This is a genomic window from Noviherbaspirillum massiliense JC206, assembly GCF_000312045.1.
GTDB lineage: Bacteria > Pseudomonadota > Gammaproteobacteria > Burkholderiales > Burkholderiaceae_D > Noviherbaspirillum > Noviherbaspirillum massiliense.
On the sequence record NZ_HE978635.1, the window covers coordinates 724,945 to 830,106 of the forward strand.

Annotated in this window: 81 protein-coding genes and 1 tRNA gene; 29 read left to right on the forward strand and 53 right to left on the reverse strand. The window is 59.3% G+C overall.

Features of this window, described 5'->3' with window-relative positions; genetic code table 11:
* Window positions 1-208: 208 nt before the first annotated feature.
* The 3 genes from HGHM_RS18875 to HGHM_RS18885 form a co-directional block, all read right to left on the reverse strand.
* Entirely contained in the window at window positions 209-1,210 is a 1,002-nt protein-coding gene (locus HGHM_RS18875) for a zinc-dependent alcohol dehydrogenase family protein (RefSeq protein ID WP_026076201.1), read from the reverse strand.
* Window positions 1,211-1,227: 17 nt separating this feature from the next.
* Window positions 1,228-1,479: a hypothetical protein gene (locus HGHM_RS18880; RefSeq protein WP_019143134.1), complete on the reverse strand. Its 252-nt coding sequence runs from the start codon at window positions 1,477-1,479 to the stop codon at window positions 1,228-1,230.
* A 120-nt stretch (window positions 1,480-1,599) separates the two neighbouring features.
* The gene (locus HGHM_RS18885) at window positions 1,600-2,958 is read right to left on the reverse strand and encodes a M20/M25/M40 family metallo-hydrolase (protein ID WP_245549301.1); all 1,359 of its coding nucleotides are present in this window, start codon (window positions 2,956-2,958) and stop codon (window positions 1,600-1,602) included.
* 198 nt (window positions 2,959-3,156) lie between these two features.
* On the opposite strand from HGHM_RS18885, the gene HGHM_RS18890 reads away from it, so the two are divergent.
* The 4 genes from HGHM_RS18890 to HGHM_RS18905 all read left to right on the forward strand — a co-directional run bounded on the left by HGHM_RS18890 (window position 3,157) and on the right by HGHM_RS18905 (window position 8,513).
* Window positions 3,157-4,221 (forward strand): phospholipase A, encoded by a 1,065-nt coding sequence (locus tag HGHM_RS18890; RefSeq protein WP_026076202.1) that lies wholly within the window; start codon window positions 3,157-3,159, stop codon window positions 4,219-4,221.
* A 121-nt stretch (window positions 4,222-4,342) separates the two neighbouring features.
* Window positions 4,343-6,025, forward strand: a complete 1,683-nt coding sequence (locus HGHM_RS18895) for an MFS transporter (protein ID WP_019143138.1) — start codon at window positions 4,343-4,345, stop codon at window positions 6,023-6,025.
* Window positions 6,022-7,137, forward strand: coding sequence for an HlyD family secretion protein (locus tag HGHM_RS18900; protein WP_019143139.1), 1,116 nt, complete (start codon window positions 6,022-6,024; stop codon window positions 7,135-7,137). Before HGHM_RS18895 ends, HGHM_RS18900 begins: the two co-directional genes overlap by 4 nt.
* A complete protein-coding gene (locus HGHM_RS18905; protein ID WP_026076203.1) occupies window positions 7,134-8,513 on the forward strand; it encodes an efflux transporter outer membrane subunit in 1,380 nt (459 codons plus the stop codon). Before HGHM_RS18900 ends, HGHM_RS18905 begins: the two co-directional genes overlap by 4 nt.
* Before the next feature lie 320 nt (window positions 8,514-8,833).
* Here the strand turns inward: HGHM_RS18905 and HGHM_RS18915 are convergent, their stop codons facing one another.
* Together HGHM_RS18915 and HGHM_RS18920 are read right to left on the reverse strand one after the other, a co-directional pair.
* Complete coding sequence (locus tag HGHM_RS18915) at window positions 8,834-9,220, reverse strand: RidA family protein (protein ID WP_019143142.1); 387 nt, start codon at window positions 9,218-9,220, stop codon at window positions 8,834-8,836.
* The gene (locus HGHM_RS18920; protein WP_019143143.1) at window positions 9,210-10,346 is read right to left on the reverse strand and encodes a DSD1 family PLP-dependent enzyme; all 1,137 of its coding nucleotides are present in this window, start codon (window positions 10,344-10,346) and stop codon (window positions 9,210-9,212) included. The genes HGHM_RS18915 and HGHM_RS18920 overlap by 11 nt, the downstream gene beginning before the upstream one ends.
* A 349-nt stretch (window positions 10,347-10,695) precedes the next feature.
* On the opposite strand from HGHM_RS18920, the gene HGHM_RS18925 reads away from it, so the two are divergent.
* Both HGHM_RS18925 and HGHM_RS18930 read left to right on the forward strand, forming a co-directional pair.
* Window positions 10,696-12,012 carry a M20 family metallopeptidase gene (locus HGHM_RS18925; protein WP_019143144.1) on the forward strand — a complete coding sequence of 439 codons (1,317 nt, stop codon included), beginning with the start codon at window positions 10,696-10,698 and terminating at the stop codon, window positions 12,010-12,012.
* On the forward strand, window positions 12,013-12,708 hold the full coding sequence (locus HGHM_RS18930; RefSeq protein WP_019143145.1) for a trimeric intracellular cation channel family protein: 696 nt from the start codon (window positions 12,013-12,015) through the stop codon (window positions 12,706-12,708). It begins immediately after the preceding gene.
* A gap of 67 nt (window positions 12,709-12,775) precedes the next feature.
* Here HGHM_RS18930 and HGHM_RS23525 read toward each other — a convergent pair whose 3' ends face one another.
* Complete coding sequence (locus HGHM_RS23525) at window positions 12,776-13,015, reverse strand: small membrane protein YohP (protein ID WP_154652084.1); 240 nt, start codon at window positions 13,013-13,015, stop codon at window positions 12,776-12,778.
* Between the two features lie 201 nt (window positions 13,016-13,216).
* Between HGHM_RS23525 and HGHM_RS18940 the strand changes: the two genes are divergently transcribed.
* Together HGHM_RS18940 and HGHM_RS18945 are read left to right on the forward strand one after the other, a co-directional pair.
* Window positions 13,217-14,269, forward strand: coding sequence for a GMP reductase (locus HGHM_RS18940; RefSeq protein WP_026076204.1), 1,053 nt, complete (start codon window positions 13,217-13,219; stop codon window positions 14,267-14,269).
* A 446-nt stretch (window positions 14,270-14,715) separates the two neighbouring features.
* A complete protein-coding gene (locus HGHM_RS18945) occupies window positions 14,716-15,390 on the forward strand; it encodes a peroxiredoxin (protein ID WP_019143148.1) in 675 nt (224 codons plus the stop codon).
* Between the two features lie 39 nt (window positions 15,391-15,429).
* Here HGHM_RS18945 and HGHM_RS18950 read toward each other — a convergent pair whose 3' ends face one another.
* Window positions 15,430-15,900, reverse strand: coding sequence for a CreA family protein (locus HGHM_RS18950; RefSeq protein ID WP_148415869.1), 471 nt, complete (start codon window positions 15,898-15,900; stop codon window positions 15,430-15,432).
* 307 nt (window positions 15,901-16,207) lie between these two features.
* Between HGHM_RS18950 and HGHM_RS18955 the strand changes: the two genes are divergently transcribed.
* From HGHM_RS18955 to HGHM_RS18965, 3 genes are all read left to right on the forward strand, one after another.
* Complete coding sequence (locus HGHM_RS18955) at window positions 16,208-17,335, forward strand: ABC transporter substrate-binding protein (RefSeq protein ID WP_081583617.1); 1,128 nt, start codon at window positions 16,208-16,210, stop codon at window positions 17,333-17,335.
* A 229-nt stretch (window positions 17,336-17,564) separates the two neighbouring features.
* Window positions 17,565-18,236 carry a response regulator gene (locus tag HGHM_RS18960; protein ID WP_019143151.1) on the forward strand — a complete coding sequence of 224 codons (672 nt, stop codon included), beginning with the start codon at window positions 17,565-17,567 and terminating at the stop codon, window positions 18,234-18,236.
* Entirely contained in the window at window positions 18,205-20,082 is a 1,878-nt protein-coding gene (locus tag HGHM_RS18965) for a sensor histidine kinase (protein WP_019143152.1), read from the forward strand. The genes HGHM_RS18960 and HGHM_RS18965 overlap by 32 nt, the downstream gene beginning before the upstream one ends.
* Window positions 20,083-20,244: 162 nt before the next feature.
* On the opposite strand, the gene HGHM_RS22480 is transcribed toward HGHM_RS18965, so the two are convergent.
* From HGHM_RS22480 to HGHM_RS19010, 8 genes are all read right to left on the reverse strand, one after another.
* Window positions 20,245-21,192: a GGDEF domain-containing protein gene (locus HGHM_RS22480; RefSeq protein ID WP_019143153.1), complete on the reverse strand. Its 948-nt coding sequence runs from the start codon at window positions 21,190-21,192 to the stop codon at window positions 20,245-20,247.
* A 166-nt stretch (window positions 21,193-21,358) separates the two neighbouring features.
* A complete protein-coding gene (locus tag HGHM_RS23295) occupies window positions 21,359-21,901 on the reverse strand; it encodes a hypothetical protein (RefSeq protein ID WP_148415794.1) in 543 nt (180 codons plus the stop codon).
* Between the two features lie 532 nt (window positions 21,902-22,433).
* Window positions 22,434-22,781: an RcnB family protein gene (locus HGHM_RS18985; protein ID WP_019143156.1), complete on the reverse strand. Its 348-nt coding sequence runs from the start codon at window positions 22,779-22,781 to the stop codon at window positions 22,434-22,436.
* A gap of 42 nt (window positions 22,782-22,823) precedes the next feature.
* Window positions 22,824-23,132, reverse strand: coding sequence for a hypothetical protein (locus tag HGHM_RS18990; protein ID WP_245549303.1), 309 nt, complete (start codon window positions 23,130-23,132; stop codon window positions 22,824-22,826).
* A 354-nt stretch (window positions 23,133-23,486) separates the two neighbouring features.
* Window positions 23,487-25,892 carry a hybrid sensor histidine kinase/response regulator gene (locus HGHM_RS21950; RefSeq protein WP_019143158.1) on the reverse strand — a complete coding sequence of 802 codons (2,406 nt, stop codon included), beginning with the start codon at window positions 25,890-25,892 and terminating at the stop codon, window positions 23,487-23,489.
* Window positions 25,893-26,711, reverse strand: coding sequence for an alpha/beta fold hydrolase (locus HGHM_RS19000; protein WP_019143159.1), 819 nt, complete (start codon window positions 26,709-26,711; stop codon window positions 25,893-25,895). It abuts the gene before it with no gap.
* 560 nt (window positions 26,712-27,271) lie between these two features.
* Window positions 27,272-28,447: an MFS transporter gene (locus HGHM_RS19005; RefSeq protein ID WP_019143160.1), complete on the reverse strand. Its 1,176-nt coding sequence runs from the start codon at window positions 28,445-28,447 to the stop codon at window positions 27,272-27,274.
* A gap of 246 nt (window positions 28,448-28,693) precedes the next feature.
* Entirely contained in the window at window positions 28,694-29,587 is an 894-nt protein-coding gene (locus tag HGHM_RS19010) for a LysR family transcriptional regulator (protein WP_019143161.1), read from the reverse strand.
* A 97-nt stretch (window positions 29,588-29,684) separates the two neighbouring features.
* Between HGHM_RS19010 and HGHM_RS19015 the strand changes: the two genes are divergently transcribed.
* Both HGHM_RS19015 and HGHM_RS22485 read left to right on the forward strand, forming a co-directional pair.
* Window positions 29,685-30,647 carry a DMT family transporter gene (locus HGHM_RS19015; protein ID WP_034349235.1) on the forward strand — a complete coding sequence of 321 codons (963 nt, stop codon included), beginning with the start codon at window positions 29,685-29,687 and terminating at the stop codon, window positions 30,645-30,647.
* Between the two features lie 269 nt (window positions 30,648-30,916).
* Complete coding sequence (locus HGHM_RS22485; RefSeq protein ID WP_148415796.1) at window positions 30,917-33,424, forward strand: bifunctional diguanylate cyclase/phosphodiesterase; 2,508 nt, start codon at window positions 30,917-30,919, stop codon at window positions 33,422-33,424.
* A gap of 125 nt (window positions 33,425-33,549) precedes the next feature.
* Here the strand turns inward: HGHM_RS22485 and HGHM_RS19025 are convergent, their stop codons facing one another.
* The 20 genes from HGHM_RS19025 to HGHM_RS21970 form a co-directional block, all read right to left on the reverse strand.
* A complete protein-coding gene (locus HGHM_RS19025) occupies window positions 33,550-34,776 on the reverse strand; it encodes an ATP-grasp domain-containing protein (RefSeq protein WP_019143164.1) in 1,227 nt (408 codons plus the stop codon).
* Between the two features lie 283 nt (window positions 34,777-35,059).
* Complete coding sequence (locus tag HGHM_RS19030; RefSeq protein WP_019143165.1) at window positions 35,060-36,313, reverse strand: NAD(P)-binding domain-containing protein; 1,254 nt, start codon at window positions 36,311-36,313, stop codon at window positions 35,060-35,062.
* A gap of 227 nt (window positions 36,314-36,540) precedes the next feature.
* Window positions 36,541-37,200, reverse strand: coding sequence for a class I SAM-dependent methyltransferase (locus HGHM_RS22490; protein ID WP_161603800.1), 660 nt, complete (start codon window positions 37,198-37,200; stop codon window positions 36,541-36,543).
* Window positions 37,201-37,354: 154 nt separating this feature from the next.
* The gene (locus HGHM_RS19045; RefSeq protein ID WP_019143168.1) at window positions 37,355-37,969 is read right to left on the reverse strand and encodes a sugar transferase; all 615 of its coding nucleotides are present in this window, start codon (window positions 37,967-37,969) and stop codon (window positions 37,355-37,357) included.
* The gene (locus HGHM_RS19050) at window positions 37,963-39,117 is read right to left on the reverse strand and encodes a DegT/DnrJ/EryC1/StrS family aminotransferase (protein WP_019143169.1); all 1,155 of its coding nucleotides are present in this window, start codon (window positions 39,115-39,117) and stop codon (window positions 37,963-37,965) included. Before HGHM_RS19050 ends, HGHM_RS19045 begins: the two co-directional genes overlap by 7 nt.
* Before the next feature lie 13 nt (window positions 39,118-39,130).
* Complete coding sequence (locus HGHM_RS19055; protein ID WP_019143170.1) at window positions 39,131-39,862, reverse strand: class I SAM-dependent methyltransferase; 732 nt, start codon at window positions 39,860-39,862, stop codon at window positions 39,131-39,133.
* Entirely contained in the window at window positions 39,855-41,123 is a 1,269-nt protein-coding gene (locus tag HGHM_RS19060; RefSeq protein WP_051155369.1) for a glycosyltransferase family 4 protein, read from the reverse strand. Before HGHM_RS19060 ends, HGHM_RS19055 begins: the two co-directional genes overlap by 8 nt.
* A 263-nt stretch (window positions 41,124-41,386) precedes the next feature.
* Entirely contained in the window at window positions 41,387-42,490 is a 1,104-nt protein-coding gene (locus HGHM_RS19065) for a glycosyltransferase (protein ID WP_161603801.1), read from the reverse strand.
* A gap of 14 nt (window positions 42,491-42,504) precedes the next feature.
* Window positions 42,505-44,388, reverse strand: coding sequence for an asparagine synthase (glutamine-hydrolyzing) (asnB, locus tag HGHM_RS21965; RefSeq protein ID WP_019143173.1), 1,884 nt, complete (start codon window positions 44,386-44,388; stop codon window positions 42,505-42,507).
* Window positions 44,389-44,507: 119 nt separating this feature from the next.
* A complete protein-coding gene (locus tag HGHM_RS19080) occupies window positions 44,508-45,635 on the reverse strand; it encodes a DegT/DnrJ/EryC1/StrS family aminotransferase (RefSeq protein ID WP_019143175.1) in 1,128 nt (375 codons plus the stop codon).
* Window positions 45,636-45,669: 34 nt separating this feature from the next.
* Window positions 45,670-46,281: an acyltransferase gene (locus HGHM_RS19085; protein ID WP_026076208.1), complete on the reverse strand. Its 612-nt coding sequence runs from the start codon at window positions 46,279-46,281 to the stop codon at window positions 45,670-45,672.
* Between the two features lies 1 nt (window position 46,282).
* A complete protein-coding gene (locus HGHM_RS19090; protein ID WP_019143177.1) occupies window positions 46,283-47,344 on the reverse strand; it encodes a Gfo/Idh/MocA family protein in 1,062 nt (353 codons plus the stop codon).
* Between the two features lie 43 nt (window positions 47,345-47,387).
* Entirely contained in the window at window positions 47,388-48,758 is a 1,371-nt protein-coding gene (locus HGHM_RS19095) for a nucleotide sugar dehydrogenase (protein WP_019143178.1), read from the reverse strand.
* Between the two features lie 83 nt (window positions 48,759-48,841).
* Window positions 48,842-50,788: a polysaccharide biosynthesis protein gene (locus tag HGHM_RS19100; RefSeq protein ID WP_019143179.1), complete on the reverse strand. Its 1,947-nt coding sequence runs from the start codon at window positions 50,786-50,788 to the stop codon at window positions 48,842-48,844.
* 340 nt (window positions 50,789-51,128) lie between these two features.
* Window positions 51,129-52,670, reverse strand: a complete 1,542-nt coding sequence (locus HGHM_RS19105; protein WP_019143180.1) for a hypothetical protein — start codon at window positions 52,668-52,670, stop codon at window positions 51,129-51,131.
* A 105-nt stretch (window positions 52,671-52,775) separates the two neighbouring features.
* A complete protein-coding gene (locus HGHM_RS19110; RefSeq protein ID WP_019143181.1) occupies window positions 52,776-54,110 on the reverse strand; it encodes a hypothetical protein in 1,335 nt (444 codons plus the stop codon).
* Entirely contained in the window at window positions 54,110-55,489 is a 1,380-nt protein-coding gene (locus HGHM_RS19115; protein ID WP_019143182.1) for a polysaccharide deacetylase family protein, read from the reverse strand. The genes HGHM_RS19110 and HGHM_RS19115 overlap by 1 nt, the downstream gene beginning before the upstream one ends.
* Entirely contained in the window at window positions 55,486-56,457 is a 972-nt protein-coding gene (locus HGHM_RS19120; RefSeq protein ID WP_148415798.1) for a GNAT family N-acetyltransferase, read from the reverse strand. The genes HGHM_RS19115 and HGHM_RS19120 overlap by 4 nt, the downstream gene beginning before the upstream one ends.
* 45 nt (window positions 56,458-56,502) lie before the next feature.
* The gene (locus HGHM_RS19125; RefSeq protein WP_019143184.1) at window positions 56,503-57,951 is read right to left on the reverse strand and encodes an oligosaccharide flippase family protein; all 1,449 of its coding nucleotides are present in this window, start codon (window positions 57,949-57,951) and stop codon (window positions 56,503-56,505) included.
* A 205-nt stretch (window positions 57,952-58,156) separates the two neighbouring features.
* Window positions 58,157-60,400, reverse strand: coding sequence for a polysaccharide biosynthesis tyrosine autokinase (locus HGHM_RS21970; protein ID WP_034349408.1), 2,244 nt, complete (start codon window positions 60,398-60,400; stop codon window positions 58,157-58,159).
* A gap of 588 nt (window positions 60,401-60,988) precedes the next feature.
* Here HGHM_RS21970 and HGHM_RS22755 point away from each other — a divergent pair.
* Both HGHM_RS22755 and HGHM_RS21990 read left to right on the forward strand, forming a co-directional pair.
* Window positions 60,989-63,511: a choice-of-anchor Q domain-containing protein gene (locus HGHM_RS22755; RefSeq protein ID WP_148415800.1), complete on the forward strand. Its 2,523-nt coding sequence runs from the start codon at window positions 60,989-60,991 to the stop codon at window positions 63,509-63,511.
* A gap of 492 nt (window positions 63,512-64,003) precedes the next feature.
* On the forward strand, window positions 64,004-65,263 hold the full coding sequence (locus HGHM_RS21990) for a choice-of-anchor Q domain-containing protein (RefSeq protein ID WP_148415802.1): 1,260 nt from the start codon (window positions 64,004-64,006) through the stop codon (window positions 65,261-65,263).
* 49 nt (window positions 65,264-65,312) lie between these two features.
* On the opposite strand, the gene HGHM_RS23895 is transcribed toward HGHM_RS21990, so the two are convergent.
* Together HGHM_RS23895 and HGHM_RS23300 are read right to left on the reverse strand one after the other, a co-directional pair.
* Entirely contained in the window at window positions 65,313-66,179 is an 867-nt protein-coding gene (locus HGHM_RS23895) for an AAC(3) family N-acetyltransferase (protein ID WP_019143190.1), read from the reverse strand.
* Entirely contained in the window at window positions 66,121-67,386 is a 1,266-nt protein-coding gene (locus HGHM_RS23300) for a hypothetical protein (protein WP_148415804.1), read from the reverse strand. Before HGHM_RS23300 ends, HGHM_RS23895 begins: the two co-directional genes overlap by 59 nt.
* 788 nt (window positions 67,387-68,174) lie before the next feature.
* Between HGHM_RS23300 and HGHM_RS23305 the strand changes: the two genes are divergently transcribed.
* Both HGHM_RS23305 and HGHM_RS21995 read left to right on the forward strand, forming a co-directional pair.
* Window positions 68,175-68,333, forward strand: coding sequence for a hypothetical protein (locus tag HGHM_RS23305; RefSeq protein ID WP_154652085.1), 159 nt, complete (start codon window positions 68,175-68,177; stop codon window positions 68,331-68,333).
* A gap of 265 nt (window positions 68,334-68,598) precedes the next feature.
* Window positions 68,599-68,922 carry a choice-of-anchor Q domain-containing protein gene (locus tag HGHM_RS21995; protein ID WP_019143193.1) on the forward strand — a complete coding sequence of 108 codons (324 nt, stop codon included), beginning with the start codon at window positions 68,599-68,601 and terminating at the stop codon, window positions 68,920-68,922.
* Between the two features lie 595 nt (window positions 68,923-69,517).
* On the opposite strand, the gene HGHM_RS19170 is transcribed toward HGHM_RS21995, so the two are convergent.
* The 6 genes from HGHM_RS19170 to HGHM_RS19205 form a co-directional block, all read right to left on the reverse strand.
* A tRNA-Thr gene (locus HGHM_RS19170) sits at window positions 69,518-69,593 on the reverse strand.
* Window positions 69,594-69,704: 111 nt separating this feature from the next.
* Window positions 69,705-72,113 carry a penicillin-binding protein 1A gene (locus HGHM_RS19175; protein ID WP_019143194.1) on the reverse strand — a complete coding sequence of 803 codons (2,409 nt, stop codon included), beginning with the start codon at window positions 72,111-72,113 and terminating at the stop codon, window positions 69,705-69,707.
* A 750-nt stretch (window positions 72,114-72,863) separates the two neighbouring features.
* Window positions 72,864-73,253 carry a YkvA family protein gene (locus HGHM_RS19185; protein WP_019143196.1) on the reverse strand — a complete coding sequence of 130 codons (390 nt, stop codon included), beginning with the start codon at window positions 73,251-73,253 and terminating at the stop codon, window positions 72,864-72,866.
* A gap of 120 nt (window positions 73,254-73,373) precedes the next feature.
* Window positions 73,374-74,150, reverse strand: a complete 777-nt coding sequence (locus HGHM_RS19190; RefSeq protein WP_019143197.1) for an enoyl-CoA hydratase/isomerase family protein — start codon at window positions 74,148-74,150, stop codon at window positions 73,374-73,376.
* A gap of 135 nt (window positions 74,151-74,285) precedes the next feature.
* Window positions 74,286-77,540 carry a DUF748 domain-containing protein gene (locus HGHM_RS19195; RefSeq protein WP_019143198.1) on the reverse strand — a complete coding sequence of 1,085 codons (3,255 nt, stop codon included), beginning with the start codon at window positions 77,538-77,540 and terminating at the stop codon, window positions 74,286-74,288.
* A 341-nt stretch (window positions 77,541-77,881) separates the two neighbouring features.
* Window positions 77,882-79,897, reverse strand: a complete 2,016-nt coding sequence (locus HGHM_RS19205) for an AsmA family protein (protein ID WP_322785782.1) — start codon at window positions 79,895-79,897, stop codon at window positions 77,882-77,884.
* Window positions 79,898-80,481: 584 nt separating this feature from the next.
* Here HGHM_RS19205 and HGHM_RS19215 point away from each other — a divergent pair.
* From HGHM_RS19215 to glf, 3 genes are all read left to right on the forward strand, one after another.
* Window positions 80,482-81,621, forward strand: a complete 1,140-nt coding sequence (locus HGHM_RS19215; RefSeq protein ID WP_019143202.1) for a glutathione-independent formaldehyde dehydrogenase — start codon at window positions 80,482-80,484, stop codon at window positions 81,619-81,621.
* A gap of 413 nt (window positions 81,622-82,034) precedes the next feature.
* Window positions 82,035-83,081: an AI-2E family transporter gene (locus tag HGHM_RS19220; protein ID WP_019143203.1), complete on the forward strand. Its 1,047-nt coding sequence runs from the start codon at window positions 82,035-82,037 to the stop codon at window positions 83,079-83,081.
* Between the two features lie 188 nt (window positions 83,082-83,269).
* Window positions 83,270-84,421 carry a UDP-galactopyranose mutase gene (glf, locus tag HGHM_RS19225; RefSeq protein ID WP_019143204.1) on the forward strand — a complete coding sequence of 384 codons (1,152 nt, stop codon included), beginning with the start codon at window positions 83,270-83,272 and terminating at the stop codon, window positions 84,419-84,421.
* A gap of 50 nt (window positions 84,422-84,471) precedes the next feature.
* On the opposite strand, the gene HGHM_RS19230 is transcribed toward glf, so the two are convergent.
* Window positions 84,472-85,338 (reverse strand): SDR family NAD(P)-dependent oxidoreductase, encoded by an 867-nt coding sequence (locus tag HGHM_RS19230; RefSeq protein ID WP_019143205.1) that lies wholly within the window; start codon window positions 85,336-85,338, stop codon window positions 84,472-84,474.
* Between the two features lie 386 nt (window positions 85,339-85,724).
* Between HGHM_RS19230 and HGHM_RS19240 the strand changes: the two genes are divergently transcribed.
* Window positions 85,725-86,831, forward strand: a complete 1,107-nt coding sequence (locus HGHM_RS19240; RefSeq protein ID WP_019143207.1) for a TIGR03118 family protein — start codon at window positions 85,725-85,727, stop codon at window positions 86,829-86,831.
* Between the two features lie 85 nt (window positions 86,832-86,916).
* Here HGHM_RS19240 and HGHM_RS19245 read toward each other — a convergent pair whose 3' ends face one another.
* Together HGHM_RS19245 and HGHM_RS23430 are read right to left on the reverse strand one after the other, a co-directional pair.
* The gene (locus HGHM_RS19245) at window positions 86,917-87,462 is read right to left on the reverse strand and encodes a Dps family protein (protein WP_019143208.1); all 546 of its coding nucleotides are present in this window, start codon (window positions 87,460-87,462) and stop codon (window positions 86,917-86,919) included.
* Window positions 87,463-87,962: 500 nt separating this feature from the next.
* Window positions 87,963-88,112 (reverse strand): hypothetical protein, encoded by a 150-nt coding sequence (locus HGHM_RS23430; RefSeq protein ID WP_161603802.1) that lies wholly within the window; start codon window positions 88,110-88,112, stop codon window positions 87,963-87,965.
* Between HGHM_RS23430 and HGHM_RS22000 the strand changes: the two genes are divergently transcribed.
* The 6 genes from HGHM_RS22000 to HGHM_RS19275 all read left to right on the forward strand — a co-directional run bounded on the left by HGHM_RS22000 (window position 88,111) and on the right by HGHM_RS19275 (window position 96,195).
* Complete coding sequence (locus tag HGHM_RS22000; RefSeq protein ID WP_161603803.1) at window positions 88,111-89,187, forward strand: efflux RND transporter periplasmic adaptor subunit; 1,077 nt, start codon at window positions 88,111-88,113, stop codon at window positions 89,185-89,187. The genes HGHM_RS23430 and HGHM_RS22000 overlap by 2 nt on opposite strands.
* Window positions 89,188-89,197: 10 nt before the next feature.
* Window positions 89,198-92,341, forward strand: coding sequence for an efflux RND transporter permease subunit (locus HGHM_RS19255; protein WP_019143210.1), 3,144 nt, complete (start codon window positions 89,198-89,200; stop codon window positions 92,339-92,341).
* Window positions 92,338-93,714 (forward strand): efflux transporter outer membrane subunit, encoded by a 1,377-nt coding sequence (locus HGHM_RS19260; protein WP_019143211.1) that lies wholly within the window; start codon window positions 92,338-92,340, stop codon window positions 93,712-93,714. Before HGHM_RS19255 ends, HGHM_RS19260 begins: the two co-directional genes overlap by 4 nt.
* A gap of 102 nt (window positions 93,715-93,816) precedes the next feature.
* The gene (locus tag HGHM_RS22005) at window positions 93,817-94,227 is read left to right on the forward strand and encodes a hypothetical protein (protein ID WP_019143212.1); all 411 of its coding nucleotides are present in this window, start codon (window positions 93,817-93,819) and stop codon (window positions 94,225-94,227) included.
* Between the two features lie 28 nt (window positions 94,228-94,255).
* Window positions 94,256-94,429 carry a hypothetical protein gene (locus HGHM_RS23310; protein WP_019143213.1) on the forward strand — a complete coding sequence of 58 codons (174 nt, stop codon included), beginning with the start codon at window positions 94,256-94,258 and terminating at the stop codon, window positions 94,427-94,429.
* Between the two features lie 167 nt (window positions 94,430-94,596).
* Window positions 94,597-96,195, forward strand: a complete 1,599-nt coding sequence (locus HGHM_RS19275; RefSeq protein WP_019143214.1) for a catalase — start codon at window positions 94,597-94,599, stop codon at window positions 96,193-96,195.
* Window positions 96,196-96,219: 24 nt separating this feature from the next.
* On the opposite strand, the gene HGHM_RS19280 is transcribed toward HGHM_RS19275, so the two are convergent.
* From HGHM_RS19280 to HGHM_RS19300, 5 genes are all read right to left on the reverse strand, one after another.
* Window positions 96,220-96,945, reverse strand: a complete 726-nt coding sequence (locus HGHM_RS19280) for an amino acid ABC transporter ATP-binding protein (RefSeq protein WP_019143215.1) — start codon at window positions 96,943-96,945, stop codon at window positions 96,220-96,222.
* Window positions 96,938-97,618 (reverse strand): ABC transporter permease subunit, encoded by a 681-nt coding sequence (locus HGHM_RS19285; protein WP_019143216.1) that lies wholly within the window; start codon window positions 97,616-97,618, stop codon window positions 96,938-96,940. Before HGHM_RS19285 ends, HGHM_RS19280 begins: the two co-directional genes overlap by 8 nt.
* A gap of 1 nt (window position 97,619) precedes the next feature.
* Complete coding sequence (locus HGHM_RS19290; protein WP_019143217.1) at window positions 97,620-98,357, reverse strand: amino acid ABC transporter permease; 738 nt, start codon at window positions 98,355-98,357, stop codon at window positions 97,620-97,622.
* 81 nt (window positions 98,358-98,438) lie between these two features.
* Window positions 98,439-99,362: a glutamate/aspartate ABC transporter substrate-binding protein gene (locus tag HGHM_RS19295; RefSeq protein WP_019143218.1), complete on the reverse strand. Its 924-nt coding sequence runs from the start codon at window positions 99,360-99,362 to the stop codon at window positions 98,439-98,441.
* Between the two features lie 35 nt (window positions 99,363-99,397).
* Complete coding sequence (locus HGHM_RS19300; protein ID WP_019143219.1) at window positions 99,398-100,687, reverse strand: hypothetical protein; 1,290 nt, start codon at window positions 100,685-100,687, stop codon at window positions 99,398-99,400.
* Window positions 100,688-100,888: 201 nt separating this feature from the next.
* On the opposite strand from HGHM_RS19300, the gene HGHM_RS19310 reads away from it, so the two are divergent.
* On the forward strand, window positions 100,889-101,782 hold the full coding sequence (locus HGHM_RS19310) for a LysR family transcriptional regulator (protein ID WP_019143221.1): 894 nt from the start codon (window positions 100,889-100,891) through the stop codon (window positions 101,780-101,782).
* Window positions 101,779-103,410: a phospholipase D family protein gene (locus HGHM_RS19315; RefSeq protein WP_019143222.1), complete on the forward strand. Its 1,632-nt coding sequence runs from the start codon at window positions 101,779-101,781 to the stop codon at window positions 103,408-103,410. The genes HGHM_RS19310 and HGHM_RS19315 overlap by 4 nt, the downstream gene beginning before the upstream one ends.
* Window positions 103,411-103,536: 126 nt before the next feature.
* Here the strand turns inward: HGHM_RS19315 and HGHM_RS19320 are convergent, their stop codons facing one another.
* Window positions 103,537-103,926, reverse strand: coding sequence for a hypothetical protein (locus tag HGHM_RS19320; RefSeq protein ID WP_148415808.1), 390 nt, complete (start codon window positions 103,924-103,926; stop codon window positions 103,537-103,539).
* A 167-nt stretch (window positions 103,927-104,093) separates the two neighbouring features.
* Window positions 104,094-105,065 (reverse strand): MBL fold metallo-hydrolase, encoded by a 972-nt coding sequence (locus tag HGHM_RS19325; RefSeq protein ID WP_019143224.1) that lies wholly within the window; start codon window positions 105,063-105,065, stop codon window positions 104,094-104,096.
* Between the last annotated feature and the right edge of the window lie 97 nt (window positions 105,066-105,162).

Here is a 105,162-nt window from a genome sequence, read left to right on the forward strand (position 1 = left end):
TCGGGACGATGATGATGGCACCCTCATTCCTGAGTGCGGAAGAATCCCCGCCTCCGCTCACGCAGCGCCTCTCCTTCAGGGTTTACGCGGATCGATTGCTTTCCTGATCTTTCATTCCAGAAAATTATGCTGCCGCGCCAGCCCGAGGATGGGCACATGGCTGGTGCTGGTGCCGACGTTCAAGCTCGGCGATTAATAAGTCGTTTTCTCAGAACGACAGGCAGATCTTGCCGAAATGCGCGTTGGATTCCTGCATCCGGAAGGCATCCGCGATCTGCGGCAAATCGAAGCTGCGATCCACGACAGGAACGAGCTTGATCGCCTCGATCGCGCGCACGAACTCCATCTGCTCGCGCCGGCTGCCAACGATCAGGCCTTGCAGGCGGGCCTGCTTGGCCATGAGAAAGGCGGTGGGCACGTCGCCTGCCTTGCCGGTCAGCACGCCGATGAGCGCGATATGTCCATTCACCCTGACTGCGGCGATCGACTGCGGCAAGGTGCCGGGACCGCCGACTTCGATGACATGATCCGCTCCGCCGCACATCTCGTACACGCGCTTTCCCCAGTCGGGAGTCTGCCGGTAATTGATCGTGATATCGGCTCCCAAGGACCGGGCCCGCTCAAGCTTCTGATCGGAGGACGAGGTCACGATGACGGTTGCACCCATTGCCCTGGCAATCTGCAGCGCAAAGATCGACACCCCGCCGGTGCCGAGCACCAGCACCACATCCCCGGCCTTCAGCTTCCCGTTCACCACCAGAGCCCGCCAGGCGGTCAGGCCGGCGGTCGTCAGCGTGGCCGCCTGCTCGTGCGTGTAGTCGCGTGGCGCCAGCGTGAAAGCATGTTCGCTGCATACCGCCACTTCGCGGGCGTAGCCGTCGACACCGTCGCCCGGCACGCTTGAGAAATCGCTGACCGTGGGCGGCCCGTCCAGCCATGTCGGGAAGAAACAGGACACGACCCGGTCGCCCGGCTTGAACTGGGTGACGCCGTCGCCGACCGCCTCGATGATCCCGGCACCATCCGACATCGGAATGCGGCGATCCGCGCTCGGCGCGGATCCTGTCACGACGCCATAGTCATGGTAATTGAGGGAGCTTGCATGCAGCCGCACCCGGATTTGTCCGGCGCCAGGGGCACCCGGGTCCGGCCGGTCAACCAGCCGCAAGTGGTCCAGCCCGCCCGGGGCATGCAGTTCAATCGCTTTCATGGTCTTCCCTTCCGGCATTAACTCGCCTGCGCATCAAGTGCGATACCTGACCGGCCCCGGGAAACAAAGTTTCGTCCTTTTTCCGTCAGCGAGACGATGCCCGCCATGCCCGGAGCGGCATTGACCATGCCATCGGCGCAGGCATCTTCCCAGATGCTCAGGCGCGGGCAGGAGCTTTTCCAGACATCGATTACTTCCGCGTAGGAATGCGTTCCCTGGGCTATCCACTCCAGCATCTGCAGGGTCAGTGCGTCATGCGAATTGTTCATTTCGATTCTCCTTGTGCTCCAGCACTACGGCGGCCCGTCCAGCCATGGGCGCCCGCGCATTCGACACGTTCGCGGCCCCCGAATTCGCATGAACGCGCCGGCGAAAACATGGGCGCAGCATCATTGCCGCGGCGAACGCTTCTGCAGCAAGGGCGCGCTCACGCCGTCGACACCCGCGAGCCCGAGGATGGCCAGCAAGGCCTTGCTCGGTCCGAGATAGGCATTCGCGGGATCGAACCATTCCTCCTTCGAATGGATGCCTTGCGAATATCCGCCGGCTCCCACGACCGCAGCCGGAATGCCCAGGCTGATCGGAAGATTGGCTTCGGTGCTGCGGGCTCCGGCCAGCTTCGGCGTGCCGCCGATGGCTTTCACCGACAGCCACAGGGCATGGACCACCGTGGAATCCGGCGAGGGAGAACCGCCCGGGCGGGCACCGACCTGGGTGATTTCGACGCGCAGCTTGTCGCTGTTCCAGCGCTTGTTCTCCGCCACCGCGGCATCTTTCGCGATCTGCAAGGCCTGGGTCTCAAGCTTCTGCAATTCCGCGTTGTCGTTCGAACGCATGTCGAGGTCCATCGTCGCTTCCGCCGCGATCGAATTGACCGAAGTGCCGCCCGATATGGTACCGACGGTGAAGGTGGTCTTTGGCGTCTTTGGCACCTGCAGGTCGCTGATGCCGGCAATCGCCCTTCCCAGCGCATGGATCGCGCTCGGCAGGCCGAAAGCCTGGTAGCTGTGCCCGCCGGGGCCCTTGTATGTGATGCGGTAACGGTTGCTGCCGGCGGCCTGGTAGGAAATCTCTTCATTCGGCACGGTGGGGGATTCGAGGGCGATGTAGCCGTCGATGTCCTTGTGGTCCCTGAATACCTGCTTGATGCCTTTCAGGTCACCCAGTCCTTCCTCGCCGACGGTGCCGCAAAACCAGACATCGCCCACGGTCTTAATGCGGCTGGCCTTGAGCGCCCGCACCACCGACAGCATGGCCGCCAGACCGCGCGCGTCATCGGCGATGCCCGGCGCGTACAGCTTGCCATCCTTCTCCTTGATGGTGAGGTCCGTGCCTTCCGGGAACACGGTGTCAAGGTGCGCGGACAGCAGCAGCTTGGGTCCCTTGCCGGTGCCGTGCAACACGCCGCAGACATTCGAGACGCTGTCCATGCGCACTTCATCCAGGCCCGCCTTCTTCAGCCGCCCGAGGAAATCCTCGGCGCGCTTCTGTTCCTTGAAGGTCGGCGACGGGATCATGACCAATGCCTTCTGCTCCGCCAGCGTATTGGCATCATCCTTCTTGAGGAAGTCCAGAGCCTGCTTCACCGAGGGATCTGCCGCCAGCTTCGAAAACAGGGCTTCCGTATTTGGAGGAATGTTCACTTCCTGCGCGAATGCCGCAGCCTGAATGCCGGACAGAAGAACCAGACAGAAGGAGTGCTTGAACAGGGTCGTCATGACGGGAGCTCCGGAAAGGTGATGACTCATGGTAGCACCGGCGTCGCACGGATTCCTTGCGCTGTCTGGAATGCCGTCATGAAGACAAATTCCCGGCGGGAATGCGTGCACATCGTAGGACTGGCCGGCCAGTGGGAACCCTCTGCCCGGAACATGCTCATAGATAACGAGCATCCGGCTGCAGCTTGAGCGTTGAAATCCACCATTCCAAGGCATGACGCAAGCTCCATGAAAACTTCCACCCCGGCCATATCCCTTTCCATGCTGGGCGGATTGCTGCTTGCCAGTGCCGGCTCCGCCACCCACGCACAAGGGCCGGCAAGCCTTTCGGATTGCGCCGGCATCGCCGACGACAGGCAACGGCTGGCATGCTTTGACCGGCTCGCCGCCGGCACCGGGCAGGAAGGCAGGACCAGACCGGTACAGCGCGCAGATGAAGCACCAGCCGTGCCCGAGCCCGCCACAGCTTCTTTCGAGAAAGCCAGGCAAGCGGACGCCTTCAGCCTGTCGCGGCATTGGGAGTTGTCTCGCGAGGACAAGCAAGGCACGTTCGTCTTTCGTCCGCATCACGACAACTACGTGCTGTTTGCCAACTACAGCACCTCCCCCAACAATGCACCGTTCACACCCTTGGTCGGATCCCTGGTACCACAGGGCACCAAGCTGTCGCACGTCGAAGTGAAGTTCCAGCTCGGCTTCAAGATGAAGCTGCTGGAAGACCTTCCGCTGCGACATTCCGACCTGTGGTTCGGCTATACCCAGCAAAGCTACTGGCAGGCGTACAACAACAGGGCGTCCAATCCGTTCCGGGAATCCGATTACCTGCCGGAACTGATGCTGGTCGTGCCGACCGACTACAACTTGTTCGGCTTGAACGGGCGCTTTGTGAATTTCGGCCTGATTCACCAATCGAATGGCCGCGGCGGATCGCTTTCGCGCAGCTGGAACCGCTTCTACCTGCAAACCGGGCTGGAAAAAGGCGACTTCAGCCTGCTGGCGCGCGCATGGAAGCGCATCCCGGAAAGCGCATCCACGGATGACAATCCGGATATCCTCAACTACATGGGCTATGGCGATCTGCAAGGCGTCTACCGCTGGAGGGGACACGAATTTTCCCTGCTGGGCCGGCGCAACTTCCATACCAACCACGGTGCGGTGCAGCTCGGCTGGGCATTTCCGCTGGCGCCACGGGTCAAGGGTTTTGTCCAGGCCTTTTCGGGATACGGTCAGAGCCTGCTCGACTACAACCATGCACAACAGACGATCGGCCTCGGGATTCAGGTCGGGTATTGACGGGCCATGAGAATCGGGAGCGGCATGGCAAGGCTTGTACCGGGAGTCGATTGAAGAATATGAGGAACGCCTGTCTCGCTCCATCGCCGCCGCGAGCGCTTCTCTTTCCCGGAACCGCCCCATGAGCCGCTACCATCCGCGCGAGTGGCTGCCGCACGAAAAGCCGGCCCTGCCGGGCTCGCCTTCCACTCCGCATCACCCGACGGCGCGCCGCCTTGCCTATGCTGCCGTGGGATTCATCGTGGCCATCACCGGCGGCCTCGGCAATGCACTGGTCAGCGCCAACCTCCAGAACATCCAGGGCGCGCTCGGCGTCTACCAGGCCGAAGCGGCATGGCTGACGGCCGCCTATGTCATGACCAATGCGACGGCCAACCTGCTGATCGTGAAATTCCGGCAGCAGTACGGATTGCGGCTGTTTACCGAACTGTTCCTCGGGCTCTATGCACTGGTGACGTTCGCCCACCTGTTCGTCAACGACCTCAGTTCCGCGGTCGCGGTGCGGGCGGCCCACGGCATGGCCGCGGCCGCCCTCGCCCCGCTCGGCCTGTACTACATGCAGCAGGCGTTTCCGAAGGAGCAGCGGCTGAGAGGCATTGCTCTCGGCCTGGGCGCGTCGCAACTGGCGCTGCCGCTGTCGCGCATCATATCGCCGGATGTGCTACGCGTGGGCGAATGGCGCGGGCTGTACCTGTTCGAGCTCGGCATGGCGCTGCTGGCGCTGGGCTGCGTGCTGCTGCTGAAACTGCCGCCGAGCGACCGCATCAAGGCTTTCGAGAAGCTCGACTTCCTCACCTTCGCCCTGTTTGCGCCGGGCGCGGCCCTGCTGTGCGCAGTGCTGTCACTCGGCCGTATCGACTGGTGGCTGGAAGCGCCCTGGATCGGCATCGCGCTGGCCTGTGCCATCGTCCTCCTCGTTGCCGCGATTGCACTCGAGCATAACCGGCGCAATCCCTTGCTGAATACGCGCTGGCTGAGCAGCGGCAAGATCGTGCGCCTGGGATTGTCCATCACGCTGATCCGCATTGCGCTGTCGGAGCAGGCGGTGGGCGCCGTCGGTTTCCTTCAGGCACTCGGCCTGACCAACGACCAGTTGCACGGCTTGTTCACCGTCGTCCTGCTGGGCCTTCTTGTCGGCATGGTCACAAGTGCCCTGACGCTCAATCCGAAGCACTTGCCCGAACCGGTCCTGATTTCGCTGATAGCGATCATTGTGGGCGCGCTGATCGATGCCCAGGCCACCAATCTGACACGGCCAGGCAACATGTATATCAGCCAGTTCCTGATCGGCTTCGGCAGTACGTTTTTCCTCGGACCGGCGATGGTGTTCGGCATCAGCGGCGTGATCACCCAGCCGCGCAACCTTGTCAGCTTCGCGGTGCTGTTCAACATGAGCCAGAACATCGGCGGCCTGATCGGCTCGGCCCTGCTCGGCACCTTCCAGACCGTGCGCGAAAAATTCCATTCCAGCCAGCTGGTCGAAAACCTGACCCTGCTCGACCCGCAGGTGGCGGCACGCGTGCAGTCGGGCGCGTCCGCCTTCGCCCGCGCCATCCCGGACCCGGCCCTGCGCAGCCAGCAGGGCTTGTCCGCGCTCAGTGCGGCGGCTACGCGGGAGGCCAATGTGCTGGCGTACAACGATGTGTTTCTGCTGATTGCCGGCCTTGCCCTCCTGACTTTCCTGTGGCTGTTCATCCGCATCACCTGGCTGCGGCTGAGCAATCCACAAGTGGTCCCGGGCGAGCAGCCCGCCGCCGCCGCAGTTTCCGCCACCAGCACCTCCGAAGAAAAAGAAGACGCATGACTTCAAGCGCAGCCACGCCCCCGCCGGAATCGCGCACTTCCAGGCGCAAGCAAATCCTGTCCTTCCTCGGCTTTGGCGCCATTGCCGTCATCGGCGTGCTGATCGTGCTCTATGCATGGAAGCTGCCGCCCTTCTCGAGCCCGATCGAGAGCACGGACAATGCCCAGGTGCGCGGGCTGGTCACCATCATCAGCCCGCAGCTGAGCGGTTATGTCGCCGAAGTGCATGTCCAGGATTTCCAGAGGGTGCATGCGGGCGAGCTGCTGGTGAAGATCGATGATCGCATCTACCAGCAGCGGGCGGACCAGGCGCGCGCCCAGCTGGAAACCCAGAAGGCCGCCCTGTCCAATTCCATTCAGCAGCGCAATAAGGCGGAGGCCGCGATCAGGCAGGCGCAGGCAACGCTCGCCAATGCCCGTGCCCAGGCGCTCAAGGCCGATGCCGACCTGCGCCGTGTCGAGGACCTGGTGGCGGACGGCTCGCTGTCGCTGCGTGAGCGCGACCAGACCCGCGCCGCCCATGCGGCGGCGCAAGCCGCCGTGGCCCAGGGGAATGCGGCGCTGGAGACCGCGCGCCAGGACTTGCGTTCGGTCGTGGTCAACCGCGATTCGCTGGAAGCGGCAGTGTCGAGCGCACAAGCGGCGCTGCGGCTCGCGGAAATCGATCTGTCCAACACCCGCATCCTGGCCCCGCGCGACGGCAAGCTCGGACAGGTGACGGTACGGCAGGGCGCCTATGTCAATGCCGGCACCCAGCTGACGGCGCTGGTGCCGGACCGGCTCTGGGTGGTCGCCAACATGAAGGAAACCCAGATGGCCCATGTGCGCCTCGGGCAACCTGCCACCTTCCGGGTGGACGCGCTCAATGGCGCGGAGCTGAAGGGACATGTCGAGAGAATCTCGCCTGCCACCGGCTCGGAATTCGCCGTGCTGCCGCCGGACAATGCCACCGGCAATTTCGTCAAGATCGCGCAGCGCATCCCGGTGCGCATCAGCATCGATCCCGACCAGCCCTTGATGGAACGCCTGAGTCCCGGCATGTCGGTCGAAGTCTCGATCGACACATCCGCACCCGGCCAGGCTGCGCCAGCCGCGCAGGAGCAGAAGCCGTGAGACGCGGCAGCCTGGGTGTAACAGTCCTTGCCTTGTCCATGCTGGCCGGCTGCGCGCTCGCGCCGCAGCCGGCGCCGGCGCCGACGCTGCAGATACCCGCCGCCTGGCGCACCACGGTCGGGCCGTCGGCAGCGGCCGAAGCGGACTGGTGGAAAGGCTTTGGCGATCTGGCGCTCAATGCGCTGGTGGATGCTGCCCTGACCGGCAATAATGACATGCGCGTCGCCGCGACCAGGGTGCGGGAATTCCAGGCCCGGCTGCGGATTGCGGAAGCCGGCCGGCTTCCCACGCTCGATGCCAACGTCACACTCTCCAGGGCAAGTGCGCTGAATTCTGCCGGCAGCACCACGCTCGCCAATTCCTTCCAGGGCGGCCTGCAGGCAGCGTATGAGATCGACCTGTGGGGACGGCTCGAAAGCCTGGTGGAAGCGGCGCGCGCCGATTACGAGGCGCAGCAGGCGGCGCAGCTGGGCGCCATGCTGTCGGTGGCGGCTTCGGCCGCATCGGCCTATATCACCCTGAGAGGATTGGATGCTCAGCTGGAGCTGGCGCGCGCCACCCTGGTCTCACGCACCCAGTCTTTGCAGCTCGCACGCGACCAGTTCCGGGTCGGCTACAGTTCCAGGCTGGAGTTGAACCAGGCGGAAGCCGAATACCGGGCCACGACCGCCATGATTCCGCAGCTGCTGCAATCGATCGCCCGCCAGGAGAATGCCCTGAGCGTCCTGACCGGCGCCAATCCCGGGCCCATCACGCGCGGCCCGTCGCTGACCGAGATGCCGCTGCCGCCGGTGCCGGAAGGCTTGCCTTCGGATTTGCTGCGCCGCCGGCCGGACATCCGCCAGGCGGAACAGGCCATTGTCGCAGCCGATGCCTCGCTCGCCGCCGCGCGCGACCAGTTGCTGCCGGCCGTCCGGCTGAGCGCGTCGGTCGGGCGGCAAGGCTTCAGCCTGAGCCAGCTGCTCGATGCGCCCAATCGTCTTTGGAGCGTGGGTGGCAGCATTCTTGCCCCGCTCTTCGAAGGCGGCCGTTTGCGCGCCCAGGCCGACGTGGCGGCAGCCCAGCGCGACCGGGCCATTTATCTGTACGAGAACACGGTGCGCACCGCCTTTTCCGAAGTCGAGAATGCGCTGTCGGCCCTGCTTCGCCTGAAAGAGCAGGCGACCGAACTGGAAGCGCGCCAGGTAGCCGCGGCCGAAGCGTTGCGCGTGGTGCACAACCGCTATCGCAACGGTTATGCCTCCTACCTCGAAGAACTGGATGCGCAGCGCACCCTGTACAGTGTGCAGGTCAATCTGATCCAGGCGAGGACCAATCTCCTGACAGCGCAGGTCGATCTGTATCGCGCGTTGGGCGGCGGCTGGCAGCTTCCATAAGCTTGCAAGGGAAAGGAAGTAGGGTGCGCTGCGCGCACCGGAATTGCATGACGCGCATGGTGCGCATGGCGCACCCTACTCCCTGGATGCGCAGCGCACCCTGTACAGTGTGCAGGTCAACCTGGTCCAGGCGAGGACCAATCTCCTGACAGCGCAGGTCGACCTATTTCGCGCTTAGCAGCGGCTGGTGCAAAAGAGCGTCAATAAGCGTGTAAGGGAAAGGACGTAGGGTGGGCCATGCGCACCATGCAATTCCGGTGCGCACGGCGCACCCTACTTCGGCTGTATCGCGTGCCGGCGGCGGCTTGTAACGGTCGTGATCAGAGCGCAGCGATTGCTTCCACCTCGATCTTGAAGCCGTAATGCAATTCCGGCACCGGCACCACAGCCCGGGCAGGCCGTGATGCGCCGGCCCAGGCTGCATAGATCGCATTGAAAGACGGCCACGACGCGATATCCGTGACGTACACGCGAACCTGCACCAGGCGCTCGACGGATGTTCCGGCGCTGCGCAATGCCGCGGCGACGTTGGCCAATACCTGCTTGGCCTGCTCCTCGAAGGAAGCATCCGCCAGCTTCACCCCGTCCGGCCTGATCGGCAACTGGCCGGAGACGAAGACCAGGTTGCCCGCGACAACTGCATGGCTGTAGTGGCCGCCCGGCGGCGCCATGTCTTCGGGATTGATTGCTCGGATTTCACCAGCCATAAAAGCGCTCCCAGATTTGCACCTCACCCTTCCCGCCGATTACATGATATTCAGGGAACTGTGCGCCGGTTGCGCAGGCGTGGTTGGGCAGAATGCGCAACTGCGTGCCGATCGGGAAAAGCCCGGCAATGTCTTTCGTGATCCCGCCATCGGCACGCGACAAGATGCCGTGTTCCTGATTGGCGCCGGTCAGCACGAAGCCCTCTATCAAGCGTCCGTTCAGGTCGCATGCGGCGGCGCCATAGCCATAATCGGTTGCCTGCTTTTGCGTCCCCCGGTCGCGGCTCATCGCCATCCAGCCCGCATCGACGATCGCCCAGCCCTTTTCCGGCTGGTGGCCGATGACCGTCGTCAGTACCGACAGGGCGACATCTCCCGGTGTGCAGACGCCGACATTGGACATCACGAGGTCAAAGAACACATACACCCCGGCGCGCACTTCGGTGACGCCATCCAGGTTCAGCGCCGACAAGGCGGTCGGCGTCGATCCGACGCTGACTTCCGCGCACGGCAGGTCCGCACTGCGCAGGCGTTCGGCAGCCTGCACGCACAAGCGGCGTTCCTGTTCCGCGATCCTTTGCAAGGCTTCCGGCGTATTGAAATCATAGGAACTGCCGGCATGCGTCATCACGCCCTTGAGCCTGGCGCCGCTATCATGCAGGATGCGCCCGATCCGGATCAGGTCGTCGGAACCGGGCTGCACGCCGGAGCGGTGTCCATCCGTGTCGATTTCGATCATCACATTGAAGCGGTGACCGGCTGCCCTTCCCTTGTCCACGATTGCGCTGGCGGAAGCCTCCGAGTCAACCACGATGGTCAGGTCGCAACCCATGTTTGCCAGGGCCAGCGCCTGCTCGAGCTTGTTGGGCGCCATGCATACCGCATAAAGGATGTCGTTGAACCCGGCTTTGAAAAATTGCTCGGCTTCCTTCAGGGTGGAAACCGTGATGCCGGTGGCCCCTGCCTGTGCCTGGCGCCGCGCGACTTCAATGCACTTGGAGGTTTTCACATGCGGACGAAAGCGCACGCCGAGTTCATTCATCCGGCGCTGCATGCGTTCGATATTGCGCATCATGCGCGCTTCATCGACTAATGCGGACGGCGTAGAAATGGTGGAGAGATTCATGGATTTTCCTGCAAGAGATAGAGGTTCCCGGGACATCAGCCATGCATTGTATAAGAGCCGGCCATGAAACCCGGTGCACCGAAAAACCGGACGCAATTTCCGTTGAAAATGTCAGCCCGCATTTTTCCATGCATACATTCATTCATACCTGACCTGAGTTCTATGCCAAGGGGTAATCATTCTGGTTCGCCGATCCTGGTGATGGAACGAAACTTGAATATGCCTGTCTTTGCTTAACGCCGGTTGCCCGGTGAACCAACACACCCGTGGCGGCACGGCGGTATAAGCATGGTCCCGTCCATGGATGAGGCTGCAGCATCAGGGTGACCGCAGCCAGAAAGGACAAGGTATGAACATGAGGTCGCCATCGACGCGTTCCGCCGATCAGGTGCTTGTCAACCTGACGAATCTGCTGCCGGATCTGGAAGCGCTTTACACCGATGTCCATGCACACCCCGAATTGTCGATGCAGGAAATGCGCACTGCAGGCCTGGCAGCGGAGCGCTTGCGCTCGGCAGGGTTTGAGGTAACGACCGGGGTCGGAAATACCGGTGTCGTCGGCCTGCTCCGGAACGGCACCGGGCCGACAGTCATGCTGCGCGCCGACATGGACGCGCTGCCAGTCGAGGAAATGACCGGCCTCCCATATGCCAGCAAGGTCAAGTCGAAGGATCGCGACGGCAACACGGTTCCCGTCATGCACGCCTGCGGCCATGACATGCATGTCACCTGGCTGGCAGGCGCGAGCAAGCTGCTGGCACAGGCGCGCGATGCATGGAGCGGAACGCTGATGGCGGTCTTCCAGCCCGCGGAAGAAACGGCAGAAGGCGCAAGGGCGATGATCGATGACGGACTCTTCCAGCGCTTTCCCAAACCCGATGTGGTGCTCGGCCAGCACGTCATGGTTGCATCGGCGGGCGATATCGGCGGGCGCACCGGAACGATCACCTCCGCTGCAGACAGCCTGCAGATCCGCCTGTTCGGACGCGGCGCGCATGGCTCCATGCCCCAGGCGAGCATCGATCCCGTGGTGATGGCGGCCGCGACGGTGATGCGGTTGCAAACCATCGTCTCGCGCGAACTCTCGCCCAACGAAGCAGCCGTCGTCACCATCGGCTCGCTGCAGGCCGGCACCAAGGAAAACGTGATCCCCGATGAAGCCGTCATCAAGCTGAATGTGCGCAGCTATGACGAGGGCGTGCGCAAGCGGGTGCTGGCCGCGATCGATCGGATCGTGAACGCCGAGTGCGCCGCTTCCGGCGCACCCAAGCCGCCGGAGATCACGACACTGGACAGCTATCCCCTGGGTGTCAACAGCGAAGTTGCGAGCCAGCGCGTGGCCGATGCGTTCCGCGCGCATTTCGCTGCCGAACGCGTTCGGCACACCGGACCGACATCGGCCAGCGAGGATTTCGGATCGTTCGGCGCCGAGTGGCATGTACCCGCGGTGTTCTGGTTTGTCGGCGGCACCGATCCCGGGACCTATGCGCAAGCCAAGGCGGCAGGCGAAGTCAACAAGCTCCCGAGCAACCACAGCCCGTTCTTCGCACCGGTGCTGCATCCGACCCTGGAAACAGGCGTGGAAACCATGGTGGTCGGCGCGCTGGCCTGGCTTGGCAAGGATGGCGCCGCCGCGGCAACCGGGCAAGCGGAGGCGCGATCCTAAGTGTTCCATGCGCCTGACCTTGACATCAGCACTGCGATCAAGACGCTGGTGCTGGCGCTCGATCTGGTGGGCACGTTTGTCTTTGCGCTCAGCGGTGCCCTGGCCGGGGTCAAGCGCCGTCTGGATCTGTTCGGGATCATGGTGCTGTCGTTTGCTGCCGGCAATTCCGGTGGAATCACCCGCGATCTGCTGATCGGCGCGGTACCCCCGGCGGCGATCAGCGACTGGCGCTACCTGGCAGCCTCGATCATTGCCGGCGTCCTCACCTTTTTCTGGCATCCCGCGGTTGAGCGGCTGCGCGGCACCGTGCTCGTGTTCGACGGCGCAGGACTCGCGCTGTTTGCCGTCGCTGGCACGCAGAAGGCGCTTGCCTTCGGGCTCAATCCCGTCATGGCGGCCTTGCTCGGCATGCTCACGGGGATCGGCGGCGGCATGGTGCGCGATGTGCTCCTGACCGAGATTCCCACCGTGCTGCGTTCGGAGGTGTATGCAGTCGCCGCCCTCGCGGGCGCGGCAGTGGTGGTGGCCGGACACATGCTGCTGCTGCCATCCGCCATCGTGGCACTCGCCGGCGCATTGCTCTGCTTCGGTATACGGATGCTTGCCCTCGTGCGCAGCTGGAATCTCCCGACTCCAGCCTCGTCCGCATCAGCGTCTGCAAAAACCGATTCTTCCGACGTCCGGCGCGACAAGTAGCACGTCCGGATCGGACAGAGGTACAGCCGATCCCCGCCGGGACGCAGTCCCGGACGGGACTGCGTTCTCAAAAGACCAGCTTCAGAACGCCTGTGACAACCAGCAAGCCGATCAGGAAGATGATGGCGATGATCCACATGAATATTTTCATTCGTACTCCAGAAGTCAGACTGCGATGAAGGAAGATCGCGGCATCGCGTGCCGGATGCCATGCCTGCGAGCTAATGTTTTGCTGCAACTGCTGCAAAAATGACAAGCACGGCTTGCTAAAGTTCCTTCCTGCATTCAACGCGGGGGCATGGATCAAGGGCGCGGATAGTCCCTGGACGCGTTCCCGGCTGGTCGCGCGCCATGCTTGCGCCTTCCCTTCTCTCCATCCAGGCTTCGCCGGAACCAAGGCAAGAGTGCGTTATCTGACTCTTGCTGGGAGAAGTACTGCGTCATGTGGCATCATGCGGGAGCGGCAGAAAAACCCGCAGCATTCTTTTCACGTACTCATTTCACTGCCATGCATATCGAAGAATCCGTCAAGCTGGACTTCAAGGACGTGCTGATCCGGCCGAAGCGTTCCACGCTCAATTCGCGTTCCGAAGTCGACATCCACCGCAAGTTCACTTTCCGCCACTCCCAGAGGGAATACCACGGCATTCCCATCATTGCCGCGAACATGGACACGACCGGCACGTTCGAGATGGCACGCGCGCTCGGCAAGCATGGATTGTCGGTGGCCTTGCACAAGCATTATCCGAAGGATGAACTGGTCCGCTTCTTCCACTCGCTCCAGACCGAGAATCTGCGGCCGTCGACTGCGTTTTATTCACTCGGCATCCTGCCGGCCGATTTCGAAAAATTCAGCGAGATCATGGCGAAGGCACCCGACGCGATCGGCTATGTCTGCATCGATGTGGCCAACGGCTATACCGAGCGCTTCATCCATTTCGTCAAAAAGGTGCGCACCACCTTCCCGCAGCTGACCATCATGGCGGGCAACGTGGTGACCGGCGACATCACGGAAGAGCTGATCCTGGCCGGCGCGGATATCGTCAAGGTTGGCATTGGTCCCGGTTCGGTCTGCACCACGCGCAAGATGACCGGCGTCGGCTATCCGCAATTGTCGGCCATCATCGAATGCGCCGACGCCGCCCATGGACTGGGCGGGCAGATCTGTGCCGATGGCGGCTGCGTGGTGCCGGGCGATCTGGCGAAAGCCTTTGGTGCAGGAGCGGATTTCGTGATGCTGGGCGGCATGCTGGCCGGGCATGATGAAACCGAGGGTGACCTGGTCGAGCGCGAGGGCAAGAAGTTCAAGCGCTTTTATGGCATGAGCAGCCGCGCCGCGATGGAAAAATACGCTGGCGGCGTCGCGCAATACCGCGCCAGCGAGGGCAAGGAAGTCCTGGTGGAATACCGCGGTCCGGTGGAAGGTACGCTGCAGGATATCCTGGGTGGCGTGCGTTCCGCCTGCACTTACGTCGGCGCCCGTCAGCTCAAGGAACTGACCAAGCGCACCACCTTCGTACGCGTGAGCCAGCAACTGAACGAAGTCTTCGGCAAGTCCTGAAGGCTGCCGCACTGCTAGTCCAGGAGGGCGATGGTCCTCCCGGACTGCAAGCCCGCCTGACTCTCACCGAACCCCACCACCCGACGCCGCCAGCCAGACCAGTCCGATCTGCATTTCCCGCCACTTCATTCCCTTCAGCCAAGGCCACATCCACGCCACCCATGCGCAGGCTGATAATGCCCCAGCAGCAAGTTGCTTGATGCAACCGGAACAAATTGAGATACCTCAAGCTGCGGCGAGAAACCCCTACCTATGCTGATCAGGAAGGCATTCCACACGTTGCCCAAAGCCCGGGTGAAAACCTGCAGCGCCCATGCATGCATGCTCACAGGGCATCGCGTATCGGGTGCGGTCGTTGAACAGGTTTCGGGCACGAGCCTGGGCGCTGATCGCGCAGCGGGGTTTGCCTCTCCACATTGCTTTCAAAAACCAGCGAAGGAGCGAACATGTCATTACGCATCAATGATATTGCCCCGGATTTCACCGCCGAGACGACGCAAGGGACGATCCATTTCCACCAGTGGATCGGAGATGGCTGGGCCATCCTGTTTTCCCATCCCAAGGATTTCACGCCGGTATGCACCACCGAGCTGGGTTACATGGCAAAGATCGAGCCGGAATTCACCAGGCGTCACTGCAAGCTGATCGGCCTGAGCGTGGACCCCGTCGAAAACCATCGCGCATGGGCCAAGGATATCGAGGAAACCCAAGGCTACATGCCGCAGTACCCAATCATTGCCGACCGCGATCTCTCGATTTCCAAGCTTTACAACATGCTGCCAGCGGAAGAGCCCGGCACTTCCGAGGGACGCACCGCCGCCGCCAATGCGACAGTGCGGTCGGTATTTGTAATCGGCCCGGACAAGCGCATCAAGATGATGCTCACTTATCCGATGAGCACCGGCCGCAATTTCGATGAGATCCTGCGCGCCCTCGATTCCATGCAGCTGACGCAGGAACACAAGGTCGCCACGCCGGCCAACTGGAAGCAGGGCGAGGATGTCATCATCCTGCCTTCGGTCAGCGACGACGACGCAAAGAAATTGTTCCCGCAGGGCTGGAAGGCGGAAAAGCCTTACCTGCGCAAGGTGAAGCAGCCCCAGCCATCCACGCGAAGCTAGCGCGGACGAGGCTGACAAGCCTGCCGTCCAATTGCCTGTTCATTTCTTGATTGGAATCGGCTGGGCGGCAGGCACCGGCACTGCAGTCACGCTGTTTTGCGGGCTGCCCTCGATCAGGCGGTCCGAATACACCAGGTACACCAGCGCATTGCGCTTGGGGTCGGTCATGCGCACGACGCGGATATGCTTGAACAGGATGGAGGCGCGCTCAGTGAACACTTCCTCCTGCCTCGGGAGCACGCCATTGAAGCGGATGTCGCCCACCTGCCGGCATGCCACGGCGGCTTCCGCCTTGTCTTCCGCCAGACCGAATGCGCCCTTGAGGCCGCCGGTCCGCGCGCGCGACAGATAGCAGCTCACGCCGACCACCTTGGGATCGTCGAATACTTCGACCACGATCTTGTGGTCCGGGCCGATCAGCTTGAATGCGGTATCGACTTCTCCAATGCTTTCAGCGCCAGCACCGCCGACGGCCACCAGCAGCAAGGCTGCCATCATCGCTTTTTTCATCTCGGATCCTTTCATCATCCATGTGGGCCGGGTCACGCCGGTCGCGCCCGCGTTGAAAAATTCCGCCCATTGTGCCATTTGACAGAATGCCGGCATTGCCCGGCATGAAGAAATTTTTGCCGGGCACACCAGTCCATCGCCCTCTCTGGAAGGATGGCCGGACTTCCCCCGGAGATTCAAAGTCGGTACATTACATTGAATGCCGGAAATTAAAATAAATCCAACATTCTGGAAACGTCGGCAGATCCGGGTGAAGCAATCCGGAATCCCTCCAACAAAAACAAATCCGCCTACTTAGGAGACAGTCATGTGGTTTAGAAGAGCTTTGGCAGCGCTATTGACGTGCTGCGCACTCGTTCATGCACACGCGGAAGAAATCAGGATCGGAAACGTGCTCGGCCTGACCGGGCCGAATGCCTCTTCCGCAACCGAAGGGGAAATCCTGACGCACGGATACATCGACATGATTAATGCCAAAGGCGGAATCCATGGCAACAAGCTGTCCCTGGTGATCAAGGATGATCAATACGATCCCAGGAAAACTCCCGCTCTCTTCGAAGAAGCGATCACGCAAGACAATGTGATCGCATTCCTGAATGCCGTCGGCACCGCCAACGTGGCCGCCGTGATGAAAACGGGCATTCTGAACAAGTACAAGGTGCCGCTGGTCGGCGTGTTCAGCGGGTCCGAAATCGTCCGGGGGCCGGGGTCCGAACAGATTTTCCATACCCGCGCCAGCTACACCGATGAAGTCATGAAGATTTCACGCCTGGTCCCGACCATCGGGCTGAAGAAGGTTGCGGTTCTGTCTCAGGAAGACAGCTTCGGTTCCGGCATCAATGAGATCATCGCCAAGGCGGCCCAGGAATACAATTTCGAGGTCATCGCCAAAGTGCCTTACGAGCCGGGCGAAACCGAATTTTCCAAACATGCCCGGCAGATCATAGCGGCCAAGCCGCAGGCCATCTTCCTGATGGGCGTGCCCGAAGCCGTTTACCATTTCATGAAGGCCTATGATGCGCCGGCAGGCGCGGCGCAGATCTACACCCTTTCATTCGTCTCTTCCACCGGCCTTGCGGAATTTGCGGGCGAGAGGCGGGTCCGCGGCATCGGCATCAGCCAGGTCGTTCCCAATCCGAGTTCGGTGAGCCTGCCGCTGGCGAAGGATTTCCAGGCCTTCCTGAAGACGCCGTATGGACAGGGAGTGCATTCGACGCCCCTGAACTTCGAGATTTACATGAATGCACGGCTCCTGGTGGACGCGATCAAGATGGCCGGTCCGAAACCGACGCCGGAAAAGGTGACGCAAAGCCTGGTCTCGATGCAGAACTACCGGCTTGGCGGCTATCCCATCAACTTCAGTGAAACCAATCGTCGCGGCTCGTCCTACTCCGACATCGGCGTGATCGGCTACAACGGCCGACTGTCCTACTGAGGCAGATGGCCCGGTCCGAAGGCAGGCGCGTTCCGTCGAAGGCGGGCGCCCTCTTCGGGCACTGTTGCAATATCCCACAAACGGGGTATTGACAGCTTCTCCGAACTCATACCCGGCTGTTACAATCGTCCGCATCATTTCTTTTTGGCATGCGAAGAAGAAGGTCGTCGGCAATGGCCCGGCATGCCAAGCGTACGTATCCAAGCGCTTGGAGTAGCTGGTTAAAAACATGACGACGACCGTCGGAATCATCGAAGACAACCCGGATTTCCTTGCCCGGTTCAGGGGCATCATCGCATCGCACCCGGAATTCACGCTGGTCGGAAGCGCAAGCAGCGGCGCCGACGGGATTGCCCTCATCAACAGCCAGCGTGCGGATGTCTACCTGGTCGACCTCGGACTGCCCGACATGCATGGCACGGAAGTGATCAGGCATGCGGTCAGCACGTGGCCCGGCAGCGAAGTCATGGTCATTACGGTATTCGGCGACAATGCCAGCATCATGGGAAGCATCGAAGCCGGCGCAACCGGATATCTGCTGAAAGGCAGCTCGCCTGCAGAGATCATCGACAGCATTCGTACCTTGCTTGCCGGCGGCTCACCCGTGAGCGCGGCGATTGCAAGGAAAATCCTGCAAAAGCTCCAGCTTGAAAAATCCGGGCCGGCGGAACATGCACCCGCGCCGCACATGCCGCCTGCGGCGGCGGGGAAGCTGACCGAACGGGAAATCCAGATCCTGCGCTCGCTCGCCAAGGGCCTGAGCAACAAGGAAATCGGCGACTCCCATCAGATTTCGGCTTATACCGTGGCCGGCCACGTCAAGAAAATCTACCGCAAGCTGGCGGTCCATTCACGGGGGGAAGCCGTTTATGAAGCAACGCAGATGGGCCTCCTCAAATAGAACCGGCTGCATCGCCTGCCTGTTAAAGCTCCTTCTCCTCTTCTTCGCATACCCGGCAGTACTTGCCTCGGCTGCGAACGTCCAGCAAGTCATCCGCATTGAACAGGCGGAGTTCGTCATTTCGAACGCACAATCCATTCCCGGCAATGACGCCGGATGGCAAAAGGTAGTGCTGCCGCATCGCTCGCCCAAGCCGAAAGAACGCGATCTGGTTCCGTACTGGTATCGCGCGAGCTTCCACCTCGGCATGACCGACCAGCCATTGTGGGCCTATTTTCCCAAGCTGCGCAGCGGCGGCGTCATCTATCTGAACGGCATCAGGATCGGCGAGATCCGGGGCGCGGACGAGGTCGACCAGGTGCGCTGGTTCCGGCCTTACCTGCGCTACCTGCCGCCCATTGCATTGCGCGAGGGACGCAACGAGATCGCCGTCCATTTTGCGATCCGGGAGCCCTTGACCAGTTTCGGCGAATTCGTGGTCGGGCCCGAAACGACGCTGCGCGGCGATTACGAACAAATGCTGTTCTGGGAAGAGACCAGCACGAAAATCGCCAGCGCCGTGTGCCTGTTCGTGGGCACCCTGATTCTCATTTTCTGGCTGCGCCGCAGGCAGGAGCGCCTGTACGGGATCTTCGGCATATGCGTCCTGTTCTGGGGAATCCGCACCTTCGTGTTCAGGATGCCGGTCGTGCCGATGGAGCACTGGGTATTCTGGCGCGTTTGCTACTACTTCACGACTGCCGGGTTCATCGTCTGCATCACGATCTTCCTGCTGCATTTCAGCGGCTTCATCCGTCCTCTCCTGAACCGCTTCCTGCTGGCTTACTGGCTGATCGGCTGCCTCCTGTTCGCCCTGATCGGCATACCGGCGCGCGCCGTCATGGATACCTGGTGGACGCTCGGCTTCCTCCCCTTCACCCTGTTCGCCTTCCTTCGGCTGGCTCACTACGCGGTATGCCAGCGCACCGCATCCAGCATTGCCATGGTGCTGGCCATCCTGTTCGCGCTGAGCCTGGCGCTGCATGACTATGCCGTGCAGGTCGGAATGTTCGGCCTCCAGGAGTTCTACCTGCTTCACCTCGGAATACCTGCTTATCTTCTGGTCATGGGCTGCGTGCTGCTCAACCGCTTTTACGACTCGCTCGTGCTGGTCGAATCGGCGAATGAACGCCTGATGCTGCGCCTGGCCGAGCGGGAGAAGGAGCTCGCGGCGAGCTACGAGCAGTTGAGAAAGCTGGAACTCGACCGTGCCACGACCGAAGAGCGCCAGCGCATCATGCAGGACATGCACGACGGCGTGGGATCACAGCTCCTGTCGACCCTGGCCCTGGCCGAAAGCGGCACGGTGACGCACAAGGACATGGTGAGCCTGCTGCGCGAATGCCTGGACGACATGCGCCTCGCCATCGACTCGCTCACGCCGGCAGACCCGGACCTGCTGCCCGTGCTCGGCGATCTGCGGCGGCGCATGGAAACGCGCTTCAGTGCCCTTGGGGTAACACTGCACTGGCGCAATCAAGATTTGCCGGACAGTCTGGAAGTCGGTCCGCGCGCCGGGCTCCAGTTGCTGCGCATCCTGCAGGAGGCGCTTACGAATGTGCTCAAGCATGCGCAGGCGAAAAACGTCGATGTGGACATCCTCTTCGAGGCCGACCAGCTCGTCATCCGCATTGCGGATGACGGTGTCGGCTTTTCCAGGGCCGGCAAGCACAACGGGCATGGCGTGGCAAACATGAAAATGCGCGCGGAAAGAATCGGCGCGGCGTTCATCATTGAAGACTCGGGCAAGGGAACGGTTATCCGCCTGGACCTGCCCTTGCCAGCAATTTCTGCTGCAACGCATTGACATGTAGCGCCGGCCCGCGGGTCGGAAACCGGACCACAGGCAGCTCTGCAAACAAAGCTCCACGCAGTTTCCGCGAGCCTGGAAGGACAAGAATGCAGGGTGTGCGGTGTGCACCGGGGTTGCGTGGTGCACCCTACTCTCGAAGCCGTATTGAAATGGGCGCTAAGCCCACACGCGGAAGGTATTGCGCCCGTTCTTCTTGGCCTCGTACAAGGCCGCATCCGCACGCTGCATAAGGGTGGCGACATCCTGTGCCTGACTGGGGTAGAACGCGACACCGATGCTCGCATATACCGCCACCTGCACGCCCTGGATATCGAAAGGCTCGCGTAAGGCCGCCAGCAGATCCGCTGCGACGCGCTCTGCCTGTTCATGCCCGCCGGCGCAGGCAAGCAGAGCGGCAAACTCGTCTCCGCCCAGCCTGGACACCATGCCCTTGCCATCCAGGCAGTGCCGCATGCGCCCCGCAACCTGCTTCATGATCTGGTCGCCTGCCGGATGACCGAAGGTGTCATTGATTGGCTTGAAGCGGTCGAGGTCGATGTACAGCAGCGCGCAGGTCGAGTTCGTATCGCGTACCAGCCGCAGCGTTTCTGCAAGACGCTCGAGGAAGTACCGGCGGTTCGGAAGCAGCGTCAGGGCATCGTGATTGGCGACGAATTCCAGTCGTGCCTCGGATTCATTGTGGGCCTTGATTCCATCGCCCAGACCGATCGCCAGCCAGCGCCACAGCTGCGGCATTTCTTCGGCGAGTTGCGTGAAGTCCGGTTCGCTGATCCGGGCCGTGACGGTTTCCTCGAGGGCGATCACCGAAGCTGACCTGCCACCTTCCGGATTGGCCAGCGAAATTTCTCCGACATGCTGGCCGGCGACACGCCTTGCAATGACGCGGCCGTGAGCAACGACGGACACGCTTCCCTTGAGGATGAAATAGAGATCGGTATCGCGAGCGCCCTGGCTGATGATCTCCGCTCCCGAAAGATGGATCTCGACAGCGCATTTTCCTGCAATCCTTGATGCCAGCGCACGGTCCGCTCTGACGATTGCCTGACCGAGGAGCGCTTCGGTCAGACCCGCCTGATCTTCGAGAATATCGCAGCTTCTGTTCATACTGGAACTGAGAATATCGAAACATTGCCTGGAGGTATATGCCTTATTTAGGGGGTTGATAACGGCAGCCAGGCGTCCGGCCCGTGAAACACGCCACTGAACTGGCAAGCCCATGCGGCTATCCCTGCATCGGATTCAGATGCCTCTCCTTCCCATGGGGCCTTCATCAAAATTGGCTCACCGCACTATCGATCGTTGGGTCTTCAGCTTGATGCGAATCAAACCTCTCCAGGCGGACACTACGATCATGTAAAAAAAGATGCATCAGGGAGTTTTGCTTGCCGGAGGAGCCATCAATGTGGACCCTGACGCATAAAACGCTTGGCACCATTCTCTGCGTGTCGGTAGCAGCATGTGGTGGCGGGGGCGGCGACCGCGGTTCGCAGGCAACCATCACGACCGGCATTCCGTCCTCTGCAGCCACTTCAGGTTCCGCCAATGCCTCGCCCTTCAACAATTCCGGAACTTCCACGGTCGGCGGTGCGGCTGGCATAACCGGCATTTCGGGCATTTCAGGGGCATCGGCAACAACGGGGGCAACCAATACGTCCGGCACAATCGGCACAACCGGCAGCCTGGGCACCTCGGGAACATCCGGCACCTTGGGTACGACAGGTACAACGGGAGCGCCGGATACGATCGGATCAAGCGGAACCAGCGGTGCGACAGTGACGACTGGCCCACTGGGCACGACGAGTACGACGGGCATACCTACCACCACGAATACAACCGGCCTAACGGGCACGACCGGCATGACCGGTTCATCGGGTACGACAGGTACGACAAGTACGCCAGGGTTCTTGACTGGAACAGGGGTACCGGTGACAACGGGCACACTGACCACAACCTCGCCTTGATTCGCGAACGCGACTCCGGCACCGGGCAACGATCACGTCTACTACAGGAGAGCATGCTGTAGTTGCTGGCGTCTGTCAGCTATCGCCGAGGGCAAGCGCAACAACGACATCCGCGGCCAGGCGCGCAATATCGCGCGGCAGTTGACGCGCGAGGAAATCGATGAGGTTGCCCGCTATTATTCACAGACGTGAACGTCGACGCGCGCAGGCTTAGCGGCAGGGTCGCGGCTCCGGCCCTGCATAATCCGATTTCAACCGAAGCCGCTCAACCGGCGGGGATTGGCAAGCATCGCGTTGAGAGATGGGCGCACTTCCATCCAATCGAATATAGTCATCACAGATGAAGTAAGCGGACATGCCTGTAGTGCAGGCGGCCGGGTCACCTCACTGGGTATAGACAATCTGCACGACGACACCGTTGCGGATTGAGACCAGCACATAATCGCCGCCGATCTGCACCCATTGGTAACCCTTTCGCGGAGGCGGCAGGCGGTGGGCGCGCCAATTTTCGACGACATAATGGCGGCCGCGATACTCCGGCGGCAGGCGGTCGCCCTGGTGGATGTCATGTCGCGGACCCACGCCGCGTCCCTCCCGCCTGCCCCGCTCAAAGCCGCGATCCTGCTCCCTGCGCTGGTCATGCTCAAAGCGGTCCCGGTCATTGCCGTGATCGGCACGCTGCGCGATTGCCGGATTGCCGGTGATCAGGAAAACCGCGACAAGGGTCAACATCAAATGTCTGCTGCTCATAAGGGCTCCCTGCGGCGACGAGCGTTATCTCGGGAAATTTCCGCGCTCGCCATCGCGGTCACGATCGCCCCAGCGGTCACGTTCGCTTCTATCGCGGTCACCATGCCTGTCGCGCCCATCTCTGTCGTGATATGGCCCGGGACCGCCGCGGCCGCCGTCAGCATGGTGATAGCCGCTGTCGTGACCATAAGGGCGATCATAAACAACGCATCCCGCAAGTGCGGCGGACGCCGCAATCAACAGCGACAGAATCTTCTTCATGGCCTTCTTCACGGTACGGTTGGAATTTACATCCGTGCAAATTCTGACCCTGCTTTCTTGGCCGTCGTTCATTCAATTTTTGTATCAGAGTGTATTCGCGGGGCGGGCCACTCGAATTCGACTGCCCCGGAACCTTAGAAGGCGGCTTCCGGCGCAGCGCTGGAAGGCCAATGCGTTGCCAGGTTGCATGACCGGCCGGTCACCCGGCGATGGACCGAAGAAGATGAAGCGCGAGCCCTGATCATTGCACTGAGCCAATGCGAAGTTTCCGGTTCCAACTGGACTTGCAGACATTTGCCGTGATGGCGCCATGGGCATTGCACGAGCTGAAGTCCTGCAGGCAGGCTGCCCGGTCGGATGAAGGCGTATGCCGGCTGAATTCTTCAGGGAAGTTCGGATATGCGCTGCACGACTATGTCGAAGCACCTAGGGTTGTTTCGCCGACCTCGCCAACACATCCATGACCCTCTCCAGGTTGTAGGGTTTGGGAAGGCATAGCGCTGCGAGCCCGTCTTCCTTGATGCCGCCGCAGCCGGAGGAGAAGATGATGCGCAGCGAAGGATGGCCCTCGACTGCCTCCCTTGCCAGCTCTACTCCGGATTTTCCCGGCAACCCAACGTCAGTAAGGAGAACATCGAAGGCCTCGCTGCGCAGGGCATCGAGTGCCGATTCTGCGCTTGACACGCCTCGTGCCGAATGGCCCAGGACGCCCAGCAATTCGCACAGCATGTGCTGGGAATCAGGGTTGTCTTCCACCACCAGAATGCGCAGGCGGGAGGACTCCGGCGTCGACACATCGTCGCCAGGCTTCTTCGGCGCGGCAGTTTTCGCCTTGTCCAGCACGTGCCGGACCTTGCGCGCCAGATCCTCCCGCCGGTAGGGCTTGCTGATCAGTTCGACCCCGGCATCCAGCCTGCCGCCGTGGACGATGGCGCTCTGGGTGTAACCCGAGGTGAAGAGCACCGCAATGTCCGGCAAGATGGCCTGTGCCTTCCTTGCGAGATCCGTACTTCGCAAGGGGCCGGGCATGACGACGTCGGTGAATAACAAGTCGATCTGTATGCCGCTTTGCAGAATGCTCAGTGCGCTCTGGCCGTCGACCGCCTTCAGCACCTTGTAGCCGAGGCTGGACAGCATCTCTACCGTGGTTGCCTGGACCGCCTGATCGTCTTCGACGATCAGGATAGTCTCGGCACCGCCATCTGCCGGCTTGCCGCGCACGTCCGGTTCCCGTGCTTCCGACTCAAGCACGCGCGGCAGGTATATCCTGAATGTCGTGCCCAGACCGACTTCGCTGTAGACCTTGATGTGTCCGCCGCTTTGCTTGACGAAGCCGTGCACCATGCTGAGACCAAGGCCCGTCCCTTTTCCTTCCGGCTTGGTCGTGAAAAAAGGCTCGAAGATCTGTTCCGCGACCTCCGGAGGGATGCCCGAACCGGTGTCGGAAACGGCAAGCATGACATACTGGCCCGGGTCGACGTCGGGATGTTGCTGCGCATAGTTTTCATCGAGCACGGCATTGCCGAGTTCGATGGTCAGCTTTCCTTCACCGTTCATGGCGTCGCGTGCGTTGACTGCCAGATTGAGAAGCGCATTTTCAAGCTGGTTGCGGTCCAGCGAGACCGTCCAGAGACCGCCGGCGACGATGGTCTCGATTTCGACGGATGCACCGAGCGCACGGCGCAGAAGGTCGTCCAGTTCTCGCACCACCCGCCCCAAGTTGGTCGGCACCGGCTGCAGAGGCTGGCGCCGCGCGAATGACAGGAGCTGCGAGGCAAGCTTGGCGCCGCGGTCGACAGCGAATCGCGCCTGCTGGAGACGATGTCCTGCCCGCGCATCGCCGGCAAATTCGAGTCTCATCAACTCGAGGTTACCGGCAATGACCTGGAGGATGTTATTGAAATCATGGGCGACGCCGCCAGTCAGCTTGCCGATTGCATCCATCTTCTGAGCCTGGCGCAGCGCGTCCTCCATCTTGCGCACCACCTCGGCCTGCTTGCGCTCCTCGGTGATGTCGCGGCCAACAATGTACAGCGCATCGCCTTCAGGCCTGATCGCCATGGACAACCAGCGGTAACCGGAAGCCTTGTGGCGCAGCGGCAGGTCCACGCGTTCAACCGGATCGCCGGCCGAAAGCCTTTCCAGCACTTGGCGCAGCTGGGGCAGATGGTCCGGCTCAACCAGACCGAGCGCCGACAAGGCAGGCAGGTCCTCTTCACTCCAGCCTAGTATCCGGGTGAAGGCAGGATTGAAACTGTGAAAAGTCCCGTCCAGCGCTGCCACGGCGAGAATGTCCTGCGATATGCGCCAGATCCGGTCACGCTCCTGAGTGCGCTGCTGGACGCGGCACTCCAGTTCTTCCGCAAGCTGCCGCACCGCGGCTTCCGCTTCTTCTGCCTTTCGTTTCGCCCGGCGCAATTCTTCTTCGTATGCACGCCGGCTGCGCGCGTCCAGTATCGTCGTACGGATGAGCAGCGGGTTGCCCGCTGCATCACGCTTCAATACCGAATTCAGCAGCACCGGCATGCGCTGCCCGTTCTCGCATACCAGCTCAAAAGCGAGTTCACGGACAAAACCCTGCATGATCAGGAGTGGCCCTACATGGGTGTCATAGAACACCTTGCCGGCGACCGGCAGCAGTGCCTGGAAGCGCTTCTGCCCAACGAGGGCGGTGCGCGCATAGCCTGTCCATTCAAGAAAGGTTGCATTGACCTTGATGATCGTGCCATCCGGCAAAGTTGACAGATAGGCGCACGGAGCGTTCTCGTACAGTTCCTCGGTGTCTTCCTCAAGCAGTTGGGAAAAAGCGGATGAATCGGGAGGCTGGTTCATTTAGGGATTCGATCCGAGGAAGGCGCGCATCTCGCGGATCGTCTCCTCGGGCGCGCTGAGGTTCGGGCAATGGCCGGTTGCCTGCATCTGGACGAAGGAACTGTCGGCCAATTGTGCATGCATGTAGCGGCCGACGGCGTCGGGCGCAATGACATCATCGGAGCATTGGAGGATCAACGAAGGCTTGCGCAGTTTCGGCAGGTCCGCCCGGTGATCCGAGAGAAAGGTCGTCCTGGCGAAATGGCTGGCGATCCTGGGATCTGTGCGGCAGAAGCTGTTCTCGAGTTCGCCGGCGAGACCGGGGCGGTCGGGGTTCCCCATGATCGCCGGAGCCATGGTGCTCGACCATCCCAGGTAATTCGTGTCGAGGAAATCGAGCATCTGCTCGATGTCTTCCCGGTTGAATCCGCCGACATAATCGCCCTCGTTGACATAGCTGGGCGACGGGCCGACAAGCACCAGCTTGTCGAACAGCCCGGGTTCCTCTATGCAGGCCAGGATCCCCACCATTGCGCTGACCGAATGCCCCACGAAGATGGTATTTTCAGCTTGCACTGCGTGCAGGATTTCATTGAGGTCTCTGGCATATCCGTGCAGCGTCCCATACTTTTTCTCGTCAAACGCCGCCAGGTCAGAGCCTCCGGCACCGACATTATCGAACAGGACCACCCGGTACTCATCCTCGAAAGCAGGTGTGACATGACGCCACATATTGTGGTCGCAGCCAAAGCCATGCGCGAAAATCATCGTCTGCCGCCCCTTGCCCTTGATCTGGACGTTGTTGCGTTTGATGACGTCTGTGCCGTGTAGATTTGCCATGTTTGATGAATGAAGATAAGGGAGGGTAGAACCGAACGCGCAGGCCACCTTGTACGACTGCACGAAAGTGTCCGGATGCAGGCTGTTCCCAAAACGGGAAAACCGATGATTATATGGCAAGCATCAAAAGTGCGAGGGCGAGCGGCGGTTTTCGCTTGAGGTATTTCCTGGCAACGCCGCACGGCTTGTTGGCCGCAACGTGATCTGTGACTGGCTGTTTTGTGTCGATCCCGGAAACAAAGGAAAGTTCGAGGCGCACAGCCGAAATCGGGCCGTACCCCGGTGCCCGATTCAATTGTTCGCGTTGCAAATGAAAAACCGGGTGGCCCACCGCAAGCCATCCAGCATCCCGGCAGGTGCGGCAATGGCGGCCTGCGACAGGCCCTTCAGGCGTCGGATGCGGGCCAGCTGGCCTATTGAGAATCACGCATTCGGGCCAGGAGAGAGCGTCTGCAATGTTATCCGGAGAGGGACGTACGGAAGCAGGTATGCAGGCCAGCGTTCGTCTGGCATCGATGACCGCCTGTCCGCTTCTGTATCAGCGAGCGGGCGAGCAATGTTCAGGTCACTGCCTGCGCGCCTGCACCCGCGCGGCGCTGGCGCGCAAGGAGAATCAGGGTGAGGACCACACCGGACAGCGCCAGTGCCGCTGCCACCTGCAGCGGCGCAGTGTATCCATAGCCCAAGGTCAGCGGCAGGCCGCCGAGGAAGGCGCCGGTGGCGTTGCCGATGTTGAAGCCGGATTGACCAAGCGAGGAGCCCAGCATTTCCGCCTCGCGCGACTGGCGGATGAGCAGTACCTGGATCGGCGGCCCGAGCGCGAGCGCATTGGCGCCGACGGCGAATGCGAAGAACAGCATGGCCGGCTGCGATTGCGCCAGCAGGACATTCAGGTACAGCAGCACGACCATCGTCGCCAGCAGGATGAGCACGGCCTTTTCTGCCGGCACACGGTCGGCCAGCCTGCCGCCCGAAACGACGCCCACCGTCATGCCGACTCCGGCCACCGTCATGATCAGCGGGATCGAGCCGGGGGCGAAACCGGATACCTCGGTCAGCAGCGGCGCAATATAGCTGAACCAGGCGAAGAAGCCGCCGGTGCCGATGGACGTGATGGCGAGTCCCAGCCAGAGGGATGGATTGCGGAAGATGCGCAGGTCGCGCAACAGATTCGCCTGCCGGTTGCCTTCGATATGCGGCAGGAAGCGCTTCAGGCTCCACAGCGTCAGCGCACCGATCATGGCCACCATCACGAAGGCAAGCCGCCAGCTGGCATGGTGCCCGACGAAGGTTGCGATGGGAACGCCGGCAACGTTGGCCAGCGTGAGGCCGGCGAACATGGTAGCCATCGCCGCCGCCGCCTTCCCTTCATCCGCAACGCGCGCGGCGACCACGGCACCGACCCCGAAGAAGGCACCGTGCGGCAGTCCGGCCAGGAAGCGGCTCGCCAGCAGCAGCCCGAAGTTCGGAGACAGTGCCGACATTCCATTAAAGACTGTAAACAGCAGCATGAACAGCATCAGCACCTTGTTGGGCGCGTAACGGGCCAGGCCGCCAACCAGGATCGGGGCACCGACAACGACACCGAGCGCATAGGCGGATATCAGGTAACCCGCCTGCGGAATGGTAATCGACAGGTTGCGCGCGACATCCGGAAGGATGCCCATCATGACGAATTCGGTCATGCCAATGCCGAAGCCGCCCAGGGCCAGGGGAACCAGGCTTTTCTTGATCACGTGTATGGGGAATGCGGGAAAAAAAGAGCCCGCCGTTCTTGCATCGGCGGGCCGAATCCAATCTCAGGGACTGGAGGAGACGTGTTTACTTTAGTACGTCAGCGCCCCCACTCCCAATTTATTGTCATGATTACAGATATATCCCTGCGAAATACCAGGTCCCGCGGCGCATCACTATATGGAGATGGAGCCCGGGACATCGCCCATTCCGCATGCGAACGGTCGTTGTCATTGAGGCAGCACGCCTCATTCCGGCATTTCCTGCGATAGATAGTTAACCAGCCGGCGGGCATGCGTGGACAAGGTGTCCCAGGCCTGGACGCACAGGCGCAGTTCCCGCGTTGCCCATGCGTCATCGAGAGCGACCATTCGTACCGGCAGCTCGCGCACATGGCGCAGGGCCGCTGCTTCCGGGAGCATGCCGATGCCCGCGTTCTGGGCGATGAGCTGGGCAATGGCGTCGAAACTCGGCGCCCGGACCCGGATCTTGAGCGACCGCGCGTTTTGCGCCGCCATCTGCTCTATGAAGCGCTGCATGGCGCGCTCAGGCGGCAGGCAGACGAATGCGAACCCGAGAGCATCCTTCAAGTGCGCGGACCGGCTTTGGGCAAGAGCATGCTCGAGCGGCACGAGCAATACCAGCCTGTCATGCCGGAATGGCAAGGAAATCACGTCGCTGGTCGCCAGATTGCCGTCGAAGACGCCGATATCCACTTCGCCCGCCTGCACCGCATGCAGCACGTCGACGCTGTTTCGCTCCACCAGTTGCAGGTCGATTTCCGGGTAATCCGCCAGGAAGGGACCGAGCGCTGCGGGCAGGAAGGTGCTGTTCGCGACCGTCGTTCCGGCAAGCCGCAAGGTGATCCTGCGCTGGCCGGAAAGGTCCCGCAGGGTCTCTTTCAGCTTTTCCGCTTCGGCCAGGACATGACGGGCACGGTCGAGCACAAGGCGGCCGGCCGGCGTGATGCCCATGCCGTCGGCAGTGCGGGTGAACAGCGTGACGCCGCACCGGTGCTCGAAATGGCGCAGACGATTGCTCGCGGCTGACAGCGCGATGGGAAACGAAGATGCGGCCTTGCTCAGGCTGCCGGCTTCGGCAATCGCGACGAGAAGACGAAGGTCAACAAGGTCGAAGTGCATGGTTTCTCTTGCGGCGAAGCCTCGCTACACAAAACAAGCATTCTAGCTTGCCTCTCTTCGCGCCAGAATAAGAGGTGACCAAATGGATGCACTTCCGATGAAAACTTCACGCTCCTTATTTCAGCAATGGGCAAAGGATGGCCGCCTGTATGCCATCCTTTCCGCCGCCGGTTTCAGCCTCAAGGCAGTCTTCGTCAAGCTCGGTTACGCAGCTGGGCCAGTCGATGCCCTGACGCTGCTCACACTTCGGATGGGAATCGCCTTGCCGCTGTTCGCATGGCTCCTCTGGCTCAGCCGGAGCGACGGACAAGCCCCGCTCGGCAAAATGGACGCGGTTCGCATCCTGCTGCTCGGCATGTTTGGCTATTACTTGTCGAGCCTGTTCGATTTCTACGGGCTGGAGTACATCAGCACCGGACTCGAGCGCCTGATCCTGTACGTATACCCGACCCTGGTGCTGGTGTTTCAGATGATTGCGTCGCGCAAGCGCCCTGCTGTCCGTACCGTGCAGGCGATGGCGATCTGCTACCTCGGGCTGGGCATCGCCTTCGTCCACGATTTGGGAGTGGCAGGACACGGCACCCAGGTTTGGACCGGCGCAGCCTGGGTCTTTGCCAGCGCAGTGACTTATGCCCTGTACTACCTCGGTACCGGCGCAATGGTGAAACGTCTCGGCTCCATGCGCCTGGCCGGATTGGCCGGCGGCGCTTCCTCCATCCTGGTGCTCGCACATTACCTCCTGGCCGGGACACCCGCAAAGCTGGCAACCCTGCCCCCTGCGATCTGGCTGCACTCCACTCTGATGGCGGTGTTGTCCACGGTGCTGCCGGTCTACTGGATGGCCCTGGCGATCCAGCGCATGGGTGCGACGCAAGCGGCTGCCGTCGGCAATCTCGGTCCGGTGCTGACGATGTTCGCCTCATGGGCCCTGCTCGGGGAACCGCTCTCCGCCTTTCAACTGGGCGGGCTCGCACTGGTCATGTTCGGCGTGTCTCGCCTCAAGCCCGCTCCTGCGGCGGCACCAGCCGACGCTGTCGTGACCGAGAAGGCCATGGCTTGACAGCAGCGGCGACACTGAGCGCTCATGGCCAATCTGATTGGCCAACCGAAAATCTTCAAATTCCCCGCCAATCGGAGCCGAGTCGTCGTGGCAAGCGCGCGGGCAAGCGGCCTGACGGAAAAACTGCACTCCGCCCATTCTGGTCAGGCGCATGCAGAATGGAGACTGTCGCCGTTGCATCGCCACGTCCAGCTTCTGCCAAACGATTTCCCAGCCATTGCTGAAAGCCGGTGGACGGGTCGTAATGTTGTGTGGCATAACATGTTCAAGTGTGCACGGGCACCACAACACATGTCGACACGTCCACCCAGAGCAAGCAAAAAGGTGTAAAAAATCCAAGCTCTGTGATACCTTGCCGAAAACTAAGAAGAAGTTGGATGAATCTGGTTAGGCGAGTGATGAAAAGGATTGGACTCAGGGGCCGGTTGGTGCTGCTCGTTCTGCTCGTGGCCATTCCCTTTACTGTCGTCCTGGCCCTGCAAAATGCTTCGCTCCATCGGGAGAAGGTCGACAACGTCTACGAACAGGCCATGACCCTGGCCTTGAATATTGCGGCGCATCCCAAGCAGATTCTTCCCGATCCCCGGTCCCATCTCTCCGCTGTCAGCCGGATACCCGAGATGGCGCATCCGGAGCAGTGCGACGCCCTGCGTTCGATCTTCGATCCCATTCTCAAAGTCAGCCCGTATTTCCTGTCGATTGCGGTCTTCCGCGCAGATGGCGAACGGATATGCCCGAGGCAGGCCTCCGGCGCCCATGTGAACGTGTCGGATCGGGACTATTTTCAGCGCGTCGTCGAAAACAAAACTTACAGCATCAGCAATTTCCTGACCGGCCGCCTCACCAGGCACCCCTCCATCATCTTTGCGCATCCGGTCTTCGGCAAACAGGGTGAGGTGAAATACGTCGTCAATTTGGCCCTGGATACCGAATGGCTTGCCACTGCCCTGAAAGAGGCCACAGCCAAGGTTGGCCTTCCGCCGGAAGCAGCGGTGCTCGTCCTTGACGATGCCGGTCAGCCCTTGGCCGCAGTACCGCCGTCCGCAGGCAATGCCATCGGTTCGGACCGCACGCAGCCCTTAGCCTGGCACATCACGAACTCAGTGCACGAAGAGCTCTGGTCGGATGGCATCAGGCGCGCAACGGCCTATGTGCCACTCTTCGATTCGGAAAGCGGGAGCGTCTGGATCCGCGCCGGCGTGCCGCTCGAGCCCGCATTGAAGGAAATCGCCGAAGATAACCAGCGCCGCATTGCGCTCGTGACAACCGTCGTGGCGGTCGCTTTGCTGCTCGCATGGTTCAGCAGCGAGCGATTGGTGCTGAAGCCAATCCGCAGGATCTGGACGGCCGCAATGGCCTTAAAGCGTGGAGACTTTTCCGCACGCGTCATGGGCACGACGGACGTCGGGGAACTGGGTGAGCTGGCGGTCACGTTCAACAACATGGCCGAGCGTGTCGACACGGATCGCCGGCACCTGCATCGCCTTGCAACGCAAGATCCGTTGACCGGACTGCCAAATCGCTATGCGATCCGCGCACGCCTGCATGAGGCGATTCAGTCCTCGCTCGCGTCGAATACGCTTGCAGGAGTCATCCTGCTCGACCTGAATCAATTCAAGGAGATCAACGATGGTCTCGGCCATCCCGTCGGAGATCAGGTACTCATCCACATTGCCGATGCCATCACCACCTTAGCCGGCGAACGGGCGACGATAGGCAGACCGGGTGGAGATGAGTTTGTCCTCATACTGGAAGGCGCGGCAGAATATCAGGCGTTCGAGGAACTTGCCCGCTCGGTCGCTGCACGGTTGCGCCAGTCAGTCGTTGTCGACGAGCAGCAGTTCTATGTTTCTGCAAGCATGGGCATTGCGGTCGCGCCCGAGCATGGGGTCGACGTCGATACGCTGCTGCAAAATGCGGACGTCGCCATGTACCATGCCAAGGCAAATCGTGCCCTTGGCTACCGCTTCTACACGATGTCGATGAACGAGCGTGCAACGGAACGACTCCATTTGCAAAATCTGCTAAGCCAAGCCGTCGCCAGAAATGAACTCGTCCTGCACTTTCAACCGAAGTATGCCGCCCAGACCGCGCGCATGACCGGAGCGGAAGCGCTCGTTCGTTGGAACAGTGCCGAACTGGGCCTCGTTCCACCGGGAGAATTCATCGAACTCGCCGAACAGACCGGATTGATTCTGGAGATCGGCGAGTGGGTGCTGAAGGCGGCCTGCGCTCAATTGCATGCCTGGCGGGAAGTGGCACCCGAGGACTTCAGCGTCGCGGTCAACTTGTCGCCACGCCAGCTGTCCGATCCGGAGCTGGTCCCCAAGATATCCGCCTTGCTCAAGGAGACGGGCGTCCCGGCCAGCCGGCTGGAGTTCGAAATCACGGAAGGCGCCTTGATGCACAACCCCGCCGAGTCCATTGAAACACTGAAGCGCCTGCGCGAGATGGGCGCCAAGGTATCGGTAGACGATTTCGGCACGGGCTATTCCAGCCTGGGTTATCTGACACGACTACCGATCGATGCGCTCAAAATCGACAGGTCGTTTGTCGCCGGACTCACGGATAGCAAGAGCACCCTGACCATCATCAATGCCGTCATTGCGATTGCCAAGGAGCTGGAGCTGCGGGTTACCGCAGAAGGCGTCGAAACGGAATCCCAGCTCGCCGTATTGCGTTCCCTCGACTGTGACGAAATCCAGGGCTATCTCTTAAGTCGCCCGGTGCCTCCGGCTGCACTCACCCCGCTGCTGCAGACTGAAGCAGATTTGTAGTCAGTGATGCAGCAAGACTTGCATCCCTTGACTGGACACGATGATTGCTTTGTACCGGGGTCGGCATAGTTTCACTGCCCAAAGACCGCTTCCGCCTGTTATGGCGAACACGCTTGCCGACCGCTTCAATCGATCTTGCCTCTACGCATCCCCGCACTGATGAGCCCCTTTACATGAGCGCGATACGCTTTCAGCAGCCGGCTCTCGCGTTCAACTTGATTAGCCACGAACAAGCTCGGAGGCACACGCTTTCTCATGCCATTCTTCAGCCCCGCGCGCGCCTGGCTGGCCAGTGAGCAGAAATCTTTCATCATCAGACGCGACATATGCCCTCGGTGCCCTGCGCCGAAAGCAATATAAGGCCATAGCAAGGGGCGGAACACAGGATGGTAGAAAGTATCGGCACAGCCAGACGTCAGCACCCGCGGTTCAGCCGTTTGCTGCAAGCGCTCCACGCTTTCAGCGGCAAAATTCAATCCGCACCAGACTGAAGCCGCATGGCTGCGCCAGTAGCGCGGATTGGCTTCGAACAGGTACACATCGCCGGTACGTTCCTCGATGCGCCCGTCCACATTCATGACGCCGTGATATCCGCTTTCCCGGCTGATGGTATGCGCGGCCTGCTCCAGATAATCGTTCGCAAAGAAGACAATTTTCGCCTCGTCATTTTGCGGATAGACGCGCTGCTGGATCCCGATTGCCTGCACCTGCCCGTGGATGGCCAACATATTCAAGCCGACATCCACACCCTTGATACAGCGCTGAGCCACGAGAGGGGCATATTGATAGGCATCGTTGGCAAGGATGCGCTCACGATAATCTTCTGCACTGACTATCAGGTGTACTCCCGTACAAGCCTGCTGATCGAGCGGCTTGACGATGAATGGCAAACCAAGTTTGTGCGCGACAGCGGAAAAAGCGAGCTTTTCTTTCGACTCGACCAGCTCCGATTCCGGTACCCGCAGGCCATGCTCACGGCAAAATTCGTAGAAATGCCACTTGTTGTCGAACCGATCCAGCATGGGACCGTCGGGGGTGGGAGCAACAATGACATTCAAGCGATGCCGCACGCGACTGATCATGCGCGCGCCTTCGCAGTCGGAGCAGAGCATGACCAAATCCGGCATCGATTCGCCAATCTGATTGACTGCTTCCACAAACAAATCATCTTCCGCACCCTCGAAGTCCACCTCCACCTGTCCCGCGCATAAATGTGTCAGGCGCAGGTAGCGCGTCCCTCTGGCGCATACTGCAACGCAATTGGCATCCGTGTATGCATGAAGACCCAGCAGCACCTGAATCAGCAGGCCTCTTCTCGCCCCGACCACAATGAAATTTTTTACTGCAGCCATGATCTTCAGATATCAAAATTCGGCAAGCGGGCGGCCACCAGCCGCGCGTTCCGGCAAGCATGGCCGCAAGATACACCGGCGTAGCCAGTTCAGCGCCAAGCAGCAGCTCCACGGCTCGCCAATTATCAGGTGAGCGTACTACGGGGTCACGTCACCGCTTCGGCCGGAGCGAACAGGACTCGCCGTTTGCGTTGCAATGCCATTGCATTACCGCCGGCATCCGGCGACTCTGGAATTGCCGGACACGACTGCATATGCGCCTCTCCATGCTCATTCACCTTTTTCAGGTGCGGTGCGATACGACGGCTTCACCAGGCTTGCGCTTATCCCAGCTTGGCCTCCTCCCCTTTGACCGGGCCAGATGCCGGGCGATATTGCGTGAGGCGAAATTGGCACCCGCAGCAAAACGCATGACCGGGCCAAATGAGGTTGCTGCAATCGGACCGGTGAAATACAGTCCAGGCATGGAGGACTCGAAATGCAATGACAGGCTCGGCGTACTGCCAAGCAGATCGAGCTTCTCGACGATCGCGTCGTTCAAAAATGAAATACGTTTGATATCCGCCTTGTACCCGGTTGCAGCAATGACGTGATCTGCCACTATGTTCCGCGTGCTGCCATCCATGGCCACCAGGTCCAATCGCACCTGTCCATTATGCGCACTTGCCCCCTTCAGCTCGTAACCTAACAGCGCAGGAACGTTTCGCGCACGCTCTTTCATGAACCAACCTCCGGATGGCCCCAGATACCTGGTTGCGTGCACTCTGCGCTTGTCATCCGGCAGATATCGATAGATCCATGGCATTTCGCACCAGATCTTGCTCTCCCATCCCGGCCCGATTCCGGAAATAGGCAGGCGCAGCCGCTTCAGGAACGTGTCGGCTCCATTCTTCCAGGGATTACCGAAGTTGATTTCCGGCTTGCGGGCAATCAGCTTCACCTTTGTCTGGTTCTCATGCAGAAGAATTGCGATATCCGTTGCCGACGAGCCGCTTCCGAGAACCGCCACGTCTCTTCCCTGAAATTTCAGCAGCTCTGAATGCTCGGCGCTATGAGATACCATCTCGTGAGGCAAGGATTGCAGTACCTGAGGAATATGGCGGAAGTAATCCAGACCCACAGCGACAACCACTCTCGACGTAGCAAATACCTCGCCGCCTTGCAGCCGCACTTCGTATCCGTATCCGGTGGGATTGATAACGGCTACCTTATCCTCTTCCAGGTTGGGAACAAAGCGCTTCTGGAAAGCGAGACCGTAGTCGCAAAATGTCTCGAGCGGAATGGGAAAATCAACATCCTCATAAGGCACCCCATGCTCTTTGCAGTATTGACTTAACGGATAGCTGGCATCCGGGTCATACAGGTTGGACGAAAAACCGGCCGATTTCAGCAACATACCCTTCGGCATATTGGCAAGCCAGCCATGCATCGGTATGCCGATGATACGGAAGTCGACGCCATATTTTCGAAGATGCGCCGCGATCGAGAGGCCATATGGACCAGCGCCCACAATGGTGACATCAGTTGCCCGATTCATGTTCTGCCTTTCCCTGCCGTAGTACGGCAATGACTTGTGCAAAGGAGTGCCTTTCGAACGGCTTCACAAAACCTCTAGTGCCGCCTATTGGAACATCGCTGACCTTATAAAGAGCGTAGAAAATAATTCGTGACCCATCTTGCGAGCGATCAAACGCTCCGTCCGCACGAGCTGCTGGAGGACGCTATCGGAAGAAAAGACATGATTCGTACTCGGATCACTTCTCATCATGCGACTGGTGCCACATTTCTGACGCCCTTCCTTTGCGACATGGAATAGATGCCAATCCCATCCAGCGGATTCCGGTAATCCTGCTGGAACCCGAATTCCAGTAGCACATCCCTGCACACGTCGTTGATATAAGCGATTCGTGACTGATGTTTTACAAAATGGTTGATATTTGCACGCAGGAAGTCCCTCAAAATATGATGATCAAACGGGTTATACAGGTACACGATGGATGCCATTTCCGGTAAGCGGTAGATCCGCGCATCACGTAACTCGAAGGAGATGCTGGAGCCGTTGCTGTTTACAAAGGATTTGTTGTTTTGGCGCGCCTGCTCAATAAGTTTTTCCGAAAAATCGATACCTACCACCCGCTTGAATCTTTGCGCCGCATAGAAGCAGGCGAGTCCCTTTCCGCAGCCGATATCTACAAAGCAGGTGTCCGGTGGCTCATCCAGATTGGAAAATAATGTTTCTAAATAGCTTAGTGGCACTGGCTGATAATACGTGGAGTGCAACAAGCTATGGATATTGATTGGATCAAGCAGTGATCTGGTCACATTCGACCTGGTATTGATATGGTTTTTCTTATCAAACCAATAGGCCCGGAGATAGCGCCATGCCTTCTGCACCGTCAAAGCATGAACGGCCCGACCCGCCATCCGTGGGTTCCTGATGGCCTTCATTATCCTGTTCGCGAAAGGCGCCATAACGATTGTCTGTGCCGAAGTGTCCATTGAACGGATCGATCAACTTGTTCACATCTTACTTCGCTCATTAAAAAACCCGAAACCAATCTGGCTCCGGCTTTTCCATTTATGACATTCGCTTCTTCTGGTGGCCCGCAATCGCAAGGAGCGTCAAAAAGATGATTTTCAAGTCCATCATGAAGCTGCGCTCCCGCACATACCGCACGTAGTAATCGAGCTTGATCGGCAAGATGGTTTCAACATAGCTGCGTTCGGGGTCAGTCGCCTTGCCTAGGATGGCATTTTCTTCCTTGAACTCGATCGAGGCCCAATCCGTGATGCCTGGACGGACCGACAGCACGGTTTCACGCAATCCTTGCGGATACCTCGCGACGTAGCGCGGCACTTCAGGACGCGGGCCAACCAGGCTCATGTCGCCGAGTACGACGTTGATCAGCTGCGGCAATTCATCTACCTTGAAGTGACGAAGCACCCTGCCAACACGCGTGACGCGCATGTCCCTGCCGACGGTGATCTGACCCTTTTCTTCGGCATTCAGCGTCATGGTTCGGAATTTGAAGATCCGGAAGATCTTGCCGTGAATGCCCACGCGCTCTTGCCGAAACAGCGCCGGACCTGGCGAGTCAAGCTCCACCAGCACCGCGATGATGGCAAGGAAGGGGGACAACACTATCAAGCCGACGAGCGCTGCGATAAAGTCAAAAGTTCGTTTCATCAGCATAATAATTCGCGCAAGGTCTCGATCACCCGCGTCTGGTCCTCGTCAGTCATCTTGGTGTACAGCGGCAGGCTCAGCATCCTGTGATAGGCAGCGTCTGCCTCCGGGAATTTCTCGGGCCGCAGGGCGTAGCGATCACGCCAGTACGGGTGCCGGTGCAAGGGGATGTAATGCACGCTGGTTCCGATGCCACGTCTGGAAAGCTGCTCTATCAGTTCATCGCGGCTTATCGGCGCGTCATCCGTCAGCCGGACGACGTACAAGTGCCACGCATGCTGGCTTCCTCCTGCTGCACCCGCAGGGAGAATCAGCGGCATGCCCGCCAGTTCTTCGGTGTAGCGATCAGCCATTCTTTGCCGGCGCATGAGAAAGCGATCAATCTTCCGTAATTGCTCGATTCCCATTGCGGCCGCAATATCGGTCAGATTGTCCTTGAACCCGGGTGCCACAACCTCGTAGAACCAGCTGGGCGTCGTTGATACAAACCTGTCGAATACGTCCCGGCTGATGCCGTGGATGCGCATGATTTTGACGCGCTCCGCAACCTTGGGATCCCGCGTGACCACCATGCCGCCTTCCCCGGTAGTCATTGTCTTGTTGGCATAAAAGCTGAAAACCGTAGCGTCAGTGTCCAGCGTGCCGATTAAGCGGCCCTTGTAGCGGGTCGGAAATGCATGTGCGGCATCTTCCACCACGTAAATGCCACGAGCCCTCGCGATATCGATGATTTCGTCCATATCGCATGCCAAACCACCGTAGTGCACAGGCATGACGGCCTTGGTGCGCGGCGTGATGGCAGTCTTAACCTGCCACGGATCGATATTCAATGTGGCGGGATCGATATCGACGAGCACCGGATCAGCTCCCAGGTAACGTACGACTTCAGCTGTGGCAGTAAATGTCAGAGTCGGCAAAATCACTTCATCTCCCGGCCCGATGCCAAGAGCTTCCAGCGCCAGATGCAAGCCGGCCGTGGCCGAGTTCACCGACACGACCTCTACATCGGCATCGAGATAGCGGGCAAAGCTATGTTCGAACTCTCTGGTTTTTGGTCCCGTCGTGATCCAGCCGGAGCGCAGGCACTCTGTCACCGCATTGATCTCATGTTCGTCGATGTCCGGCAGTGCAAAAGGGAGAAACTTGTCGTTCATGGAATCACTCCTTCTATTGGCCGGGGTACACCCCGGTGGATGCCGGCTTCGGTATCCAGCACAGTGCGTGGGTACGCAGAAATGGCAAGGCGTTCAATACGGAATACAGGTGCGGCGACAGACGCGTCACGGTGCGGCTGATGGGAGGCGCCAGGGTGACGCGCCGGATTACTGGAGACGACCTCGGAAACAATTCCCGGATACGCCGCCGCGACACGCCGCGCACATCGGGATTTTTCGGATTGTCATAACAGAAGTCGTACCAGAGTATCGCCCCGCCCGCACGAGTCATGTCCCACATGCGTTGTGCCAGCTTATGCTGGAAACCATTGTCGAGAATGGACGAAAACACGGTGGATTGGTAGACGATGTCGAACGGTCCGCAGTCAAGCTGCGATGCATCCCCGCCAATCAGTTCCAGCTCAGAAGGCAGGTACCGGCGCGCCCTTTCCAGGCTGGCGGGCAATAGTTCATTGCCTACCAGATTGGCGGGATCGAAACCCCAGCGCAGGAAGCGCAGCAGGTTGCTTCCACTGCCACATCCCACCTCAAGCAGAGACACACGCGACAGGTCACTCAATCCTGCCGCAGCGAAGAATTGCAGCATGATGCGGTCGGATTCCATGCCGGCCAGGTGCACATCCGGTTTCAGCCAGGAATAACGCAGAGCATCCTTTCCAGCGTCACGAACGGCGTACCGCGACACGATGGCATTCACTTCCGCATGGCGTTCACTATTACCCATTAGCCGCTCCCGATATACCCTTACGTCCTCCCGCTGCTTGCATGACATGCAAGAACTTTTGCGCAAGCACGGCGTAGTCATGATGGGCATGGACATATATCTTTCCGCGCTGTCCCATGCGCTGCCGTTCTGGCGCGCCCAGATGCATCAATCGCAGAATCGCGTCGGCCAGCTCTCGGGCATCCTCCGGCTTTACGCTGTAGCCGCAACCGGCTTCGGCAACACAATCATTAGGCGCTTCGGACGCATTGATGATCGGTTTGCCGGCAGCCAGGTAATCCATCAGCTTGTTGGGGCTGATGCCGAAGCGATACAGAGGTTGCCGCTTCCAGCCGATGAAAAGGGCGTCGGTAGCACGCAGCAATTCAGGGACGCATTGCTTGGGGACCGGATCGAGAAAATGCACGTTATTCAGTTCCATCTCCCGCGCTCTCTGCTGCAGCCGGTGCTTGTCCGGCCCCTGCCCGACCAGCAAGAAATCTACCGGCTGGTCGACCAGCAGTTTGGCTGCATCGAGCAATCCGTCCAGGGCATTCGCCAGACCATGGGTGCCGGCATAACAAACGACGAACCTGCCCTTCTCGCGGAATGCCTTCAGCAAGCTGCGGTGGGCAAGCGGAAGCTCGTTCACTTCAGCTTTCCACTCATCCAACTCGATCCCGTTGGGAATGTAATGGAATTTGTCGCGCGCCATGCCATGCTGGCAAAGGTGCACGTCGGCAAAAGGCAGCATGCTTACCACCGAGTCGGCACGGCGGCAGGCATAGTCCTCGCCCCATTGCAGGCTGAGGATAAAGGGGTGCCACGCCGGCATTCTTCCGAGTTCCATCGGCGATAATGGCCACAGGTCGTGCACCTCATACACGAGCTTGGCACTGCTCAGTCGTGCTATTGCACTGGCCGGGAAGATATCCCAGGTATAAGTGGAGGATGCGATCACCACATCCGGAGCAAAGCGGCGAGCCAGAATATTGCGCATCCGGTAAAGACGGGTCACGAAGGAAGCCATGTTGGCTGCCCGGCGCAAGCCGTTGCCGGAATATGCAGGTGTTTTCAGCCACAGGTAAAGGACGCCGTCAATCGTTTCCTCTTTCGCGCTGGACACCACCTCCGGCGCCTTGCTGCGAACGTGCGACACGCTCGCCGCCACCACAACCACCTCATGACCGCCGCGTACCCAGTGTCGGGCCAGATAGTGCGGCCGGTACTCCATCCCGTGAAGTGGCGAGCCGGCGTAATGATTGATATAGAGGATGCGCATTTGCCCCATGCCTTTCAAATGGCGTCCGACACAATTCGTCGAATCGTTGGCAGGTACCGGAATGTTGGGCTTCCTGGGCCACAGATCTGGCATGTCGACGTGGAGACGGAGGCCGGCGTGCAGCAGTGGTTCGCGCCGTCCCGCAAGGTGTTCTCATGGGTACAGTCACGGCTGATAACCGCCGCCTTGGTTAATCGAGGACGTGCCTCGTATACCGTCATGATATGCATCGTCTCCGAATCCTCCAGTGCTGACTATATGCGTCAACTCCCGAGCAGATCGCGGTACAACGCGATCAGCTTCTTTTCCTCGCAATCCCAGCGGTATTTGCTTTGAATGGCGCGGCGCCCGTTTTCTCCCATTCGGACGACCTCTTCCGGCCGCTCATGCAAATGACGGATGGCTGCAGCGATGGATTCCGGGTCATTCTGATCGACGCAGATGCCGCATTCGTTGCCATCGATGACTTCACGCCATAGGGGAAAGTCGGATGCAATGACAGGCACTCCTGCCGACATGTACTCGAACATCTTGATCGGCTGCGAATTAACAAAATTGGGCACCTGGTGCAGGGTTACCAATCCTGAGAAGCTACGCGCCATGATTTCCGATATTTTTTTCCTGTCGACGAAACCGTACTCCTTCACTTGGCTCCATCCGACGTAACGCATTACTTCACTGCGTAGCGCATCTTTTGCAAATTTCCCCGCGAGCAGCAGGCGAGACGGCGTTCTTCCGATTGCCTGTATAACTTCACGAATACCCCGAATGTCATCGATTCCGCCTACGTAGCAGACGCTGTCGCGTGGCCCGGCAATTTCATGTTCCTGCGGAACCAGCTCTCCAATCAATGGATAGTTGTTGATGACTTCGACCCGCTTTGCAGGCCCTTCAAACAGTGAACCGATATAGGGCGTGGCCGCGACGACTGCCGCAATGTGTGCGGCACCATGGTTTTCCAGCCAGCGGGCAGCGCCAGCCAGCATCCGTCTCGCCGGCAGCGGTACCCAGTCCTTGGAATAAATCTCGCCCGGCAGATCCTCATGCGCGTCGAAAATCACCTGCTTTCCGCGGCGGGCCAGCAACAGGCCATATGGAATCAGCTCCGGGTCATGAAAGTGGTAGAGATCCGCATCGAGCTCACGCGCTGTCGCGTAGCAACGCCATGCATGAACCGACATCCTGGAAAATCGTTTGCTTACTGGTACATAGTTCAAGGGATGCAAGGTGACGCCGTAGGCGGCAGCTTCCTTCGCATCGGCGACTGTGGCGTTAATGACCAGGTGGGTGTCATAGCCGGCTGCTGCCAGGGAGACGCATTCCTTGAGGAAGATGCGGATATCAAGGCCGTAATGTGCCGATGACATATGGCATATCTTCTTCATGGTATCCTCGCCACGCCCTTTTCCGCTACATTTACCCGAACCGGCTTCGTGAGCCATGCCAGCATTAGGGCTTCATCCAGCAGATTGCCGTCGTTTGACAGTGCCGCATCGGACAATAAGTGATCGAGATCGGCACTCTGCCGCAGATGATCGGCCAAGACACGTCGGTGGTCGAAAATCATGCTTCTCAGGCGGGCACCGATACCATCCTTGACCCAGGCCTGTGTGACGTCGAATCCTCTTTTCTTCCGGTTCAACCTGATCGCATCGGGCACGGTACCGGCCGTGATCTTGCGCAATGCCCATTTGCCGTAGCCCTTGCTGATCTTCAGCCTGGCGGGAAGCGCCAGCGCAAGCTCGAGCAACCGATAATCCATGAAAGGCAAGCGACTCTCCACACCGTATCCCATGGAATTGCGATCTTCGTAGCGCAACAGAGACGGCAGGCTCCATTGACGCACGTCGTCGATCTGCCGGGCCGACAAGGTAAGATCACGGCCGCCCCACAGGTTTTCAGCATGCGGCTGCCAGTCCAGCAAGCGAAATCCCGCATCAGCATTGCTGCGGTAGCGGTTCAGGTTTTGCCAGTACATCCGTGCCTGGCCGGCTTCGTGCAGCATCATCAGTCCGAACGAGCAGACGTAGCTGAGCAGGTTGCGCAACTCGTGCTTGTGCAGCGCCTCGCGCAACACAACGACAAAGAATTTGCGGTAACCGGCAAATAGCTCATCGCCCCCCTGTCCTCCAAGCAGTACCTTGAAACCGGCCTGGCGGGCGCTTCGATAAACCTCGTTTTGCGCCAGCAGGCTCAAGCCGGAAAATGGCGCCTCCTGGAATGCCATGGTGCGCTCCAGGACATCGCCGAGCGGCTTGCGGCCAAAACGCGGCCAGACATAGGCCACCTCAACTCCGGCTTCACGCGAGAAACGCTCAACGTCCGGCCCTTCTGAAGCCTGGGCATCCGGTGATCCGTAGGTAAATCCGCACAACTGTGGAACATGCTTCGATGCGAGCGCCGCGACTGCCGAGGAATCTAGGCCGCCGCTCAGCGACACCGCAACAGGCACATCACTGCGCAGCCGCACCTGCACCGCATCCTCCAGCAAGATACTGCAGCGCTCAAATAACTCTTCGTCTGCCATGGAGAAGATCGACTCGGAACACAAGCTCACCCTTTTGTGCAAGTCATACCACTTCCCCTCGCTCACGTGCGGACCGGCTTCGGAAATCCTGATCCTGGTCCAACTGCCGGCAGGCACAGTATGGACGTTGGTGAATGGCGTGCCGGAATCCGCCGTTTCGTACACCTTGTAGCGCACGCCGCGTGCGCAGTAATCGGTGTCAATTTCGCCGCGTACCTGACTTGCAATCGCCGCTACCGAGGACGAAAAGGCAATTCCCCCTTCAGGCAAATATCCCCAAGCCAAAGGCTTGACCCCAAATCGGTCACGGACCAGCCATAGCTCCCCAGATTCCGGATGGAACGCAGCGAACGCAAACATGCCGTTAAAGCGGGATAGCGCATCAAGGCCCCATTGCGCCCAGGCCTTCAGCAGTATCTCGGTATCGCCACGGGACTGGAAGGACCACCCGAAACTCTGCAGTTCTTCCCTGACCTCCGGATAGTTGTAGATTTCGCCGTTGTAGCTCACCCACCAGCCCGACACCGGGTCGCGCATCGGCTGATGAGAAGCCGGCGACAAATCGATAATCGACAGGCGGGCATGCGTCAGTGACACATTGAAGCCACGGCAGTAAAACGTTTCGGTTCCATGGCTATCAGGCCCGCGCGCGCTGATCGGTCCCAGCTCGTCCGCAAGCGCAATTTGCCAATCAAGGCCAGTGTCGTACCTGATAATTTTCCCGGCTATTCCGCACATGGCATAAGGCTTGCGATAAAAATGAAAGAATCGAGCAAGATGTTGTCAAGGGTCTGCGCATGACACCGCCAGTACTCGGCACCTCGCTGCTCGGGATGGTGCCAGGCGAGCTGCATACGCTATGCATTCAGTGTCGCCATGGCGGCATGGACGGCACGCCTGCGGCGGGTGGCAAGCAATGCGTCGCTGATATAGGCAACATCCTCCTTATTCATATAGGGCCCTATCGGCAAGCTCATCACCTTGCGCGACATTGTGACGGCAATCGGATATTGCTCCAGGCAGCAAAACTGCGCATAGGCAGATTGAAGCGGAATCGGCAGCGGATAGTGCACTGCAGTTGGGATGCCTTTTTCCTTCAGCATCGCCTGCACCGATTGCCGGTTCTCCACAGCAACGGTGTATTGGGCAAACACACTGGAGCGATCTGGCCGTACCTGCATGACTTCCATTCGGTCGTTCAGCCTTTCGTTATAATGCGCTCCGATTTCCTGCCGCCTCTGGATTTCCCAGTCGAAGCGCTCAAGTTTGGCCAATACGATTGCGCACTGCATCGTATCCATGCGACCACCGACGCCGACGCGGCTATGCACATAGCGTTTCGACTGCCCATGGACACGCAATTCACGCATGATTTGCGCCAGCCTGGCATCGCTGGTGAAAATCGCCCCTCCATCGCCGTAGCAGCCGAGCGGCTTGCTTGGGAAAAAGCTGGTGCAACCGATTGTCGACAGGTTGCAGCTTTTGCGCCCCTTGTAGACAGCGCCGAAGCTCTGCGCCCCGTCTTCGATCACAGGGATGCCATGCTTGTCGGCGATGGCATTGATCTCGTCCATGTCGGCAGGCTGGCCATACAGGGAGACGGGGATGATTGCCCGGGTTTTTTCGGTAATGCTGTGCTCTATCAGGGACGCGTTGATATTGCAGGTATCCGGTTCGATATCGACAAAGACCGGTGTCGCGCCCAGCAACACAATCACTTCTGCCGTCGCTATGAAGGAAAACGCCGTGGTAATCACTTCATCACCCGGCTTGATGCCAATGGCCATCAACGCCATGAGCAAAGCTTCGGTCCCGGACGCCGCCGTGATGCAATGGCTCGCACCGGTATAGTCCGCCAGCCGGGCTTCCAGCTCCTGCACTTCGGGCCCCATGATGTAGTTTCCATGGTCGAGAACTGTCTGAATCCGCTTGTTGATTTCCGGACGCAATGCTTCGTATTGGGATTTGAGGTCAATGAATTCCATCGTCTTCCTCGCCTTCTGTTCTTTTCCGCTTAGCCTATTTGTCAATGTCCTCAGGCGCCTGGTCCAGTGTGCAGACACCATCATTCAATACATAGCGCTCGCCGGTATGCGGGCAAAACGCTTCTCCGTTTCCCTGAAGCGGCAAGGTAAGCCGTTCGCCATAGCGGCTCATCCAGCCAATTTGGCGTGCCGGCACGCCGGCCATCAAGGCATAGTCGGGAACGTCGCGATTGACTACCGCTCCCGCGGCAACGAAGGCATACTGGCCGACCGTCACACCGCAGATGATGGTGGAATTGGCCCCCAGGGTAGCGCCGCGGCGGATCAAGGTCTTCCGGTATTCCGATTTGCGCACGACGGCGGCACGCGGGTTGTAGACATTGGTGAACACCATGCTGGGGCCACAAAACACGTCATTCTCAAGGATGACGGCATCATAGACAGACACATTGTTCTGAATCTTGACGTTGTTGCCGATCACCACGTCGTTACCGACAAACACGTTCTGCCCGAGCGAACACAGATTACCGATACGCGCGCCGCCGCACACATGGGCAAAGTGCCATACATGTGTGCCATACCCCATGGTGGCCCCGCGATCGACAATTGCACTAGGATGAATGGCACTCGGGTTTGGCATATCCATGTCAGTACTCCATCGGCAGCGCCACCCGTTTACCATCGCGTGCGGACAAATAGGTGGCAATCAAGACTTCCAGTGTTTTCAGGCCCTCCCGACCATCCGTCTCAGGTTCCGCCTCTCCACGCAGCACCTGAATCACATTTTCGTAATATTGCGCGTGGCCGAAGCCGTACACCGACGTGGTCTGGTAACTGGCTTCACGCACCTTTTCATCCTGCTCATTCTGCTCCTCGAATTCCCAGTGCTGCACTTCGTTGAGAGCCACGCCGCCAATGCGCACCGTCCCCTTCTCTCCGAGTATCGTGATGCTGCCTTCCAGATTCTTCGGATAGGTGAGCATGGTGACGTTCACCGAACCAAGCGCTCCGTTACGCCAACGCAGGCTCATGACGCCTGTGTCTTCGACTTCGATATTGCGTTCGAGCGTGGCGGTATATGCGTGCAGGCTTTCCACCGGACCAACCAGCCATTCCAGAAGATCGACATAATGGCTCGCCTGGTTCATGAAAGCCCCGCCATCGTATTCCCAGGTGCCGCGCCATTTGGCACTGTCGTAATATTCCTGGGGACGGGTCCAGAACACATTGACATTGACCATGTGCAGCCGGCCAAAACGGTGTTCCTCCAGCGCCTTTTTCAGGAGTCTCAATGTGGCATTGCGCCGGTTCTGCTTGACTACGAAGAGGCGGACGCGCGCCTCGTCACAGGCGGCCACCATGCGCTTTCCATCTTCCCATCGTGTCGCCATCGGCTTTTCCGTCACCACATGCTTGCCCGCGGCGGCAACGGCGATGGCTTGCCCGGAATGCAATCCGGACGGCGTCGTGAGGATATATGCATCGGCATCGCATTTGGACAACATGGTTCCAAGACTCTTGTAAGGCTGGGCACCGGTGATGCCGACCGCTGCTTCCAGTGCCTGCGAATCGATGTCGCATACGCCGACGAGATCGCAATATTGCTGATGCTGGTTCAAAGCAGCAAAATGATTTCTGGAGATGCGGCCGCATCCAACCAGCGCGAAGCGAATCTTTCTGTCGATTCGGCGGTTGATGGCACCATCCATGGGGGATGCAGAGTGGAATTGCATGACCATGCCTTTCAGATTTTCATGACTTGACGACGTTGTGCAAATGGCCGGGATAGACGCCGCGCGTATCCACGATCACCTTGGCATGCTTCTGTATCAGGCCATAGTCAAAGGAGCTGTGGTTCGTTGCCAGCAGGAGCAAGTCATAGGAAGCGACCGATTCCCGCGTCAGCCGGACGCTCTCCAGATCGAAGTGATGCTCCCGCATCCTTGGAAAGACCGGGACATGCGGGTCGGAATACGCAATCTCCGCTCCCTTGCTGCGCAGGATTTCCATCAGCTTGACCGACGGAGACTCACGCATGTCATCGACGTCCTTTTTATATGCGATGCCCAGCACCAGGATCTTGCTGCCCTTGATTGAACGGCCGCGGTCATTCAATGCGCTTGCCACCTTGTTCACCACCCACTGCGGCATGTCATTGTTGATTTCGCCCGCAAGTTCAATGAAGCGGGTATGCAAGCCGAACTGACGGGCCTTCCATGTCAGATAAAACGGGTCGATCGGAATGCAGTGACCTCCGAGGCCGGGGCCGGGATAGTACGGTGTAAAGCCGAACGGCTTGGTCGCCGCCGCATTGATGACCTCGTAAATGTCGATGTTCATGCGATCGGCGATGATCTTCATTTCATTGATCAAGCCGATATTGACGGCGCGATGAATATTCTCCAGCAGCTTCGTCAATTCGGCGGCACGGGTGGAACTGACTGGCACCACTTCATCAATCGCCGATGCATAAAGCGCAATGCCGGCTTTGCGGCACGCCGGAGTCGCTCCGCCGCACACTTTGGGTATGGAACGCGTTTTGAAGTTCGGGTTGCCCGGATCTTCCCGTTCGGGGGAAAACACGAGAAAAATGTCTTCCCCTACCTTGAAACCGCGCGACTCGATGCGAGGGCGCAACTCTTCGTCGGTCGTGCCGGGATAGGTCGTGCTTTCGAGCGACAGTACCTGGCCGATCCGCAGATGAGGAACCAGGGAGTCCGCGGTACTGAGGATGAAGCTCAGATCCGGTTCCCGATAAGCGTTCAATGGGGTCGGAACGCAAATGATGATCGCATCCGGTTCGGATGCCCTCGAGAAATCGGAGGTCGCTTCGAATCCCTTGCGGCGTGCCTCGGCAACTGACTTTGCTGAAATGTGTTCGATGTAACTCTCCCCATGATTCAGCTTGTCCACCTTGCCCTGTTCAATATCGAAACCGATTACCCGGAAGCCGGCATAGGAATACCGCAACATCAATGGCAAGCCGACATAGCCCAGGCCGACGATGCCGATGACTGCCGTACGGTCTTCAATCTTTGATACAAGCTCATTCAACATGCCCGATTCCCTTTCGGCCACGATCGGCCCCTGTAGCATGCTGCCCTGCTCTTCAAGGTAAGGCATGATCCACTCCTCTTATCAATCCACCGATTTTCAGGCGGTCTCTCCGGCTATTGTTTCCATCGTCAGGTTGCGCGCTGTTCACGCTACTGTCTCAGATGAGCGCGCCCCATCAATCGCATCGGCATGAACTGCATGGCCGGCACGGCGGCCTCCTCGGAGCTGTTGTCTTGCACCACTGCAGTCTCTTTCGGTGTGTCCAGCGCGTAGCCGTGAACAAGCTTTTTCACCAGAAGCTTGAGCATGGCGGTATCGTTGGTGGCGCAGGCCACCATCAGATAGGCAACCTGCTGTGCCAGCACATCTGGTTCCACTACATATTCGGTCGTAGTCATGATGCGAGGATGCTTGCTTGGTATAGCGTCGTTCCCCGCGAACAGCTCCTCATAGAGCTTTTCACCGGGGCGCAGGCCAATGAACTGGATTTCGATGTCGCCGTCCGGATTGTCCGGGCATTTTTCGGTCAGTCCGCACATCGCGATCATGGTCTTCGCCAGGTCGACAATTTTCACTGGCGAACCCATATCCATGACAAATACATCGCCACCGGTAGCCATGGCGCCTGCCTGAACGACGAGTTGTGCCGCCTCCGGAATCGACATGAAATACCGCACGACCTCCCGATGCGTGATCGTAATAGGACCGCCACGCTCAATTTGCTGCTTGAAGAGAGGAACGACCGAACCCGAGGATCCAAGGACATTGCCGAAGCGTACGGCACAGAATTTCGTGCCGGTCGCTCTGACGGCAGCAGCCTGGAAGATCAGCTCGGCTATGCGTTTGCTGGCACCCATCATGCTGGTCGGGCGTACCGCCTTGTCTGTGGATACCAGTACACAGGTTTTCACCTTGAATCGTTGTGCCGCATTGGCGACAGTCTCCGCACCGAGAACATTGTTGCGCAATCCTTCCGCCATGTTGCCTTCGACCAGTGGCACATGCTTGTAGGCGGCGGCATGATAGATGGTGTCTATCTTGTTGTCGCAGACGACACGGTCCACAAGGCGGGCGTCACATGCCGAGCCCAGGTGTGCATGTATGGCGGCGAGTGGGAAGCGTGCCTTGAGTTCCTGCTCAATGTTATATAAGGCAAATTCACAGTGGTCGAGCAGATGGATTTCGTGCGGGTCCAGCGTCATTACCTGGCGGCACAATTCGCTGCCGATCGACCCCCCCGCGCCGGTGATCAGAATGTTTTGTCTGTACACGCATTTCCTGAACAGATGCATGTCGGGCTGGATGGGCTCGCGACCCAGCAGATCGTCCACCTTTATCTCGCGGATCGAATGCGTCGTGATGTGCTCGTCAGCCAGCTCCATCAGATTGCACAGGGTCTTCACCGGCGCGCCGGATTGATGGGCCTTGACCATGATCGCCTTGCGCTGCTCCGGCGTTGCGGAAGGTATGGCGATGATGATGAGATCGATATGATGGTGGGCCACTACATCCACTACGCGGTCGGAAGGGAAAACGCGCAGCCCGGCGACGTTGCGGTTACTCAGCGTCGGTTTGTCGTCAAAGAAGCATGCGAGGCGGTACTTGTCGCTAACGCGAATGGCGCGCGCCAGCTTGACACCGGCTTCGCCCGCTCCATAAATGGCAACCAGGGGCCCGGCGCGGCGGCGTTTTTCAAACTGGCTGTCCCGCAGGAGCGCGCGCGCCGTCAGGCGCGACATCACCACATGGGAAAATGCGATGAACCAGTAGATCATCAACGCATTGTGCGGAATCGTCAGATAGTTGAAATAGGAAGACAGCAGATAGGTGGATACAATCGCAAGTGCAAGGCCGATTCCGGTTGCGATGAGCAAGCGTTGATCGATGAACCGGATCACCGCTCCATACAAGCCCGTCACCGCGAACACGCTGATTGTGATCGCAGTGATCACTACATAGGGCAGCATGCCGTAACGAGTTACTGCCTCCGGCTCCCCAACCCTGAGCAGCAGGGCGAGCATGAAGCACACAGGCAAGGCCACCATATCGACCATCAACATCAGGCTGATCTTGGCACGCCTGCTCAATGAAACCATCTTGGTGCCAAAGAGATTACTCGCTGAACTTGCCGATACCATAATTTTTGCCGCCGATTCCCGTCATGGAAATGCCATGAATGAACCGCCATCAATTCTGCGTGCCGGTTCATTACCAATCTAGCCTCCGCTTGCATGAAAAATAAGTATGAATTTTCGATAAGTGCTCAGCCGGAAATGAATCTTTCATTCAGTTTTTCGATGATTCGGCTCGGCACATGGCTCGAAACTTCGCCAAGCCGTGTTTACCGGCGGGGCAAAGATGTGCACGTGCAGAAGGAAGGGTGCAATAAGACGGCCGGCGGGTTATGCCGACGATGGGACGTTGCCGGCCAAACTCTTACCGAATGCCGACACCTATCAGGCTGGAGTAGAAAGCGAAGCGCGTGAGCGTCCTGATACGCTCGTCTTCGGCGTCCGATAGGCTCGGGTAATACTTTGAGACGAACCCATTAGCTTCGCCGTTTTCATTTCGCACAAGCCAGTACAATGTCTTTCCCAAGTAGCCGATCTCGGGGCGATAGCGTGCCCAGGCAACATAGCCGCCGGTTGCGAAAGAATCCGTCATCCCATAGGGAGGATAGCCTTCCCTGCACTCGCCTGTGCCGTTGTCATAGGCAACCCGGAACCATCCGTTCGCACCGTTCCAGTAATTGGAGAACAAGGGCCTGGCCAGGTCGCCATTCCAGATAACGGCCAACAGGTTATTGGCGAATTTCAAAGTCAAGTCCTTGCGTGGCAGATCGCTCTCGGCAAGGGAAAAAACCCTACGCAGGGCACGACGATTACGTTCCAATGCATCCATTGCCGCCACCAGGCGACGTGCATGGCTGAAATCCCATCCGATGTCCTGTCGCCTGGTCGCTGCGCTCGCTGGCACACGCAACTCTGGTTTTGGCGTTCCACCTCCGTCCTTGTCGGTCACGCAGACCGCCGGCTTTTCTTCGCCCTCGTAACCCGCGTATTTATTATCCCCATGCAACCTCCAGTAACCGCGGTCGATGTCAGCCACATCTACAGGTCCCATCCGGCTGGCTTCCAAATGACGAATCGAAACTCGGGATTCAAACAATCGAAGCAATGCCCGTATGTGAGGCTGCCGGCTCTCAGTGAATCGATCTGGCAATGCTGCCCCATGCCGATCCTGCGATTGGATAATTCCGGATAGCTCAGAATAAATCGCAATCATCCATAAAGACTTATCCATAAAAAATAGTGTGGAAGAGCCGTTGGTGACGTCCTGCGGCCTGGCATCAGCGAGTCTTTTGAGGCCGTTCACTGTTCTCCATCCACCCCAGCGAAGCAAATGCTCCGAAGCGACGTCAACTGTTTCCTTGATGAAGTACTTGTCTTCTTGGGTAAGCAGCTGGTCCGACGTGGCGAGTGCATTTGCAACTGAAGTCGCAAGGCCCAGAAATTGAACGCTGTCGAGCATGACCTCGGTATTGATCAGACGGTTCGTGTAATTGCAGGTTCTGCCTCCTCGGCAGATCCAGCGCCGGCCTGGAGAAATGATATTTCCCGGAGTGAGCGCCGCATAGGCTCTGCTGATCAATCGGGCGACTTCCCTGAGTTGATCGATACGGTGGCAGCGCCGCGCCATCGATACCATATTGTGAGCGAAGATTTCGAAGTCATAAAGCGCATACACGTCTCCCTGGTCCAGCAAGCGCTGCTGCAAGAGGTCCTGCTGTAAATAATGCCGGACACTTTGCCCCCAATCTAACCAGACCTGTTGCTCCACCCTACCGCCACAGGTGAAGGAGACAGATACGGACGGTTGACTATCATATTTGCTCACCTCCGCCGCGGCACTGGAACTGGCTTCATTCCATGTTGCCAGGACGAGAAAAAGAGCAATAGCGCGTAACAGGTCTATCATTTAATCCGCGTCCTCAATGCCGGTACACATAAAGGGCCGCCATCGTCGTGGCGCCTCGAATTCTTCTCACGTTAGCATTACGCCTTGTTATAGTTTTCATGTCGTTTACGGCCGGGAGCCTACAGCCTGGGCGGACAACCCTATCCGGAATGGTGCGGCGTAACCATTCGGGTAGCGCTTCTGGAAACAGGCAATCAAAATCATGTTGGCCCACAAGCCATGAGTAAGGATTGTGGTCGGCAAATCTGAGGCGGTAACAAGTGAGAAGATCGGGATGACGATCGAGGCGGTTACTAAGCCGAGCTCGCCTGATCTTCGGGCGCAAGCATCTACGTATTTGAATATCACTGCAGTCAATGCGGCATACGCAAGCATGCCCGCAAATCCCGCATGCATATATCCGCTGCCGATCCATCCGGTATTGGCGCTGGTAATGTCGCTATTGAAATAATATCGCCCGATCAGATGTGGTGCATCGAGAGGATACGGATAATTCAATAGTCCCAGTGTGATCTTACTGTCCGAAAAAAATACCCATTCATGATTCGAAAAAAAGTCGTAATACATGTAGTTGATTTCAGGGGGGAGAAAAAACATCCGCGCGAGCATTAAAGACCCCACCCATCCGAACGAACCGTTACTGTTATCCTGATTCACCGCCATCCAAAAATCGCCTATGGAGAGCAGTATCACAATCAGAATCCCAACATTGAATTTGACTGTAAGGTTCTTGCTCGAGGAAATGAGGTAGATGAACAGCACGAGAAAGGGATTGAACAAAGGAGCTTTGTTTGCAGTCAGCCCAAAGATCAAAACCGCGGAGATCAGGTAGAGGAATGCAGATGCATACCTCTTGTATATGAGAGACAGTACCAGTCCAATTGGAACAACAACCTTTCCCATCGGAGGTGAAATATAACCGAATACACCGGGCAGATTATTCGCGGCATCGGTGCGGAAATCATAGACCTTTGTCAAGTCAAAGTTGAGGTATGCGCCACCGCCCATCGCAAAGATCGAACCTAGATATACCAGCACCATAAGGAGCAGCATGCGCTGCAACGTATATTTAGGCGGGTATGAGAAGCTCGGCGGGTTAACCTTTATAAAGCGCAGCAACAGGACGGAAAAGATATAAGCTGCAACGACTTGTGCCGGATATTCCCAATCTTTCCCTTCTGCATAAAACAGAACAAGCATCGGAATTACGACGAAAACCAAGGTCAGGTGGAAAAAGAGTGTCGAGGGTTTCTTGAAAGTGGCCGGGGTAATGAATGACAGCATTGCGATTGCAACTACCGCCGCATACCCGTTTGCTATATTCGGCTGAAACACATAGCCTTCATAACCATACAAGGGCACGATGAAGGATTCATATCCAAAGACCAACGCCATGAACATGCACAGGTGCAGGAAGAGAAGCGTGAGTCGGTAGCGCATTATTTGATTACCTCACAATAAAGCGCCTTGGCACTGGCGCTTTCCAGGTTCGAGTTATGCCATAGCAGTGAAAAGCTGCCTTTCATTTCACGCGCCGCATTCTTCAACTTATTCATTTTTTCCAGTGCCGCGTCGGTAAAGCCATATCCCATGTAGGCGGAGACCGTGCATTCCATGCATATCAGTGGCTTTTGCTTGATCTGCAAGGGTCGCCGGCCGTCCAGGTCATACATCGTAAATTCCGTGCAGGTGCCACACCGGAACCCCACATGGTCGGCATAACTGAGTGTGCTGTCATAACGCAAACCGGTGGCATCCCAGACGGACGGTGTTTTCGTCGACCAACGCAGGTAGTGGTTCCGTCCACCGCATATTTGTTGCCGGATTCCGGCTCCTCGCAGTACTTCGCATAGCCTTCCCAGTCCTGAAAGCGTTGTTTCGATACTCTGATAGGAACGGTAGCCCGGATGCAGACCAATCTCGTGTCCTCGGACGTCGATCTTCTTCATCATCTCCGCAACGGCGGCGCTGGTAATGGGCGAAGTGTCATCAAAAATTGGGTCGGTTATTTGTGGGATGAAATTGAAAGCCACCTTGTTGCCCGCTTTCTCGTTGACATCCATGATCCAGTCGACAGCCAAATAATAGGAGTCGCTGCGCCAGTCCCCAAAACGGTTGGCCATATAGTTCCTGATGGGGCTCAGCATTCGCAACGGATTGTGCTCATGCAATGCTTTACTGGCGGTAGAACGGAGCATCCGATGAAACGAATACGCCGCAGGATGGCACGGATAGTCGACGTCGCAACTGACTAAAACCTTGAATTGCCTTGCTCGGCGTTTCAGCTGCGGCCAGAGTCGCAACATTGCAGACCAGAGTATTTCGGTATATTCATCGACCACCGGCCTGTCCAGGAAACCTTCCTGAAACGCGAGAGAAGCGGCCGCCGGAAAGCGGTCATGCAGGTCACGCTCCTTTCTGACCGCTTCTTCATAACGCGAGAGCATGAAAAAGCCGGATCCAAAGATATCCAAACCCAGCCATGCCGAGGTATCGTCAATGGCGCGGAAGCCCGGCTGGCCGAAGATTACGGGAACAAAGGGTGCGGTCAGCTTGGGATTGAACTCGTTGCTTGCCGGTACAAACCACCACTGCAAGGGCTGGACCGGCAGGGTTTCAGGCGTTAACCAGCCACTGCTGGCGTACTTGAAAAAAATGTCCGGCAGCTCAAGCACCTTTCCATCGGCACATAGCCTTACCGAGCTCTGCCGATTGAACCGCACTTCGTGTTCAATTCCAAGAAACTCATGAAGCAGCACGGAACTAATCCAGTTGCGCTCCTGACGGCAGCCTTCCGGGAATATCACAGTAAACATCATCTGTCCCTGACTGTCGCAAGCAAGGCATGCCTGGCGCGAAGCAGCCGGGAGTGTGTCTTGCTGATATTGAAATAAGGCGTCTGGATTGCGCCAAACCGACGGACGAAGTGCTCGACCGGCTTGAGCATCGAGCCCTCGAAATCAAATTTCCTTGTGACCCGGGCGACGTCCTGGATTGCATGCCAGAAGCATAGGCTGAGCGCTCCGCTGCCACGTAGTGCCGGGTCGGATCCGTTCATCAGACCATAGGCGCTATTGCTATCCCATACAACATAGCACCCGGCATGCTGACGTCCTTGCGGATCGACTGCGATGTAAGTTTTGCGGCAATTCTGTTTTTCGCAGGCTGCATCAAGCCGACGGACGTAGTCATCCGGATACGGCACCTCCATGCCTTGCCGCTGGAATGTCATGCGGTTGAGAGCGAGATAATCGTTCAACGGCAAGTCCTCGCGGATCGTGATACGGTATCGTTCCGTTGCAGTCTTGCAGTTCCGGCGGACATTGTTATGAAAGCCTGCCCATACCTTTCCCATGTCCCGCAGGTCGTTGATGACATAGGTATAGCATGTGGTTTGCTGGAAGCCACGCCATGAAAATGGCAGCCAGTTCGTCAGGCTGTAATGCCAGTTTTGGTTGAAGTAATCGAAGCGTGGCAGTTGCGCAATCAGCTCGTCCATCAATTCCTGATCCTGCGAAAGCTTTTTAGCAGGGCCGGCGCTCTCTTTCAGCGGGCGCAACCAGGGGCCGAGCGTTTGCGTCAGCGCCGGCTGGCTGAGCACTCTCAGCCCAAACCTCCGGCGCATCATATAAGGCATCGAGGCCTTGATCTGTCCGCCACTGACGACCAGCGCAACATCCCAGTTCTCGGGGCCGGCGGTTGCGTCAAGCCACCAGGCCCTGGAGAAAATGGGGATGGACTCTTCCTGAACAGAGAAATCCCGGTACAGTTCCTTTGCGCTTTTCACTGCCACATCCCCTTCTCTATGCTGCCTGTCTTCCCGCTCGGCGCCTCATGTCCATGCTTCTTTCATCAGGCAGGCGTACCGGGCAACGATAAAGGCTGCTGCGGTTCCGACGCCGAACAACCAGACCGTATGATTGAGGCCCCACAGTTTCGTCACGATGATTGGCGAGGACAATGGCACTGCCCAGGCCAAGGCACTCAATGTCGGCTTCCCTATTTCATGCCACCGGCTGCCAGACACACGCATCAGATAAACCAGCGTAACGGCACGGCAAGCGACGCTGCCGACCGCCATGAGTGCAACAGCCGTAATCACGCCTCCGATGAAGGCGCCTGCAACAATTCCGACTGTGCGCACCACTAATGAAACGATTTCGAACACCAGCAGCGTGCCCAGCTTGTCAAGCACAACAAACAGTGAAGAGAGCGTTGAAGTGATGAAAGCGAAATAGAGCCACGGTGCAAGCCACTGCGCAAATACGCCCGCCTCCTCCCATTCCGGGCCAAATACTTGTGCGAATATGTCCGGACCGCCTAAAAGCAAGACCAGGATTGGTGGCATGGCGAAGTGTGCCAGTCGAGAATGAATAGCAGCTATCAGTGATTCCAGTCTGCCTTGTCGGCTCGCTTCCGCGGCGCCGGAGAAAAATACATCGGCAATTGCCTGGCCAAGCAATTGCATGGGAACCGCCAGGACACGATTTGCAAGCGCATAGATACCGGCCACGGCCGGGCCGAAGAGCACGGCGAACAATATGGAAGGCAACTCTGCGCCGATGGTATTGAAAAGCGAGCTCCACGTCGAAAACAATGGAAATTGCTTGTACCGTACTGCAACCGCCAGGATAGACGACAGCTTCACCCGCTTTAAATAAGGCCAGCGGGCATGGATCACACGAAATACATAGGAGGCCGATCCAACGGCATATCCGGTGATTTGCCCCACCAGCAAAGCAGCCGGTCCGAAGGTTGATCCCGCCAGCTGGATGACTGCCGTGGTTGCAGATTGGCTGAACCTCGTTTTTGCCACCGGCGTGAATGCCTTGGTGCGAATCGCCCAGATATGAAAGACGTTGTATATGCCAATGAAAAATATTCCAAGTGGCAGCAGAAGAAGAAAATCCGCCAGGTGTGGCGTATTGAGCAGGTGCGCGATCTGACCGGGAAACGCAAGCACCGGAATGGCAGAAATCCCGGAGATCAGGACTACAGCCAGCAGACTTAGGGCCAGCAAGGCATCGGCTTCTTCGTCATTATCCGGCAATGGAATTGCGGCCTGATAGCGCAGGCTTGCGACATTGCTGACAATCCCGACCAGGGCGGTGAACACCGCCAACAGGCCCAAGTCGTCCGGCTGGTAGAGGCGCGTGAGTACCGGGGCGGCCAATATGGTCAACAGATGTCCGCTGGTGGTACCGGCCACAAGCACGGACACACCGCGCACAAAGCGGTTCTTCGGTAGGGCGCGACGGACAAGAAGCGTAATCTGGCTCAAGGCTGCTTACTCCCGCTGATTACGTGCCACGGTCAGGCCTTCGGCGGTCAGAGACATATGCCACAGCGATGAGGAGGAAACCATGCAATGAACTCCTCGCATGGCGTCCATGCGGATCGCCCTGATATGGTTGCGGAGAGAGCACCTGCGATCGTATCGCGTCATAGCCTTCACAGGCAGGAATTCGCCGTCTTGGCGCATGCCGCTATCTTCCGTACTTCGCCCCATATCCGTACCCATACCGGTAGGCGGCTTTTCCTTTCAAGTCGTTGAACACTGTCCCAGTCACCGTGCCGCCCGCCCGCGTCAAGCGGTGAACCGTTTCCTCGATCTCGTCCACCGTACTGATGCCATCACGCACCACGTTGTAGATGGCACCCGCATGAGTAGCGACAATCATGGCGTCGGCGAAAGCAAGTACCGGTGCAGTGTCGATCAGGATGAAGTCGTAGCGCGGCGATAAATAATGAAGCAGTTCGCCAAAGTTCTTATGGGCGAGCAATTCAGCGGGGCGAGTTGGAAGCAGACCGGTTGATATGAAATCGACGTTTTCCACGACGTCCATATGGATGGCCTGTTCCGGTTTGGTCGTACCGGCGATGATTTCAGATAGTCCCTGCTCGCGCTCCAGCCCGAAATATCGGTGCAGGTACCCGGTGCGCATGTCACCGTCGATCAGAAGCACCTTCTTGTCAATGGAAGCGAGCACGGCGGCGAAGTTCGCCGAGACAAAAGACTTGCCCACTTCAGGTGTGGGGCCGGTAATCAGAATAATATTATTTCGGGAATCATTCATGGCCGACTGCAGCAAGGTGCGGAAACTGCGTAGGCTTTCGACAGCACTATCCGCCGGTGCGGCATAAGGCAGCAACGAAACATCCTTCGATTTTTTCCGAATCTGTGCGTACATCCGTTCCTGGTCCTGGCTGTGCGGGATGGTGGCGCTGACCGATAATCCAAGCCGGTTTTCTACCATATGCGGATCTGGCATTTCCCCGTTCATCTTTTTTCTGATGAAGGCAGCTGCGACACCCAGCGCAACACCCAATAAGGCAGCCACTGATACGACGGTGGGTCGGTTCGGTTTGATTGGCTTGGTGGGAACGGCCGCCGTATCAAGCAAGCGAGCGCCTCCAAGCCGGCTTGCACTGACTTGCCGCAACTGCTGCGCCGTGCTCAACAGATTGGTGTAAAGCTCGGTGTTGACCTTGACATCCCGGGTAGCGCGCAAGACCTCTTGCTCGATGGAGGGCATGCGCTTGATTTTTCCATTGATGAGGTTGAGTTCATTGCTAATGTCGCGGATCTGCTGATTGACCGTTACCACAGCCGGATGTTCGTCAGCGAAGCGACTCAGCAATTCCTGTCGTCTCTGCCGCAGTTCAACCAGCTTCGTCTGGTTGGAAGCCGCCTGCTGCACGATCACCTTGGCCTCCTCGCCCAGGTCGACAGTGCCATAGCTGTTTCGGATCTGGTTGTACTTGGCTTCGGCATTTTCCAGTTCGCGCTTCAGTTGAGGCAGTTGCTGGTTCAGGAAAACGAGCGACTTCTCGGCTTCATCGGCCTTGTGATCTACGGTTTGCCGGATATATTCCCGCCCGACTTCATTCACGATCCTGGTGATAAGCCTTGGGTCATTCCCTGCAAGCGCGACATTGATGATGCCTGACTGCTTTCCTTTCTCGGAAATCTGGAGCGAGTTCTGCAGGCGCTCAATGGCATCGATTTGAGGAATTCGAGTCAGTGCAAATTCGGCGCCAGGATAGGCTCGAATGCGATCGACCTGCAGTTCGATTGCACCCTGTTGAAAAGGCACTTTGAGCATTTCGCCAACTGTTCCTTCGATGTCAATTCCTTGCCGTTGCTGGCGGAGGCGGTATTTTCCGTCTCCCAGGAAAGTGAGGGAAAATTTCTTCCCCTCCAATTCTTCTGGAACATTGAATTGCGACACCGAGGCTTGCTCATCGCCCCATGCGTAACCACTGGAACTCCGAAGTCCGAGCAGATCAGGGACGGAGAAATAGGGATGAAGACGTGCAATCAAGGAACCGACCATAGGGAAGTATTTAGGCTCGACGGCAATATATGAATGCGTGCTGCTGATGACGCCATCCAGTACATTGCGTGAGCGCAGCACTTCCATCTCAGTGCTGACTCCCATCTTTTTTTCGAATACGCCATTGATGTCAGTGAGAATATTCCTGCTCTGTATGGCGTTTTCATCGACCTGCACCAGCATATTGGCCTGATACACCGGCTTTGCAATGAATGTATAGGCCAACCCAAGCAAGGTGACGAGCACGGCAATGAATACGATCAGCCATCTGTGCTCGACCAAGGGCTTTAGATATTCCGAAACATCCAGCGTATCGTCGCTCTCCTCCAACCTTATCGGTATTTGCTGGGGCGCCAGTTGGGACGGTAGCAATGGGTGACGCAGTTGGTTCATTCGATAAATCCGTAAAGTTACGGGAAGAGGAAGGAACTCAGATGACCAATGATGTATTGACCAGCTAGCAGGTCTTCTTCTCTGAATAATGAAAGTAGACCATTCCTTCCAGACACCGGATGTCCTGGGCTTCCTTCAATGTAGGCAGCGAGCGAGCAAAAAATAAGTATGAAATTTCGATGGTTGCCGGGCACTAACCGCGTCTTCTATTTAGTTTTTAGATTAATTGAGCCGATCACGGCGTCATGCCCCAATGTGAAATCTTCCGCCACGTCGCAGCGTGGATGCAGCATCACTCCCCTATCCGCAATGCCTTTTAGCTTCTTCGAACATCCCTGCACTTCCTGACAATCAAACGTCTTTTTAGACAGATAGTTGGTCTATCTGCGGCTAACTTGCTTACAAAACGTTGCAAATTCACGGAATTTATTTGATTCCCATAGGAACTATTTCTTTTGATCAATGCTCTGATGAAGCGTTTTCGTACAGGCGTCCATAGTCGCCGCTTCATCAGGGAGATCAGTTTTGCTTCACTCAAAGTCATTCAAACCGTTTTCAATCAGTGCGCTTTCATGCGCTTGCGCTGCAGTGTTATTGGCTGCATGTGGCGGCGGAGGTGGTGATACCAGCACGGACACCAGTGACCAAAGCGATGCCGTGCTGCTTGCAAAAGGCCGCATAAAAAACAGGAACACGAATACTTCAACCGGCTCCACCACGACTGGCACAACGTCCGGCACCACAACTACTTCTCCAACCGCCAGCACGGATTCAACGTCTGCATATACGGCGACCAATCATCTCTACGTTGCCACCACCGGTTCCGATTCCAACCCAGGGACGCAGACAGCCCCTTTCAAGACCATCGCTAAGGCTGCAAGCGTCGCCAAGCCCGATACCATCGTTCACGTTGCTCCCGGCACTTATGTTGGCGGTGTTTCGACGAGCGCGAGCGGCCTGGACGGCGCACGCATCTATTACGTATCCGATGTGAAGTGGGGTGCGAAAATTGTTCCCTCCAGCACAGAAACGATCGGCTGGCAGAATAGCGGCAGCCACGTGACTATCAGCGGCTTCGATATCGACGGCGGCGGCTCATCGTCCTGGCGCATCGGCGTATATATCACTGGCTCGCATGCAACAGTCGAAAACAGCCACGTTCATAACGTCTGGAGCAGTTCCGCCCAGGGCTGCGACTCCAACGGCGGCGGCGGCATTGTCACGGATGGCTATGATGGCCAAGAAGACCACCGGATATTGAATAACGTGGTGGACCACATCGGCTTCAGCGGATGCGGCACCATCAGCGGCATTTATATGCAAGGCGCCTATACCGACGTCAAAAACAACCTGGTGTATGCGATCGGCGCGGACGGCATCGTGTCCTACCATGATGCAACGCACGCGAACATTGGCAACAACACCGTGTTCAACAGCAATCGCGGCATCGTCCTCAGTGCCAACGGCATGTACCATCTGACGTCTGCCCCGGACTACTTCAATGTGTTCAACAACATCGTGTATGACAATACCTCAATAGGTATCGGGGAAGGATCAGGACCTCTTGGGATCGGCCAGAACAACTCGTATTACAACAACCTGGTCTATGGCAATGGTACCAACATGTCGCTCACTTCTACCAACCAGCCACATGAGAGCGGCACCGTTACTGCACCGCCTCAGTTCGTCAACTATATCCGGACGGGCGGCGGCGACTATCGCCTGCAAAGCACCTCGCCGGCAATCGATAAGGGTAACGCGACCAATGCTCCGGCAACTGACCTCAATGGCGTAGCCCGTCCCCAGGGCGCAGCAGTGGACATCGGGGCATACGAGTGGACAACGGCATCGACAACCACGGGTACGACTACCGGCACAACCACTGGCACGACCACGGGTACGACTACCGGCACAACGACCGGCACGGGGACTGGCTCGACCACCGGCACCACTACAGGAACGACTACCGGGACGACTACCGGCACAACGACTGGTACGGGAACTGGCACAACAAGCGGCACGACCGCTGGCACGACCACGCCAACCTACGCGGCAACCTATCATCTCTACGTAGCGACCACTGGATCGGATAGCAATGCTGGAACCCAGGCAGCGCCGTTCAAGACCATCGCAAAAGCAGCGAGTGTCGCCAAACCCAGCACGGTCGTCCACGTCGCTCCGGGCACGTATTCCGGCAGCATCTCCACTAGCGCAAGCGGCACGTCGACCGGACGCATTTACTACGTCTCGGACGTCTTAGGGGGTGCGAAGCTCGTCCCGGGCAGCAGTTCGGGCACCGCGTGGAATGACAGTGGCAGCTACACGACGATCAGCGGCTTCGATATTGATGGTCAAGGCGGCACCGCCTGGCGCATTGGTCTGAGAATGGCAGGTTCGAACTCGGTCGTGCAGAATAACCACGTTCACAATATCTATACTTCAGGCGCTTGCGACAGCAATGGCGGTGCAGGCATTGTGACTGACGGGTATAGCAGCCAGCACCATCATGAGATCCTTAATAACACGGTTGATCATGTGGGCTTCTCGGGTTGCGGCACGATCAGCGGCATCTATGGCCAGAGCGCGTACATGAAGGTCAAGAACAATCTGGTCTATGCCATCGGATCCGACGGTATCGTCTTCTACCACGATGCGACGAATGCTGACGTGATCAACAATACGGTCTTCAATGCCGATCGCGGCATTGTAATGAGCGCTAACGGCATGTATCACCTGACCACTGCGCCTGACTACTTCAACGTGCACAACAACATCGTGTTCGACAACAGAGGCATCGGCATTGGTGAGGGCTCCGGACCGTTGGGGATCGGCTCCAACAATACTTACCGTAACAATCTGGTCTACGGTAACGGGGGCAGCAATCTTTCTCTCACCAGCGGAAGCTTGACCCGTACCAGTGGAACGATTACCGCTGACCCGCAATTCGTGAACTATGTGCGTACCGGCGGCGGTGACTATCGACTGAAATCGGCATCACCAGCAATCGACAAAGGGCTCACGACCTATGCACCGGGAACCGATATTGCCGGGGTCTCCCGCCCACAGGGCACAGGTATCGATATCGGAGCATACGAGTACAAAGTACAATAAGCGTACGCTGAGACAGTAGAAACCTGTCCAACTTAACTGGGCATTCCGGGCTTCCTCCCGGAATGCCTTTTTTTTTGGTGCAGTCGGGGTTCCTGCCCCGGAATATTTCCGTACATAGTCGGACACACTACACGCCGCCACCATCATGCTCAATATCTCTGTACTCCGCACACATCATAGGTGCTGATACTGGACGGCCGGAGCAGCGTCCTCCATCGATATCGTTGAACCATCTAATCTGTTCGGCGACACGGCGCATTTGATTCAATTTTTCGATGAATCAAAACTAACGGATATCGGTTCGGTCTAGCTATTTTCTGGCGATGCCGTTCTATGGCTCATAAAGCAAATGGCGCGTACGCGGGAGCCGGGCCGATGTTCGGCAATCGGTCGCATGCGATGTATCCATGCTGATGATTCTGGGAAAGAGCATGGCCCGATCTGTTTGGAAGCGCAACTCCGCATCCGGTACCAGTCTTTACGGGCCGGGAATTGGCCGGCTTGTCTATTTGCACTGGGCCCCCATTGATCCAGCGGAGCACTGACGTGTCCTGTTCATATTTCACCGGCACCCGCAAACCCCTGATTTTCGGTTCGGTTTTTTCTGCCATGCTCATTGCATGTGGAGGAGGAGGCGGAGATGCACAGGGACCGCAGGGCGACAGCGCAGTCGGAATCTCGCCTGGGCCAACATCATCAGGCACAACATCCGATATCTATGTCGCCACCACAGGATCGGATTCCAATCCTGGAACCCAGGTTGCTCCCTTGAGAACAATCGTGAAGGCGTCCAGCATCGCCGGCCCGGGTACCATCATTCATGTTGCATCTGGTACTTATGAGGGCAGCTTCCGCACAAGCGCCAGCGGCAATGCCGCCGCACGCATCCGTTACATCGCCGATATCCCCTTGTCTGCAAGGATTGTTCCGCCGGAGAACTCGGCGGAACGCTCAGCATGGATCAACGAAGGCGATTACGTGGATATCGAAGGCTTTGAAATTGATGGAACATCCGCGCGCAATGGCTTGCCATGGACTACCGGCATCTACGTGCCAAGCTCTTTTACCGCCGTGAAAAACAACCATGTACATAACATTGCGACGGATCCGGCGCTATGCACGAACAATGGCGGTGCTGCCGTCGTGACTGACCACTTTTACTTCGGCGTCAACGATGATGTGTCTGGTAACGTGATTGACCACGTAGGTTCGGCCAGCTGCGAATTCATTCATGGTGTGTACATCGGGACGTCCGGCACCGTCGAGAACAATCTTGTTTATCAGATTGGTTATGCGGGCATTCACCTTTGGCACGATGCAGCTGGCGTTACCATTGCAAACAATACCGTCTTTGCATCCGCCTACGGGATCCTGGTCGGTGGCGGGGATTTTTATCACACCAGCGGTCCTGCCGACGACATTCACGTCTCGAACAACATCGTGGTCGACAATATCTTCGGGATCAAAGAAACCGGGGCCACCGGCACCCGGAATACCTACACCAACAACTTGCTGTACATGAACAGCGGCGTGGACTGGCAGCTTCAGAACGACTTAAGCCATTCCGGCGACGTGACCGCTGACCCGCAATTCGTGAACTATAGCCAGGACGGTGGCGGCGACTATCATCTCGCGCCGGGCTCGCCTGCAATCGACAAGGGTACTCCCAAGTTTTCCCCATCCACGGACCTCGACGGGACACCGCGCCCGCAAGGCGCGGCAGTCGACATCGGCGCATTCGAATATAAATAGTGCCTGCCGCATTCCCATAAGCATTCACCGCGGTCGTTTTTACTAAACTTTAAGACCGAAGAACAGAAAGCCGCTTCGAGAACCTCTGATATGCGTGCCGGGCAATACCTAGTGGCATAGCCAATAAATTGTATGAGCGTAGACCCCTGCATGAAATGCAGGCTTGATCGTCACAGAGGACGGCCAAGGGATTCTTAGAAAGAATCTCGTGATCAATCTTGTATAAGTCTTGCGCGTTGGCCAAAAGCGAATATGCATTTCCAATCCGGCCAACTGTCAGTATCTCGTCGTGGATGTATTGTCTATACAGCTTGTCGAATCCCCTACTGCACCCCGGGTCTTCTACTGGACGCCAATCAACCCACTTATTATTGACTTCAATTTGGACGCTACAAAGGAACTTCGTCAGGTGTCCGTGACTTAGCCGAAGTTGCTCCTGCGCGTAATGGACCGTTGAAAATCCGGGGCTCTCTTTGTTGCAACCGATTAGAAGCATTTTGCACTTATTTTCGATCATCTTTTTAACGGGATAAAAAGCCGATTTCGTGTGATCGTGATCAAAGAGAAGGTCACGAGCTTTTGGTCCTATTGCGACAAACGAATGAGATGGATGTAATGATCTAATTGCACTTGGGTGATCCAGAGCCAACTGCGATAACAGGCCAGACCGCGACGTGGAGCTGGATGAAAACTTCTTTTTATTTCTGGCCCATCTTAATCCATACCCTGTGAAGGCCGGAAAAATAGCAGTGCCTTCGGACCCTATAGCGTCAATAATGGATAAGAGCAGCACATTTTTTTCGGCTGTTCTACCGACTGCGGACACTCTGGCACGGACATACAGAGTGTCGCCCTTTTTAATACCTAGCTGAGTAAGACCTTCCAGGATCTGATCGCCGGTTATCAACTTGTTCATTTGAAACTAATCCTTCGGTAGCTTTCACTACGCAGTCCGTAATATCTTCCTGAAAACTCCCGTCCAAACTGAAATAGAATTTAAACCCATCGACTTCATATCCGCCTTTGGACAATTCACTGGAAGGCGGAATATACAGGCAGTCCCCTCCCGCATAGCCGGTTGCAATGATTCGATCTAATGGCAAGTGCATTAAATATTGTGACCATTCACCGAGCATTTCTCCGCTGTATGCGAGCAAGCCTACATTTGCTCCGAGGGACAAATAGGAAGCCATCAAATCCACGCCATTTTTCCTGTCATGGCTCACGAGAATATTTGGAATAATTTCTTCGCGAAGGGAGATCTTCCCGTCTTGGCAGATCGGCTTTCGATTGTCGCATGCAGACTGGATTGCCTTCATCAAGCGTGCAGTCCACCGTTTGAAGCTTTTTACACTGTAACCAGGAAGTGCCGGATGAAATGGTAAAAGCCTGGCGAGCCATGTCTTAGGAGAGACAAGTATCCCTTGCTCACGATAAGGAATTGCAGAGCCCGCCAAGCCGGGGACATAAATGATGCAGCATTGATCGCCGTATATTTCATGTAGCTTTTCTCTTATGGCACCCGGAAAATCCGCAGATACGGAGCGGTGATTAGGGTAAAAAGCTGCGTGGGCTGCAAACGACCAAAGGATGCAGCGAGTTCCTGTTTCACTTTCAAATGAAAAAAGTCTCACGCGGTGGTCTATCACCCCGTGCTTGTTAGGCGCCAAGCAGATCTTGCGTCCGAATGAAAATTTTCCTCTCGCCAGTTTTCGGTAGTCCAGCGCATAACTATTTTTGCGACGGTTAACGTTTAAATCTGTATTCTTTTCCCCATAGGAGACAGTGACTTGCACCGCGGGACGGTGCCGCAGCTTATTGATTTCGTATGCCAGAAGGTCCAACACTTCTGCATACCAAACTGGATTTACCTCTCCAAGAAGAGGCAGCTCATTGGCTAGCGATGGAGCATTATGAGTATGCGTAGAAAACAATAAGAGTTTTGAACTTGAACCTGTCTTTTTATTTATATCCTCAAGTAATTTTTTGCTTATAAATAGGGTATCAATACTTCCGACGATAATCTCATTGGAATCGTTATCACTCAGGCAGGCGAAATTCGCAGTAAGGTGGCCATCGACCGATGTCAAGGTCCGGCGATTTGCATATCCCGCGAGGGCCATACCAGTTTTCGGCTCCGGCAGCCTTACGCTCGAGGTCCTTAGATACAGCATAATGTGTCGATCGCCTCTAATCCGTTTTTAGCACTGAGGACCTGACGAATCGCGAGCAATTGATTAACTGATCCTAAAAATTTTCGCTCTCGACAAAACGCCGTCCGCTTAAGAGCGAGTTCTCGCTGCTTCATCAGCGTACTTCGCAATTCGAATCCCGCTGCAGTTATGAGCAGCATCAGCATCCCATCATCACTCTGCAATTTCTCCGTGGGTTTCCCAGGCTTATTGCCGATTCGCATTTTGCGCGATGCCGACTCATCACTCGTACGCTAGCAATGGCGTGAAATTTCCGGCCGTTTTCAAGACTCTCGGATTGCCAATTCAGTGCTGCAGCAATCTCACTGAAATTAGCCACTTCTGAAATCCGGTCGAATGGAGATGTCCTCTACTGTTCCTATGCCTTCGCATCTGCCGAAGATACGATAGACAGGTTTCTGACGCCTGCTTTTCGGAGCACGCCAAATTGTTATCAATATAGTTGCGACGACTTTGGAAAATAAGTATTAAATTTCGATCAATGCCTGTGGGTACAAAGCACTTTCATTCAGTTTTTTGATCGATTCTCGGAACCAGCCTGAATTGAAAAGCATGCAAAAATAGAAACTTTTGCACCGTCGCATGTCGAAGCGGGCGCCGCGGAAATCCGGAAGGCAGACATGTGAGGTTTTGCTCCCCAACAAGCTTAACCAGTGCCAAGGAAGACGCAATTTTTCAAATGCCAAGCAACAGTAACAATGGACATGCTCACAGGCAGCAAGAAGCTGGTGAAAACCCTGGAAGCAGTTCGATCTCAATCGGAACAAGATAAAGGAACACAAACCACGGCCTTTGATGCGATCTGTTTTTTATTAAGCAGCGGAAGGCTACGCGGAATTGCGAAAGCCGGCGCCTAAGCAAGCTCCGCAATGAATTAGTTAAGTAGGGGATTTCCCGGCTATATAAACAGAGCCGCCTCTTTGGTCGAAGCAGCCTCTCGAAGTATCGGATACGGTTTCACACTAACGATAACCGGTACGCATTCACCTTTGGCACGATGCAGCTGGCGTTACCATTGCAAACAATACCGTCTTTGCATCCGCCTACGGGATCCTGGTCGGTGGCGGGGATTTTTATCACACCAGCGGTCCTGCCGACGACATTCACGTCTCGAACAACATCGTGGTCGACAATATCTTCGGGATCAAGGAAACCGGGGCCACCGGCACCCGGAATACCTACACCAACAACTTGCTGTACATGAACAGCGGCGTGGACTGGCAGCTTCAGAACGACTTAAGCCATTCCGGCGACGTGACCGCTGACCCGCAATTCGTGAACTATAGCCAGGACGGTGGCGGCGACTATCATCTCGCGCCGGGCTCGCCTGCAATCGACAAGGGTACTCCCAAGTTTTCCCCATCCACGGACCTCGGCGGGACACCGCGCCCGCAAGGCGCGGCAGTCGACATCGGCGCTTATGAGTACAAATATTTGCATGAGTAGGTGTATCGACTCGCACCAGTAAAAAGGGCCGCAAATGGTGCCGCCCCTCTGGCCTGCTACCCGATCTAGTCCGAAATCGTCGCAGAATCGGTAGTTAAACCGTTCCTGACTAGTTTGGGCGGGATAGGTTAGCCGAGTGAACGATGTGGCCGTCACCCATTGATTGCCTGCCTGTTGTATAGGGCGTGCTCCTGCTGGAATGTGCTCAGCCTGGGCTTAAGGATGTCGATTTCCAGCGACACGAAAGACCGGGTGACCTTGCTGCCGCTGTCGCTGGTTTCTGCCTTGCGTAAACGGATGGACTACGCCAGGCAATGGTGTGAGGCAGACCGAAGACCGATGCTGGGAAGGTGTAAAAAACAGGTGACCGTTCGTCCCGGCCTCAGTGCACAAGTCTCAAGGAGACCTTTCTTAAAGTCTGCACTGTCGAAACGACGGGGTCCTGGGGGACAGTATGTGGCGGCAGATATCTTGCAGGGGAAGCGGGCAGGTACAGGAGAAGCAGTAGCATGCTGTGCTTCCTGCAAATTCCTACAATGGGGTGATGTAAGCGCCCCATTTATTTTTTTAGGGGCCGGAAACCTGCATAAAGACTTGGTGCCGCTGACCGGAATCGAACTGGTGACCTTCGCATTACGAATGCGCTGCTCTACCGACTGAGCTACAGCGGCTACTCCACGAGACGCGCTTCCCGCCATGCCGGTGGCTGGCTGAAAGCTTGTCGAGCCGCGTATTTTAGCAGCCTTGTTGCGTCTTTGGAACCGATGAAGTTTGATTCGGCGCTATCCGCCGTGATAAATCTCCTCGAACCGCTTTTTTTCCTGGTCATCGGGCTTCGGCACCGCGGGAGGACTGCCGAACAGCCGATCCCAGAAGCTCTTGCCCGTATCGACATCCAGTGCCGTGACGGCATTGCCGTTGAGGTACTCCTCGTAGGTCCAGTCGCCTTCGTTCTGGACCAGACCGGCTGGCACTGCCCGCCTGGCTTCCGGCACCCCGCGCAGGGCGCTGCGCATGTAGTCGATCCACATCGGCAGCGCCAGGGTGCCGCCGAATTCGCGCCCGCCTAGGGACTTGGGCTGGTCGTAGCCCATCCAGGCGACCGCCACCACGTCGCCGCCGTATCCGGCGAACCAGCCGTCGACGGCGTCGTTCGTCGTTCCCGTCTTGCCGGCGAGGTCCCCGCGCTTCAGTTTCTGGGTGGCCAGGTAGCCTGTGCCGGACCGCACCACGTCGCGCAGCATGCTGTCCATGATGAAGGCATTGCGCGGGTCGAGCACCCGTGCGGCCTGGTCGTCCGCGCTCGCGGGCTGGGTCTCCGACAGCACATTGCCGTGTGCATCGACAATCTTGCGTATCAGCCAGGGGGCGATGCGTGCCCCGCCGTTGGCGAATACGGCGTAGGCGCCCGCCAGTTGCAGCGGGGTCACCGCGCCGGTGCCAAGCGTCATGGTGAGATTCTCGGGATGCCGTTCCGCGTCGAAGCCGAAGCGGGTAAGGTACTCGCGTGCATACGCGGGCGTGATCGCGCGCAGGATCCGCACCGATACCAGGTTCTTGGATTTTTTCAGGCCGGTGCGCATGGTCACCGGCCCGTCGTAATTGCCGTCGTCGTTCGACGGGTTCCATTTGTCGGTGCCGCTGTGCGCCTCGTCTTCCGACAGCGGCTCATCGTTGATCTCGGTGGCCGGCGAAAATCCCTTCTCCAGCGCCGCTGAATAGATGAAGGGCTTGATGGTGGAGCCGGGCTGGCGCCATGCCTGGCTGACATGGTCGAACTGGCTCATGCCAAAATCGAAGCCGCCGACCAGCGCGCGGATCCCGCCATTTTTGGCATCCAGCGCAACGAGGGCGGCCGACACTTCCGGCAACTGGGTGATCGACCACCTGCCCTTTCCATCCTTCACCACCCGGATCACCGAGCCGGGACGGATCCGGTTCTTGGCGCGGGTTTTGGTCGACAGCGCGGAGGCGGCGAAGCGCAAGCCTTCGCCGCTCATCTCGATGGTATCGCCCGACAGCAGCTCGGCCCGCACCAGCTTCGGCGAAGCCGCGGTGACGACGGCCGATCGCAGGTCGTCGCTGTCCGGATGCCTGGTCAGAATTTCATCGATGGCTTGCTGCCGCTCTTCGGCATCGCGCGGCAATTCGATAAAGTCTTCCGGCCCGCGGTAGCCATGACGCCGCTCGTAATCCATCACGCCGGCGCGCACCGCCGCATAGGCGGCATCCTGGTCGGCCTTGGTGAGCGTGGTGTAGACACTCATGCCGCTGGTGTAGATCTCATCCTTGTATTGCGCATACATCGTCTGGCGCACCGCTTCCGCGGCGTATTCCGCATGGGTACGGAAGCGATAGCCTTCGCCTTGCAGGGAGAGTTTTTCCCTGGTTGCCGCCGCATACTGCGCCTCGGTGATATAGCCGAGCTCGCGCATGCGCTTGAGGATGTATTGCTGGCGTTCCCGGGCGCGCTTTGGATTCACCACTGGATTGGCCGTGGCGGGTGCTTTCGGCAGGCCGGCCAGCATCGCGGCTTCCGCGATCGTCACATTCTGGATCGGTTTGCCGAAATAGATGCGCGCCGCGCTGCCGAAGCCGTAAGCCCGCTCGCCGAGGTAGATCTGGTTCATGTACAGCTCGAGGATCTGGTCCTTGCTCAGCTTGCCTTCGATCTTGTAGGCCAGCAGGATTTCCTGCAGCTTGCGCCCGTAGGTTTTCTTCTTCGTCAGGAGAAAGTTGCGCGCGACCTGCATGGTGATGGTGGAGGCGCCCTGCGAGCGGCTGCTGCGCAGGTTGGCCAGGCCGGCACGCACCACGCCGATGAAATCGACGCCGCCATGCTCATAGAAATCGCTGTCTTCGATCGCGATGATGGCCTTCTTCATCACCTCCGGCATTTCGCGGATCGGCACGAAGTCGCGCCGCTCTTCGCCGAATTCGCCAATCAGAACATTGTCGGCCGTGAATACCCGCAAGGGCATCTTGGGGCGGTAATCGGTCAATGCATCGATTGCGGGCAGGTTCGGCGCAATGGCCAGAAAGACATATGCGGCAAGCAGCACGCCCGCAAGCGCACCGGCCGCACACATGGCCGCGATGGCTTGCAGGATGCGATGTTTCAACGGTTGCTTGCTCCAGCGGGACAGGACGGAAGAAATGGATGAAATGAATGAATAGCGTGACACCGCCATCCTCCATGGATAAAACCTAGTGCCGAACTTTAACAGGCTTGGCCGCACAAGAGTGCAAGCAATTGTTGCGACGGATCAAGGCAGATGGCAGCAGGATGGGTGCTTTTCCTGCAAGAGAAGGGTTCGGCGGGGCGTACTTGGCATGCGCGATGCATGGCCATGGTCGGGTGCGTCCCGAACTGGTATTCCTTGTCCGGCCACCTATAGTGAAAGGTCCTCCATCCATTCTGGAGGCCTTGATTGACAATTTTTCAGGAGAGACACGATGAAGTATTTCCCTCTCATATTAGGCGCCCTGGGCGTCATTCTATTGGCCAGCTGCGGCTCCATGAGCTCGGGTGGAATGGGAATGAGCAGCGAGGATGGCCCCGTAGGCATCACTCAACATGTGTTCGACCCTAGAGATCCCTATCATGGAGGATGACGAAATCGGGGAGAGCTTCCTGCTTGAAGTAGGAGAAGACGATGTGCGCAGATCTGGATCTTTTCATCCATTCAGTCTTTGCCGGACGGGCAACCAGAACAAGAAGACCAAGGTCGTTGCTTCATAAATGACGAAAGGAAATATTACCCACATTTCCTGTGGCTAATCTTGTGGATAAACAACTGGATTCCACCCAAGCATTTGATCCATAAGGAAATATTGGACCTGATTAAAATCAAGGCAGCTTGAAGAGGCTTAAAGACCATGCGACCAATTGCAGGCAGTACGGCCGTCGCCTGGGATCGCTGAATGCCCCGGTGACGGCCTCAAGCCTTGTCGAATGCGTGGACGAGCCATAGCGAGAAAAGAACGGCTGCCGACAGCCACAGAATGATCACCACCACCGCCGCGAAGTAACTTTTCGGCTTGGCCAAGGCAGAGGCAGCCTTCGCTCTTGCATCCGCAAGCACATTCTCCGGAATCATCCGGATTGCCAGTGCGATGCCGAGGGGAACCAGAATGACATCATCCAGATAACCCAGCACCGGAATGAAATCGGGGATCAAATCGATCGGGCTCAATGCGTAGGCGGCCACCAGGCCGGCAACGATTTTCGCGGCGAGCGGCGTGCGCGGATCGCGCACCGCAAAGTAGAGAGCGACGGTTTCCCGCTTGAGCGCGCGGGCCTTATCGCGCAGAGTCGATCCGAGATGCATGCTTATTGCAGGCGCCGGCAGCGGCATGGCAAGCCCGCCGCACGCCGCCCTCGCTCATGACAAAATGCCCAGGCGCGGCATGCTGCATCCGACGCCGTGCCGGGACCGATTGCACGGTGATCAGGAACCGCTCCACACCGGGCGCTTCTTTTCCATGAAGGCTTCCACGCCAGCCTTGAAATCCTTGCTGCCGTAGCAGGCGCGGATCAGGTCCTCGCCCGGGGGCAAACCTTCCGTCACGATGCGGCGCATGGCTTCCTTGGAAGCGCGCATGGTGACCGGGGCATTCTTGGCCAGGCGGCTGCACAAGGCTTCGGCCTTGGCATCGAGTTCGGCCGCTTCCGCGATCTCGGTGACGAAACCGCATTCCTTCGCTTCCTCCGCGCCGATGGTGTCGGCCAGCAGCAGCAGCCGCTTCGCGCGGCTCACGCCGAATGCCGCAAGAACCCGGGCCGTGTTCGCCATGGACAGGCAATTGCCGAGCGTGCGCGCAATCGGCACGCCGAACGAAGCCTGCGGCGTGGCGATGCGAAAATCGCAGGCCGCCGAAATCGCCAGGCCGCCGCCGATCGCCCATCCTTCCACGATGGCGACCGTCGGCATCGGCAGGCGCTCGATCTGTTCGATCTGCGCATCGATCTTCTTTTCGTAGGCGACGCCATCGTCCCCGCCCGTGAATGCGCGGAATTGTTCGATATCAGTCCCCGCCACGAAGGCTTCCCCGCCTGCGCCACGGAAGGTGGCCACGCGGACCGCCGGATCCTTGCTGATGCGCTCGCAAATGCTCGCCAGCTCTTCATACATGGCCCAGGTCATTGCATTGCGGGCTTCCGGGCGATCGAACACGATGGAGGCGATGCCGTCACGAATCGACAGGTGGACTTGTCCGTTGCTCATGGCGCAGAGATTCCTTTGCTGATAATTGATGGTTGAACCGCGAAAGCGGGATTGCCTCCTGCTCGCCGGAGCGGCCGGAGCAAGACGCGATTGTATGCCAATCACGGGACTGCGCCTACCCGCACGGCGGTGCGTCTACCGCAACGAAAAATCCACCCTGTTCTGTGGCGCGGCGCCCTCACCCTGCTTCGATTCCGACTGGCCGGAGCGCGATGCGAGGATGAAGATGCGCTCGCCCGTAACCTGGCCGGCGTTCGTCAGCCAGTCCTTGACTGCCTGGGCACGCCGGTTGGCGAGTCCGATCAGGTCGCTGTCGTCGATCTCGGTGTGCGCCATCATGAGCCTTTCCATTTCCTCCACCGGCAAGCGCTTCTGCAAGCCGATCAGGTTGCGCGGCTTCGGGAATTTTTCTTCCCTGTACACCCGGCCCAGCAGCGCCGGATATTCGTCCGCGTTTACGCTGACACTGGCAAGCTCGGCGGCTTGCCCGCGCGCCCGCAGATCCTGAAGCTTGAGGGCGCGTACCTTGCGCTCAATCGCGACGCGCTTCAATCCTTCGAGGTCCGCTTCGCCCCCGGCCCAACCGGTGATGTCAAGTTTCAGCGCCGGCCGGTTGGCCAGCGCCGAGGCCAGGGAACGAAGCTTCGCTTCGGTCGCCGGCGTGATGGCCGCCCGGCCGGGCTCGAAGCTCACAGATGACATTTCTCCGCCGCTGCCGCCTCCGAACACCGAGCCCAGCAGGGCAAACGGCTGGCTGACCGCCTTGACGACGGCATTGCCGATCACCTTGAGGATGATGCCGCCGATGGAGAATTGCGGATCGTCGAGCGATCCTTCAATCGGCACATTGACATCGATGACGCCATTGCGGTCCTGCAGCAGCGCAACCGCCAGCTTGACCGGCAGCCTGGTTGCGGCATTACTTGCGCTTGCCTCGTTCAGCGTCAGCTGGTCCAGGATCAGCCGGTTCGTGGCGCTGAGCTGGCGGTTCTCGACGTGATAGTTCACTTCGAACGACAGCTTGCCCTTCTCGATTCCATAGCCGAGGTAGCGGTCCGCATAGGCGGAAAGCGTGGCGAGTTCCATGCCGCGCACATTGGCGTTCAGATCCAGAAAAAGATCGCCGCGCAGGGGATTGACGCGGCCGGCGATCGACAGCGGCGCGCGGTTGACCTCGCCGCGCAGGTTGACGTTCGCCGTGGCGGACGGGTCGGAGGACAGGCCCGTCACGACGCCGCTGAAATTCATCAGGCTGGCCGAATAATTTGGCCGGATGAAGTTGTCGGAAAAGCGCACCCTGCCGCCCTGGAAAGTGAGCCTGCGAATGCTGACCGGCGGCATCTGCCGCTGCACGGATGCGGGCCGGCCTTGCGCATTCCCGCCGGATGCACGCCCGGCATTGGCGGGCGCCGCGTTCGGCCCGGCGGATCGGCTGCGCACGATGTTCTGCAGGTTGATGCGTCCGCTCGGGTCGATGATGACGCGGGCAAAGAAGTCGCGCAGGGCCATGTTGTCGACGGCCATGGCGAACGGTTGCAACCGGACCTCCATGCCGCCAAAGAACAGCGATTTCCAGCGCAGGAAATCCCTGCCGTTCGACGGGTCTGCCGCCGCCAGATCATTCAGGCTCGCATCGCCGCGGAAGCCGCCGCTCAATTCGCCATCCTTGCCGGTGGCGAGTTGCAGCCGCCCCTTGCCGGAGAGGCTGGCGCCGGTAAAGCGCAGATTGATGCGGTCGGCGATCAGGGGTTGCAGGGGCAGCAGGTCCACGCCGTCCAGATCGAGCGCCAGGTCGGTCCGGAATGGCGCAAGGCCGACGCTGCCATTCAGCAGTACGCGGCCGGTCCGGTTTACGGACGCTTTCAATGCCATTTGCGCCGGCGTCTGCGAGGCGGTCGACAAGCCGTGCAGCGACAGGCTGAGCGGCGCGATGACTGCCACGGCGGGCTCGGGCCGGTTATGGTCTTCCACGCGCGCCGTCCAGTTTTCGATCCGCAGCCGGTCCACGCGCATGGCATAGGCATTGCTCCCGGCAGCCGGCTTCGCATGCTCCGGTGCCGGCGACGCGGCACCGGCCGGCTGCACTCCTGGCTCCGCCCGCTCCGCGCGCTTGTCCTGGCGCAGGAACAGGCTGGCGCTGTCCGATACGACTTCGTCCGCGACCAGCGTCTTTTTGACGGTATCCAGAACCAGTCCGCGCAGCGTCAGGTCGAGCTTCTCCAGGCCGGCACGCATCGGCCGCGCCGGCTGGCTGTCGGTGTAGTGCAGCATGCCGCCGCGGATATCCAGTTCGCCAAGCGTGACATGCAATGGCGAGGCCGGCTCGGCCTGCGCGGCAGTTTCACGCGAAGCCGGCAACAGGTGCTGCAGGTTGAGGCGGCCGTCCGGCTCGCGGCGCAGGTCCGCCTCGAGGCCGGTCGCCACGGCTTTCGTCAGTTCGACGCGGCCGCCGGTCACATCCGTATTGGCCAGACTCAGCGCGAGTTCCGGCAGCTTGAGCACCGGCGCTCCATGCAGGTCCTTGATCTGCAGCGCCTTGAGGGCCAGATCTCCGCTCAGTATCAGGCTGGGCGCCTCGTTCCGGGGTTGCCTGAAGCTGCCCTGCAGGCGCGCTTCGAGCCGGGCGCTGGGCACATGAAAGCGTGGCGCGGCGGGCAGGTAGTCGACGAACGGCGCAAGGTCGAGGCTGTCCAGATTCAGCTCCACGACGGCCTCCCTCGGCTCGGCAAAGGGACGGGCCTTGCCTCTTGCCAGCAGCGTCGCGCCGTCGACCTGTGCCCGCAGCAGCGGCTCCACGAACACGTCCGCCTGCGCCGGCAGCGAAGAGATGAAGGGGATGCCAAGCGAGAGGCCGGTAATGGCATGGCTTGCCCGCGCTGGCAGATCATCGAAGTCGATACGGCCTTGTTCTAACTGGATATTGCTGACGGAAAAGCGCGCCGGCCGCCCGCTCGACGGCTTGCCGGAAGCGAGGGCCGTGAGGTCATCGAAGTTGTAGCTGTGGGCAGCCCGCCGCACCACGTGTACGTAGGGACCGGCGAGGCGGACTTCCTTGATCACCGGCGCCAGGTGCAGTGCCGACGCGGCAGAAAGATTGACGGTCAGGGTGTCGAAGGAAGCGAACCGCGTATCACCGTCGGCTTCCATCAGCTTGAAGTCGCGCAGCGTAAGGACCAGGGTGAACGGATTGATTTCCACCCGGCCAAGCGTGGCGCGTCGGTGAAGCTTTTCTTCGATCAGGGTTTGCGTTTGTGCCTTGACGATGGCCGGCAGGACGAAGTAGCCGAACAGGCCGTAGAGCAGCAGCAAGGCGACGAGCCCGATGAACACGCGTCGCACCGCCTTGCCGCGCGCGAACGTAAGATGCCGCTTCGACCTGGAATTGGACATGGGAAACCTTGACGGGGCTGCCGGACCTGCAGTTCCGCGATTTTACCAATCGCACTGAAGTGAAAATTTGTCGCCACACAAGCGAACGCTGCGCCGTTCCGGCAACTTGAGTGCAGCATGTCGTCCAGCTGTTTCTTCGCACTGGCAGATGACGGACCGCGGGCCGTTCATCTGCCGGACGCTAAAGCACGCCAAACAGGAAAAGCAGCACCAGCGTCAGCACAATCGAAACGATCAGCGAACCGAGACAGCCCAGCCGGCTGGAAAAGAACAGGAACATGATGTCTGTTTGAAGAACGGTGGTGGCTGTACCGCACGCGCCAACTGCGGCCTGAATCGGGTCATTTTTCGGTTGCGGTCTTGCCGGACGCAGTCTTTCCGGGTGGGGGCGCCTCCGGCTTCTTCTGCGCCTGCGCCAGCAGTTGGCCGCAAGGACTGTCTTCGGCCGGGCCGGGATTGACCAGGGCCAGCAAGGCTGCCAGCGGCGCCGCCGCAGTGCCAAGTACCGTTGCCGCGCCCGCCTTCATTGCCACAACGCCTTTGTCGACCGAGATATCCGGCTTCTTGAACGTGCCCTGAACATAGAACGGTGCGCGGAAAGAAATGAGGCGTACGCCCTTGCTTTGGGGATTGATCGCCAGGTTCAGCTTTTCCGTCGCCAGATTGACCGAACCATTCATGAAGATGGTTGCATCCTCGGTATCGAGCACGAACATGCGCGTGTCCACCAATCCGTCAGTCACCTTGAAATCGCTGGCCATGCAATTCAGCTTCACTTCATGGTCCCCGAATACCTTGGCCACGATGGCGCTGCCCACATTCAATCCGATCGCTTCAAGGATGAACTTGCTGATGCTGCCTTCGGTGATCAGTGCCTTGATTTCACCATTGGATGAGCCGAGCAGCGCCGCAATGGAATTGCCGGCAGCGGTCAGTTCCGCATTGCCGCCGATTTCACCCAGGCTGGCCTGCATCGATTCCACCGAAGGGAACAGGTTCCTGAGCTTGATGCCGCGCGCCGCGATTTTCATGAAAGCCTTGGCCGGGTCGGCATGTCCGTCGATCTTCACCTCCGAGCTCAGCTTTCCTCCCGCTATGCCGAAATTCAGCGGCGCCAGGGAAAGCACGCCGTTGTTGAGGCTGACCTTCGTGAACAGGTTATCGATCGGCAGGTTCTCGGTACGGACGATCTTTGCGCCGGAGAATTGCACCTGCGCGTCGATCTTGCTCCAGCGTTCGGTCTTGAAGTTCTGGACCGGCAAGACCTTGTCCGGCGGCTGCTTCGATTCGGCACCGCGCTTTTTCTGCGCCTCGGGCGAATCGGCGCCGACCAGCGCGCCGAGGTCCTTGAAGTTCAGGTAGCTGGAAGTGATTTCGCCACGCAGCAGGGGCCGCGGCTTTTGCTGGATATATTCGAGCGTGCCCGCAATGTCGCTGTTGCCGGCCTTCCCCGTGAACTTCTCATAGCGCAGGCGCGTGCTGCCGAGGCCGATTTTCCCGACCACCCTGCCTTCGGTCGAAAATTTCGGCGTAGCGGGCAAAACGATGCCGGTGAGCGGAAACAGCTGCGACATGCTCGCACCCAGTATCTTCAGGTTCACGTCGAGGGCGCTCAGGTGCACCGGGTCGTTCAGGGTGCCCTTGGCGCTGATCTCGGTCGAGCCAACCTTCAGCTCGGCTTCGACCGGATAGTCGCTGTTGTGCTCCTGCAGCGACAGCAGCGAACCTGCCCTGCCGCTTCCTTCCACCTTGTCGCGATCGAGTTTTCCACTGATCTTCCAGCGGATGCCGCCCGTGTTTTCGCCATCGGTGATGGTATCGATGCGGGCCGTGACATCGGCCTTTTTCGCCTGCGCGACGAGCCGCACCGTGCCCTTGGTGATCGAGATATCCTGCAGCACCATGTGCCAGGCGGATTTGCCTTCATCCTTTTTCTTGAAGGTCCAGTTGTTGCGGCCGTTCTCGTCCTGTTCCAGGTTCAGGTTCGGCTCGGTCAGGACCAGCGACGACACGCTGATGGTCTTGCGCAGGAGCGGCAACAGGTTGACGTTGAAATCCAGCTGCTGGATCCGGGCCATGTCCGGGCCGGTGCTGGCCCAGTCGGGATTGCCAAGGGTCACATCATGCGCGCGCAGATGCGGCCACGGAATCCAGCGCCGCCAGCCGAGGTAAGGTGTCGTCGGGCGGTCCCAGCTGAGCGACAGGTCGCCATTGATGGCGAAGTGCCGGTCGGTGGCTTCGCTCACCTTCTGGTTGATCCAGGGCTTGGCCCGGTTCCAGTCGAACAGCGTCAGCAACGCCAAAATGAGGACCAGCAGCGCAATCACGCCGAGCGCGCCACCAAGCAGAATTTTCAATCCGCGTCGCATGAGCATGTGACCATTTGAACAAGATGAGGTTCAGCAAATGATTGCCCCATATCTCGATCTTGATCAGATGCCGTTCATTCTTCCGGCTCATCCAGGACCGAAAAGGAAGAATATTGTGCGCCGTGATATCCGATCCCGGACATCGTCTCCAACTTGAAGTCGCGCATTGCCTCGGCATTCGTATGGACAGTGGCTCCGGCTACCCGGTGTAGATCGATCCGGGTGTCGGTAATTTCAGGGCGCCTCCCATGTAATTTTTCGCGTGCTGCGGGAATGACGCATTCGCGGCAGTGGGCTGGATCAGCGCAATCGCTGCCAATACCTTTTCCGGCCCCTCCCCCTTCTATCCGCGAACCCTTTCACCGCATCTCTGAATACCAAATCAAATAATGGGCAAGGCACGGATGGACCAAGCACGGTCCACCCCGTCTTGCGGGACAACAAGCCGGCGAAACGGTGGTCGCTATTCTCTTTGAATGGAATGGATCCTGCTTTGAAGGTGCCCATGTTTTTGCGGCGCCGGCCGTTTGCGGCTGCCCATGCGGCCGCCCGTCCACAGGAAAGGAATCCCGATGAAAGCCCTAGTCTACAAAGGACCGCGCGATGTGGTCATCAATACCGTTCCCGATGCAAAGATCGAAAAGCCGACCGATGTACTGGTAAAGATCACTACCACCAACATATGCGGTTCCGACCTGCACATGTTCGAAGGCAGGACCAGCGTGGAGAAGGGCAAGATCCTCGGCCATGAAAATCTGGGCATCGTCGTGGAAGCCGGCAAGGCGGTCGAGCGCGTCAAGGTAGGCGATCGCGTGTGCCTGCCGTTCAACATTTCCTGCGGCTATTGCGAAAACTGCGAGCGCGGCCTCACCGGATTTTGCCTGACGGCCAATCCCGGCAGTGCCGGCGCCGCGTATGGTTATGCGGAGATGGGACCCTACCATGGCGGGCAGGCCGAGCTGCTGCGCGTTCCCTATGCCGATTTCAACTGCCTGGTGCTTCCGCCCGGCGCTGAAGCAAAGGAGAACGATTACGTCATGCTGTCGGACATCTTTCCGACCGGCTATCACGCAACTGAACTGGCCGGCGTACGGCCGGGAGACTCGGTAGTCGTCTTCGGTTCAGGGCCGGTTGGCCTCATGGCCGCTTATTCATCCATGATCAAGGGCGCCGGCAAGGTCATGGTCGTGGATGCCCACAAGGACCGCCTTGCACTGGCCGAAAAGATCGGCGCCATTCCCATCGACAATATGGACGCCTCCTGCGTGGATCAGATCCTTTCACTGACGGGCGGCCAGGGTGCGGACTGCGGCTGCGAATGCGTCGGTTACCAGTGCCACGACCATCCCGGGCATGAGGTGCCGAACCTGACCCTGAACAACCTCGTCAAGTCGGTCAAGCCGACCGGCGGCATCGGCGTGGTGGGTGTGTTCATGCCGCAGGACCCGGGCGGCGCCGACGAAATGGCCAAGCATGGCCAGATCGCCTTCGATTTCGGGGAATTCTTCACCAAGGGCCAGCGCATGGGAACCGGACAGTGCAACGTCAAGGCGTACAACCGCAAGCTGTGCAATCTCATTGCGGAAGGCAAGGCCTCGCCTTCCTTCATCGTTTCGCATGAACTGCCACTGGACAAGGCGCCGGAAGGCTATGCCAACTTCGATGCGCGCAAGGATGGCTGGACCAAGGTCGTCCTGAAGACAGGGGTATGAACTTGTTGTACACCTTCGGTCCATACGCGGACCGATGCGGTCGACCATGAACCGCTTGCGCTTCACATCGACTGCCCTTGGCTGACGCTGCTCTGCATAGCTTTCCTGGCCCTGCAAGGCACGTCGTTCCGGGCCGGCAGCGCCCGCCTGCTTGAGCTTGGGCTATACGCGCGCCAGCATTCGATGTGGATCAGGGAAGGGCATCGCTCCCTGCCACGCCACGCTTTTCCCGGCGTGGCAAGGACGCTTTGCGCATTCGCATTAATTCCGGACGTCATCCCCAAGCCCGCCGGCACATGTGCGGCAACGCCTGCTCCTTGCATGGTGCGCCCAGGAGCGGGATGCAGGACAGAACCTGTATATGAGCTAGCCCGTCAAACTCACATGCGTCATCCCTTGCAAAGGACGTCCCCATGCTCGGCATTGATCCCCGCACCGCCAGGATCGTCTGGACAGTCCTCCTCATCTTCCTGCTGCTGTACCTCACCTACCTGATGCGGACCACTCTGCTGGTGCTGGTCTTTTCGGTTTTCTTCAGCTATCTCCTGTATCCGCTGGTGTACCTGGCGGAACGTTTCAAGCCACGGCACATGCCCCGCATCGCCGCCGTGGCGGCGGTGTTCATCATCGTCATTGGGTTCCTCGCGGCGGCAGGCATCGTGTTCGGGCCCCGGATCGCCGATGAAGCGGTGCGCCTCGGCCAGCAACTGCCGGATCTGCTGAAGCCGGCCAACCTGTCGAAACACATTCCCTTGCCGGCATTCATCGAACCGATCTGGGCCCGCTTGCTGGACGTACTGCACGGCCGCGTGCAGGCCGACACCCGCGCGACGCTTCCGCTTCTGCAAAGGGCGGGCGAGGGCATCGTGCATACCTTGGGCAACCTGATTTACGTCGCGATCATCCCGATCCTGAGCTTTATCCTTATCTCGGAAGCGCCGACGCTGAAAGCGCAACTGCTTCCCTGGTTCGGCAAGCGCCGCGGCCTGTGGAGGGATATTGCCGAAGACCTGCACCTGCTCTTCGCGGGATATGTGCGCGCCTGGTTCCTTCTCGCGTTGGCGGCATTCGTCAGCTACAGCATTGCCCTGTCCATGCTCGGCGTGCCTTATCCCTTTTTCTTTGCCGGCGCATCGGCGGTGCTGGAATTCATCCCGGTCTTCGGCCCGCTGGTGTCCATTGGCGCGGTCCTCGGTGTCTCCACGATTTCCGGCTATCCGCACCTGCTGTGGCTGGTCGTATTCTTCCTCCTGTACCGGATCTTCCAGGATTACATGCTCAATCCCTACCTCATGACAGGGGAAGCGAAAGTATCGCCGCTGCTGGTCGTCGTCGGCCTCCTGGCAGGCGAGCAGATCGCCGGCACGGCGGGGATATTCCTGTCCGTCCCCGTCCTGGCTGCATTGAAGATCATTCTCACGCGCACCGGGGTGCTCGCGCGGGCAGGCGCGAAAGGCTGAACCCGCATGCTCGGCCCCTGGCCGCTCCATGCGATCAGGGCGTCGGCGCGGGCGGTTTTCCTGTTGCGGGTCAAGCACTCACGGGTGCGGGGCGAATAGACTTGCGGGGATCCCTCGCCTCCGCGCCATGCCGGCAGGGCGCAACAGAAATAGAGCCAATCACATTCAAGCTTGAGAGAAGGAAAGACGTGAAAAACATCGCTGTCGTTGGCGCCGGTTTTTCCGGCGCGGTCATTGCCCGCGAGCTGGGAAAAGCCGGCTACCGGGTCTCGGTCTTCGATGCGCGCCCTCATATCGCGGGCAATTGCCATACCGAACGTGATGCGGAAACCGGCGTGATGGTGCATGCCTATGGGCCGCACATTTTCCATACGAGTAATGAAAAGGTCTGGAATTACATCCGCCAGTTCGATGAATTCATGCCTTTCGTCAATCGCGTCAAGGCAATCAGCAAGGGGCGGGTGTTTTCCCTGCCGATCAACCTGCTGACCATCAATCAGTTCTTCGGCAAGACTTTCAACCCGAAGGAAGCCGAAGCCTTCCTCGCGTCCATCGGCGACCAGAGCATCGCCGCGCCGCAAACCTTCGAGGAACAGGCGCTGAAGTTCGTCGGTAAAGACTTGTACGAAGCCTTCTTCAGGGGCTACACCACCAAGCAATGGGGCATGCATCCGTCCGAGCTGCCGGCCAGCATCCTCAAGCGCCTGCCGGTGCGCTTCAACTACGACGACAATTACTACGCCAGCACCTTCCAGGGCATGCCGAAGAATGGCTATACCTACATTGTCGAGCGCATCCTCGACCATCCGAATGTCACGGTGCAGCTGAACACGCGCTTCGAGCGCGCCATGGCGCCCGGCTACGCGCATGTGTTTTACAGCGGCCCGATCGATGCCTGGTTCAATTACAGCGAAGGCCGTCTGGGCTACCGCACCCTGGATTTCGTCACCGAGCGGCATACGGGCGATTACCAGGGCAATGCCGTCATCAACTACTGCGATGAAGAAGTTCCATGGACGCGCATCTCGGAGCACAAGCATTTCTCACCCTGGGAGTCGCATGAGAAAACGCTGATCTTCAAGGAATACAGCCGTTATTGCGAAGAGCGCGACACGCCTTACTATCCGATCCGCCTGGCGAAGGAAAAATCGCAGCTGAAGAGTTACATCGAACTGGCCAAGGGCGAAAAGAACATGACCTTCGTGGGGCGTCTCGGCACTTACCGCTACCTCGACATGCATGTGACGATCGCCGAAGCACTCGATGCCGCGGAGCGTTTCCTCGAACTCGATCCTGCAGGCGGCGTCATGCCGGCATTCGCCGTCGATCCGCTGGGCTAAGACGGAGGTGTGCCCGGCGCGAGCCGGGCCGCGGACCGCCGCTGCGCGGTTCAGGCCAGATTGTGCGCGCTGTCGCCGGCAGTGACGTCGATCGTCGCGCCCGTGATCATGCGCCCGTCTTCCGATGCGAGAAACAGGTAAGCCCCAACCAGGTCCTGCGGATCGAGCCAGGGAACGCCCAGCGGCAGCTTGCGCGTCTGCGACTCGATCACCTGTGCCTCGAGGTCGCCCGCGGGCTGATCCTCGCCGGTCGCCTCAAGGATAGCCTGCCGGTAGCGCGACGCATTGCGCGTGAGCGCCGTGTCGATCAGTCCCGGCACCACGACATTGACCGTGATCCCCAGCGGGCCGAGTTCGAGCGCCGCCGATTTCGCCAGGCCGAACAGGCCCCACTTCGACGCCGAATAGGCGCTGCCTTCCCGCATGCCGTGCCGGCCCTGCGTGGAAGAGGTCAGAATGATCCGGCCACTCCCCTGCCGCGCCATTTGCGGTATGACCGCACGCATGGCATTGGCAGTGCCGGTCAGGTTGATGGCGATCTGGTCATCCCAGTCGGCATCCTCCATGTCAAGCAGGGACTTGAAGGACTGGATGCCGGCAATCGCGGCCAGGATATCAATCTTCCCGTACTGGCCGACGATGCGCGATGCCGTCGTGGCAAGTGCCGTGCGGTCGCGCACATCGGCCACGATCGCGGCCCATTGCGCGCCGCTCGCCTTGACTTCGCGCCCTGTCGCATCAAGGTCGTCCGGCGTCGGCAGATCGTACTGCTGGACCCGACTGACCCGCTGGACGGCATCGAGGCCGATCACCGCCGCGCCTTCGCGCGCAAATCCGCAAGCGACTGCGCGCCCGATTCCGCGCGCGGCCCCCGTGACCAGCGCCACCTTGCCTGCGAATCTTCCTTCCTGAGTCATTGCCGTATGCCTTGAAAATGAGGTTCGCCCGGCGCACGCCATGCCGGGCAAGAAGCCAGTTTGCTACCGGGCGCCAGGGACAGCAGGCGCATATGGCAGCGGGCGATTGCTGCGCGTGCAGGGTCGTGCAGCAACGCATCTGGCGCTTTGGAAACGCCAACCCGCATCCATGCCCGGCATGCCGGATGCGAAAGAAAATCTGATGACTCTGACAAGCACAAGTTCCGGCGTGCTCGCGTCCCGGACGTTTCCCTGGCATGCACCACGGACGCAGGACTCCCGAGCCGGTTTGATGCAGATTAAGCCATGCCATTCCAAGGCCATTGGCGCGGACTGGCATCCTGCCTAGAGTGAAAGCCGGACATGCTGAGACAGGAGGTACCGAGATGAACCCGAATCCGATACGAAAAGCCTTTGCCTTTGGATACATGCTGGCGGCGCTTGCGGCATCTTCGCTGGCGGTGGCGGCCGATGATGTCTATCGTCAACGCAATCTTGTTTCCGACGGCACGGTAGCCGCCGAAAACACCGATGCCAACCTCGTCAATGCCTGGGGCGTCGCCTTCAATCCCTTCGGGCCGGTTTGGGTCGCCGACAACGGCACCGGCGTGTCCACTCTGTACGATGGCGACGGCAAAAAGCAGCCATCGGCCCAGCCGCTGGTGGTGCAGATCCCGCCGCCGGCTAGTGGAAGCGGACAAGGCACGCCTACCGGCATCGTATTCAATGCCTCTACGGGATTCGTCGTCTCGCAGGGCGGCGCAAGCGGTCCGAGCCGTTTCCTGTTCGCCACGGAAGACGGGGTGATTGCGGGATGGGCTCCCAACGTCAATGCCACGCGTGCGATCGTCGCGGTCGACAATTCCACCAGGATCGGCGCGGTGTACAAGGGCCTCGCGCTGAGCGCCGGCGGCAACGGCAGCCTGCTGTACGCGGCGGATTTCCGCAACAACAGGATCGATGTGTTCGACAGCACATTCAAACCGGTGACGCAGACCGCGGGCGCCTTTACCGACCCGACCCTCCCCGCCGGCTTTGCGCCCTTTGGATTACAGGCGATCAGCGGCGACATCTATGTCTCTTATGCCAGGCAGGATGCGGACAAGCATGACGACGTGTCCGGTGCGGGTCTCGGCTACATCAATGTGTTCGATCCCAACGGCAAGCTGTTGCGCCGCTTCGCATCCCAGGGCACGCTCAATTCGCCATGGGGCATGGCGCTGGCCCCCGCGGGCTTCGGCAAGTTCGCCAACAGCCTGCTGGTCGGGAATTTCGGTGACGGCAGGATCAATGCCTACGAGCTTGCCAGCGGCAATTTCCTCGGCCAGCTGCAGGGGTCGGACCAGCAGCCGCTACAGATCAACGGCTTGTGGGGAATCGCATTCGGCAACGGCTTCCAGAACCAGCCGGTCGACACCCTGTTCTTTGCAGCGGGGCCGAATGATGAAGAGCATGGCCTGTATGGCCGCATCGATGTCGACACGAGTCAGTGAGCGGCGACGCAACCGGACTTGAAGGACGCGGCAACAAGCCCGGCGCGCCTTGCGTAACCGGATGCGTCGCCCCGGTTACGCGGCATCAATGGCCGGTGGAGTCGGCGCGCCGGCCGGCCTCGAACAGGAACCAGGTGCGCCGTTCGGTTTCGTCGATCCAGTTTTCAATCAGGCTGGCGGTGGCAATGTCGCCGCCGTCTTCACAGACCTTGTGGGCTTCGCGCAGGTGAGCGGCGAGCGCCTTGTTGTCCTCGCACAGTTCGGACAGGATGTCTTCCGGATCGACGTACTCGGCATCATTGTCCTTGATGCGCTGGGTACGGGCGATCTGGCCGATGGAGCGCAGCGTCGGCTGGCCCAGCTTGCGCACCCGCTCGGCGATGTCGTCGGTCATGTCAAACAGCTGCTCGCCATGCTCGTCGAGCAGAAGGTGATAGTCGCGAAAGTGCGGCCCGCTCAAGTGCCAATGGAAGTTCTTGGTCTTCAGATACAGTGCGAACACGTCGGCCAGGACGCCGTTCATTGCTCCGGCGATATCCCTGGTCGCCGATGCATCCAGATCCGTGGGAGTCAATAGCGGGGCCGACAGCCCTTGTCCCGCTTCTTGCACTGATGCAGCAGATTTCTTCATGACGATTCTCCTTGGTTGCAACGCCGCGCCTGCCGAGGCCTGCGCAGGATCGCCGGGGCAGGCGCAATGCCCTATATGACTGACCTGCACCGCTGCTGTTCCATCTAGCCTCGAAGCAAAGTCGGGAATGCCTTCCCGCATTGCCTGCACAGTCCACGGACACACTGCACCATGCTTCCTTGTAATCGACAGGTAGTGGTAATAGACTGATTTTCTGTGGCGTGAAAGGCAGCCTCGCGTACCGTCTTGGGAGGAAGGTTCTGCGGGTGGCATGACGTCAGGAAAATCTTTCCGGTGAAACCGCGATGGCATACCGTTTTGGCCGCTTCCCGCCTGACTTTGGCCTTTCCCGGCAAAGGCCAACGCTGGCGAATGTATTTCCCGAACGCAGCACTTCCGGCTTTCACCCCCTTTGCTTTCGCAAGCGCCAAACCGCCTCCCCTCCTCATGGAAAACTGTTGCACTGCCAGGCATAGCCTGCCCGGCCGGTCCGGGCATGATCACGCGCACTGGCTGTGCCTGCGCTGCTTCCCGGGAGCCGGATTATTGCTTGCCTGCTGCCTGCTGTGCTTTGCGCTCGCGGGCTGTTCGGAGTCCGCCAGCCAGACGGCGCCCGCCGCTGCCGCGCCGCCACCCCAGGTGCGGGCCATGCAGGTCCTGCAGCAGAAGGCAACGGTCGTCGGCGACCAGGTCGGCGAAGTACGCGCATTCCGCGAAGTGGCATTGAGGCCGCAGGTGACGGGCTGGATCCAGAAAATCCTGTTCCAGGCCGGGCAGCGCGTGCGCGAGAAGGAAGTGCTGTTCATCATTGATCCGCGCCCCTATGAAGCCAACCTCGGCCAGGCGAAGGGCGCCGTCGCGGACGCCGAAGCCGCCCTGGCGCGTGCCCGCCAGGATGTGGCACGCTATGAGCCGCTTCTTCCGGAAAACGCGATTCCCCGCGCTACTTATGATGCGGCAGTGGCAACCGAGAAATCGGCACGCGCTGCACTGGTGCAGAGAAAGGCGGCAGCCGACCGCGCCCGTCTCGACCTGGAATACACGAAGGTGCGTTCGCCGGTCACCGGGCAGATCGGCATGCAGCAGGTGGAAGTCGGCGCACTGGCGTCGGCGGGCCAGACAGTGCTTGCCACGGTTTCCACGCTGGACCCGGTCTACGTGTATTTCAGCATTTCCGAGGCAGAGTACCTGCGCTTCGTGCGTGGCAGCGGTTCGCGCGAAGCCGCCGCCAGCCAGGCGCGGGGCCGCCCTCTGCACCTCATTCTGCCGGATGGCTCGACGTATGCGCAGACCGGCACCTATGACTTCGCCGAACGCGCCATCAATACCACCACCGGCACGCTGACGCTGCGCGCGAGCTTCCCCAACCAGCAATATCTGCTGCGGCCCGGCATGAACGTGCGGGTGCGCCTCATCTATGACGAGATACCGGACGCCCTGCTGGTACCGCAGCGCGCCGTGACGGAATTGCTGGGCAAGCAATTCGTCACCGTCATCGGCCCCGACAACAAGTCGGAGCAACGCCCTGTCGTCCTCGGCGACCGGATCGGCCAGCTCTGGATTGTCAAATCCGGCCTGAAGCCGGGCGAGCGGATCATCGTCGACGGCATGCAGAAGGCGCCGCCCGGCACGACCGTCGCGCCGACCATGATCACGGCGGCGGAGCTGGACCAGACGGCGCCGCTCTCGCCAACTCAGTCGCCGCCGGCGGCAGGAAAGAAATAGAGGAAGCTCGATGGCGGGTTTTTTCATCGGACGTCCGGTCTTCGCCATCGTCGTTGCGCTGCTCATCATTCTGGCCGGCACCATCGCCGGGCTGCAGCTGCCCATCGCCCAGTTTCCGCAGATATCGCTGCCCACGATCGTCGTTTCGGCCACCTATCCCGGCGCCAATGCCCAGACGGTGGAGCAGACGGTGGCGCAGCCGATCGAGCAGGCGGTCAACGGCGTCGAGGGCATGCTGTACATGGAATCGTCGTCCTCGAGCGCTGGCGTCTACCAGCTCAACGTCACCTTCGGCCTCGACCGCAATTCCGACATCGCCTCGGTACAGGTGCAGAACCGCGTCGCCCAGGCCAACGCCCAGCTTCCGGCCGAAGTGCTGTCGTCCGGCGTCACCACCCGCAAGAGCACGCCGGACACGCTGATGTATGTGGCGCTCTATTCGCCCAAGGGCAGCTACGATTCCCTGTTCCTCAGCAATTACCTCAACATCAATATCGTCGATTCCATCAAGCGCATCGACGGCGTCGGCGACGTGCAGGTCTTCGGCAGCGACTTCGGCATGCGCATCTGGCTGCGGCCGGACCGCATGGCGCAGATGGGCATCACCACCACCGATGTCGCCGCCGCCATCCGCGAACAGAACGTGCAGGCACCGGCGGGCCAGGTCGGCCAGTATCCGTCCCCGCCCAACCAGCCCTTCCAGTATGGCGTCGAAGTGCGCGGGCGCCTGGTGACCGCAGAGGAATTCGGCAACATCATCGTCAAGGCCCAGCCAAACGGCTCCTTCGTGCGCCTGAGCGATATTGCCCGCATCGAGCTCGGCGCCAAGGATTACCAGGTGCAAGCCAAATTCAACGGCCAGCCGACTGCATCCTTCGGTGTCACGCTGACACCGGAAGCCAGCGCAGTGGCAGTCTCGCAGGCGGTGCGTGCACGACTGCAGGAACTGAAGGCCGGCTTTCCGCCCGACCTCGATTACCAGGTCGTCGTCGACAAGACCGTGTTTGTGACGGCATCGCTGGACGAGGTGGTGAAAACCCTGATCGAAGCCCTGATCCTGGTGATGGCCGTGGTGTTCCTGTTCCTCCAGACCTGGCGCGCGACCGTGATTCCGCTGCTGGCCGTGCCGGTATCCCTGGTCGGCACGCTGGCGGTCTTCCTCGTATTCGGGTTTTCGCTCAACACCCTGACTCTGTTCGGCATGGTCCTGGCCATCGGCATCGTGGTCGACGACGCCATCGTGGTAGTGGAAGCGGTGGAACATCACATCGAGGAAGGGATGGACCCGCGCGCGGCGACGGTGCAGGCGATGAAGGAAGTGTCGGGGCCGGTGGTCGCGGTGGCGCTGGTACTGACGGCGGTGTTCGTCCCGGTGTCTTTCCTTAGCGGCATCACCGGCGTCCTGTACCGCCAGTTCGCGGTCACGGTAGCGGTGTCGACGCTGCTCTCGGCCTTCGTCGCCCTGTCGCTCACCCCGGTGCTGTGCACGCTGCTGCTCCAGCCACGCGAAGCCAAGCGCGGGCGCCGCAACGTGCTGGCGCGCTTCTTCGATGGCTTCAACCGCGGCTTCGACCGCCTGCTAGGGCGCTATGTCGGCGTGGTCGGTGCCGCGATCCGCCGCATGATGGTGACGCTGCTGGTGCTGGCGCTGTTTGCCCTGGGAACGGGCCTGCTGTTCAAGCGCGTGCCGAGCGCCTTCGTGCCGCCCGAAGACCAGGGCTTCCTGATCGGTGCCGTCATCCTGCCCGAGGCCGCGGCGCTGGAGCGCACCATGAAAACCACCGAGCAGCTCGATGCCTCACTCGCCAGGATGCCGGGCATCGCCCGCCGCCTGATGGTCAACGGCTTCAACATCATGAACCGCTCGCAGCAGCCGAACGGGGCGCTGTTCGTGACCGCGCTCGATCCCTGGGACCAGCGCACCACACCGGCGACCGGCTTGCAGGCGATCATCGGGAATATCTTCCGCGCGGGCCTGGCGCTGCCGCAGGCCACCGTGATCCCCCTGAATCCGCCTGCCCTGCCCGGGCTGGGCGCATTCGGCGGATTCAGCCTGAAGCTTCAGGACCGCCAGGGCCGCACGCCGATCGACCTGGCCGCGGTCGCCGATGATTTCGTCGCTGCCGCCAAGAAGCGGCCGGAGATCGGCAACATCCGCTCCGGCCTCAATCCGCGCACGCCTGCGTATGAACTGGACGTGGACCGCGAAAAAGTGAAGAAGCTCGGCGTGCCGCTGAATGACGTGTTCGCCGCGCTGCAGGCTTATCTCGGCGGCCTGCAGGTCAACGACTTCAACCGCTTCGGGCGCAGCTACAAGGTCACGCTCCAGGCCGAGCCGGAATTCCGGGGCGACATCGAATCGATCAAGCTGTTTTACGTGCGCAGCGCGCAGGGCGAGATGGTGCCGCTCTCGACGCTGGTCAAGCCGGTCTCCACCAGTTCGCCTTCCGTGCTGCAGCGCTACAACCAGTTCCGCGAAGCCGACATCTCGGGCGACGCCGCGCCCGGCTACAGTGCGGGCCAGGCCTCGGCGGCGCTGGAGCAGGTGGCGGCCCAGGTGCTGCCCCAGGGTTACGGCTATGAATGGTCCGGCCTGTCGCTGCAGGAAAAGCAATCGGCGGGACAGACGCCGATCGTGTTCGGACTGACCCTCGTCTTCGTGTTCCTGTTCCTCGCCGCGCTCTATGAAAGCTGGTCGGTGCCGTTCGCGGTGCTGCTCGCGGTACCGATCGGCGTCTTCGGTGCGATGCTGGCGCTGGCGGTGGTCGGCGTAACCAACAATGTCTACGCGCAGATCGGCCTGATCCTCCTGATCGGCCTGTCGGCGAAAAACGCGATCCTGATCGTCGAATTTGCCAAGGTGCGCGTCGACCAGGGCATGGATGCGGTGGACGCGGCGATCGCGGCGGCCAAGCTGCGCCTGCGGCCGATCCTGATGACTTCGTTCGCCTTCATACTAGGCGTGCTGCCGCTGGCGCTCGCCACCGGTGCCGGCGCCGCCTCGCGCGTATCGATGGGCATCGCCGTCTGCGCCGGCATGACCATGGCGACCTTGTTCGGCATCTTCATCATCCCGGTGCTGTTCGTGGTCGTGGAACGCATTGTGGCGCGTGTCACCAGGCGGCCTCCGGCAAGCGGAAAGGGAACGCCATGAAGCGCTGTGCCGCGTTTCCCCTGCTGATGCTGCTGTCGGCGTGCGCGGTGGGGCCCGACTACCGGCGGCCCGACGTCGCGCTCCCGGATGCCTACTATCGGAGCGTGCCGGGCGCGACGGGACGCTCGATTGCCGACGCCGGCTGGTGGCAAGTATTCGGCGATCCGCAGCTCACCACGCTCATCAACGAAGCGCTGCACGACAACCTCGACCTCGCCATCGCCGCCAGCCAGATCGTGCAGGCCGAGGCGCAGGTGGCAGCGGCACGTTCGCCGCTGTTCCCGCGCGTGCTGGGCCAGGTCCAGGGTTCGCGCAGCAACCAGAACGTCACCTTCACCACCGCCAGCAGCTTCCTCGCCGCGCTCGCATTGTCGTGGGAGATCGATTTCTGGGGACGCTACCTGCGCGCGACCGAAGCGGCGCGCGCCAGCCTGCTGGCCAGCGAGGATGCGCGCCGCAGCGTGATCGCTTCGCTCGTGTCCAGCGTCGCACAGCAATACCTCCAGCTCCAGGGCCTGCGCCAGCGCCTGGAAATCGTGCAGCGCACGGCCATTGCCCAGCGCGATACGCTGCGGCTGGTGACTCTGCTCTCGCAGCAGGGTGTGCAGTCCGCCGCCGAAGTGCGGCAGGCGGAAAGCCAGGTGCTCACTACCGAGAACCAGATTCCGGGAATCGAGCTGCAGATCGCGCAGGCCGAGGATGCACTCGCGCTCCTGCTCGGCAAGGCGCCGCGCTCCTTCGATACCAGTGCCGGACTGACGGCAGCCGCGGTGCTGCCACAGGTGCCGGCGGGCGTGCCATCGGAACTGCTGGACCGGCGGCCGGACATCCGGCAAGCCGAGCAGCAGCTCGTCGCAGCCAATGCCAACATCGGCGTGGCCAAGGCTCAGTTCTTCCCGAGCATCTCGCTCACCGGCTCGCTGGGACGGGCCAGCGATACCTTGCGCGGCGTCGTGTCGAGCGGAGGCCAGAATGTCCGGTCGGTGGCGGCAAGCGTGAATCAGCCGCTGTTCGAGGGCGGCGCCCTGGTCGCCAATTACGACATCGCGCGTGCCCAGGCCGAGCAGGCCGCCGTCGCCTATCGCCGCACCATCCTGATCGCGCTGCAGGAAGTCTCCGACGCGCTGGTGGCCTTCGACCGTGACCGGGTGGCGGCCGAGGGGAACCGCAACCGGGTGGAAGTGAGCGCCGAAGCGCTGCGGCTTGCCCAGCTGCGCTTCCGCTCCGGCGTGATCAGCTTTCTCGAAGTGCTGGACACCCAGCGCCAGTTGCTGGCCGCGGAACTGGATCTTAACGCAAGCGAACTCAACCAGCGCCTCTCGGCAGTGCAGCTCTACAAGGCGCTGGGCGGCGGCTGGAATCCGGGGAAATGAGGCAAGCAGCATTGCCCGCGACTGGCTGTTGTCCTTGCCATGAAACCGGAAGGAACTTAGTCTGCAGAGCCGTTCTCATAGAAGAACAAACCGGAGAACACCATGGACAAGGTATCGCATCGCTCTTCCCTGCGCCACAAGGAGCTCGGCAGCAAATTCATCGCGCGCGCCGCAACCGCCTGCCTGCTTGCCTTTGCCGCTGTGTCTGCCCTGGCGCAGCATTCCCAGCATATCGTCGACGGCAATCTCTGGTTGAATTCCTCGGAGGAAGTGCGCAAGGCCTTCCTGGTCGGCGCCGGCAACATGCTGGCGATGGAAACCGCGTACGCGAAGAGGCATGGCACGCCGCCGCCAGTGGCCGGCACCATGGCGCGCGAGGCCGTGGAAAACCTCACGCTCGATGACGTGTCCGGCCGCATCACCCGCTGGTACGAGGCACATCCCGACCGGCGCAACATGCCGGTCATGGGCGTGATCTGGGTCGACATGGTCAAGCCCACCACCGGGAAATGAGCGGCTTGCCCCTGTGAAAGGAGAATCCATGAAACATACCCGCAAGGCCGTGCTGGCCCTTCTCGGCGCGCTTGTCCTGAGCGCATGTGCCACGGTCGGCGGCACTGCCGTCGGCGCCGGCATCGGCAGCATGTCCGGCAATACCAAGAATGGCGCCATCATCGGTGGCAGCGCTGGCTTGCTGTACGACATCTTCAAATAACTTGCCCGTGCCTCGCAACCAGGTCCGCGACTCAGGTTGCGCCAGCTATCAAGCAGTCGAGAAATGCATCGCCTGGGTGACTGCTGCAAACATGGGTACCCGGCCCGAACCGGCCCGTCCCCTTTCCGTCTAACGGCAATTCCCTGTCCCCTGCAGAGAGGCATTCCATGAGCGACAAGCGCCCCATTCTTACCACGCGCCAAGGCCACCCCGTCAGTGACAACCAGTCGCTGCGTTCCGTCGGGGAACGCGGGCCGGCGACGCTGGAGAATTACCAGTTCATTGAAAAGATCACCCACTTCGACCGTGAGCGCATTCCGGAACGCGTGGTGCACGCGCGCGGCACCGGCGCCCACGGCTATTTCGAAGCCTACGGCAAGATCGGCGACGAGCCCGCGCAAAAATACACCCGCGCCAAGGTCCTGACCCAGACCGGTGTGCGTACCCCGGTCTTCGTGCGTTTCTCGACGGTGATCGGCGCGAAGGATTCGCCGGAGACGGCACGCGATCCGCGCGGCTTTGCGGTGAAGCTGAAAACCGTCGAAGGCAACTGGGACCTGGTCGGCAACAACCTGAAGCTCTTCTTCATCCGCGACGCCATCAAGTTCCCCGACATGATCCATGCCTTCAAGCCGGACCCGGTAAGCAACCGGCAGGAACCGTGGCGCTTCTACGACTTCGTGTCGCAATCCCCGGAAACCCTGCATATGGTTACCTGGGTCAAGAGCCCGTGGGGCATTCCCGCCAATTACCGCGAGATGGAAGGCTCGGGCGTCAACACTTACAAGCTGGTCAATGACCAGGGCGTCGCGCACCTGGTCAAGTTCCACTGGCGGCCGAAGCAAGGCGTGCGCAACCTGACCAGCGCGCAGGCCGCCGAAATCCAGGCGCAGGATGTGGGCCATGCGACACGCGACTTGTATGACGCGATCGCGCGCGGCGATTTTCCGGAATGGGAGTTCTGCGTGCAGCTGATGACGGATGGCGAGCATCCGGAACTCGACTTCGATCCGCTGGACGATACCAAGCTGTGGCCGGAAGACCAGTTCCCGCTGCGGCCGGTCGGTCGCATGGTACTGGACCGGAATCCGGACAATTTCTTTGCCGAGACCGAGCAATCGGCATTCGGTACCGGCGTGCTGGTCGACGGCATCGACTTTTCGGACGACAAGATGCTGCAGGGACGCACCCTGTCCTACTCTGACACCCAGCGCTATCGCGTCGGCCCGAATTACCTGCAATTGCCGATCAATGCGCCGCAGGAACAGGCGCGCGCCCATACCAACCAGCGCGACGGCCAGATGGCCTACGCCGTCGACGCCGGCGGCGAAAGCAAGCACGTGAATTACGAGCCGAGCATCATGGGCGGCATGTGCGAAGCGCCGAGGCCGGAAAAGGAATACCACCAGTGGGTGGAAGGCCACCTCGGACGTTACCAGACGTCGCGCACTGCCGACGATTACAAGCAGGCCGGCGAACGCTACCGCAGCTTCGAGGACTGGGAGCGCGACGACCTGATCGCCAACATCGGCGGCGACCTCAAGCAATGCCCGGAGCCGATCCAGCTGCGCATGGTCTGGCATCTCTGGCATTGCGACGAGAACTATGGCCGGCGCGTCGCGCAGGCTGCCGGCATTGACCTGGAAAAGGCGAAGGCCTTGCCGCCGCTCGAAGGCCGTCCGGCACCGCACCAGAATCGGCAGGGCAGCACTTATTCCAGCGGCAAGCGGGAAGAGTCGGCTCCGGCCCGGCATGCGTCCCGGTAAAGGGCTGCCGCCGGCCCGGCGGGCTCAGTGCAGGATCTTGGTCAGGAAGTCCTTGGCGCGATCGGATTGGGGTGCGACGAAGAAGGCATCCTTCGGCGTTTCCTCGACGATCGTGCCCTGGTCCATGAAGACGATCTTGTCGGCGACCTTCTTCGCGAAGCCCATTTCATGAGTCACGCACAGCATGGTCATGCCCTCCTGCGCGAGTTCGACCATGACCGCCAGCACTTCATTGATCATTTCCGGGTCGAGCGCGGACGTGGGTTCATCGAACAGCATCACTTCCGGATCCATCGACAGCGCGCGCGCGATTGCCACGCGCTGCTGCTGACCGCCGGACAGCTGGCCCGGATGCTTGCCGATGTGGGCAGCCATGCCGACGCGTTCCAGCAGTGCGCGCGCCTTCTTTTCCGCTTCCTGCTGCGTGCGTCCCAATACGCGGGTCTGGCCGATGGTGAGGTTTTCCAGCACCGACAGGTGCGGGAACAATTCGAAGTGCTGGAATACCATGCCGATCCGTGTGCGCAAGGCCGGCAGCTTGACGCTGCGGCTACGCAGCGACTGGCCCTTGAACAGGATGTCGCCCGACTGGAACTCTTCCAGCCCGTTGACCAGCTTGATCAGGGTCGACTTGCCGGAGCCGGACGGCCCGCAGAACACCACCACCTCGCCCTTCTCCACCTTCACGCTGCAATCTTTCAGCGCGTGGAATTTTCCATACCACTTGGAGACGTTCTTGAGTTCAATCATGCGCGGTCCTTAACTGAATCAGTTTGACGATCATCGACAGCAGCGAGCAGATGATCCAATACACGACGCCGGCAAACAGCAGCATCTGCACCAGCGAGCCATCGCGTTCGCCGATGCTGGTGGCGCGCCGGAAGAAATCGCCGAGCGCAATCACGTACACCAGCGAAGTATCCTGGAAGATCACGATGCATTGCGTCAGCAGGATCGGCAGCATGGCCTTGAAAGCCTGCGGCAGGATGACGAAGCGCATCGACTGAAACGGCGTCATGCCGAGCGCGCGCGCCGCATAGAACTGCCCCTTCGGCAGGCTCTGTATGCCGGCGCGCATGATCTCGCAGAAGAAAGCCGCTTCCAGCAGAGCGAAGGCCACCATCGCCGACACCAGCCGGATATCGACGCTGGGTGACAGGTCGAACACGGCTTTCAGGAATTGCGGCACGATCAGGAAAAACCAGAGCAGCAGCATCACCAGCGGGATCGAGCGGAACAGCGACACATAGGCTTTCGCAAACACGTTGAGCAGCTTGTTGCGGGCGATGCTGCAGACGGCGAGCACCGTGCCCCACGCCAGGCCGCACAGGATCGCAACCAGGGTGATCTTGAGCGTGACCCACATGCCTTCGAACAGCAGTCCGCGCGATTGCGCGAGGGTGTTCCAATCCATTTCAAACATGTCAGCTCCCCATTAAGCCCGGCACGCTGGTGCGGCTGCGTATCCAGGCCATGAAACGGATGATCAGGAAATTCAGGCCCATGTAGGCCAGGGTCACGCAGATGAAGGATTCATAGGGCTGCGCGGTATAGTCGACCAGCTGGCGCGCCTGCCCCGACAGTTCCAGCAGGCCGATGGTGGATGCCACCGCCGAGTTCTTCGAAATGATCAGGAATTCCGAAGTCAGCGGCGGAATGATCGTCCTGAAGGTAACAGGCAGCAGGATGTAGCGATAGGTTTGTCCGAGCGTGAAGCCGAGTGCCAGGCCGGCGTTGCGCTGCCCGCGCGGCAGGGACTGGATACCGGCGCGCACCTGTTCGCAGATGCGCGAACCGGTATAGATGCCGAGCGAAAAGACCGAGACGACGAAGAATTGCTTGTAGGGCGACAGGTTCTTGATCCAGTCTCCGATCGATACCGGCAGCAGTTCCGGCACCACGAAATACCAGATGAAGAATTGCACGATCAGGGGAACATTCCTGAACACCGATACGTAGGCCGTGCCGAGCGCATTCAGGAAGCGGTTTGGCAGGGTGCGCATGATGCCGAAGGCCGATCCGACCACCACCGCGAGTACCCATGCCGCGGCGGTCAGCGCCGCCGTGTTTGCAAAGCCGGTGGCCAGCCATCCCAGGTAAGTCGTCGGCTCCCCGGTCGCCACGGGTTGCAGCAGAACACCCCAGTTCCACTTGTAGTCCATTGATACCTCTTCAATTGCGGATGAAGGATGGCCGGAACCGGGATTGCAGCCATCGCTTCATGGAGTCAGTCCATTACGAAATCAGGAAGCGGGTTTGTCGCTCGGGTTGGCAAACAGCTTCTTCATTGCATCCGACATCGGGAACTGCAGATTCAATCCCTTCGGCGGAATCGGGCTCATGAACCACTTGTTGTAAATCTTGGTCGCTTCGCCGGACGTCTCGGCCTTGGCGATCACTTCGTTCATCAGGTTCTTCAGGCCCGCGTCGTTCTTGCGCACCATGCAGCCATAGGCTTCATAGGATTGCGGCGTGCCGGTGATGATGTAGTCGTCCGGGTTTTTCGTCTTCGCGCGTTCGCCGGCCAGGAGCGCGTCGTCCATCATCATGGCCTTGGCGCGTCCGGTGGACAGCGTCAGGAAGGATTCGCTGTGGTCCTTGGCGCTGATGATGTTCATGTCGAGATTTTTCTCGGCATTCATGCTGCGCAGGATTTTTTCCGAGGTCGTGCCGGCGCCGACCACCACGGTCTTGCCTTTCAGATCAGGGAAATCCTTGATGCCGGAATCCTTCTTCGTCATCAGGCGGGTGCTGACCTCGAAGATGCTGTTGGTGAAGTCGACCTGCTGGGCACGGGACTCGTTATTGGTCGTGGTCGTGCACTCGAAGTCGATGGTGCCGTTCTGCAGCAGGGAAATGCGGTTCTGCGACGTGATCGGGATCTGGCGCACCTGCAGATTCGGCATGTTCAGCTGCTTCTTGATCTGCTCGATGACCAGGCTGGTGATCTCCATCGAATAACCGATCGGCTTCTGGTTCACGTCGTAGTACGAGAACGGGATCGAGGCATCGCGATAGCCGACCACCACCACGCCGTCGTCCTTGATCTTTTTCAGCGTGCCGGTCAGGGGAGCGTCCGCAGCCGATGCGGCGCCCGTGCCGAAGGCCAGCGCGGCCGTCACGCCCAGCAGGACTGCCCTGCCCTTGATTTCAAACGTCTTTCCCATGTGCTCTCTCTCCTTGGTTGTTCGCGACGCCGGCCTCAGGACTGGCCTTCGGTAAGCGCCGACACGTCGATGATGTACATCTGTCTTTCCAGCTCGTGCACCGAATCGATGCAGACCTGCCTGCCGTCGCGGCTCCAGCGCGGATGCAGGTCGCAACGGTTTTCCTTTTTCAGCTTCGGATCGGCATAGAAGCTGCCGAGGTCGTGGCGCACCTGTTTTTCCATGTCGTACAGGAACAGGATTCGCTCATGCGTTTGCGGATCGGGATAAGTATCGCTCAGCAGCCAGCGCTTGTTGACCGGGGAAAACGTCATGTGCCCGTTTTCGGTCAGGATGTCGCGCCCCACGACCTCCACCTTTCCGTTATCGGCGTCATGGTACAGGTGGTAATGGATGCTGCCCGCGTGCGGACCCCAGACGATGATGCGCTTGTCGTCGCACCAGAGCGGATGCGAAATCTGGTATTCCGATTTCTCGTAATCGTAAGTGCCGACCGCGTTCGGGTCAAAGTCTTCCGCCAGCTGCGGCAGCGGATGGTCGGAGCATTCCAGCAAACGCATGTCGCTGCCATCCGGATTGACCGTGATCAGGCGGTGCAGGAAGCAGGTCTCGTCCTTGACGCGTTCGGTCCAGCGGTGCAGGAACAGAATGCGCGAGGACGCAGGATTGATTTCGATATGGCTCACCCAGTGGATCGCCTTTTCCATCGATTTCACCGGATGGAAGTTGCGCAAGTCCTGATAGCTGCACAGGAGGCGCGATGCGCCGGTGGCCAGATCCATGTAGTGGATGCCATCGTCTGCCGGGTAATTCGGGAAAGCTTTCGATCCGCCATGCTCGCTGTAGCCGATGGTCTCGTGCGTGATGTAGAGGCGGCTGTAATCGATGCACAAGGCATACTTGCTGTTGGGGGCGACGACATATACCGGAAGCGGCAGGCTTTTCTTCACGCCGGTGTCCACGTTCAGTATGGTGGAACCGAAGCCGGGATAGAAGGATGAGGTATCGGAGGTGCGCGAGTTGTAGATGATCTGCCGTCCCGGCGCGCCGTCCAGCCACTGCAGCTGGCAACCCATCTGCCAGTTCCAGGCAGTGGTGCGATCCAGGCTATGGTAACGGTCGCCGTCCTGCAGATCGAAGTAACCTACTTCCGACTCGAGGTCGGGCGTGAGGTTGGCATCCATCATCGGCACCTGGTTGGCCAGCAGGAAGCGGCCGCTCTTGTCCCAGACCGTCTTGTTGTAATACCCGAAGAAGTGGTGCCCGTTTCCGATGCCAAGGCGGCGGCACGGAAAAGTCTTCCTGGCGGTCTTTGCTTGATCCATGGAGGTCTCGATTCGTTTGCGTTCTCAATAGTTGAAAAGGAAGGAAAGCTGCTGCCTGCAAACGGGCCGTTTCGCTTCCCCTGTATCGTCAGAAAAGATATAGTCACGCGGCAATACGATCAAATTCTTTTTTTGCGGCATCCATTCAGATTTGATATACCCTTGATTGCATGGGGCGCCGCACTCGTTCTTCCTAAAGCCATGGCAAGACAACTGAATTTCCAGCAAATCGAAGCCTTCAAGGCGGTCATGCAGATGGGTACGACGACCGCTGCAGCGCTGATGCTCAACACCACGCAGCCTTCCGTCAGTCGCCGCATTGCCGAACTGCAGGCCGCCACCGAACTGAAGCTGTTCGAATTGCACCATGGCCGGCTGCGGCCGACCAGCGAAGGCAAGCTGCTGTACAAGACCATCCAAAAGCATTTCGCCGGTTTGGAAAAAATCGAATCGGTGGCCGCCATCATGCGCAAGTCCGGTACCGGCGTGCTGAGACTGGGGTGCACGCCGACCCTGGGGACCGGCCTGCTGCCGCCGGTGATCCATGCCTTCCTGAAGAAATTCCCGAACACCCATATCAATATCGAGACCCTGAGCACGCCGCAGCTCGCCGATTACCTGCATCAGGACCTGATCGACCTTGCCCTGACCACCGGCAAGCTGGACCAGAAGGATTTCGAGCCGGTCGTGATCAAGAAGTCGCGAGCGGTCTGCGTGCTCCCGCCGAAACACAGACTGAAGACGGCGCGCACCATCAGGCTCAGGCAGTTGAAGGATGAACAGCTGCTCTCGATCAGCGAGACGGACGAGCTGACGATCAAGATAAAATCCCTGCTGAGGGATAACGGCATCCCGGATGAATTCGCGATCCAGACCAGCTCGTCGATCACCGTCTGCGCGCTGGTGGCTGCGGGGAACGGAGTGGGAATCGTCAATCCCTATGTGGCGAGCACCTTCGCCGGGCAGTTGCTGATCAAGGAATTGGAGCCCGCCATCACCATCCCGATCGAAATGGCGATGCCGCAGCAGACGGCGCCGTCCCTGCTGGCACGCCACTTCGTGGACATTCTCCTGGAACACGTAAAGACGATATGAAGAACAGGAACTTCGGCCCGGCAACCGCCATTCGCAGCGTGCGTCCGATATTCCCGGACGATGTCGCGTACCGGTACGCGATGTTCCGTCTCGTGACGCTGGGCCCGATGCTCTGCCTGCTGGCAGCGCTGCTCGCCGGATGCAGCAGCCTGCCCTCGCTTGCCAACCGCAGCACCTCCACTGCCTATTTCGACACCAACGGCACCCGGCTAGGAAAAGTCCTCGTGCCGGTAGCTGCCGCCCATCCCGGGAAATCCGGCATCTATCCTTTGCAGGATGCGCGCGATGCCTTTGCCGCCCGGGTACATCTCGCGCAGATTGCCGAGCGCAGCCTCGACATCCAGTATTACATCTGGCGCAAGGACATGACCGGCATCCTGCTGTTCAACGCAGTACGCGCCGCAGCGGACCGGGGCGTGCGGGTGCGACTGCTGCTGGACGATAACAATACCTCCGGACTCGATTCCATTCTCGCCGCCCTCGATGCCCATCCGAATATCGAAATCCGGCTGTTCAATCCCTTCATGATCCGTTCGCCGCGCTGGATCGGCTACCTGACCGACTTCTTCCGCCTCAACCGGCGCATGCACAACAAGTCCTTCACTGCCGACAACCAGGCCACCATCATCGGTGGACGCAATGTCGGGGATGAATACTTCGGCGCCAAGGATGACGTGCTGTTTGCCGACCTGGACGTCATGGCTGTCGGCCCCGTGGTGACGGATGTATCACGGGAATTCGACCGTTACTGGGCGAGCGCCTCGTCCTACCCGGTCGACCGCATCCTGCCGCCGGCCGATTCCTCGATGATGGCGGAACTGGCAAGCAGCGCGGCCAGTCTCGAACGCAGTCCCGCCACCGTGGCCTACACCGAGGCGCTGCGCGAATCGCCTTTCGTCCGCGAGCTGGTCCAGGGCAGGCTGCAACTCGAATGGGCTGCCACCCAGATGGTCAGCGACGATCCGGCCAAGGGACTCGCTCTGGCCGAGCCCAACGGCCTGCTGCCGCAAAAGCTAAAAGCGGGCATCGGCGACCCGACCGCGGCAGTCGACCTGGTGTCGCCTTATTTCGTGCTGAGCGCGCCGAGCCTCGCCTTGTTCACGGGATTGGCGAAACAGGGCGTGAAAATCCGTGTGCTGACCAATTCGCTCGAAGCCACGGATGTGGCGGCGGTGCATGCCGGCTACGCCAAGCGCCGCGAAGCCCTGCTCGAAACCGGAGTCACGCTCTATGAATTGCGCCGTCTGTCTTCAGCTGCCGCACCGCGCAGGCCAAGGGGACGCCTCGGCAGTTCTTCCGCATCCAGCCTGCATGCGAAAACCTTTGCGGTCGACCATGCCCGCGCCTTCGTTGGTTCCTTCAACTTCGATCCGCGCTCGGCGAAACTGAACACGGAAATGGGCTTCCTGATCGACAGCCCGGCGCTGGCGCAGCGGATCGAGACGGTGTTCGACACCCGCGTTCCCGAGGATGCGTATGAAGTGCGCCTGGCGAAAAACGGGCAACTGGTCTGGATCGAGCGCGAGGATGGCCGCATGGTGCAGCACGACACCGAGCCGGGCACCGGTTTCTGGCTGCGCGCCGAGATATGGTTTCTGTCGCTGTTGCCGATTGAATGGCTGCTGTGATTTCCGGTGTATCGCAGCAGGCCGCCGGCTCGAAGAACCGGACGAGCCATGTTCCCGCATACTGCACCGGATCACACTGTCTTCCTGCGCTTGCCTTCCGTCGCGGCTAGCCACCGCGGCACGGGTTCAGTGTCTGTCACTGCGGCCCGTGATCCGCTGTTCCACGTCGATCGCGCCATACCGGTCCATGATGTCGCAGGCACGGTCGCAACGCGCCTCGTCGCCCGCATCGACCGTCAACATGACGCTGGCCTGCTGCGGAGTCGGTTCGGCGAAGTCGTTCTGGTAATCCGTGTTTTCCTTCGATCCCATCGGGGCATCGGAAAACTTCCGGCGCGAGGAGATGGTGCCACCGTGCGCATTGCCGATGGCGAAATTGCTCCTGACCGCTCCCGCCTCATCTTCTCTCGCCGTCAACTGCACTTCCTCATCGGAAAATCCGGAAGCCAGCAAGGCATCGCGCGCGTGCTGCGCAGCGGAAAAATTATCGTAAACCCTGATCACGGTATTTGCCATGGTGACGCTCCTGTCGAAATCCTGCCCGTGGGAAAAGTCATCCGCGGGCATCATTGGTCCCAATCTGACCGAGGCCGGTTGAATAAGTGCCCGACGTAGAGAATGGCAGCATGCGGTAATGAAAAAGGGCCGCTGACGGCCCTTTGATTCGCAAGCCGGATAGCCTTTCAGTGAAGCGGCATGTAATTGACCGGTATCCAGATATATCCCTTGCCCTCGGACCGGAGATGTCCCATGCCCGGGAAGGGAAGATGGGCGCCGGCCACAAGATAGCCTCCCTTGGCTGCATCGGCATAGGCCTTCTTGCGCTCGGCTGCGGCAGGCTTGCTGTCGCTGTCGAACTGGATCGTCACTTCAGGCTGCTCAAATTGAACTGCCGCCACGTGCATCAGGTCGCCCCACAGCACCAGCTTTTGCCCCTTGCTTTCTACGGCAAAAACAGTGTGCCCGGGGGTATGGCCATGGGCGGAAACTGCCCTGATGCCCGGCACCAGCTCAGTACTGCCGTCAAAGGGCTGGAATTTGCCGGCCTTGACATAGGGATCGAGAGAAGCCATCGCCCCCTGGAATGAGCCTTTGGCATCGGCCGGAGCCTTGTCCAGGTTGGCCTGGCTCAGCCAGAAGTCGGCGTCCCGCTTGTCCGCGCGTACCACGGCATTCGGAAAGGCTGGTTTGCCGTCGGCGGTCAGGCCGCCGAGATGGTCGGGATGCATGTGAGTGAGGTAAATCTCGTCCACCTGTTCCGGCTGATAGCCGGATGCCTTGAGGCTCGCAAGCAGTTTGCCCAGAGTCGGGCCGAACAAGCTGCCGGCACCCGTATCGACCAGGACCAGCTTGCTGCCGGTATTGATGAGGTAGCCGTTCACAGACGTATCGAGCGGGCTCTTGAGGTAGGACTTGGCGAGGGTCTGGTCGACCTTGGCCGGGGTGGTATTGGTCAGCAGCTTGTTGACGGGCAGCGCAACAGTGCCGTCCGAGAGTGCGGTCACTTCGAAATCACCCAGCATCATGCGGTAGTAGCCGGGCGCTGCCGTCTTGGCCATCGGCGCCGCAGCGCGGGCGGGAGTGCCGGTGAAACCAAAGCCGATGATGAGGGAAGCTGCGATAGTGCAGGCGCGCAGCAGGCGGGTCGGTGTCATTGTTTTTCTCCTGGGTTGTACAGACAAGATGATGCAGCACGAAAAAATCGTGCTGCATTATGCCGGAATGCCCTGGAAACTGCCTGCTGCGGCAGAG

Bases quoted from the DNA above. Each gene is read 5' to 3' on its own strand.
- HGHM_RS18875 (WP_026076201.1), bottom strand. From the start codon at position 1,210: ATGAAAGCGATTGAACTGCATGCCCCGGGCGGGCTGGACCACTTGCGG.
- HGHM_RS18880 (WP_019143134.1), bottom strand. From the start codon at position 1,479: ATGAACAATTCGCATGACGCACTGACCCTGCAGATGCTGGAGTGGATA.
- HGHM_RS18885 (WP_245549301.1), bottom strand. From the start codon at position 2,958: ATGAGTCATCACCTTTCCGGAGCTCCCGTCATGACGACCCTGTTCAAG.
- HGHM_RS18890 (WP_026076202.1), top strand. From the start codon at position 3,157: ATGAAAACTTCCACCCCGGCCATATCCCTTTCCATGCTGGGCGGATTG.
- HGHM_RS18895 (WP_019143138.1), top strand. From the start codon at position 4,343: ATGAGCCGCTACCATCCGCGCGAGTGGCTGCCGCACGAAAAGCCGGCC.
- HGHM_RS18900 (WP_019143139.1), top strand. From the start codon at position 6,022: ATGACTTCAAGCGCAGCCACGCCCCCGCCGGAATCGCGCACTTCCAGG.
- HGHM_RS18915 (WP_019143142.1), bottom strand. From the start codon at position 9,220: ATGGCTGGTGAAATCCGAGCAATCAATCCCGAAGACATGGCGCCGCCG.
- HGHM_RS18920 (WP_019143143.1), bottom strand. From the start codon at position 10,346: ATGAATCTCTCCACCATTTCTACGCCGTCCGCATTAGTCGATGAAGCG.
- HGHM_RS18925 (WP_019143144.1), top strand. From the start codon at position 10,696: ATGAACATGAGGTCGCCATCGACGCGTTCCGCCGATCAGGTGCTTGTC.
- HGHM_RS18940 (WP_026076204.1), top strand. From the start codon at position 13,217: ATGCATATCGAAGAATCCGTCAAGCTGGACTTCAAGGACGTGCTGATC.
- HGHM_RS18945 (WP_019143148.1), top strand. From the start codon at position 14,716: ATGTCATTACGCATCAATGATATTGCCCCGGATTTCACCGCCGAGACG.
- HGHM_RS18950 (WP_148415869.1), bottom strand. From the start codon at position 15,900: ATGAAAAAAGCGATGATGGCAGCCTTGCTGCTGGTGGCCGTCGGCGGT.
- HGHM_RS18955 (WP_081583617.1), top strand. From the start codon at position 16,208: ATGTGGTTTAGAAGAGCTTTGGCAGCGCTATTGACGTGCTGCGCACTC.
- HGHM_RS18960 (WP_019143151.1), top strand. From the start codon at position 17,565: ATGACGACGACCGTCGGAATCATCGAAGACAACCCGGATTTCCTTGCC.
- HGHM_RS18965 (WP_019143152.1), top strand. From the start codon at position 18,205: ATGAAGCAACGCAGATGGGCCTCCTCAAATAGAACCGGCTGCATCGCC.
- HGHM_RS22480 (WP_019143153.1), bottom strand. From the start codon at position 21,192: ATGAACAGAAGCTGCGATATTCTCGAAGATCAGGCGGGTCTGACCGAA.
- HGHM_RS23295 (WP_148415794.1), bottom strand. From the start codon at position 21,901: ATGCCCGTCGTACTCGTCGTGCCCAGTGGGCCAGTCGTCACTGTCGCA.
- HGHM_RS18985 (WP_019143156.1), bottom strand. From the start codon at position 22,781: ATGTTGACCCTTGTCGCGGTTTTCCTGATCACCGGCAATCCGGCAATC.
- HGHM_RS18990 (WP_245549303.1), bottom strand. From the start codon at position 23,132: ATGAACGACGGCCAAGAAAGCAGGGTCAGAATTTGCACGGATGTAAAT.
- HGHM_RS21950 (WP_019143158.1), bottom strand. From the start codon at position 25,892: ATGAACCAGCCTCCCGATTCATCCGCTTTTTCCCAACTGCTTGAGGAA.
- HGHM_RS19000 (WP_019143159.1), bottom strand. From the start codon at position 26,711: ATGGCAAATCTACACGGCACAGACGTCATCAAACGCAACAACGTCCAG.
- HGHM_RS19010 (WP_019143161.1), bottom strand. From the start codon at position 29,587: ATGCACTTCGACCTTGTTGACCTTCGTCTTCTCGTCGCGATTGCCGAA.
- HGHM_RS19015 (WP_034349235.1), top strand. From the start codon at position 29,685: ATGAAAACTTCACGCTCCTTATTTCAGCAATGGGCAAAGGATGGCCGC.
- HGHM_RS19025 (WP_019143164.1), bottom strand. From the start codon at position 34,776: ATGGCTGCAGTAAAAAATTTCATTGTGGTCGGGGCGAGAAGAGGCCTG.
- HGHM_RS19030 (WP_019143165.1), bottom strand. From the start codon at position 36,313: ATGAATCGGGCAACTGATGTCACCATTGTGGGCGCTGGTCCATATGGC.
- HGHM_RS22490 (WP_161603800.1), bottom strand. From the start codon at position 37,200: ATGGCGGGTCGGGCCGTTCATGCTTTGACGGTGCAGAAGGCATGGCGC.
- HGHM_RS19045 (WP_019143168.1), bottom strand. From the start codon at position 37,969: ATGCTGATGAAACGAACTTTTGACTTTATCGCAGCGCTCGTCGGCTTG.
- HGHM_RS19050 (WP_019143169.1), bottom strand. From the start codon at position 39,117: ATGAACGACAAGTTTCTCCCTTTTGCACTGCCGGACATCGACGAACAT.
- HGHM_RS19055 (WP_019143170.1), bottom strand. From the start codon at position 39,862: ATGGGTAATAGTGAACGCCATGCGGAAGTGAATGCCATCGTGTCGCGG.
- HGHM_RS19060 (WP_051155369.1), bottom strand. From the start codon at position 41,123: ATGCGCATCCTCTATATCAATCATTACGCCGGCTCGCCACTTCACGGG.
- HGHM_RS19065 (WP_161603801.1), bottom strand. From the start codon at position 42,490: ATGTCATCGGCACATTACGGCCTTGATATCCGCATCTTCCTCAAGGAA.
- asnB (WP_019143173.1), bottom strand. From the start codon at position 44,388: ATGTGCGGAATAGCCGGGAAAATTATCAGGTACGACACTGGCCTTGAT.
- HGHM_RS19080 (WP_019143175.1), bottom strand. From the start codon at position 45,635: ATGGAATTCATTGACCTCAAATCCCAATACGAAGCATTGCGTCCGGAA.
- HGHM_RS19085 (WP_026076208.1), bottom strand. From the start codon at position 46,281: ATGGATATGCCAAACCCGAGTGCCATTCATCCTAGTGCAATTGTCGAT.
- HGHM_RS19090 (WP_019143177.1), bottom strand. From the start codon at position 47,344: ATGGATGGTGCCATCAACCGCCGAATCGACAGAAAGATTCGCTTCGCG.
- HGHM_RS19095 (WP_019143178.1), bottom strand. From the start codon at position 48,758: ATGCCTTACCTTGAAGAGCAGGGCAGCATGCTACAGGGGCCGATCGTG.
- HGHM_RS19100 (WP_019143179.1), bottom strand. From the start codon at position 50,788: ATGGTTTCATTGAGCAGGCGTGCCAAGATCAGCCTGATGTTGATGGTC.
- HGHM_RS19105 (WP_019143180.1), bottom strand. From the start codon at position 52,670: ATGATAGACCTGTTACGCGCTATTGCTCTTTTTCTCGTCCTGGCAACA.
- HGHM_RS19110 (WP_019143181.1), bottom strand. From the start codon at position 54,110: ATGCGCTACCGACTCACGCTTCTCTTCCTGCACCTGTGCATGTTCATG.
- HGHM_RS19115 (WP_019143182.1), bottom strand. From the start codon at position 55,489: ATGATGTTTACTGTGATATTCCCGGAAGGCTGCCGTCAGGAGCGCAAC.
- HGHM_RS21970 (WP_034349408.1), bottom strand. From the start codon at position 60,400: ATGAACCAACTGCGTCACCCATTGCTACCGTCCCAACTGGCGCCCCAG.
- HGHM_RS23895 (WP_019143190.1), bottom strand. From the start codon at position 66,179: ATGAACAAGTTGATAACCGGCGATCAGATCCTGGAAGGTCTTACTCAG.
- HGHM_RS23300 (WP_148415804.1), bottom strand. From the start codon at position 67,386: ATGGCCCTCGCGGGATATGCAAATCGCCGGACCTTGACATCGGTCGAT.
- HGHM_RS23305 (WP_154652085.1), top strand. From the start codon at position 68,175: ATGGACATGCTCACAGGCAGCAAGAAGCTGGTGAAAACCCTGGAAGCA.
- HGHM_RS19175 (WP_019143194.1), bottom strand. From the start codon at position 72,113: ATGGCGGTGTCACGCTATTCATTCATTTCATCCATTTCTTCCGTCCTG.
- HGHM_RS19185 (WP_019143196.1), bottom strand. From the start codon at position 73,253: ATGCATCTCGGATCGACTCTGCGCGATAAGGCCCGCGCGCTCAAGCGG.
- HGHM_RS19190 (WP_019143197.1), bottom strand. From the start codon at position 74,150: ATGAGCAACGGACAAGTCCACCTGTCGATTCGTGACGGCATCGCCTCC.
- HGHM_RS19195 (WP_019143198.1), bottom strand. From the start codon at position 77,540: ATGTCCAATTCCAGGTCGAAGCGGCATCTTACGTTCGCGCGCGGCAAG.
- HGHM_RS19215 (WP_019143202.1), top strand. From the start codon at position 80,482: ATGAAAGCCCTAGTCTACAAAGGACCGCGCGATGTGGTCATCAATACC.
- HGHM_RS19220 (WP_019143203.1), top strand. From the start codon at position 82,035: ATGCTCGGCATTGATCCCCGCACCGCCAGGATCGTCTGGACAGTCCTC.
- HGHM_RS19230 (WP_019143205.1), bottom strand. From the start codon at position 85,338: ATGACTCAGGAAGGAAGATTCGCAGGCAAGGTGGCGCTGGTCACGGGG.
- HGHM_RS19240 (WP_019143207.1), top strand. From the start codon at position 85,725: ATGAACCCGAATCCGATACGAAAAGCCTTTGCCTTTGGATACATGCTG.
- HGHM_RS19245 (WP_019143208.1), bottom strand. From the start codon at position 87,462: ATGAAGAAATCTGCTGCATCAGTGCAAGAAGCGGGACAAGGGCTGTCG.
- HGHM_RS22000 (WP_161603803.1), top strand. From the start codon at position 88,111: ATGCAGGTCCTGCAGCAGAAGGCAACGGTCGTCGGCGACCAGGTCGGC.
- HGHM_RS23430 (WP_161603802.1), bottom strand. From the start codon at position 88,112: ATGGCCCGCACCTGGGGTGGCGGCGCGGCAGCGGCGGGCGCCGTCTGG.
- HGHM_RS19255 (WP_019143210.1), top strand. From the start codon at position 89,198: ATGGCGGGTTTTTTCATCGGACGTCCGGTCTTCGCCATCGTCGTTGCG.
- HGHM_RS19260 (WP_019143211.1), top strand. From the start codon at position 92,338: ATGAAGCGCTGTGCCGCGTTTCCCCTGCTGATGCTGCTGTCGGCGTGC.
- HGHM_RS22005 (WP_019143212.1), top strand. From the start codon at position 93,817: ATGGACAAGGTATCGCATCGCTCTTCCCTGCGCCACAAGGAGCTCGGC.
- HGHM_RS23310 (WP_019143213.1), top strand. From the start codon at position 94,256: ATGAAACATACCCGCAAGGCCGTGCTGGCCCTTCTCGGCGCGCTTGTC.
- HGHM_RS19275 (WP_019143214.1), top strand. From the start codon at position 94,597: ATGAGCGACAAGCGCCCCATTCTTACCACGCGCCAAGGCCACCCCGTC.
- HGHM_RS19280 (WP_019143215.1), bottom strand. From the start codon at position 96,945: ATGATTGAACTCAAGAACGTCTCCAAGTGGTATGGAAAATTCCACGCG.
- HGHM_RS19285 (WP_019143216.1), bottom strand. From the start codon at position 97,618: ATGTTTGAAATGGATTGGAACACCCTCGCGCAATCGCGCGGACTGCTG.
- HGHM_RS19290 (WP_019143217.1), bottom strand. From the start codon at position 98,357: ATGGACTACAAGTGGAACTGGGGTGTTCTGCTGCAACCCGTGGCGACC.
- HGHM_RS19295 (WP_019143218.1), bottom strand. From the start codon at position 99,362: ATGGGAAAGACGTTTGAAATCAAGGGCAGGGCAGTCCTGCTGGGCGTG.
- HGHM_RS19300 (WP_019143219.1), bottom strand. From the start codon at position 100,687: ATGGATCAAGCAAAGACCGCCAGGAAGACTTTTCCGTGCCGCCGCCTT.
- HGHM_RS19310 (WP_019143221.1), top strand. From the start codon at position 100,889: ATGGCAAGACAACTGAATTTCCAGCAAATCGAAGCCTTCAAGGCGGTC.
- HGHM_RS19315 (WP_019143222.1), top strand. From the start codon at position 101,779: ATGAAGAACAGGAACTTCGGCCCGGCAACCGCCATTCGCAGCGTGCGT.
- HGHM_RS19320 (WP_148415808.1), bottom strand. From the start codon at position 103,926: ATGGCAAATACCGTGATCAGGGTTTACGATAATTTTTCCGCTGCGCAG.
- HGHM_RS19325 (WP_019143224.1), bottom strand. From the start codon at position 105,065: ATGACACCGACCCGCCTGCTGCGCGCCTGCACTATCGCAGCTTCCCTC.